This window comes from Nocardia sp. NPDC055050 (assembly GCF_053608345.1).
In genome coordinates, this window is record NZ_JBSGVG010000017.1 from 1 (window position 1) to 115,343 (window position 115,343).

97 protein-coding genes (1 of these 97 running past the window's edge) are annotated in these 115,343 nt (G+C 68.8%); 45 read left to right on the forward strand and 52 right to left on the reverse strand.

Translation table 11 applies throughout. The annotated features are described in order from the left end of the window. Positions 1-33: 33 nt before the first annotated feature. Positions 34-2,832: a preprotein translocase subunit SecA gene (gene secA, locus ACWGCN_RS19055; RefSeq protein ID WP_379312733.1), complete on the reverse strand. Its 2,799-nt coding sequence runs from the start codon at positions 2,830-2,832 to the stop codon at positions 34-36. A 227-nt stretch (positions 2,833-3,059) separates the two neighbouring features. Between secA and ACWGCN_RS19060 the strand changes: the two genes are divergently transcribed. The 6 genes from ACWGCN_RS19060 to bluB all read left to right on the forward strand — a co-directional run bounded on the left by ACWGCN_RS19060 (position 3,060) and on the right by bluB (position 9,987). Further along, positions 3,060-4,472: a WS/DGAT/MGAT family O-acyltransferase gene (locus tag ACWGCN_RS19060; protein WP_378993531.1), complete on the forward strand. Its 1,413-nt coding sequence runs from the start codon at positions 3,060-3,062 to the stop codon at positions 4,470-4,472. 10 nt (positions 4,473-4,482) lie between these two features. After that, entirely contained in the window at positions 4,483-5,028 is a 546-nt protein-coding gene (locus ACWGCN_RS19065; RefSeq protein WP_452459215.1) for a DUF6912 family protein, read from the forward strand. A gap of 100 nt (positions 5,029-5,128) precedes the next feature. Continuing rightward, positions 5,129-6,286 carry a ferredoxin reductase gene (locus ACWGCN_RS19070; protein WP_378993530.1) on the forward strand — a complete coding sequence of 386 codons (1,158 nt, stop codon included), beginning with the start codon at positions 5,129-5,131 and terminating at the stop codon, positions 6,284-6,286. A gap of 299 nt (positions 6,287-6,585) precedes the next feature. Continuing rightward, positions 6,586-7,989: a fatty acid desaturase family protein gene (locus ACWGCN_RS19075; RefSeq protein WP_452459209.1), complete on the forward strand. Its 1,404-nt coding sequence runs from the start codon at positions 6,586-6,588 to the stop codon at positions 7,987-7,989. Positions 7,990-8,083: 94 nt separating this feature from the next. Then, positions 8,084-9,328 (forward strand): fatty acid desaturase family protein, encoded by a 1,245-nt coding sequence (locus ACWGCN_RS19080; protein ID WP_387447554.1) that lies wholly within the window; start codon positions 8,084-8,086, stop codon positions 9,326-9,328. A gap of 14 nt (positions 9,329-9,342) precedes the next feature. Then, positions 9,343-9,987, forward strand: a complete 645-nt coding sequence (gene bluB, locus ACWGCN_RS19085; protein WP_387447553.1) for a 5,6-dimethylbenzimidazole synthase — start codon at positions 9,343-9,345, stop codon at positions 9,985-9,987. Between the two features lie 51 nt (positions 9,988-10,038). Here bluB and hpf read toward each other — a convergent pair whose 3' ends face one another. The 15 genes from hpf to cofD all read right to left on the reverse strand — a co-directional run bounded on the left by hpf (position 10,039) and on the right by cofD (position 25,005). After that, the gene (hpf, locus tag ACWGCN_RS19090) at positions 10,039-10,668 is read right to left on the reverse strand and encodes a ribosome hibernation-promoting factor, HPF/YfiA family (RefSeq protein WP_378993572.1); all 630 of its coding nucleotides are present in this window, start codon (positions 10,666-10,668) and stop codon (positions 10,039-10,041) included. 258 nt (positions 10,669-10,926) lie between these two features. Next, entirely contained in the window at positions 10,927-11,571 is a 645-nt protein-coding gene (locus ACWGCN_RS19095; protein WP_452452757.1) for a ComF family protein, read from the reverse strand. Positions 11,572-11,604: 33 nt separating this feature from the next. After that, positions 11,605-13,422 (reverse strand): MtrAB system accessory lipoprotein LpqB, encoded by a 1,818-nt coding sequence (gene lpqB, locus ACWGCN_RS19100; protein ID WP_378993526.1) that lies wholly within the window; start codon positions 13,420-13,422, stop codon positions 11,605-11,607. Further along, on the reverse strand, positions 13,419-15,299 hold the full coding sequence (mtrB, locus tag ACWGCN_RS19105; protein ID WP_452459216.1) for an MtrAB system histidine kinase MtrB: 1,881 nt from the start codon (positions 15,297-15,299) through the stop codon (positions 13,419-13,421). The genes lpqB and mtrB overlap by 4 nt, the downstream gene beginning before the upstream one ends. Positions 15,300-15,369: 70 nt before the next feature. Next, complete coding sequence (mtrA, locus tag ACWGCN_RS19110) at positions 15,370-16,047, reverse strand: MtrAB system response regulator MtrA (protein ID WP_452529064.1); 678 nt, start codon at positions 16,045-16,047, stop codon at positions 15,370-15,372. A 77-nt stretch (positions 16,048-16,124) separates the two neighbouring features. After that, a complete protein-coding gene (locus tag ACWGCN_RS19115) occupies positions 16,125-16,772 on the reverse strand; it encodes a dTMP kinase (protein ID WP_378993525.1) in 648 nt (215 codons plus the stop codon). Between the two features lie 76 nt (positions 16,773-16,848). Continuing rightward, positions 16,849-18,333 carry an adenosylhomocysteinase gene (ahcY, locus tag ACWGCN_RS19120; protein ID WP_452452754.1) on the reverse strand — a complete coding sequence of 495 codons (1,485 nt, stop codon included), beginning with the start codon at positions 18,331-18,333 and terminating at the stop codon, positions 16,849-16,851. A gap of 58 nt (positions 18,334-18,391) precedes the next feature. Continuing rightward, complete coding sequence (locus ACWGCN_RS19125) at positions 18,392-19,549, reverse strand: alkane 1-monooxygenase (protein ID WP_387447548.1); 1,158 nt, start codon at positions 19,547-19,549, stop codon at positions 18,392-18,394. A gap of 131 nt (positions 19,550-19,680) precedes the next feature. Next, positions 19,681-20,340 carry a TetR family transcriptional regulator gene (locus ACWGCN_RS19130; protein WP_378993523.1) on the reverse strand — a complete coding sequence of 220 codons (660 nt, stop codon included), beginning with the start codon at positions 20,338-20,340 and terminating at the stop codon, positions 19,681-19,683. Further along, positions 20,337-20,519 carry a rubredoxin gene (locus tag ACWGCN_RS19135; protein WP_378632574.1) on the reverse strand — a complete coding sequence of 61 codons (183 nt, stop codon included), beginning with the start codon at positions 20,517-20,519 and terminating at the stop codon, positions 20,337-20,339. The genes ACWGCN_RS19130 and ACWGCN_RS19135 overlap by 4 nt, the downstream gene beginning before the upstream one ends. Next, complete coding sequence (locus ACWGCN_RS19140; RefSeq protein WP_082844102.1) at positions 20,516-20,689, reverse strand: rubredoxin; 174 nt, start codon at positions 20,687-20,689, stop codon at positions 20,516-20,518. Before ACWGCN_RS19140 ends, ACWGCN_RS19135 begins: the two co-directional genes overlap by 4 nt. Continuing rightward, on the reverse strand, positions 20,686-21,924 hold the full coding sequence (locus ACWGCN_RS19145) for an alkane 1-monooxygenase (protein ID WP_449963905.1): 1,239 nt from the start codon (positions 21,922-21,924) through the stop codon (positions 20,686-20,688). Before ACWGCN_RS19145 ends, ACWGCN_RS19140 begins: the two co-directional genes overlap by 4 nt. Before the next feature lie 197 nt (positions 21,925-22,121). Continuing rightward, on the reverse strand, positions 22,122-22,655 hold the full coding sequence (locus ACWGCN_RS19150) for an NUDIX hydrolase (protein WP_378993521.1): 534 nt from the start codon (positions 22,653-22,655) through the stop codon (positions 22,122-22,124). Then, positions 22,652-24,022, reverse strand: coding sequence for a coenzyme F420-0:L-glutamate ligase (locus tag ACWGCN_RS19155; protein WP_452459210.1), 1,371 nt, complete (start codon positions 24,020-24,022; stop codon positions 22,652-22,654). The genes ACWGCN_RS19150 and ACWGCN_RS19155 overlap by 4 nt, the downstream gene beginning before the upstream one ends. Beyond that, entirely contained in the window at positions 24,019-25,005 is a 987-nt protein-coding gene (gene cofD, locus ACWGCN_RS19160; protein ID WP_378993519.1) for a 2-phospho-L-lactate transferase, read from the reverse strand. Before cofD ends, ACWGCN_RS19155 begins: the two co-directional genes overlap by 4 nt. Before the next feature lie 563 nt (positions 25,006-25,568). On the opposite strand from cofD, the gene ACWGCN_RS19165 reads away from it, so the two are divergent. From ACWGCN_RS19165 to ACWGCN_RS19200, 8 genes are all read left to right on the forward strand, one after another. Beyond that, positions 25,569-25,802, forward strand: a complete 234-nt coding sequence (locus ACWGCN_RS19165) for a WhiB family transcriptional regulator (RefSeq protein WP_133733920.1) — start codon at positions 25,569-25,571, stop codon at positions 25,800-25,802. A gap of 124 nt (positions 25,803-25,926) precedes the next feature. Continuing rightward, on the forward strand, positions 25,927-26,409 hold the full coding sequence (locus ACWGCN_RS19170) for a metallopeptidase family protein (protein WP_194826429.1): 483 nt from the start codon (positions 25,927-25,929) through the stop codon (positions 26,407-26,409). A gap of 150 nt (positions 26,410-26,559) precedes the next feature. Further along, positions 26,560-26,937 (forward strand): DUF3499 domain-containing protein, encoded by a 378-nt coding sequence (locus ACWGCN_RS19175; RefSeq protein WP_378652435.1) that lies wholly within the window; start codon positions 26,560-26,562, stop codon positions 26,935-26,937. Between the two features lie 52 nt (positions 26,938-26,989). Further along, entirely contained in the window at positions 26,990-28,369 is a 1,380-nt protein-coding gene (locus ACWGCN_RS19180) for a phosphomannomutase/phosphoglucomutase (protein WP_452459211.1), read from the forward strand. Positions 28,370-28,505: 136 nt separating this feature from the next. Next, on the forward strand, positions 28,506-29,726 hold the full coding sequence (locus tag ACWGCN_RS19185; protein WP_449963896.1) for a tobH protein: 1,221 nt from the start codon (positions 28,506-28,508) through the stop codon (positions 29,724-29,726). Continuing rightward, positions 29,726-30,943 (forward strand): mannose-6-phosphate isomerase, class I, encoded by a 1,218-nt coding sequence (gene manA, locus ACWGCN_RS19190; protein WP_452459212.1) that lies wholly within the window; start codon positions 29,726-29,728, stop codon positions 30,941-30,943. The genes ACWGCN_RS19185 and manA overlap by 1 nt, the downstream gene beginning before the upstream one ends. A 105-nt stretch (positions 30,944-31,048) precedes the next feature. Beyond that, a complete protein-coding gene (locus ACWGCN_RS19195; RefSeq protein ID WP_452452745.1) occupies positions 31,049-31,963 on the forward strand; it encodes a cation diffusion facilitator family transporter in 915 nt (304 codons plus the stop codon). Positions 31,964-32,132: 169 nt separating this feature from the next. Continuing rightward, complete coding sequence (locus ACWGCN_RS19200; protein WP_378993514.1) at positions 32,133-33,086, forward strand: cation diffusion facilitator family transporter; 954 nt, start codon at positions 32,133-32,135, stop codon at positions 33,084-33,086. Here the strand turns inward: ACWGCN_RS19200 and ACWGCN_RS19205 are convergent. Together ACWGCN_RS19205 and ACWGCN_RS19210 are read right to left on the reverse strand one after the other, a co-directional pair. Continuing rightward, complete coding sequence (locus tag ACWGCN_RS19205) at positions 33,077-34,546, reverse strand: phytoene desaturase family protein (protein ID WP_452459213.1); 1,470 nt, start codon at positions 34,544-34,546, stop codon at positions 33,077-33,079. The genes ACWGCN_RS19200 and ACWGCN_RS19205 overlap by 10 nt on opposite strands. Before the next feature lie 123 nt (positions 34,547-34,669). After that, entirely contained in the window at positions 34,670-35,257 is a 588-nt protein-coding gene (locus ACWGCN_RS19210; protein WP_452459214.1) for a TetR/AcrR family transcriptional regulator, read from the reverse strand. 109 nt (positions 35,258-35,366) lie between these two features. On the opposite strand from ACWGCN_RS19210, the gene ACWGCN_RS19215 reads away from it, so the two are divergent. Both ACWGCN_RS19215 and ACWGCN_RS19220 read left to right on the forward strand, forming a co-directional pair. Beyond that, positions 35,367-35,783 carry a DUF4267 domain-containing protein gene (locus tag ACWGCN_RS19215; RefSeq protein WP_378993512.1) on the forward strand — a complete coding sequence of 139 codons (417 nt, stop codon included), beginning with the start codon at positions 35,367-35,369 and terminating at the stop codon, positions 35,781-35,783. Positions 35,784-35,856: 73 nt separating this feature from the next. Continuing rightward, a complete protein-coding gene (locus ACWGCN_RS19220; protein ID WP_378993511.1) occupies positions 35,857-36,075 on the forward strand; it encodes a DUF4287 domain-containing protein in 219 nt (72 codons plus the stop codon). Between the two features lie 72 nt (positions 36,076-36,147). On the opposite strand, the gene ACWGCN_RS19225 is transcribed toward ACWGCN_RS19220, so the two are convergent. After that, positions 36,148-37,512 (reverse strand): cation:dicarboxylate symporter family transporter, encoded by a 1,365-nt coding sequence (locus tag ACWGCN_RS19225; RefSeq protein ID WP_452457713.1) that lies wholly within the window; start codon positions 37,510-37,512, stop codon positions 36,148-36,150. A 98-nt stretch (positions 37,513-37,610) separates the two neighbouring features. Between ACWGCN_RS19225 and ACWGCN_RS19230 the strand changes: the two genes are divergently transcribed. Next, entirely contained in the window at positions 37,611-39,164 is a 1,554-nt protein-coding gene (locus tag ACWGCN_RS19230; RefSeq protein WP_452457712.1) for an ATP-binding protein, read from the forward strand. Then, complete coding sequence (locus tag ACWGCN_RS19235) at positions 39,161-39,859, forward strand: response regulator (protein ID WP_378993508.1); 699 nt, start codon at positions 39,161-39,163, stop codon at positions 39,857-39,859. The genes ACWGCN_RS19230 and ACWGCN_RS19235 overlap by 4 nt, the downstream gene beginning before the upstream one ends. 69 nt (positions 39,860-39,928) lie before the next feature. Here ACWGCN_RS19235 and ACWGCN_RS19240 read toward each other — a convergent pair whose 3' ends face one another. From ACWGCN_RS19240 to ACWGCN_RS19250, 3 genes are all read right to left on the reverse strand, one after another. Then, on the reverse strand, positions 39,929-41,257 hold the full coding sequence (locus ACWGCN_RS19240) for a cytochrome P450 (protein ID WP_452457716.1): 1,329 nt from the start codon (positions 41,255-41,257) through the stop codon (positions 39,929-39,931). A 103-nt stretch (positions 41,258-41,360) separates the two neighbouring features. Beyond that, the gene (locus ACWGCN_RS19245; protein WP_379317333.1) at positions 41,361-42,074 is read right to left on the reverse strand and encodes a TIGR03089 family protein; all 714 of its coding nucleotides are present in this window, start codon (positions 42,072-42,074) and stop codon (positions 41,361-41,363) included. 3 nt (positions 42,075-42,077) lie between these two features. Then, complete coding sequence (locus ACWGCN_RS19250) at positions 42,078-43,499, reverse strand: LCP family protein (protein ID WP_378993568.1); 1,422 nt, start codon at positions 43,497-43,499, stop codon at positions 42,078-42,080. A 226-nt stretch (positions 43,500-43,725) separates the two neighbouring features. On the opposite strand from ACWGCN_RS19250, the gene rfbD reads away from it, so the two are divergent. From rfbD to ACWGCN_RS19265, 3 genes are read left to right on the forward strand one after another with little or no spacing between them, the layout of a single operon-like run. Next, entirely contained in the window at positions 43,726-44,577 is an 852-nt protein-coding gene (rfbD, locus tag ACWGCN_RS19255) for a dTDP-4-dehydrorhamnose reductase (protein WP_452457711.1), read from the forward strand. 11 nt (positions 44,578-44,588) lie between these two features. Then, positions 44,589-45,494 (forward strand): glycosyltransferase family 2 protein, encoded by a 906-nt coding sequence (locus ACWGCN_RS19260; protein WP_379317961.1) that lies wholly within the window; start codon positions 44,589-44,591, stop codon positions 45,492-45,494. Positions 45,495-45,529: 35 nt separating this feature from the next. Continuing rightward, complete coding sequence (locus ACWGCN_RS19265; RefSeq protein WP_378993504.1) at positions 45,530-46,609, forward strand: mannose-1-phosphate guanylyltransferase; 1,080 nt, start codon at positions 45,530-45,532, stop codon at positions 46,607-46,609. A 58-nt stretch (positions 46,610-46,667) separates the two neighbouring features. Here ACWGCN_RS19265 and ACWGCN_RS19270 read toward each other — a convergent pair whose 3' ends face one another. Next, entirely contained in the window at positions 46,668-47,318 is a 651-nt protein-coding gene (locus ACWGCN_RS19270) for a nitroreductase family protein (RefSeq protein ID WP_379317119.1), read from the reverse strand. 67 nt (positions 47,319-47,385) lie between these two features. Here ACWGCN_RS19270 and ACWGCN_RS19275 point away from each other — a divergent pair, with 67 nt between their 5' ends. Continuing rightward, positions 47,386-47,760: a winged helix-turn-helix transcriptional regulator gene (locus ACWGCN_RS19275; RefSeq protein WP_452457710.1), complete on the forward strand. Its 375-nt coding sequence runs from the start codon at positions 47,386-47,388 to the stop codon at positions 47,758-47,760. On the opposite strand, the gene ACWGCN_RS19280 is transcribed toward ACWGCN_RS19275, so the two are convergent. The 7 genes from ACWGCN_RS19280 to ACWGCN_RS19310 all read right to left on the reverse strand — a co-directional run bounded on the left by ACWGCN_RS19280 (position 47,753) and on the right by ACWGCN_RS19310 (position 58,641). Next, positions 47,753-49,330, reverse strand: coding sequence for a carboxylesterase/lipase family protein (locus tag ACWGCN_RS19280; protein ID WP_452457709.1), 1,578 nt, complete (start codon positions 49,328-49,330; stop codon positions 47,753-47,755). The genes ACWGCN_RS19275 and ACWGCN_RS19280 overlap by 8 nt on opposite strands. A gap of 298 nt (positions 49,331-49,628) precedes the next feature. Continuing rightward, positions 49,629-53,381 (reverse strand): ABC transporter ATP-binding protein, encoded by a 3,753-nt coding sequence (locus tag ACWGCN_RS19285; protein ID WP_452457708.1) that lies wholly within the window; start codon positions 53,379-53,381, stop codon positions 49,629-49,631. Beyond that, on the reverse strand, positions 53,378-54,721 hold the full coding sequence (locus ACWGCN_RS19290; protein WP_378993498.1) for an LLM class flavin-dependent oxidoreductase: 1,344 nt from the start codon (positions 54,719-54,721) through the stop codon (positions 53,378-53,380). Before ACWGCN_RS19290 ends, ACWGCN_RS19285 begins: the two co-directional genes overlap by 4 nt. A gap of 12 nt (positions 54,722-54,733) precedes the next feature. Continuing rightward, positions 54,734-55,453 carry an ABC transporter ATP-binding protein gene (locus ACWGCN_RS19295; RefSeq protein WP_452457707.1) on the reverse strand — a complete coding sequence of 240 codons (720 nt, stop codon included), beginning with the start codon at positions 55,451-55,453 and terminating at the stop codon, positions 54,734-54,736. Continuing rightward, positions 55,450-56,301, reverse strand: coding sequence for an ABC transporter permease (locus ACWGCN_RS19300; protein ID WP_379311950.1), 852 nt, complete (start codon positions 56,299-56,301; stop codon positions 55,450-55,452). Before ACWGCN_RS19300 ends, ACWGCN_RS19295 begins: the two co-directional genes overlap by 4 nt. Then, positions 56,298-57,341 (reverse strand): ABC transporter substrate-binding protein, encoded by a 1,044-nt coding sequence (locus ACWGCN_RS19305; protein ID WP_452457706.1) that lies wholly within the window; start codon positions 57,339-57,341, stop codon positions 56,298-56,300. The genes ACWGCN_RS19300 and ACWGCN_RS19305 overlap by 4 nt, the downstream gene beginning before the upstream one ends. Before the next feature lie 172 nt (positions 57,342-57,513). After that, entirely contained in the window at positions 57,514-58,641 is a 1,128-nt protein-coding gene (locus ACWGCN_RS19310) for an ROK family protein (protein ID WP_452457705.1), read from the reverse strand. 105 nt (positions 58,642-58,746) lie between these two features. Here ACWGCN_RS19310 and ACWGCN_RS19315 point away from each other — a divergent pair, with 105 nt between their 5' ends. Then, positions 58,747-58,968 (forward strand): FmdB family zinc ribbon protein, encoded by a 222-nt coding sequence (locus ACWGCN_RS19315; protein ID WP_378916873.1) that lies wholly within the window; start codon positions 58,747-58,749, stop codon positions 58,966-58,968. A gap of 20 nt (positions 58,969-58,988) precedes the next feature. On the opposite strand, the gene ACWGCN_RS19320 is transcribed toward ACWGCN_RS19315, so the two are convergent. The 4 genes from ACWGCN_RS19320 to ACWGCN_RS19335 all read right to left on the reverse strand — a co-directional run bounded on the left by ACWGCN_RS19320 (position 58,989) and on the right by ACWGCN_RS19335 (position 62,762). Then, a complete protein-coding gene (locus ACWGCN_RS19320) occupies positions 58,989-59,264 on the reverse strand; it encodes a SelT/SelW/SelH family protein (RefSeq protein ID WP_378993489.1) in 276 nt (91 codons plus the stop codon). An 18-nt stretch (positions 59,265-59,282) separates the two neighbouring features. Beyond that, complete coding sequence (locus ACWGCN_RS19325) at positions 59,283-59,672, reverse strand: YchJ family protein (protein WP_378993488.1); 390 nt, start codon at positions 59,670-59,672, stop codon at positions 59,283-59,285. Between the two features lie 65 nt (positions 59,673-59,737). Next, positions 59,738-60,163 carry a hypothetical protein gene (locus ACWGCN_RS19330; protein WP_170112314.1) on the reverse strand — a complete coding sequence of 142 codons (426 nt, stop codon included), beginning with the start codon at positions 60,161-60,163 and terminating at the stop codon, positions 59,738-59,740. Positions 60,164-60,248: 85 nt separating this feature from the next. Then, the gene (locus tag ACWGCN_RS19335) at positions 60,249-62,762 is read right to left on the reverse strand and encodes an AAA family ATPase (protein WP_452529066.1); all 2,514 of its coding nucleotides are present in this window, start codon (positions 62,760-62,762) and stop codon (positions 60,249-60,251) included. 402 nt (positions 62,763-63,164) lie between these two features. On the opposite strand from ACWGCN_RS19335, the gene ACWGCN_RS19340 reads away from it, so the two are divergent. From ACWGCN_RS19340 to ACWGCN_RS19360, 5 genes are all read left to right on the forward strand, one after another. Beyond that, positions 63,165-66,206, forward strand: coding sequence for a DUF5691 domain-containing protein (locus ACWGCN_RS19340; protein ID WP_452457703.1), 3,042 nt, complete (start codon positions 63,165-63,167; stop codon positions 66,204-66,206). Beyond that, complete coding sequence (locus tag ACWGCN_RS19345) at positions 66,203-67,303, forward strand: ATP-binding protein (RefSeq protein WP_378632496.1); 1,101 nt, start codon at positions 66,203-66,205, stop codon at positions 67,301-67,303. Before ACWGCN_RS19340 ends, ACWGCN_RS19345 begins: the two co-directional genes overlap by 4 nt. A gap of 49 nt (positions 67,304-67,352) precedes the next feature. Further along, positions 67,353-69,899: a DUF5682 family protein gene (locus tag ACWGCN_RS19350; RefSeq protein ID WP_452457702.1), complete on the forward strand. Its 2,547-nt coding sequence runs from the start codon at positions 67,353-67,355 to the stop codon at positions 69,897-69,899. A gap of 64 nt (positions 69,900-69,963) precedes the next feature. Continuing rightward, the gene (locus ACWGCN_RS19355) at positions 69,964-71,127 is read left to right on the forward strand and encodes a VWA domain-containing protein (RefSeq protein WP_378993482.1); all 1,164 of its coding nucleotides are present in this window, start codon (positions 69,964-69,966) and stop codon (positions 71,125-71,127) included. Positions 71,128-71,220: 93 nt separating this feature from the next. Next, complete coding sequence (locus ACWGCN_RS19360; RefSeq protein WP_452457701.1) at positions 71,221-73,587, forward strand: ADP-ribosylglycohydrolase family protein; 2,367 nt, start codon at positions 71,221-71,223, stop codon at positions 73,585-73,587. Positions 73,588-73,716: 129 nt separating this feature from the next. Here the strand turns inward: ACWGCN_RS19360 and ACWGCN_RS19365 are convergent, their stop codons facing one another. The 7 genes from ACWGCN_RS19365 to ACWGCN_RS19395 all read right to left on the reverse strand — a co-directional run bounded on the left by ACWGCN_RS19365 (position 73,717) and on the right by ACWGCN_RS19395 (position 81,256). After that, positions 73,717-76,248, reverse strand: coding sequence for an ABC transporter permease (locus ACWGCN_RS19365; protein ID WP_452457700.1), 2,532 nt, complete (start codon positions 76,246-76,248; stop codon positions 73,717-73,719). Beyond that, entirely contained in the window at positions 76,245-77,021 is a 777-nt protein-coding gene (locus ACWGCN_RS19370; RefSeq protein WP_378993477.1) for an ABC transporter ATP-binding protein, read from the reverse strand. The genes ACWGCN_RS19365 and ACWGCN_RS19370 overlap by 4 nt, the downstream gene beginning before the upstream one ends. Positions 77,022-77,095: 74 nt before the next feature. Beyond that, complete coding sequence (locus ACWGCN_RS19375) at positions 77,096-78,010, reverse strand: hydroxymethylglutaryl-CoA lyase (protein WP_452457699.1); 915 nt, start codon at positions 78,008-78,010, stop codon at positions 77,096-77,098. Then, on the reverse strand, positions 78,007-78,177 hold the full coding sequence (locus ACWGCN_RS19380; RefSeq protein ID WP_378609018.1) for a hypothetical protein: 171 nt from the start codon (positions 78,175-78,177) through the stop codon (positions 78,007-78,009). The genes ACWGCN_RS19375 and ACWGCN_RS19380 overlap by 4 nt, the downstream gene beginning before the upstream one ends. After that, positions 78,174-79,385, reverse strand: coding sequence for a CaiB/BaiF CoA transferase family protein (locus ACWGCN_RS19385; RefSeq protein ID WP_387447528.1), 1,212 nt, complete (start codon positions 79,383-79,385; stop codon positions 78,174-78,176). The genes ACWGCN_RS19380 and ACWGCN_RS19385 overlap by 4 nt, the downstream gene beginning before the upstream one ends. Before the next feature lie 68 nt (positions 79,386-79,453). Beyond that, a complete protein-coding gene (locus ACWGCN_RS19390) occupies positions 79,454-80,383 on the reverse strand; it encodes a TauD/TfdA dioxygenase family protein (protein ID WP_387447527.1) in 930 nt (309 codons plus the stop codon). 102 nt (positions 80,384-80,485) lie between these two features. Further along, positions 80,486-81,256 carry a deoxyribonuclease IV gene (locus tag ACWGCN_RS19395; RefSeq protein WP_378993471.1) on the reverse strand — a complete coding sequence of 257 codons (771 nt, stop codon included), beginning with the start codon at positions 81,254-81,256 and terminating at the stop codon, positions 80,486-80,488. Between the two features lie 120 nt (positions 81,257-81,376). On the opposite strand from ACWGCN_RS19395, the gene ACWGCN_RS19400 reads away from it, so the two are divergent. The 3 genes from ACWGCN_RS19400 (at position 81,377) to ACWGCN_RS19410 (ending at position 86,450) form a co-directional block, all read left to right on the forward strand. Further along, complete coding sequence (locus tag ACWGCN_RS19400) at positions 81,377-82,546, forward strand: serine/threonine-protein kinase (protein WP_449963816.1); 1,170 nt, start codon at positions 81,377-81,379, stop codon at positions 82,544-82,546. Positions 82,547-82,683: 137 nt separating this feature from the next. Next, positions 82,684-84,510 (forward strand): serine/threonine protein kinase, encoded by a 1,827-nt coding sequence (locus ACWGCN_RS19405; RefSeq protein WP_378993468.1) that lies wholly within the window; start codon positions 82,684-82,686, stop codon positions 84,508-84,510. After that, positions 84,486-86,450 (forward strand): protein kinase domain-containing protein, encoded by a 1,965-nt coding sequence (locus tag ACWGCN_RS19410; RefSeq protein ID WP_452457715.1) that lies wholly within the window; start codon positions 84,486-84,488, stop codon positions 86,448-86,450. The genes ACWGCN_RS19405 and ACWGCN_RS19410 overlap by 25 nt, the downstream gene beginning before the upstream one ends. Before the next feature lie 55 nt (positions 86,451-86,505). Here the strand turns inward: ACWGCN_RS19410 and ACWGCN_RS19415 are convergent, their stop codons facing one another. Both ACWGCN_RS19415 and ACWGCN_RS19420 read right to left on the reverse strand, forming a co-directional pair. After that, the gene (locus ACWGCN_RS19415) at positions 86,506-87,333 is read right to left on the reverse strand and encodes a GNAT family N-acetyltransferase (RefSeq protein WP_452457698.1); all 828 of its coding nucleotides are present in this window, start codon (positions 87,331-87,333) and stop codon (positions 86,506-86,508) included. A gap of 53 nt (positions 87,334-87,386) precedes the next feature. Next, a complete protein-coding gene (locus tag ACWGCN_RS19420) occupies positions 87,387-87,746 on the reverse strand; it encodes a hypothetical protein (protein WP_378993464.1) in 360 nt (119 codons plus the stop codon). Between the two features lie 175 nt (positions 87,747-87,921). Between ACWGCN_RS19420 and ACWGCN_RS19425 the strand changes: the two genes are divergently transcribed. After that, a complete protein-coding gene (locus ACWGCN_RS19425) occupies positions 87,922-88,551 on the forward strand; it encodes a hypothetical protein (protein ID WP_387447522.1) in 630 nt (209 codons plus the stop codon). A 51-nt stretch (positions 88,552-88,602) separates the two neighbouring features. Here the strand turns inward: ACWGCN_RS19425 and ACWGCN_RS19430 are convergent, their stop codons facing one another. Together ACWGCN_RS19430 and ACWGCN_RS19435 are read right to left on the reverse strand one after the other, a co-directional pair. Then, positions 88,603-89,730 carry an acyl-CoA dehydrogenase family protein gene (locus ACWGCN_RS19430; protein WP_452457697.1) on the reverse strand — a complete coding sequence of 376 codons (1,128 nt, stop codon included), beginning with the start codon at positions 89,728-89,730 and terminating at the stop codon, positions 88,603-88,605. Between the two features lie 9 nt (positions 89,731-89,739). Then, positions 89,740-90,912 carry an acyl-CoA dehydrogenase family protein gene (locus ACWGCN_RS19435; protein ID WP_378993458.1) on the reverse strand — a complete coding sequence of 391 codons (1,173 nt, stop codon included), beginning with the start codon at positions 90,910-90,912 and terminating at the stop codon, positions 89,740-89,742. Between the two features lie 197 nt (positions 90,913-91,109). On the opposite strand from ACWGCN_RS19435, the gene ACWGCN_RS19440 reads away from it, so the two are divergent. Further along, positions 91,110-91,913, forward strand: a complete 804-nt coding sequence (locus ACWGCN_RS19440; protein ID WP_378993456.1) for a hypothetical protein — start codon at positions 91,110-91,112, stop codon at positions 91,911-91,913. Positions 91,914-92,002: 89 nt separating this feature from the next. On the opposite strand, the gene ACWGCN_RS19445 is transcribed toward ACWGCN_RS19440, so the two are convergent. Next, entirely contained in the window at positions 92,003-92,866 is an 864-nt protein-coding gene (locus tag ACWGCN_RS19445) for an SMP-30/gluconolactonase/LRE family protein (protein WP_378993455.1), read from the reverse strand. Between the two features lie 212 nt (positions 92,867-93,078). Here ACWGCN_RS19445 and ACWGCN_RS19450 point away from each other — a divergent pair, with 212 nt between their 5' ends. From ACWGCN_RS19450 to ACWGCN_RS19465, 4 genes are read left to right on the forward strand one after another with little or no spacing between them, the layout of a single operon-like run. Then, positions 93,079-93,684: an alpha/beta hydrolase gene (locus tag ACWGCN_RS19450; RefSeq protein ID WP_378993454.1), complete on the forward strand. Its 606-nt coding sequence runs from the start codon at positions 93,079-93,081 to the stop codon at positions 93,682-93,684. An 18-nt stretch (positions 93,685-93,702) separates the two neighbouring features. Then, entirely contained in the window at positions 93,703-94,101 is a 399-nt protein-coding gene (locus ACWGCN_RS19455) for a hypothetical protein (protein ID WP_379313685.1), read from the forward strand. Beyond that, positions 94,094-95,449, forward strand: coding sequence for a hypothetical protein (locus ACWGCN_RS19460; RefSeq protein ID WP_452457696.1), 1,356 nt, complete (start codon positions 94,094-94,096; stop codon positions 95,447-95,449). The genes ACWGCN_RS19455 and ACWGCN_RS19460 overlap by 8 nt, the downstream gene beginning before the upstream one ends. Further along, positions 95,446-96,150, forward strand: a complete 705-nt coding sequence (locus tag ACWGCN_RS19465; RefSeq protein ID WP_379313689.1) for an ESX secretion-associated protein EspG — start codon at positions 95,446-95,448, stop codon at positions 96,148-96,150. Before ACWGCN_RS19460 ends, ACWGCN_RS19465 begins: the two co-directional genes overlap by 4 nt. A 1-nt stretch (position 96,151) precedes the next feature. Here ACWGCN_RS19465 and ACWGCN_RS19470 read toward each other — a convergent pair whose 3' ends face one another. After that, entirely contained in the window at positions 96,152-99,946 is a 3,795-nt protein-coding gene (locus ACWGCN_RS19470) for an AAA domain-containing protein (RefSeq protein WP_452457714.1), read from the reverse strand. 131 nt (positions 99,947-100,077) lie between these two features. Beyond that, the gene (locus ACWGCN_RS19475) at positions 100,078-101,880 is read right to left on the reverse strand and encodes a DEAD/DEAH box helicase (protein ID WP_378993449.1); all 1,803 of its coding nucleotides are present in this window, start codon (positions 101,878-101,880) and stop codon (positions 100,078-100,080) included. A 62-nt stretch (positions 101,881-101,942) separates the two neighbouring features. On the opposite strand from ACWGCN_RS19475, the gene ACWGCN_RS19480 reads away from it, so the two are divergent. Beyond that, positions 101,943-102,800: a carbon-nitrogen hydrolase family protein gene (locus ACWGCN_RS19480; RefSeq protein WP_452457694.1), complete on the forward strand. Its 858-nt coding sequence runs from the start codon at positions 101,943-101,945 to the stop codon at positions 102,798-102,800. A gap of 11 nt (positions 102,801-102,811) precedes the next feature. Beyond that, positions 102,812-103,432, forward strand: coding sequence for a phosphoribosyltransferase (locus tag ACWGCN_RS19485; RefSeq protein WP_449963791.1), 621 nt, complete (start codon positions 102,812-102,814; stop codon positions 103,430-103,432). Positions 103,433-103,446: 14 nt separating this feature from the next. On the opposite strand, the gene ACWGCN_RS19490 is transcribed toward ACWGCN_RS19485, so the two are convergent. Both ACWGCN_RS19490 and ACWGCN_RS19495 read right to left on the reverse strand, forming a co-directional pair. After that, positions 103,447-104,625 carry an amino acid deaminase/aldolase gene (locus ACWGCN_RS19490; RefSeq protein WP_379314357.1) on the reverse strand — a complete coding sequence of 393 codons (1,179 nt, stop codon included), beginning with the start codon at positions 104,623-104,625 and terminating at the stop codon, positions 103,447-103,449. A 45-nt stretch (positions 104,626-104,670) separates the two neighbouring features. Then, positions 104,671-105,240, reverse strand: a complete 570-nt coding sequence (locus ACWGCN_RS19495; protein ID WP_378638373.1) for a TetR family transcriptional regulator — start codon at positions 105,238-105,240, stop codon at positions 104,671-104,673. A gap of 303 nt (positions 105,241-105,543) precedes the next feature. Here ACWGCN_RS19495 and ACWGCN_RS19500 point away from each other — a divergent pair, with 303 nt between their 5' ends. Further along, positions 105,544-106,287 (forward strand): tyrosine-protein phosphatase, encoded by a 744-nt coding sequence (locus ACWGCN_RS19500; RefSeq protein WP_452457693.1) that lies wholly within the window; start codon positions 105,544-105,546, stop codon positions 106,285-106,287. Positions 106,288-106,297: 10 nt separating this feature from the next. Here ACWGCN_RS19500 and ACWGCN_RS19505 read toward each other — a convergent pair whose 3' ends face one another. Continuing rightward, entirely contained in the window at positions 106,298-107,542 is a 1,245-nt protein-coding gene (locus ACWGCN_RS19505) for a class I adenylate-forming enzyme family protein (protein ID WP_452457692.1), read from the reverse strand. Between the two features lie 78 nt (positions 107,543-107,620). Further along, on the reverse strand, positions 107,621-108,415 hold the full coding sequence (locus tag ACWGCN_RS19510; RefSeq protein WP_378993443.1) for an enoyl-CoA hydratase/isomerase family protein: 795 nt from the start codon (positions 108,413-108,415) through the stop codon (positions 107,621-107,623). A gap of 174 nt (positions 108,416-108,589) precedes the next feature. On the opposite strand from ACWGCN_RS19510, the gene ACWGCN_RS19515 reads away from it, so the two are divergent. The 5 genes from ACWGCN_RS19515 to ACWGCN_RS19535 form a co-directional block, all read left to right on the forward strand. After that, positions 108,590-109,309 (forward strand): hypothetical protein, encoded by a 720-nt coding sequence (locus ACWGCN_RS19515; RefSeq protein ID WP_378993442.1) that lies wholly within the window; start codon positions 108,590-108,592, stop codon positions 109,307-109,309. Continuing rightward, complete coding sequence (locus ACWGCN_RS19520; protein WP_378993441.1) at positions 109,306-110,268, forward strand: ATP-binding cassette domain-containing protein; 963 nt, start codon at positions 109,306-109,308, stop codon at positions 110,266-110,268. The genes ACWGCN_RS19515 and ACWGCN_RS19520 overlap by 4 nt, the downstream gene beginning before the upstream one ends. After that, a complete protein-coding gene (locus ACWGCN_RS19525) occupies positions 110,265-111,050 on the forward strand; it encodes an ABC transporter permease (protein WP_378993440.1) in 786 nt (261 codons plus the stop codon). Before ACWGCN_RS19520 ends, ACWGCN_RS19525 begins: the two co-directional genes overlap by 4 nt. Further along, entirely contained in the window at positions 111,050-114,655 is a 3,606-nt protein-coding gene (locus tag ACWGCN_RS19530; protein WP_452457691.1) for an ABC transporter ATP-binding protein, read from the forward strand. Before ACWGCN_RS19525 ends, ACWGCN_RS19530 begins: the two co-directional genes overlap by 1 nt. A 105-nt stretch (positions 114,656-114,760) precedes the next feature. Beyond that, on the forward strand, positions 114,761-115,343 hold the 5' end (the start) of the coding sequence (locus ACWGCN_RS19535) for a multifunctional oxoglutarate decarboxylase/oxoglutarate dehydrogenase thiamine pyrophosphate-binding subunit/dihydrolipoyllysine-residue succinyltransferase subunit (protein ID WP_452457690.1). Its footprint extends 3,212 nt past the window's final position; only the first 583 of its 3,795 coding nucleotides appear in the window; its start codon is at positions 114,761-114,763; the stop codon falls past the right edge of the window.

The window sequence follows — 115,343 nt, forward strand, 5'->3', positions numbered from 1 at the left end:
GGGGCTTCAGTCGTCTCGATCAGCTGGCTCGCCTCAGCGGCGGCGCTTGCCCTTGGAGTCGGTGCGGGCGGCTTCGCGGCGTTCGCGGCGGGTGCCGCCCTGCTGATGACCGCCGTATTCCTGTGCGTCGGAATGGGATTCGGCGTGGCCGTCCTCGGCGGGGCCCGAGTAGTTCATGGCTCGGGGAGCCTGGTCGCTGATTCCCTTGGCACGCAGAGCAGGCGGGGCCTGGGTCTCCGCGGGGGTGTCCTGCGGGCGAGCACCGACCGGGGAGCGCAGACCCTTGTCGATCGAGACGCCTTCGGGCTGGGGCTGCTGGACCTCCACCTGGAGGTTGAAGAGGAAGCCGACGGACTCCTCCTTCAGGCCTTCCAGCATGGCGGCGAACATGTCGAAGCCCTCGCGCTGGTACTCGACCAGCGGATCGCGCTGGGCCATGGCGCGCAGGCCGATGCCCTCCTTGAGGTAATCCATCTCGTAGAGGTGTTCGCGCCACTTGCGGTCGAGGACCGAGAGCAGAACCTGACGTTCCAGGTTGCGCATCGCGCCTTCGCCCGCGAGGCCGTCGATCTCCTGCTCGCGCTTCTCGTAGGCGGTGTGAGCGTCGTCGAGGAGCGTTTCGCGAAGCTCGTCGCGGGTGAGTTCGCCGGCGTCGCCGGTGGCGGTCTCGCCGGTGAGTTCCTTGTGATCCAGGCTCACCGGGTACAGCGTCTTGAGGGCGGTCCAGAGCTTGTCCAGATCCCAGTCCTCGACGTAACCCTCGGCGGTGGCGCCGTCGACATAGGCGGTGGTCACGTCGGTGATCATGTTCTGAACCTGACCCTCCATGTCCTCGCCGCGCAGGATCTGGTTGCGCTCGCCGTAGATGACGGTGCGCTGCTGGTTCATCACCTCGTCGTACTTCAGCACGTTCTTGCGGATCTCGAAGTTCTGCTGCTCGACCTGGGTCTGGGCGCTCTTGATGGCCTTGGAGACCATCTTCGCCTCGATCGGGACATCGTCGGGCAGGTTCAGGCGGGTCATGATCGACTCGAGCGCGGCGCCGTTGAAGCGGCGCATCAGCTCGTCACCCAGCGAGAGGTAGAAGCGGGACTCGCCCGGGTCGCCCTGACGGCCCGAACGTCCACGCAGCTGGTTGTCGATACGACGCGACTCGTGGCGCTCGGTGCCGAGCACGTAGAGACCGCCGGCCTCGCGAACCGTCTCGGCGTCGTCCTCGGTCTGCTTCTTGACCTGGTCGAGGGCGGAGTGCCAGGCGGCCTCGTACTCGTCGGGGGTGTTCACCGGATCGAGGCCCTGCTTGCGCAGCAGGATGTCGGCGATGATGTCGGCGTTGCCGCCGAGCACGATGTCGGTACCACGACCGGCCATGTTGGTGGCCACGGTGACCGCGCCGGGGCGACCGGCCTCGGCGATGATCTGGGCTTCCTGCTCGTGGAACTTCGCGTTCAGCACCGAGTGCGCCACACCACGCTTGGTGAACTGCTTGGACAGGTACTCCGAGCGCTCGACGCTGGTGGTACCGATCAGGACCGGCTGACCCTTCTCGTGCCGCTCGGTCACGTCGTCGACCACCGCGGCGAACTTGGCCTCTTCCGACTTGTAGATCAGGTCGGCCTGGTCCTTGCGGACCATCGGCTTGTTCGTCGGGATCGGGACCACGCCGAGGTTGTAGATCGAGTGCAGCTCGGCGGCCTCGGTCTCGGCGGTACCGGTCATGCCCGACAACCTGCTGTAGAGGCGGAAGTAGTTCTGCAGGGTGATCGTGGCCAGGGTCTGGTTCTCCGGCTGGATCTCGACCTTCTCCTTGGCCTCGATCGCCTGGTGCATGCCCTCGTTGTAGCGGCGGCCGACCAGGATACGGCCGGTGAACTCGTCGACGATGATCACTTCGCCGTCGCGGACGATGTAGTCCTTGTCGCGCTGGTAGAGCTCCTTGGCCTTGATGGCGTTGTTCAGGTAGCTCACCAGCGGCGAGTTCGCGGCCTCGTAGAGGTTGTCGATGCCGAGCTGATCCTCGACGAACTCCACGCCCTGCTCGTGCACGCCGATGGTGCGCTTCTTGATGTCGACCTCGTAGTGGACATCCTTCTTCAGCAGCGGCGCGATGCGCGCGAACTCGGCGTACCACTTCGAGGAAGCGTCGGCCGGGCCCGAGATGATCAGCGGGGTGCGGGCCTCGTCGATGAGGATCGAGTCGACCTCGTCGACCACGGCGAAGTTGTGACCACGCTGGACGAGATCGTCCAGGGAGTGGGTCATGTTGTCGCGCAGGTAATCGAAGCCGAACTCGTTGTTCGTGCCGTAGGTGATGTCGGCGGCGTAGGCCACCCGACGCTCGGCGGGAGTCATACCGCCCAGGATCACGCCGACCTCGAAGCCGAGGAAGCGGTGCACACGGCCCATCCACTCGGAGTCGCGCTTGGCGAGGTAGTCGTTGACCGTGACCACGTGCACGCCGTCGCCGGAGATGGCGTTCAGGTACGCGGGGAGCACACAGGTGAGCGTCTTGCCCTCACCGGTCTTCATCTCCGAGATATTGCCGAGGTGCAGCGAGGCGCCGCCCATGATCTGGACCTTGTAGTGCTTCTGGTTCAGCACTCGCCACGACGCCTCACGTGCCACGGCGAAGGCCTCGAGCAGCAGGTCGTCGAGGGTTTCCCCGTCGGCGTAGCGCTGGCGGAACTCGTCGGTCTTGGCACGCAGCTCGTCGTCGGTCAACGCTTCGATCTCGTCGCCGTACGCGATGACCTCATCGGCGAGGTTCGAGAGCCGCTTGACCATGCGACCTTCACCAATCCGTAGCAACCTCGTCAGTGTCAGCGCAGGCACGGGTCTCGTCAGTCCTCTGGTCGGAGTTGTGTTCAACGGCGATGGTAGTCCGCAGACCACCGTACCCGGCGGCGCGGACCCGTGCCCGGCGTACCGGCGCAGTCATTACCCCAGGTCACGACGCTCGGCGAGCCTCCTTGCCCGGCACCGCGATTCACCTGCCGTGACGTAGGATGTAGCGCGTGCCCGATCAGCGCCATACGGCACCGGAAGGAGCTTCGGAGCGCGTGATCACGAGATTGACGCCGCAGGACGCGTCGTTCTATCGGCTCGAGTCGAGCAGTAACCCGATCCACATCGGCTCTCTCGCGATCCTGAACAACTCCTCCCCCGACAGCACAGGCCAGGTACTGGACTACGAACGCCTCGTCGACCTGGTCGAATCCCGGCTGCCGATGGTGCCGCGCTACCGCCGCAAGGTGCGCGAGATCCCGCTCGCCATGGGCAGGCCGGTCTGGGTCGAGGACAGCCGTTTCGACATCAGCTATCACATCCGGCGTTCCGCGCTGCCGAGTCCCGGCAGCGACGGCCAGCTCTACGATCTCGTCGCCCGGCTCGCGTCGCGACCCCTGGACCAGGGACGACCACTGTGGGAGATGTACCTGATCGAGGGCCTCGCCGACGGGCGCGCCGCGGTGTTCACCAAGTCGCACTCGGCACTCGTCGACGGTGACACCGCCCTGGAGATCGGGCACGTGATCCTCGACAACTCCCCGCTGCCGCGCGAACTGGCCGACGACTCGTGGCGTGCGCCGCGCGAACCCACCGATGTGGAACTGCTCGCCGGAGCGCTCTCGCAACTGGCCGCGCAACCGCGCGAGGCCTACAGCGTGATGCGCGACGCCGGATCGAACGCGTTCGGGGTGGTGCGCGGCACGCGGATGGCGGTGAAGGCCGCGGCCAGCGTGGTGCGCGCGGCGACCTCGAGCGCGGCGCCGGACAGCCCGCTCAACGCCCGCACCTCGCGCAGCCGCCGCTTCGACGTGGTGCGCACCGATCTGGACGACTACCGCACGATCCGCAGGCATTTCGACTGCTCGATCAACGACGCGGTGCTCGCGGTGGTCACCGGGGCGCTGCGCAACTGGCTGCTCTCGCGCAACGAGGCACTGGTCGAGTCGACCAATCTGCGCGCGGTGGTGCCGATGTCGGTCTATGTCGACGGCGACAATCAGCTGACCCCGGCCAGCGAGGTGTCCTCGTTCCTCATCGATCTGCCCGTGGGCGAACCGAATCCGACGATGCGGCTCTCCCACATCTCGCATGCCACCGAAGCGGCGGGCAGGCAGCGCCGCGGGGTGCGGGCGCGCACACTCGTGCACCTGGCCGGGTTCGCGCCCGCGAGCCTGCACGCGATGAGTGTGCGCGCGGCGAGTACCTTCGCCGACAACAGTTTCAATCTGGTGATCACCAACGCGCCGGGACCACAGACCGCGATGTACATCGGCGGCGCGCGCATGCTGGAGATGTATCCGGTATCACCGCTGCTGCGCAATCAGACGTTGAGTTTCGGGCTCACCTCGTACGACGGTCAGGTCTTCTACGGACTCAACGCCGACCGCGACGCCATGGCCGATATCGATGTCCTCGCGGCATCGGTGCACGAATCGATGGAGGAGTTGCTCGGTGCCTGTCTCTGAGAACGACACGATGCGCGTCTACATCCCGGCGACGATTCCGCTGCTGCGCCAACTCGTCGACGAGCAGCAACTGCTCCCGCTCGGGGCGACCGCGTTCGCCGTGACGCCCGCGCTGCGCGAGGCCTACGCCGCGGGCGACGACGAGGAGCTCGCCGAAGTGGCGATGCAGGAAGCCGCCCGGGCCTCCATGCGGTTGATCGGCGCCGAGCGCGACGGACTCGACGATCTCGACGACGACGCCGAGGGCTCGGCCACCACCCCGGGTGGCCCGGTGTATCGGCGCGCGGTGATCGCGGCGGATGTAGCGGGGGCGAAACTGCGGCCCGATCTCGACGATGCTGTGGTGAAGCTGTCGGGGCCGGTCACCTTCGAACAGGTCGCGGCCGTGCATGTGGACCTGGCCGAGGCCGAGCCGCAGGTGGCCAAGGCGGTGGACGTCATCGACGCCGCTGACCTCGGCGATACCGACGCGGAATTCGTGCTCGGTGACGCGGAGGACCACCAGCTTGCCTGGTACGCACCACAAGAACTGCCGTTCCTGCTCGAGCTGTTGTAATTTGCGGCGGGCGGCGGCGGGGTTGCCCAATGTTCACAACTGGCACTGAACCTACGATGCCGTAACCTGGCTGCGAGAGGGCTACCCCACGGTGGACCGGATGCACGACAGGGAGAAATCGCACAGCATGGTCATCGACAAGTTCCGGGAATGGCTCGAAGCACCGGCGGCGCAGGTCGCCGACCGCGGCGGCAAGCTGAATATCTTGCGCGGCGCGGTAGCCCGGGTCACCACTCCCCTGCTGCCCGACGACTATCTGCATCTGGCCAACCCCCTGTGGTCGGCACGCGAACTGCGCGGGCGCATCGTCGAGGTCCAGAAGGAGACCGCCGACTCGGCGACCCTGGTGATCAAGCCGGGCTGGGGCTTCGATTTCAAGTACCGCCCCGGGCAGTACATCGGCATCGGCATCCTGATCGACGGCCGCTGGAACTGGCGTTCCTACTCGCTCACCTGCCCGCCGGACTGGACCGGCGAGGGCGGCAAGCGGCTCATCTCCATCGCGGTGAAGGCGATGCCGGAAGGCAAGTTGTCCAGCCACCTTGTCAACGGGGTGGCCGCGGGCACCATCGTGCGGCTGGCCGCGCCGCAGGGCGGGTTCGTGCTGCCGGAGCCGCCGCCGGCGAAGGTGCTGTTCCTCACCGCGGGCAGCGGGATCACCCCGGTCATGTCGATGTTGCGCACGATGGACCGGCGCGACGGCGTCAACGATGTGGTGCACGTCCACTCCGCACCCACCGACGCCGACGTGATGTTCGGCGCCGAACTGCGCGCCCTGCACGACAAGCACCCCAGCTTCGTCTCCCACCTGCAGCTCACCGATGCCCACGGCCTGTTCTCCCTGGCCAGCCTCGACGAGCTCTACCCCGACTGGCGCGAACGCGAGACCTGGGCCTGCGGGCCTGCCCCGATGCTCGACGCGATCGAAAGCCACTGGAAGAACGCGGGCGTGGGCGACCAGCTGCACATCGAGCGCTTCGAGGTGGAACGCTCCGCGATCGGCGAGGGCGGCACGGTGACCTTCGGCACCACCGGACGCACCCTCACCGTCGACGGCGCCACCAGCCTGCTCGAAGCCGGTGAGTCCGTCGGCGTGCAGTTGCCCTTCGGCTGCCGGATGGGCATCTGCCAGACCTGCGTGGTGACGCTGTCCGCCGGACACGCCCGCGACCTCCGCAACGGCGACGAACGTCAGCCCGGCGACAAGGTGCAAACCTGCATCTCCGCCGCCGCCGGCGACTGCACGCTGGACATCTAACCGGTTGCCGAACCGCCGAGCGGGTACCCTTGACCTATGCGTCGGCCACAACCCGTGACCGGCGGCTATCGCTTAGGCCCCTCACTTCGATCAATGCCTGAGGGCGCGACTTAGGATCACTCACAGGCCGAACAGCATCGAGGCGACAGCCCTAGGCGCGCAGCGCCAGGTTTTTCGGCGTCTCGATTCCGGACTCGCCGAAGAGTGCGACCGAGCAGCGCCCTCGACGAGGCAAGATCGAGGTTCCCAGGCCGAGAACCCGCGGCATCAGCTGCTGATAATCAACAGGAGGACCCCCGGTGGCCATCACCGATATTCAGGCCTTCGCCCATCTGACGGCGGCCGACATCGAGACACTGGGGAAAGAACTCGATTCGATCCGCCGTTCGGTGGAGACCTCCCGTGGCGAGCGCGACGCCCGCTACATCCGCCGCACCATCGCCGCCCAGCGAGCTCTCGAGGTCGCCGGGCGCGCGGTGCTGTTCGGCAGCCGCAACCGCTGGGCGTGGCTGGGCGGCACCGCGATGCTCTCGGTCGCCAAGATCATCGAGAACATGGAGCTGGGCCACAATGTGAGCCACGGCCAATGGGATTGGATGAACGATCCCGAGATCCACTCCACCACCTGGGAGTGGGACATGACCGGCACCTCGGCGCAGTGGCGCCGGGCGCACAACTATTCGCACCACACCTACACCAACGTGCTCGGCAAGGACGAGGACCTCGGCTTCGGCATTCTGCGGATGACCCGCGACGAGGCGTGGCGTCCGGTGCATCTGGTCCAGCCCGCCGCCAATCTGCTGTTGGCCGCGACCTTCGAGTGGGGTATCGCGCTGCACGATCTCGGCATCGAGAAGGAACTGGCCGGCGTCAAGGGCGCCACGATGACCTCGCCCCCCGATATCGAGTTCTACCGCAAGGCGGGCCGCCAGGTCGCCAAGGATTTCGTGATCTACCCGGCGCTGACCGGTCCGGCCTGGAAGTCGACGCTCAAGGCCAACGCCACCGCCAACCTCGTCCGCAATCTCTGGTCGTACGCCGTGATCTTCTGCGGCCACTTCCCCGACGGCGCGCAGAAGTTCACCGCCGAGCAGCTCGACGGGGAGACCCAGGGCGAGTGGTACCTGCGCCAGATGCTGGGCAGCGCCAACTTCAAGGCCGGCCCCGTGATGGCGTTCATGAGCGGCAACCTCTGCTACCAGATCGAGCACCACCTGTTCCCCGACCTGCCGAGCAATCGGTACTCGGAGGTGGCGGTCCGGGTGCGCGAACTGTGCGACAAGTACGACCTGCCCTACACCACCGGATCGCTGGGCAAGCAGTACCTGCTGGCCTTCCGCACCATCCACAAGCTGGCGCTGCCGGATCGCTTCCTCAAGCGCACCGCCGACGATGCGCCCGAGACGTCGTCGGAGCGCAAGTTCGCCGGCATCTCGCTGCCCGACAGCCTGCGGGTCGACCCGGAGACCGGAAAGCGTTTCGGTCTGCGCTCGGCGCTGCACGATGCCAAGGTCTCGCTCGAGATCAAGGCGCGGCACGAGAAGGAAGTGCTGCGCGAGGCGAAGACGGCGCTCAAGGCTCGAGCCCGGCAGGAGAAGCTGGCGCTGCGCGAGGCCAAGCGGGCATTGGGTGAACGCGCCGTGCGCGAACGGGGCGTGTTGCGGGACAAGGCAGCTCGTCGCATGGCTCGCCATGCTCGATAACATTTCCATCTCGATCGCGCAATAGGACTTATCACACATTTCGTCCCGAAAATCGCCAACCTACGCTCTCGTAACTTACGGTACTGTAGCCGCCATGGCGATCTCGGATGTCAAGGAATATGCGCACCTCACCGCAGCGGATGTCGAAGCTCTAGGCGCGGAGTTCGATGCGATCCGCCGGGAGATCGAATCCTCTCGCGGCGCGGCCGACGCGCGCTATATCCGCAATGTCATCCGGCTACAGCGTGCGCTCGAGATCAGCGGCCGCACGGTTCTGTTCGCCAGCTTCCTGCCCCCGGCCTGGCTGGCCGGCGTCGCCCTGCTCGGCTCCGCCAAGATCATCGAGAACATGGAGATCGGGCACAACGTCATGCACGGGCAGTGGGACTGGATGAACGATCCGGAAGTCCACTCCACCTCCTGGGAATGGGACAACGCCGGCCCGTCGGCGCACTGGAAGATCACCCACAACTTCCTGCACCACAAGTACACCAACGTGCTCGGCATGGACGACGACATCGGCTACGGCCTGCTTCGCGTCACCCGTGACCAGCGCTGGATGCCGTTCTACCTGGGCAACCCCATCTACAACTTCCTGCTCCAGGCGCTGTTCGAGTACGGCGTCGCGATCCAGCACCTCGAGCTGGGCAAGGTCGCCAAGAAGAAGTGGGCCAAGGACTCGCCCGAGTGGAAGCAGTTCGAAGCCGACCGCACCCTGGTCCTGAAGAAGATCGGCAAGCAGGCCGCCAAGGACTACGTGGTCTTCCCGCTGCTCACCGGCCCGTCGTTCGTCACCACGCTCACCGCCAACATCGCCGCCAACGTGATGCGCAATGTGTGGACCAACGCGATCATCTTCTGCGGACACTTCCCCGACGGCGCCGAGAAGTTCACCAAGGCCGACATCGAGAACGAGACCAAGGGCGAGTGGTACCTGCGCCAGATGCTGGGCAGCGCCAACATCAGCGGCGGACCGCTGCTGCACTTCATGAGCGGCAACCTCAGCCACCAGATCGAGCACCACCTGTTCCCCGACCTGCCGAGCAACCGCTACGCCGCCATCGCGGTGCGGGTGCGCGAGCTGGCCGAGAAGTACGACCTGCCCTACACCACCGGTTCGCTGCCGGTGCAGTACTTCAAGTCGTGGCGCACCATCCTCAAGCTGTCGCTGCCGAACAAGTACCTGCGCCACACCACCGACGATGCGCCGGAGACCAAGTCCGAACGCCTGTTCGCCGGCAACACCACCCCCTCGATCGACCCGGTGACCGGGCGTCGCCAGGGACTGCGCACCGCACTGGCCGCCGGCCGCAAGCTGGCCCGCCGGACCATGGCCTGACCGGCTGCGGTTGTATGGTCGGCGTGAGTGCCGATCAGCTGAGCGTCTACGACGCGATCCGTTTGCGTCGTGACGTGCGCGCCGAATACACCGGCGAGCTCGTCGACGACGACACCCTCCTGCGGATCCTCGACGCCGCGCATCGCGCGCCCAGCGTCGGGAACTCACAACCGTGGGACTTCGTGGTGGTTCGCCAGGCCGAGACCCTGCGCCGTTTCGCCGACCATGTGGCGGACAAGCGGGTCGAGTTCGGTGCGGCGCTGCCCGCCGAGCGCGCGATGACCTTCGCGCCGATCAAGATCGACGGAATCGTCGAGAGCGGTACGGGTGTGGTTGTCACGCACGATGATTCGCGTGGCGGCCCACAGGTGCTCGGGCGGGCGAGTGTGCCGGAGACCGGCGTGTACTCCACCGTGCTGGCGATCCAGAATCTGTGGCTCGCGGCGACCGCCGAGCAGGTGGGGGTGGGCTGGGTGTCGTTCTACGATCCGGAATTCCTGCGCGAACTCGTCGGCCTGCCCACCGGGATCAAGCCGGTGGCCTGGCTGTGCGTGGGCCCGGTCGACGCGTTCCAGCAGGTGCCGGACCTGGAACGTTTCGGCTGGCGGTCCGGCCGATCGTTGACCGAGGCCGTACATCACGAGACCTTCGGCGGCTGAACTAACAAGATCCGGACACCCGCACAGCGGATGCCCGGATCGGTCAGGGTTCTAGGCCAGCTTGATCAGGCCGTAGTCGAAGGCGTGTCTGCGGTAGACCACCGACGGGCGGTCGGTCTCTTTGTCATGGAAGAGGAAGAAGTCGTGGCCGACCAATTCCATCTGATAGAGGGCGTCGTCCACCGACATCGGCGTCGCGGTGTGCACCTTGGTGCGCACGATGTGGCCGGGGCCCGTCTCGTCGATTGCCTCGTCGTGGTCGTGGGCAGCGGAACCGTCCGGCGGGGTGAACAGCGACTCGTCGACCAGTGTGGCAGTGGCCTGCGCGACCGAGACCGGCGTCTTGTCGCCGTAGTGCACGACGCGCCGCTTGTCCTTGGCCCGGCGCAGTCTGCTCTCGATCTTCTGGGTGGCCGATTCGAGCGCGGCGTAGAAACTGTCGGCGCACGCCTCGGCGCGCACGATCGGTCCACGGCCGCGCGCGGTGATCTCCACACGCTGACAGGCCTTGCGTTGACGACGGTTGCGTTCGTGGAACAGTTCCACATCGAAGAGGAAGATCGACGGGTCGAAGCGCTCTAACCGAGACAGCTTCTCCGCGACGTAGATTCGATAGTGGTCAGGGATTTCGACGTTGCGACCGGAGACCACCACTTCGGCGTTCGGGGTCTCGAAGTCGATCGTCTCGGTGGCACCGTTCTGGAGTGCCGTGGTGGGTTCAGCATCTTGCACTGATGCCCGTGAAGAAGTCGTCACGCGTACCTCCCGGATATGGCCGCACAACTACCAACGTAGGGCGGCGGGATTGAGCTGTGCCGATCGGGAATCGCCCGGCACCTGTATCCGCGGCACCACCTCCCAAACTTGTGGTTCGGTGTGTGCTCGCGACGCTAGTCCGCCATCGGCAAGTCCGCCACTGTTCACGCGAACTTTCATCAGTCAAGCCGCGCAGGTCACCAAAACCGCGCGCGGAACTATGCCGATCCGGCTGAGAACACGTGTCGATTCGCAGGCGGTGGCACCGGTGGTGAGCACGTCGTCTACCAGCACTACCTGGGCTTTCGCGCTGACGGCGACCCATTCGTCCGGTTCGGCGACAGTCATGATCTTGCCGCGCACATTGTGGGAACGCTCATGCGTCGTCAAGCCCACCGAATCCCGGACACCGCGTCCCATCCGCAGCAGCGGCACGCTCCGGCAATCGATCAGCCACCGTGCCGCGACCTCGGCCGAGCGGGCCACCGGGTCACCACCGCGCCGGCGCGCCGCCGCGGTTCTGGTCGGCGCGGGCACGAGCAACAGCGGGCGATCGGGGGCACGCAAGCGGGCAAGCGCGTGGGCGAGCGCCAGCCCGAGTGGGGCGGCGAGGTCGCGCCTGTTCTGTTCCTTGGCTGCCAGCACCGCCCGCTTGCCCACACCGGCGTAAGGACCGAGCGCCCAGCACGGAACACCGGGATCAGCGCGCGGCCGCACCCGGACGGGATCGCGGGCGAGTTCGGCCGCGCACTCGGCGCACCAACTCTCGCCGACCGCACCGCAGCCACCGCACCGATCGGGCAGGATCAGGTCCAGCAGGGTTCTCATAGCGCACGAGCATGACAGCGGGCACCGACATGATCAGCTCGGCAAGACCGGCACAACCCGTTCTCCGGTCAATCCGGGTACCTCACGCCAGAAACGGTCGTTGCGGGTCGGATCGGCGGTCTGTAGCTGCAGGACGGCCCGGGAATCGGCCACGTACTGCGTGGCCGGGGCCGCCGTCACCACCCGCACCGGCGGAGTGAGATTCTGCGAGGTCACCGCACTGAACTGCGAACCGTCGATGGAGACGGTGAAGACCGGGTCGACATTGCCCTCGCGGGCCACCATGATCGTGTCGCCGGTGACCCAGCTCAACGACACCGCGCGCGAGCTCAGGCCGAGCGCGAGCGGCAGCGGTGAGGTGAGCGCGTACTTGCCGTCGGGGCGACGTTGGACCACCGCCACATACACCTTGCCGTCGGCGATCAGCGCCGCGCGCACGCCGGTGCGCGAGACCACCACCTCGCTGATCGGCGGACGTGGAGCGCCCGCGCCTTCGAACAGAGCCGTGATGTCGACGTCCTCGGTGGAGACATTGCCGGTGGCCCGATCGGTGACCGCCCGGATGACCCGGTCCCCGTCGATCACGGTCCAGGCGGCGCCGCCGTCGCTGGTCCAGGACGGACGGGCGATGCTGGCACCCTCGGCGACCGCGAACGCCTTGGCCCCGTAATTGCCGATGAGCAGGGTGCGGGCGGCTTCTGGCAGCGGTTTGCCGGAGTCGGCGACCGCGGCGACGAACTGTCCGTCGGCCGAGATGCCGACGGACTGCAGGTTGGTCGCCTCGCCGAAGGAACCACTCGGGGTGACGATCCCGTCCGGGGTGACCTGCACCAGGGCGCCGTTGCGCAGGGCGTGCAGGCCGATCCGGTTCTGGCCGGGCGCCGAGGCGCTGTACTGGTCGACATCGGCGACCGACCAGCCGTTGGCCGCGTACCGGTCGTCGAGCGGTTTACCGTCGGCGAGCAGCACGTACGGTCCGAGGATGTCGGCGCCGGCCAGGGTGAGCACCACCTGCGCGGCGAGCAGTTCGCGATCGCGCTGGCCGAGTCCGCCGATCCCGGCGAAGTCGATGCGCACTCCCCCGATACCGACACCGACGTCACCCGGTTCGTTGTTGGCCTTGGTGATCGGACCGCGCAGCGAGACCGGCTGCGCCAACTGGTTGCGCACCACCGGGGCGATCGTGGACTGCGGGCCTTCGGCGAGCATGCCGATCAATCGCTCGGTGAGCTGGGCGCGCGGCACCGAGATCCAGCGCGGATCCGGGACCAGGAGCGAGTTGCCCGGGTCGATGTAGTGCAGGACGTAGCGGTGGTAGGACTTGACGAACGCGTCGTTGCCCATCACGACGCCCGGCGGCAGCTCGGTGATCCGCCACTCGCCGTCGATCTTGCTCATCTCGATCTTGTTCTCGAGCGTGCCCTCGGTGGCGCGGTAACCGCCGTCGCGGGCGAGCTCGCCGACCTTGCGGGCGCGCAGCACATAGCTGGCCTTGTCGCCCGACCGCGACTCGCGCAGGGTGTCGGGGCGATCGTCGACGATGGTGGTGCTCGCCTCGTCGTTCCAGCTGCCCGCTGTCTCGGGCGCCATGTACTGGCGGGCCGCGGCGTGCTGGTTGGTGGGGTCGGCGCTGGCGGTGAGGAAGTCGCCCAGCAGCAGGTCGGGGTCGCGGCCGGAGGTCGGCGGGGTCGGGCCCTCGGAGGTGGGCGCGCGGTTGATCGTGCCGAGTGCCTGCGGTGCGGAGGACTCCGGCAGGCTGGCGCACCCGGTGAGCACCATCAGCCCGGCCAGAACCGCCGCGACCAGTGCGGCGCCGTGCCGATCCCGACGATCACCACGCGCACTAGTCATGACTTCCTGTCTCTGGTCTCGGTAGGCGTCGACTCGTCGCGGTCGGCGTCGGGGGCCGCGTCGCGGCCGTTGGTCGCCGGGTGCGCGCCTGCCGCAGGCGGTTCGATACCGGAATCGTCGGCCGAGGGGTCGTCTCGCGGTTCGTCTCCCGGCTCGACGACCGTCAGTTCGACAACAGTCGAGTCGGGTGCGGCCGAGTCGGCTCCGGTCGGCTCCACGTCGGCCGTCTCCGATCCCGTCGCCTCGTCCGCGGTCGGTCCGGCCGGTTCGGCTTCGACGGTCGTCGGCTCGGGTTCGGCTTCCGGCAGCGCGGGGACCTTGCGCAGCATCGGTTCCAGGGCGAGCGGGCTCTGCCCGAGTTTGCGGCCGCGCACCATCGGGAGCAGCAGCCGGAAGCTCGCGCCGACGCCGGGATCGCCCCAGGCCTCGAGCCTGCCCTCGTGCAGATTCGCGTCCTCGACGCTGATCGACAAGCCGAGCCCGGTGCCACCCGAGCGACGCACCCGCGAGGGGTCGGAGCGCCAGAACCGGTTGAACACCAGCTTTTCCTCGCCCGGCCGCAGCCCGACGCCCTGATCGCGCACCACAGTCGCGACAGCGTTGGACTCGGCGTCGCCGCGCATGCGGATCAGCACCGGCTTGCCCTCGGAGTGGTCGATCGCGTTGGCCAGCAGGTTGCGCAGCACGCGCTCGACGCGGCGCGGGTCGACCTCGGCGACCACCGGCTCCTCCGGCAGGTCGATCACCACCTCGACCTGGGCGTCGCGAGCCAGATGGCGGACCGTGGAGATCGCGGCACGCGCGCACATCCGCACATCCAGCGATTCGATCTGCAGTTCGGCCACACCCGCGTCGTGGCGGGAGATCTCGAGCAGGTCGTTGAGCAGGCCCTCGAACCGGTCCAGTTCGTTGACGAGCAGTTCGGAGCTGCGCGCGAGGGCGGGATCGAGATCGTCGCTGGAGCCGTGGATGAGGTCGGCCGCCATGCGCACCGTGGTGAGTGGGGTGCGCAGTTCGTGGCTGACATCGGAGGTGAAGCGGCGCTGCAGATTGCCGAATTCCTCGAGCTGGGTGATCTGGTTCGACAGGCTCTCGGCCATCTCGTTGAACGCTTGCGCGAGCCGGGCCATGTCGTCCTCGCCGCGCACCAGCATGCGTTCTTTGAGTCGGCCGTCGGCGAATCGGCCCGCGATCCGCGCCGCCGATCGGATCGGCAGCACCACCTGCCTGGTCACCAGCGCGGTGATCGCGGCGAGCAACACCAGCAGCACCACGCCACCGATGAGCATCGTGCCGCGCATCAGCGACAGGCTCGATTCCTCGCTGGCCAGCGGGAAGATCAGGTAGATCTCCAAGGTCGCGACCTCGGCGCTCGGGCTGCCGATGACCAGCGCGCGCCCGCGGTAGCCGTCGGGGTCGGCGACGGTGGTGAACTGGTAGGAGACCTGATTGCGCTGGACGAATCGGCGCAGCTCCTGCGGCACCTCGGCGAGCGGTCCGGCCGCGATCTCGTGTGGCGGAGTGCCGCCGACCATCGCCAGCGCCGAGTCGAAACTGCCCGCGGCGCCGCTGGACTGTCCGGTGCCACCACGGCTGGACAGCGCGGCTCGCGCGTCGGCGAGTTGCTGATCCTGGCTGTTACCGGACGGAACGCCGGACATCTTGTTCTCGATCGTGCTGCGGGCACGATCCATCTCCTCGACAGCCGCGTTGATCTTGGCTTCGAGGAGCCGGTCGGTGATCTGACCGGTGAGCACGACCCCGAGGATCGTGATCACGATGAGCGACAGGGTCAACGTCGAGACGATGACCCGCAGCTGCAGCGATCGGCGCCACAGGTGGCCGAGTGCGGTCCCGACGGCCTGGAACCAGGCCATGATCGGGCTCGCCCATCGCCGCAGCTGCGCCACTGGACCAGTGGTCACAGCGGCGCCCCGCAGTGACCGATCACGGCGGTCCGGCCTTGTAACCGACGCCGCGCACGGTGAGCACGATCTCCGGGTTCTCCGGATCCTTCTCGACCTTGGCGCGCAGTCGCTGCACGTACACGTTCACCAGACGGGTGTCGGCGGCGTGCCGGTAGCCCCACACCTGTTCGAGCAGTACCTCGCGGGTGAACACCTGACGCGGCTTGCGCGCGAGCGCGACCAGCAGGTCGAACTCCAGTGGGGTGAGCGAGATCTGCCCAGGGCCGCGGGTCACCTTGTGCGCGGGCACGTCGATGACGATGTCGGCGATCGAGAGCAGCTCGGCGGGCTCGTCCTCGGTGCGGCGCAGACGCGCCCGCACGCGGGCGACGAGCTCCTTGGGCTTGAAGGGTTTGACGATGTAGTCGTCGGCACCGGACTCCAGGCCGAGGACCACATCGACCGTATCGGTCTTGGCGGTGAGCATGACGATCGGAACGCCGGAATCGGCCCGCAGCACCCGACATACGTCGATGCCGTTCATGCCGGGCAGCATCAGGTCGAGCAGTACCAGGTCGGGGCGGATCTCCCGCACCGCTGACAGGGCCTGTGTGCCGTCGCCCACCACATGCGGGTCGAACCCTTCCCCGCGCAAGACGATGGTCAGCATCTCAGCGAGTGCCATATCGTCGTCGACGACCAGAATCTTGGGCTTCATAGTCCTATGTTGTCATCTCCATGGCCAGGATCGGGCCGCCACGCCATTAATGGTGTGAACCCGTCGCGTATCCAACCTTATCCGGAAAAGATTTCCGAGCAGAGGGTGAGTAACGCAGGCCTATCGTCATCGGATCGGTATGTCCACCACCGGCCGAACCAGTCGCGGTCGGCGAGTTCACGATAGACCTCGCCGGTGCGCCGCTGCAGACCGCCGTCCCGTTCGTAGGCATCGAGGGCGCGGGTGTCGTCGAGTTCGCCTCGGAGCCGGGCGCGTTCGGCCGCCACCTCGGTGGGCACGTCGAGCAGAACGGTGAGATCCGGCGTCGGCAGTTCGAGTCTGCCGAACTCCAGATCGCCCACCCACGACACGATTTGGCCGTCGGCGTCCTGGTGCGCCCGCGCGGCCGAGTAGGCCGCGTTGGACGCCACCCATCGGTCCAGGATCACGATGTCGTTGCCGCCCAACAGGTCCGACAGCTCCGCGCGCGCCGCCGCCCGGTCGAGCGCGAACATGATCGCCATGCCGTTGATCGAGCCGGCCAGGTCGCCGTTGCCCCCGCGCAGCGCCTCCGCCGCCAGATCGGCGTGGATCGAATGCCCGTATTGCGGAAAGGCCAGACTGTCCGCCCGCAAGCCCTTCGCGGACAATTCGGCGATCAGCCCGTCGATCAAAGTCCGCTTACCGGCACCATCGAGCCCCTCGACCGCAATCAGTACGCCCATGCGCAGCAGATTACCCGCCGGATGACGACGGTGGCCCGCCGACCGAAGGTCGACGGGCCACCGTGGCGTACAGAACTCAGTAGCGGTAGTGCTCCGGCTTGTACGGGCCTTCCACGTCCACGTTGATGTACTCGGCCTGATCCTTGGTGAGCTTGGTCAGGGTGCCGCCGAGGGCCTCGACGTGGATCTTGGCGACCTTCTCGTCGAGGTGCTTGGGCAGGCGGTAGACCTCGTTGTCGTACTCTTCCGGCTTCGTCCACAGCTCGATCTGGGCGATGACCTGGTTGGAGAAGCTGTTGGACATGACGAACGAGGGGTGGCCGGTGGCGTTGCCCAGGTTCAGCAGGCGACCTTCGGACAGCAGGATGATCGCCTTGCCGGTCTCCTGGAAGGTCCACTCGTCGACCTGCGGCTTGATGTTGATCCGGGTCGCGCCCGAACGCTCCAGCGCCGCGATGTCGATCTCGTTGTCGAAGTGGCCGATGTTGCCCAGGATCGAGTGATCCTTCATCGCCTTCATGTGGTCGAGGGTGATGATGTCCTTGTTGCCGGTCGAGGTGATGACGATGTCGGCGTCGCCGATCGCCTGCTCGACGGTGACCACGTCGTAGCCGTCCATCAGCGCCTGCAGCGCGTTGATCGGGTCGATCTCGGTGACCTGCACGCGCGCGCCCTGGCCGGCCAGCGACTCGGCGCAGCCCTTGCCGACATCGCCGTAACCGCAGATCAGCACCTTCTTGCCGCCGATGAGCACATCGGTGCCGCGGTTGATGCCGTCGATCAGCGAGTGGCGGGTGCCGTACTTGTTGTCGAACTTGGACTTGGTGACCGAGTCGTTGACGTTGATCGCCGGGAACACCAGCTCACCCGCAGCGGCGAACTGGTACAGCCGCAGCACGCCGGTGGTGGTCTCCTCGGTGACGCCCTTGACCGAGTCGGCGATGACGCTCCACTTGGTCTTGTCGGCCTCGAGGCTCTCGCGCAACAGGTCGAGGAACACCGTGTACTCGGCCGAGTGATCGGCGTCGGCGGGCGGAACCAGACCGGCCTTCTCGAACTGCGCGCCGCGCAGCACGAGCATGGTCGCGTCGCCACCGTCGTCGAGGATCATGTTGGCCGGGGCGTTCGGCCAGGTGAGCATCTGCTCGGCGGCCCACCAGTACTCCTCCAGCGTCTCGCCCTTCCAGGCGAAGACGGGGATGCCCTTGGGCTCGTCGACGGTGCCGTTCGGGCCGACCACGATGGCGGCGGCGGCGTGATCCTGGGTGGAGAAGATGTTGCAGGAGGCCCAGCGCACGTCGGCGCCGAGAGCAACGAGGGTTTCGATCAGGACGGCGGTCTGGACCGTCATGTGCAGCGATCCGGAGATTCGCGCGCCCTTCAGCGGCTGGACGTCGTGGTATTCACGGCGCAGCGCCATCAGGCCCGGCATCTCGTGCTCGGCGAGGCGGATCTCCTTGCGGCCGAATTCGGCCAGCGAGAGGTCTGCCACCTTGTAGTCGATGCCGTTGCGGACGTCGGGGGTGAGCTCGGTGCGCGCGGGGAGTTCTGAGGTCGTCACGTTGGCTAGGTTACCGTCTGGGGCCGCGCGAGTTCCCCTCCTCCGCCGAGGTGGAGTCTCAGGCCGCCGCGCGGTATCGGGCCAGCAACCGTCGCGGCTTCGCGGGCGAGACATTGGCCAGGCTCAGGTCGCCGCCGTAGTGCGCCGCGACCTTGGGGTCCATCACCGCACGCCACAGCGGCGGAACGGCCGCGAGCACGATCATGGTGGCGTACCCGGCGGGCAGCTGCGGAGCTTCTTCGCTGCTGCGCAGGGTCTGGTAGCGGCGGCCCGGGTTGGCGTGGTGGTCGCTGTGGCGCTGCAGATGGAACAGGAAGATGTTGGTGACCAGGCGATCGGAGTTCCAGCTGTCGCGCGGGGAGCACCGTTCGTAGCGGCCGTTGGGCTTGCGCGCGCGCAGCAGCCCGTAGTGCTCGACGTAGTTGACGGTCTCGAGCAGCGCGATGCCGATCGCGGCCTGGACGGCCAGCCACGGGAGGATGGACGGGCCGAACACGAGCGTCAGCGAACCGAACAGCACCGCCGTCATCGCCCAGGCCTGCAGAATGTTGTTGTCGGCGCTCCACCAGCCGCGACCCTGCCGGAGCAGGCGGGCGCGCTCGAGGTGCACGGCCGACCGGAACCCGCCGATCACGCTGCGCGGCAGGAACTCCCACAGCGATTCGCCCAGCCGGGCGCTGGCCGGATCCTCAGGGGTTGCCACGCGGGCGTGGTGTCCGCGATTGTGCTCGACGAAGAAGTGCCCGTAGCCCGACTGGGCCAGCGCGATCTTCGACAGCAATTTTTCGGCACTCTCCACCCGGTGGCCCAATTCGTGGGCGGCGTTGATGCCGATGCCGCTGACGAAGCCGACCGTGGCGGCCAATCCGAGCTTGTCGACCAGGGCCAGCTCGGGGCTCGTCCACATGAAGCAGGCCACACCGAGGCTGATCAATTGGATCGGCAGGAACAGGTAGGTGCACCACCGGTAGTACCGGTCGGCGGAGAGCGCCGCGTAGTCCTCGTCGCGGGGATTGTTGCCGTCTTCGCCGACGATCCAGTCCAGCACGGGAATGGCGATCAGGACGATGACAGGTCCGATCCACCAGAACACTTCAGCCTTGGTATGGAACACCAGCTGGGAGGGCAACAGCGCGCTCGCCGGGGCGATCAGCCCTAAAGCCCAGAGATACCGTTTGGGATCACGAAGACCCCCCGGTTTGCCAACCGTTTGCACACCCGCTCCGCTACAAAAAGACCAATCGCCGACCGATGTGAATACTGACAGACCGTAGGCGCGTTACACAGCGGCAGATCCTCAAACGTGGTGATGGTTACACAGGGGCGAATCAGAGCTTGTGACTTCTCTCAGTGATCCACTTCACCGGATGGGACACGGATGCCCCGTACCTGCACAATTGCCTCGACGTACGGGCTGAGCAGTGCGCTCATCTCGGCCGGGGCGTCGCGTTCGGGCACGGGTGGATTCGGAATGTAGCTCAGCGCGATCCGCACCAGCGCGTGCGCGAGCACATCGGCCTCGGCATCGGTCGCGTTCACCCAGCTGTGCACGAAAACCTGAGTCAGACGCGTGGTGGCGTGCTCGAGCAGCGGGGCCGCGTCCAGCGTGATCAACCGCAACAGGTCCGGCTTCATCTCCCCGCTCAGCAGCGAACGGACCAGTGGGTCGCCCGCGGCGGAGAGGAAGAAGCCGGTCATCCCGACCCGGATCGAGGCGCGGGCATCGCCCACATTGGCATCGAGCGCCTCGCGCACATGGTCGACGAGGTCGTCGGCCAGGCGCAGCGCGTAGGCCTGTGAGAGCCCCGCGCGCGAACCGAACTCGTTGTAGAGCGTCTGCCTGCTCACCCCGGCCCTGGCCGCGACGTCACCGAGCGTGACCTTGGACCAGTCACGCTCGGTGAGCAGTTCGCGCATCCCGTCCAGGACCGAGTTGCGCAGCAGTTCGCGCGCGGCCTCCTGGTACGGGATGCGCGAACCGGTGCGCGGGGTACCCGCGACGCTCACGAACGTTCGATCTCGACCATGAAGAAGTCGGACTTGCGGGCACCGCAATCCGGGCAGGTCCAGTCGTCGGCGATGTCTTCCCAGAGGGTGCCGGGGGCGATGCCGTCGTCGGGCCAGCCCTGGGCCTCGTCGTACTCGAAACCGCACTGTGCGCACTGGTACAGCTTGTAGTCGGTCACTGCGAAACTCCTACCGCCTCGAAGTCGATCTTTTCCCGCACCCCACAGTCCGGACAGCACCAGTCGTCGGGAACGGCCGTCCACAGTGTGCCAGGCGGAAATCCTTCGCGTGGCGCGCCTTTGGCTTCATCGAAGACGAAATCACACACCGGACATTTGTAGGCGCTCACGACCCGACCTCGGTTCCGTACTTTTCCAGCACCTGCTCCCGGCGCTTGGGTTCGATGTTGGCGAGGGTGACGTCCCCGCCGTAGTGCGCGAGCACGCGCTTGTCCATCACCTTGCGCCAGATCGGCGGGAAGTAGCCGAGCAGGATCATGCTGGCGTAGCCACTGGGCAGGTTCGGCGCACCGTCCCAGCTGCGCAGCGTCTGGTAGCGCCGGGTCGGATACGCGTGATGGTCGCTGTGGCGCTGCAGGTGGTAGAGGAAGATGTTGGTGACGATGTGGTCGCTGTTCCAGCTGTGCGCGGGCGCGGGTCGTTCGTAGCGTCCGCCGGCCGTCTTCTGCCGGACCAGGCCGTAGTGCTCGAGGTAGTTCACCGACTCGAGCAGGCTGAACCCGATCACGGCCTGCAGGATCAGATACGGCAGCACCTCGATGCCGAACACGGCAATCAATCCGAGCCACAACACCACCGACATCGCCCAGGCGTTGAGCACGTCGTTGCGCAGCGTCCAGGGACTCTTGTCGAGCCGACCAAGACGTTGCTTCTCGAGATGCCAGGCCGAGCGCAGGCTGCCCCAGACCGTGCGCGGCCAGAATGCCCAGAAGGACTCACCGATGCGCGAACTCGCGGGGTCCTCCGGAGTGGCGACCCGCACGTGGTGACCACGGTTGTGCTCGATGTAGAAGTGCCCGTAGAACGATTGGGCCAGCGCGATGCGCGCGAGCCAGCGTTCCAGTTCGACCTTCTTGTGACCGAGTTCGTGCGCGGTGTTGATGCCGATGCCGCCGATCATGCCCACGCTGATCGCGATACCGATCTTGTCGACCACATTGGCGCCGCCGGGGAAGCCCAGCCAGTGCAGGTTCGGCGCGGTGATGATGTAGCAGGCGAAGATGAGCGAGGCGTACTGGAACGGCAGGTACAGGTAGGTGAGGTAGCGGTAGTACTTGTCGTTCTCCAGGTACTCCATCACCTCGTCGGGCGGGTTGTTGCCGTCGGGACCGAAGAACAGGTCCGCCAGCGGGATCACGAGGTAGACCAGCACCGGCCCGAGCCAGAACGGGATCTCGGCGATGCGATGCCAGCCGAGCTGGTTGAGGCCCCAGATCAGGGGGATCGCGATCGTGAACAGGCCGGTCGGGGCGAACAGCCCCCACAGCCACAAATATCGCTTGGAATCTCGCCACTGCGGCGGTGCGACCCGCTGCTCGGACGCGTTGGCATCAGTCGACATCATCGTCTCCAGTCCCGAGGCACATCTCACACGTGTGATGTGCGTAACTCTCTGTCACAGACGATATGTCCGGATGCGTCCGCTGTCTAGACAAATTGGCCAATTTGTAAAGCAGTGACGACTCGATAACGCGGACGGCGACCGTGCCCGAACTGGACACGGTCGCCGTCGTTACAGGTCAGTGACCTTTTCAGGGGCCTTTACATTCGGCCTCTGACCGGAAGTAGCACGTCCGCGCCCGGTGGTAGCCCGTCGACCGGCCACCACCGCAGATCGGTCGATTCGGCACTGCGGACCGGCACCGCACCGGGGGGCGCCACGATCTCGAAGAGCAGGTCCAGATGCCGCGTCGGCACGCCGAGCGAGCAGGTGATCGGGTGCGCCTGCGCGCCGTAGAGACCCGGCGTGAGAATCAGGTCGGGGATGCCGGATTCCTCCACCGCCTCCCGCAGCGCCGCGTCCTGCACGGTCTTGTCATCGGGTTCACAATGACCACCCAACTGGATCCAGCGACCGACGCGCGGGTGCAGGGTGAGCAGGATGTCGCGACGGTCGTGCGACAACACGATCGCCGACGCGGTGATGTGGCCGGGCGCGTGTTCGCGCAGACACCCGCGGGGAGCCGAGCCGAGGAAGGCCAGAATCGCTTCGCGCAGTGAGTGATCCGCGCGGGCCTCGGGTTCCCAGTGCGTGAGCAACTCGGTCGCCGACGCGTGCAGCGACTCCGCGCTCACAGTTCCACCAGGCCCGCGCCTGGCGAGCCGACGGTGCGCGCCACCGGCTCCTCCAGGGGATGACCGATCGCGATGGCGCCCAGCGGCATCCAGTCCTCGTCGAGCCCGAGGACCTCGCGAACGATCTCGGGCGCGAAGATGGTCGAGCCGATCCAGCAGCTGCCGAGGCCGTCGGCGGCCAGCGCCACCAGCAGCCCCTGCACCGCCGCGCCGACGGCCACCGTGAACATCGTCTGCTCGGCCGCCTGACGACGAGCGTCGGGATAGTCGTGGGCGCCATCGGGCACGCAGAACGGGATGATCACTTCCGGCGCGTCGAAAAGGATTCGGCCACGCGCGATCCGACGCCGCACGCGTTCGGGGTCGAGCCCGTCGGCGGTGAGGTCCTCGCTCCACTTCTCGGTCATGGCATCGAGCAGCTGGGTCCGCAGCGTCGCCTTGCGCAGCCAGACGAAGCGCACCGGGCGGGTGTGGTGCGGCGCGGGCGCGGTGAGGCCGACCGCCACGGCGGCGCGGATCCGTTCCGGGTCCACCGCCTCGGTGGTGAACGCGCGCACCGAACGACGCAGCGGCACAGCCTCTTTGCGGCCCTGCTCGAGCGCTTCGGCGGTGCCGAGCCAGAACAGGTCGTCGATGCCACCGCGCAGCAGTGCCGCCGCGGTCGACCCGTCGTCGTCGGTCCGCAGCCCGCGCACCACCGCCACCGGGACTCCACCGAGCTTGCCCTTGACCAGATCGGCGGCGGCGGCGAGCTCATCGGCGACGGCCACCTGCGTGACGTACAGCTCGTTGCCCTGCCCGTCCACCGAGCCGGCGTAATCATGGAGCACCCGCAGCCCGGCCGACCCGATGGCCGCGTCGATCTGCCCGTTGCGCCAGGCCCGGCCCATGGTGTCGGTGATGACCACGGCCACGTCGACGCCGAGCCGCTGGGCGAGCGCGGTGCGCAGTGACTTCGCGCTGCCGTCGGGATCGACAGGCAGCAGCACCAATTCGCCCTCGGCCACGTTGGAGCCGTCCACCCCGGAGGCCGCCTGCACAATGCCGAGCCGGTTCTCGGTGATGAGGGTGCGGCCCTTGCGCGCGAGCACTCGCACGGCTTCGTCCTCGACCAGCTTGCGACGAGCGGTGTCGCGCTCCTCGGGGTCGACCGGCGCGACGACGATGCGCCCCTCGACCTTCGACACGATCTTGCTGGTGACCACGATGATGTCGCCGTCGGCGAGCCAGGGTGCCTGTGCCACAAGGTGTTCGGCGATGTCGTCGCCGGGCCGGAACTCCGGCAACCCGGTCACCGGGAGGATCCGCAACTCGTCGGCGGCGTGGTCGGGCAACGCGCCGCCGGTGTCGTTCGTCTGCGAACTCATACCTTCACTCCCGCCAATTCCAATGCGGCGCGCGCCATTTCAGCGGTGGCCTCGGGGTCGGTCATCAACAGCGGAACGCTGCGCACCTCCACGCCGGGAACATCGGCGGAGTCGGTGGAGTGCACCAGCCACCCGTCGAGGATGCCGGTGGCCGAGCGGGCGCCGTAGTGGCGGCCGATCGCCTCCGCGGTGGACTCCACGCCGATCGCGGTCAGACACTCATCGGCCATGCCTCGCAACGGCTTTCCGTCGATCACCGGCGAGAGCCCGATCACCTTGGCTTCGCTGGTGCGTAGCGCGCCTCTGATTCCGGGCACGGCGAGGATCGCGCCGATGCTCACGACGGGGTTGGACGGGGCCAGCAACACGGCGTCAGCGGAGCCTATGATTTCGGTCACATTCGGCGCCGGCGAGGCTTGCTCGGCGCCGATCGAGGCAAATCCGTGAGTCGGGAGCGCCGCGCGGTACCGCACCCACCATTCCTGAAAGTGGATCGCGCGACGTTCGCCAGCATTGTCGGGATCGCTGACCACCACGTGGGTTTCGCAGCGATCGTCGGTAGCCGGAATCAGCTTCACCCCCGGCTGCCAGCGATTGCACAGCGCTTCGGTGACCGCGGACAGCGGATATCCGGCGCGCAGCATTTCGGTGCGAATGAGGTGGGTGGCGATATCGCGATCGCCCAGGCCGAACCAATCGGGCTGGGCGTTGTATTTCGCCAGCTCCTCTTTCGCGTGCCAGGTTTCGTCGGCGTGGCCCCAGCCACGCTCGGTGTCGATGCCACCGCCGAGGGTGTACATGCAGGTGTCGAGGTCGGGACAGATGCGAAGGCCATGCATCCAGACGTCGTCGCCGACGTTGACGATGGCCGAGATGTCGGCTTCGGGCAGCAGCTGCCGGACGCCTTGGAGGAACCGGGCACCGCCGACACCGCCGACGAGAACGGCGATCTTGGGCTCGCGCACCGCGTGTTGTGCAGTCACAGGGTCACAGCCTAGTGAGTGACGGTTGCCCGTCGCTTCCGCGCCGAATTACGGCGAAGTTGCTGGTCATTTGCCACGGCACATAACAAGATCAACACGAAAGGCGGGTGCGGAGTGTAACGGAAGGGTGACGGCGGGTTGACCACCGGCAAGTGCGGCGTGTCTAATCACAGACATGTCATTCCGGTCACCGCGAGAGGGCATAGCGCGGGGGCGTTTGCGAGAGGGTTCCACGTCGCCGGAAACGGCCACGGCGCGAGGACACAGCGCAGGGGACGTTTGCGAGAAGGTTCCCACTCGCCGGAAGGCAGGCTCGGGGAAGCCCGCGAGACTACGTCGCGGTGTTGGGCCGTCGGAGATCTCATTCGGACCGACGGAAAGAATCATTCTGCGCTAACACATAGTGAGGAGGCGGAACGATGACCGAAGATCTGGTCTCGCCGACCGATTCCACAGCAGGCGCAGCTCACGCTGTCTGCGCTGACATGAGCTGGCAGGAACCGGACGTGGTAAGCGAAGTCGCGGCTCCCCGGCTGAGTCTGGTCGTTACGGGCTTCGACGAAATGTTCGAGTCGATCGAAGAGCAGTGGCAGGAACGTGCCCTCTGCGCTCAGACCGACCCCGAGGCGTTCTTCCCCGAGAAGGGCGGCTCGACGCGTGAGGCCAAGCGAATCTGCTTGGGCTGTGAAGTACGTGACCAGTGCCTGGAATACGCACTGGCACATGATGAACGCTTCGGCATCTGGGGCGGTCTCTCGGAACGAGAGCGTCGCAGGCTGAAGCGCGGAATCGGTTAAGTGACTGTTCGAAAGTAGACTCTCTCCAGGCCTGGCCCGGAGCCACGCAGGCGCAGTACGTCGGTGTCTCCGGGCGAACGCCCTTGTTGATCTTCACGGTGCAGGCGAGAGAGGTGAAAGACCCATGGCACGTTCCCGGCGTCATTCTCCGGCACCCACCGCTCGTTCGGTGACCCGCCGCGGCCGCGGAGTCCGAGGCCCCATGCTTCCGCCGACAGTGCCCGCGTGGCGCACCAGGGGCCAGAAATTCGATCGGCTCGTGCTCGAGGCGTTCGCCCCACTGGACACCCGCTGGCACGATCGCCTCACCAAGCTCGATATCGCCGTCGACGATGTGCCGAAAATCCGTCCACTGCATCCTGATTCGGTCACCTGGCCGGACGAGGTGGTCGCCGACGGACCGGTGCCGCTGTCGCGGCTGATCCCCGCGGGCGTCGACCGGCACGGTGCTGCCACTCGCGCCAGAGTGGTGTTGTTCCGCAAGCCGCTGGAATTGCGGGCCGCCGATCCCGACGATCTGGTCGAGTTGCTGCGCGAGGTCCTCGTCCAGCAGATCGCGACCTACCTCGGTGTAGACCCCGATCTGATCGATCCCGAGCCCGAATAGGCGTACCTCCGCCTTCGCTCCGGCCGTGCGCTCGAGACCGACGAACGCTGCGCGGCCGTGCCGATCATGCGTACCTCCGCCTTCGCCCATTAGGGCGTGTCCGTATCCACTTTCGGGCCGCGGAGGGCTAATCTCGACGTCGTGATCCCTATGCGTCGTTGCTGCCGACCCGGCTGCAAGAACCCGGCTGTAGCGACGCTGACTTATGTGTACTCCGACTCGACCGCTGTCGTCGGACCCTTGGCCACCGTCGCCGAACCGCATTCCTGGGATCTCTGCGAAACGCACGCCTGCCGCATCACCGCGCCCAAGGGCTGGGAACTGGTCCGCCACGAAGGCGGCTTCTCCTCGAGCACCCCGGACGACGACGACCTCACCGCGCTGGCCGAAGCCGTCCGCGAAGCGGGCCTGCGTCGCCGCCCCGCCGCCGAAGCCGACCAGCCGGGCTACCGCGACAACGCCGCCGCGGCCCCCCGCACCGCGCGCACGGGCCGCCGCGGCCACCTACGGGTTCTGCCGGATCCGTAGCTAGTCCGGCCAGGATCCCGAAGAGTCGGCGCAGCCCGCTAGGGTTAGCCCCATGACGACCCTCGCGCGCTCTGGCGAACTCGTGAATGCCGTGATCAAGGCTTATGACGTCCGCGGGGTGGTGGGCGAACAGATCGACGAGGCGTTCGTCGGCGATGTCGGCGCTTCCTTCGCGCGTCTGATGCGCGAAGGAGGCGCCACCCGCGTCGTGATCGGCCACGACATGCGCGAGTCCTCCCCCGCGCTGTCCGAGGCGTTCGCACAGGGCGTGCGGGCCCAGGGCCTCGATGTGGTGCACATCGGTCTGGCCTCCACCGACCAGCTCTACTTCGCCTCGGGCAAGCTCGGTTGTCCCGGCGCCATGTTCACCGCCAGTCACAACCCGGCCGAGTACAACGGCATCAAGCTGTGCCGCGCGAACGCGCTGCCCGTCGGGCAGGACACCGGGCTGGCGACCATCGCGGCCGAGGTGATCGAGGGCGTGCCCGCCTACGACGGCGCGCCCGGCACCGCCACCAGCACCGATCTGCTCGCCGACTACGCGGACTACCTGCGCGAACTGGTGAACCTCGACGAGATCCGCCCGCTCACCATCGCGGTCGACGCCGGTAACGGTATGGGCGGCCACACCGTGCCCGCCGTCCTCGGCACCCTGGGCCCGATCACGATCGTGCCGCTGTACTTCGAACTCGACGGCTCGTTCCCCAACCACGAGGCCAACCCTCTCGACCCGAAGAACCTCGTCGACCTGCAGGCACTGGTGCGCTCCAGCGGCGCCGACATCGGCCTGGCCTTCGACGGCGACGCCGATCGTTGCTTCGTCGTCGACGAGCGCGGCGAGCCCGTGTCGCCGTCGGCGATCACGGCGATCGTGGCGCAGCGTGAGCTGGCCAAGGAGCCGGGCGCGACCGTGATCCACAACCTGATCACCTCGCGCGCGGTGCCCGAACTGGTCGAGGAGCTGGGCGGCAAGCCGGTGCGCACGCGGGTGGGCCACTCGTTCATCAAGCAGGAGATGGCCTCGACCGGCGCGGTGTTCGGTGGCGAGCACTCCGCGCACTACTACTTCCGCGAATTCTGGGGCGCCGACTCGGGCATGCTGGCCGCGCTCCACGTGCTGGCCGCGCTCGGTGAGGGCGAGCGGACGGTCTCGGACCTGATGGCCGCCTACGACGTGTACGCCGCCTCGGGCGAGATCAACTCGACCGTCGCCGACGCCGCCGACCGCACCGCCGCCGTGCTCGCCGCGTTCGCCGACCGCACCGAGTCGGTGGACCGGATGGACGGCGTCACGGTCGACCTGGGCAACCACGCCTGGTTCAACCTGCGCGCATCGAATACCGAACCGCTGCTTCGACTCAATGTCGAGGCCGGATCGCGCGACGATGTAAACGCACTCGTGACCGAGATCCTGAGCATCGTCCGCGCCTGACTGGGAAGATGAAACCAGTACCCGTGGAATCACATGCCCGGTATTCGGCGACGGCAGATCACGAGCATTGCCGGTGCCCGGCTGGAATAGTGGAGTCACAGACGACACAGCGCGATGAGGGGAGGTGGATTCGGCGATGATCGCTGGAACACCGGTATTCGACCTCGACGATGCCGAGTCACTGGCGGCGGCCGACACCGGCGGCGCCCTGCGCTCGGCGGCCTCCGGCGGCGCCCAGGTGCGGGCCACCGCGGCGGCGGTCGCCGAAACCTCGCTCATCGAACGGCTCTCCGACCTGCGCCCACGCAGCCTGGTGCTGGTCTCGGGATCGGGTCGCGCCGCGCGCGCGGCCGGACTGCTCGTCGCCACGCTCGGCGATCGGGCCGGGCTGCCGATCGTGCCCGTCACCGCGCTGCCGCCGTGGGTCGGTCCGCTGGACGTGGTCCTGGTGGCCGGCGACGACGCGGGTGACCCGCGGCTGATCGATGCCGTCGACCGTGCGCTGCGCCGCAGTGCCGAGGTGGTGATCGCCGCGCCCAACGAGGGTCCGTTGCGCGCGGTCGCCGCCGGTCGCGCGATCGTGCTCGAACCACGGGTGCCCGTTCTCGACCAGAATCGGCTGCTGCGTTTCCTCGCCGTCGGCATCGCCGTCCTGCGTGGGGTCGACGCCCAGCGCAGCGGCCCGGCCACGCCCGATCTCACCGCGCTGGCCGACATGCTCGACGCCGAAGCGCTGCGCGACGGCCCGACCAACGAGGTCTTCCACAACCCGGCCAAGACCCTCGCCGCGCGGATGCACGGGGTGGGTGTCGTCCTCGCGGGCGACTCGCCCGCCGCGGTGGAGCTGGCCGGTCACGGCGCCGAAGTGCTGCTGCAATCCGCGGGCCGGTTGGCTTCGGCCGCCGATCTCGCCGACGCCGTCGCCGCGGTCGGGCGCCTGGCCGCTGCCACCGGCGGCACCGCGCCCGGCTTCGATCCGCTGTTCCATGACGAGGAACTCGACGGTCCCGCACCGGTCGACCGGGTCCGGGTGCTGGCCTTGAGCGTGCATCCCGATCAGGCCGCCGCCCGGCGCAAGCTCGCGGTCTTCGAAGGCGCGGGCGCGGGCCTGGTCGACGCCGATCTGGTCCATGCCGATGTCGATGTGCTGCAATCCCAGCTCGCCGACCCCGGCGCCGCACCCGCGATCGAACGCACCGCTGCCGATTCCGCCGCAGGGGGCGGACACGGCAGTGAACTCGAACAACTCGCTGTGCTCGCGCTGCGGCTCGACATGGCCGCGGCCTATCTTCGACTCACCGGTGCGCGCGGTGCCGCCGCGCCCGAACCGGATCGATACGACGGGGGACGCTACTAGTGCAGGAACTCGTTGGTGCGCTGCGTTCTTACGCATGGGGGTCGCGCACCGCGCTCGCTCAGCTGTGCGGACGGCCGGTGCCATCGGCCCATCCCGAAGCCGAACTGTGGTTCGGCGCGCACCCCGCCGATCCCGCGCACGTGCAGACCGGCTCGGGCACACGTTCACTGCTCGAGGTCCTCATGGCCGACCCGGCGGGTGAATTGGGACCGGCGGCCGACACTTTCGGCGCCCGGCTGCCGTTTCTGCTGAAGATCCTCGCCGCCGAGGAACCGCTCTCGCTCCAGGCGCACCCGAGTTCGGCGCAGGCGCGTACCGGTTTCGAACGCGAGAACCGCACCGGCGTGGCACTGGATTCGCCGCTGCGCAACTACCGCGACGACAGCCACAAGCCCGAACTCGTTGTCGCACTCGAACGTTTCGAAGCGCTGGCCGGGTTCCGCGATCCGCACCGCACCGTCGACCTGTTGCGCGCGCTGGATGTTCCCGGCCTCAACATCTACGCCGAACTGCTTGCCGCCCAGCCCGATTCGGCCGGTCTGCGCACCCTGTTCACCACCTGGATCACACTGCCGCCCGCCGTGCTGTCGAAGCTGCTGCCCACGGTGCTCGAGGGCTGTGTGAACTACCTGTCGGCCAAGGGCGCGCGCGAGTTCACCGCCGAGGTGCGCACCGCGCTCGAACTGGCCGAGGTCTACCCCGGCGACGCGGGTGTCCTCGCCGCGCTGCTGCTCAACCGGCTGACCCTGGAACCCGGCCAGGCGCTGTTCCTCGCGGCCGGCAATCTGCACGCGTACCTGCGCGGGGTCGGCGTGGAGATCATGGCCAATTCCGACAACGTGTTGCGTGGTGGGCTCACCCCCAAGCACGTCGACGTGCCAGAACTGCTGCGGGTGCTGGACTTCGAGCCGATCGACCTGCCGGTGATCGAACCCGAACCCAGTAGCGACGGCGGTATCCGATACCGCACGCCCGCACCGGAATTCGCCCTGTGCCGTTTCGACCTCAGCGCCGACGACGAGCCGGTCGTGCTCGCCGACGCGGGCCCCGGCATCGTGCTGTGCACGGCGGGCACGCTCGAACTCTCCGAGAACGGGCACACGCTCATCGTCGAACGTGGCAGCGCGGCCTGGATCTCCGCTACCGACACCGACATCAAGGCGCGCGCGCTGCGCGGCCCCGCCCAGCTGTTCAGCGCCTGCGTCGGCGACAACTGAACCGCCTTCGCCGCGGCCGTGCCGCACGGGACTGATGACCGGTTCGCCGCTGTGTCCGATTAGGCTGTGGCGAGTCGTGTTCAGTGAACAGAAGGGCGGGCCGGCATGTCGGCTGGTGGTGGCAAGAAGGCGATCGTCGCGGCGTTGACGGCCAACGCGGGGATCGCGGTGGCGAAGTTCGTCGGCGCGTTCATCACAGGTTCGGCCTCGATGATGGCGGAGGGCGTGCACTCGGTCGCCGACACCGCGAATCAGGGCCTGCTGCTGTTCGGCCAGCGTGCCGCCGCCAAGGATGCCGACGAGCTGCACCAGTTCGGGTACGGCCGCAATCGCTACTTCTACTCGTTCGTCGTGGCGCTGGTGCTGTTCACCCTCGGCTCGGTGTACGCGATCTACGAAGGGATCCACAAGATCCAGCACCCCGAGGAGCTGAGTCAGCCGATCGTCGCGATCGTCATCCTGGTGATCGCGATCGGCCTCGAGACCTTCAGCTTCCTCACCGCGGTGCGCGAATCCAAGCCGCTCAAGGGCAACGCGAGCTGGTGGCGGTTCATCCGCAACTCGCGCAGCCCCGAGCTGCCGGTGGTGCTGCTCGAGGACACCGGCGCGTTGATCGGTCTGGTGCTCGCCCTCGGTGGCGTCGGGCTCACCATGGTCACCGACGACCCGATCTTCGACGGCATCGGCACCCTGTCGATCGGTGTCCTGCTCGGCATCATCGCGATCGTGCTGATCGTGGAGATGAAGAGCCTGCTCATCGGTGAGGGCGCCACCCCCGAACAGGGTCGGGCGATCCGCGAGAACCTGGTCGACGGCACCAGGATCACCTCGCTGATCCACCTCAAGACCGAGTACCTCGGCCCGGACGAGATGCTGGTCGCCGCGAAGGTCGCCCTCGCCCCGAACCTGGACATCGCCGATGTCGCCGAAGCGATCGACGCCGCCGAGACGCGCGTGCGCGCAGCAGTCCCCACCGCCCGCCTCATCTACCTGGAACCCGACCTGTACAGGGTTAAATAGCGGCTGGCGCCGCGGTTCTCGGCGCTTGACTCCGCCTCTTCCCTCCCTCCGGGCACTCCTTCGTCGCACCCTCCGCTCAGTCCAGAGGCGGAGGCGCGCCGAGAACGCCGGGCCGACGACACGGTGCCGGGGTCGGTGCGTGGCTCGGTGTCGGCGGTAGCGTTCCGATATGGCCGAGCAAGGTGGAGACAGCAAGATCGCGATCCTCGCCGCACTCGGGGCGAACGCGGGGATCATGGTCGCGAAGTTCATCGGCGCGTTCATCACCGGCTCGTCGGCGATGCTGGCCGAGGCGGTGCACTCGGTGGCCGATACCGGGAACGAGGCGCTGCTGCTGGTCGGCCGCAATCGGGCCGACCAGCCCGCGGATACGCTGCACCCCTTCGGGTATTCGCGCAATCGGTATTTCTATTCGTTCGTCGTCGCGCTCGTCCTGTTCGTGATGGGGTCGCTGTTCGCGATCAACGAGGCGATCCACAAGATCCGGTTCCCGGAGCAGATCGTGTCGGCCTGGGTGGCGATCGGGATCCTCGGGGTGTCGCTGGTGCTGGAGAGCGCCAGTTTCCGTACCGCGCGCAAGCAGTCGGCGCCGCTGAAGGGCAAGAATTCGTGGTGGTATTTCATCCGCCACACCCGCAATCCCGAACTGCCCGTGGTGCTGCTCGAGGACGCGGGCGCGATCATCGGCCTGCTGTTCGCCCTGACCGGGGTGAGTCTGTCGGTGCTCACCGGCAACCCGGTGTGGGACGGTGTCGGCACGCTGTTCATCGGCATCCTGCTCGGCGTGAACGCGGTGATCCTGATCGTGGAGACCAAGAGTCTGCTGATCGGTGAGGGCGCGACGGCCAAGGACGACACCGCGATTCGGTCGGCGCTGCTGGCCGATCCGCGGATCGAGCGCGTGATCCGGATGCAGACGCAGTACCTCGGGCCCCAGGATCTGCTGATCAACGCCAAGATCGCGCTGCACGCGGGCCTCGACATCACCCAGGTCGCCGAGGTGATCGATGCCGCGGACGACCGCATTCACGCCGCAGTGCCGAATACGTGCACGATCTACCTCGAGCCCGATGTGTTCGAGCCCGACAAGATCCACGACGCACCGATGAAGCCCTACCGGTAGGCGGGCGCCTCGCCGCGCAACAGGTCGAGCGGGTCGGTGACGATGCCGAATCGGTTGCGCAGCATGTGATGCGCCGCGTGCAGGCCCGGCATCCCATGGACACCGGGACCCGGTGGAGTCGATGACGAGCACAGGTAGGTGCCCGGAATCGGGGTGGAGTAAGGATTCCAGCGAGCGAGCGGCCGGAACAGGGTCTGACGCGTGGTCATCGCACCGGCCGAGATGTCGCCGCCGATGTAGTTGGCGTTGTGCGCGGGCATGAAGGCCGCCGGTGTCACGTGTTTCGCCAGGATCAGGTCGCGGAAACCGGGCGCGAAACGTTCGACCTGGTCGATCACCTGATCGCTGATATCGCGATCGGTGCCGTTGGGGACATGGGCGTAGGTATAGAGGGTGTGCTGCCCCTCCGGCGCCCGGGTGGAGTCGACCACGCCGGGCTGAATGGCCAGCACGAAGGGCTGATCGGCGAAAGTGCCGGTGGCGACCTGGTGTTCGGCGTGCATCGCCTGCGCCCTGGTGCCGACCAGGTGCAGGGTGCCCGCCAGGTCGGCGCCGGGGGCGGCCCACGGCACCGGTCCCGACAGGGCGAAGTCGACCTTGCACGCGGCATTGCCGTACTGGAAACGCCCGAGGCTGTTGCGGTATCGCGAGGGCAGACGGTCACCGGCGATGCGAAGGAGTTCGGCGGGCGAGGTATCGAACAGCACCGTGCGCGCGGCGGCGAGTTCGGCGAAATCGTCGACCCGGTGCCCGGTGCGTACCTCGCCACCGAGACGTTCGATCTCGGCGATCATCGCGTTCGGGATGGCTTGGCTGCCACCGCGCGGGATCACCCAGCCACCCGCGTGCGCGAGAGTGCCGAGCAGCAGTGCCGCGCCCACGGCGGGGAAGGCGCGCGGTGAGGTGATGGCGTGGGCGGCCACCCCGCTGAACATCGCGGGCGCGACGTCACCGCTGAAACGGCTGTCCGACAGCGGGGACGCCTGTTCGAGCAGACGGGTCGCGAACTTGATGCCGGTGCCGACGCGCAGGGGCGGGTGCCGCAGATCCGACATGGCCAGGTCGACGACATCGGGCCAGTGCTCGACCAGCGGCGCGAACAGGTCGCGCCATGGGCGACCGTCACGGCCGAGGTCGGCGACGGTGGATTCGATGTTGCGCCACGCCAATCCGGCGATCCCGCCGTCGAGGGGGTGCGCGTAGGAGACGGTCGGGGTGAGCAGGTCGACACCGTGCGCCTCGAGGTCGAAAGCCCGAAAGAACGGTGATGCCAATGCCATCGGATGCGCGCCCGCACAGATGTCGTGATGGAATCCGGGCAGGGTCAGCTCGGCCGTGCGCGAACCGCCGCCCGCCTGCTCCTGCGCTTCGAGGACTCGCACCGACAACCCGGCGCGAGCGGCGATCACGGCCGCGGCAAGACCGTTCGGCCCCGACCCCACTACTACGACTTCCGCCATCCGCCGTCCCTTCGCCCTCGCCCCGCTCTGCCGACCTGCGTCGTTGCCTCCAACCTACGCGGAGCGACGAGCCCGTCCAGGTGCGCTGGGTCACCCAGCCGGTTCGACGCGCCGTCGCCTCGCTCAGGCCGGATCGCCTGTCGCCTCGCTGGTCCCGTCGACCAGCAGGGTGAGGCGTCGTTCCCGCAGTTCGGGGCGTAGCCGTCCACCTCGGTCGAGGGTGGCCAGGCCGTGCAGTGAGGCCCAGGCCACTTCGGTGCGGGCACCGAGATCGTCGCCCTCCGCATACGGGGAGAACATCGCTTCCAGGCCCGCGAAGGCGTCGCGCAGGGGCTGCGGGGCGTCGAGGCCGAAGTTGAGGTCGGTCTTCTGCTGGAAGATGGCGTCGTAGCGGGCCGGGTTGGCGGTGGCGAAGTCGAGGTAGGCGCGCGCGACGTTGGCGATCACCTCGGAATGGGTGGTCGCCGCCTCGCGGGCCTGCTTCAGTTGCTCGGCGAGCTCGACGCAGCCCTGCAGGGCGACGGCGCCGACGATGGCCGCCTTGTTCGCGAAATGGCTGTAGAGCACGGGCTGGCTGTATTCGATGCGGTCGGCCAGTTTGCGGATGGTGACCGCGTCCCAGCCTTCCGCTTCGGCCATCTCGCGCGCGGTGTCGATGATTCGCTGATGCCGTTCGGCGCGTTCGCGTTCCTTGCGCTGCTGAGTGCTCATGCTCGATATTCTAGCAACGCTAGACAAGATAGCGAGGATCAGGTTATTGTTCTCTCAACACCTAGCGCCGCTAGATTTCAGAGCAAGCAACAAGATTCAGGAGCACCTCATGACCACCTCGCGCATCGCCACCGCCCTCTCCCTGCTCGGCGGCCTGTTCATCATCTATGTCGGCATCAACTACCTCATCGCCCCGGAGATGACGGCCGCAGGCTTCGGCCTCCCCGCCGTACCCAAGGGCGACGCGGTGGCCTTCCTGAACCTCAAGGGCGTCCGCGACGTGGTGAGCGGCCTGGTGATCCTCGGCTTGCTGGCCACCAAACAGCGCTTCGCGCTCGGCGTCGCCATGCTGGCCACCTCGCTCACCCCGTTCGGGGACATGGCCACCGTCCTGAGCTGGCACGGCTCCACCGCCACCGCGTTCGGCGTCCACGGCTTCACCGCCGTACTCGTCGCGCTCGCCGGCGTGCTGCTGATCCGCGAACGCCGCTCGACCACCACCGATCACGCACTCGTCGCGGCATGACCCCGGCAGCGATGAATTCCGCACCGCCGCACCGTCTCCACCGATAACGATCACCTGCCGAGGAGGAACCACCATGGCGAACGCGCCGCACGGCCCCGCGTCCTACTTTCCCACCATCGAGACCAAGTACGGGCGCACCGTCGACGAGTGGTTCGCCCTGCTCGACGCGGCCGAGCCGACCGGGCACACCGCCCTGGTCACCTGGCTGAAGTCCGAGCACGGCCTCGGCCACGGTCATGCCACCGCCCTGGTGCAGTTCCACCTCAACCCCGGCAAGTGGTCCCGAATCTAGCCGGTGCAGGAACTGAACGATCCGACACCGCCGAAAGGCCCCGCGATCTCGTCGCGGGGCCTTTCGGCTGTCTCACTGCGCGTCGACCACCTGGGCCGGAACAGGTTTCGTGATGTCGACGCGATGGTCGTCGACGTGGTCGTCGACCATCGTCTCCTCGTCGAAGGGCAGCTCACGATCGAGCACACGCCGGGTCCGGTCGGCGTCGACGGTCTTGGTCCAGGTGCCGATGAGCAGGGTGGCCACCGCATTGCCCGAGAAGTTGGTCAGCGCACGGGCTTCCGACATGAAACGATCGATGCCGACAATCAGGCCGACGCCGTCGAGCAGGTCGGGACGATGGCTCTGCAGGCCACCGGCGAGGGTGGCCAGGCCGGCGCCGGTGACGCCCGCGGCGCCCTTGGACGCGATGATCATGAACAGCAGCAGGCCGAACTGCTCACCGAGCTCGAGCGGCTTGCCCATGGCATCGGCGATGAAGATCGAGGCCATCGTCAGGTAGATGGCGGTGCCGTCGAGGTTGAACGAATACCCGGTCGGGACGACAACACCCACGGTGGTGCGCTCCACCCCCGCGTGTTCCATCTTCGCGATCAGGCGCGGCAGCGCCGACTCCGACGACGAGGTCGCCACGATCAGCAGGTACTCACGCGACAGGTAGCGGCACAGCTTCAGGATCGAGACGCCCGAGACCATCCGCAGGATCACGCCGAGCACACCGAACACGAACACCAGGCACGTCAGATAGAACGCGATCATCAGCGTCGCCAGCTGCACCACCGCCGACCAGCCGGTGCGGCCGACCACGTTCGCGATCGCGCCGAACGCGCCGATCGGCGCCAGCCACAGGATCATCGACAGGATCCGGAACACCAGCTTCTGGCCCAGCGAGACCGCGCGCAGGATCGGCGCGCCCGCCTCGCCCATCGCCTGCACGGCGAACCCGACCAGCAGCGCGACGAACAGCGCCTGCAGCACGCTGCCCGCGGTGAGCGAGGACACGAGCGTGGTCGGCACGATGTTCTGGATGAAGTCCCAGGTACCGCCCGCGCTGTGCGCCTGATCGGCGTATTTCGCGCCCGCTCCGGTGGCGCCGACGTTCAGGCCCTCGCCCGGGTCGATGAGGTTGCCGACCACGAGCCCGATGCCGAGCGCGACCGTCGACATCGCGAGGAAATAGCCGATGGCCAGCCCACCCACCTTGCCGACGGTGGCAGCCGCGCGCACCGAACCGATGCCCAGGACGATCGTGCAGAAGATGACAGGTGCGATCATCATCTTGATCAGGTTCACGAACACGGTGCCCAGCGGCGCGAGTGACTGACCGAATTCCGGGGCCACCCGGCCGACAACGACGCCGGCCACGACGGCGATGATCACCGCGATGTACAGCCAGTGGGTATGGTCGCGTTTCCGCGCTGCGGTGGTATCACTCATGCCGACGAGCATGAGCAACTATTGTGACGGCCGTCACTTTGGTCCATAAGTTTCATATCTGCGCATAACGTTCGAGAAATCCAGGTCGGAGGCAAGAGGTGCGACGAGGACGACTGTCGCTCGCGGGACAGGCCTTCGTATGGCAGCTGGTGGTGCTGGCGCTGCTGATCGCCATCGGCACGATCCTGGCCGTGCTCGATGCCCGGCGCGACCATGACCTGGCCGCGGAGATGCAGGTCAGAGATGTCTCGGTCACGGTGGCGCGGTCGCCGTCGACCTTGGCCGCGGTGAACTCGCCCTACCCGAGCGGACTGCTGCAACCGACCACCGAGCGGATCAGAGCGGCCACCGGCATGGACTTCATCGTCGTGATGGCCCCGGACCGCACCCGCTACACCCACACCAACCCCGACCTGATCGGCAAGCCGTTCGTCGGCAGCATCGACGGCGCCCTGGCAGGCCAGACCCTCACCGAGACCTTCACCGGCACCCTCGGCCCCTCGATCCGCGCGGTCACCCCGGTCTACGACAACGGCCGGGTGGTCGCGCTGGTCTCGGCCGGTGTCACCCGAGCCAAGATCAGCACCCAGGTCGCCTCCCAGCTGCCACTGATCCTCGGCGTCGCCGCGATGGGTCTCGCGCTGGCCGCGCTGTCGTCGTTTCTGATCAGCCGCAGGCTGCGCCGCCAGACCCACGGTCTGGCCCCCGACGAACTACGCGCGCTCTACGAGCACCACGACGCGGTACTGCACTCCGTCCACGAGGGCCTGGTGGTGTTCGGTGACCAATCCGAGGCCGCGGAGGTGGTCAACGATCAGGCGCGCACGCTGCTCGACCTGCCCAACGGTCCGGTCCTGCGCAGCGACCTGCCGGTCTCGCTGCAGCAGATGAGCGGGGGCGTGGTGCGCGACGAGACGCACGTGACCACCGACCGCATCCTGCTGGTGAACCAGGACCTGGTGAGCTGGGAGGGCCGCGATATCGGCACCGTGCTCACCATCCGCGATCAGACCGAGCTGCGCACGGTGCTCGGCGAACTCGACTCGGTGCGCGGCTTCGCCGAATCGCTGCGCGCGCAGGCGCACGAGGCGGCCAACCGGCTGCACACCGTGGTGACGATGGTCGAGCTGGGCCGCCCCGAGGAAGCGGTGGCCTTCGCGACCGCGGAACTCCAGCTCTCGCAGGTGCTGATCGACCGGCTGCTGGCCGCCGTCGGCGACGCGGCGCTGGCCGCGCTGCTGCTCGGCAAGGTCGACCAGGCCGCCGAACGTGGCGTGAGCCTGGCGATCAGCGAGGACACCGCACTGGACTCCACCGATCCGCTGTCCGCGCACGAGACCGTCACCCTGGCGGGCAACCTGATCGACAACGCGATCGACGCGGCGGCGGGCACCGTCGACAAGCGCGTCGAGGTGTCGGTGTGCCATCGTGACGGCGCGCTGTGGGTCCAGGTGTCCGACAGCGGACCCGGCATGTCGGCCCAGATGTTCTCGCGGGCCGCCGAACGCGGCTACACCACGAAATCCGACCACGCGGGCCTCGGCCTCGCGCTGGTGCACCGCCTCGTCGATCGACATCGCGGCACCATCACCACCACGGCCGCACCACACAGCGCGGTCATCGTTCGCATTCCGCTGAGGGAGACACCATGATCCGCGTCCTGATCGTCGAGGACGAGCCGTTGATCGCCCAGGCACATCGGGCCTATCTCGAACGGCTCGACGGTTTCGTCACCGGTGGGGTCGTCCACACCGGACGCGACGCGCTGCGGGTGGCGGCCGAGGCGATCGCCGACGGCAATCCGTTCCATCTGGTGCTGATGGACATCGGCCTACCCGACATCAGCGGCCTCGATGTGGCCGCCGCGCTCAACGGACTCCAGCCGCGCCCCGATGTCATCGCGATCACCTCGGCGCGCGAGCTGAACATGGTGCGCAGCGCGGTGGCGCACGGCGTGGTGCTGTACCTGCTCAAGCCGTTCACCTTCGCCGCGTTCCGGGAAAAGCTGGAACGCTACCGCGGTTTCGACACCGCGCTGCCCGCGGGTGAGGCGGCCCTGTCGCAGTACGACATCGACCGCGCGCTCGGTGCGCTGCGCACCGCCGACCAGAAGGCCGGTGCGCCGAAAGGCGTTGTCCAGCACACCCTCGAAGAGGTGTCGCGCGCGGTGCGCGCGGCCGAATCCGGCATCACGGCCACCGATGCCGCAGCGGCCGTTGGCGTTTCGCGGATCACGGCATGGCGGTATCTCGAGAAGCTCGCCGACGACGGATTGGCCGAGCGTCGCGCCGACTACGGCAGGGCCGGCCGGCCGAAGACCCGCTACCGCTGGCGTACGAGCTCATAGCCGCGCGCCCGGGCTCCGCCCGGTGCGGGCAGGCGCGAAAGTCCGGCCGACGGCCGGTGAGCACCGGACTCAAGCCGGACGGGACGCATCCGCCAGGTCATCGGGGGCCGAGATGCGCGCGACCGGACCCAGGTCGACCGGCATGTGCTCGAAACCGTGCAGCGTGAACAGGTTTCGACGGACCGGCTCGCCGCGCAAACGCAGATTCGGGTAGCGGGTGTAGAGCGCGCGCAGGGCGTGGACCGCTTCCATCCTGGCCAGGCTCGCACCCAGGCAGGAGTGCACACCGCTGCTGAATGCCAAGTGCTCCTTGGCATTACGGCGGTCGATGTCGAAGCGGTGCGGGTCGGGGAAGACCGCCGGGTCGCGGTTGGCCCCGGCCAGCGACAGGATCACCGTACTGTTCGCCCGCACTCGCACACCATCGATATCGACATCCTCGAGCGTCTGGCGCGCGGTGGTCTGGACGGGAGGATCGAACCGCAGCGTTTCCTCCACCACGTCGGGCCAGCGTTCGGGATCGTCCTGGGCGAGGGCGAGCTGATCGGGATGGGCCGACAGCGCGGCGACCGCGTTGCCGATCAGGTTGACCGTCGTCTCGAAACCGGCGCCCATCAGCAGGCTCGCGCCCGCCTGCAGTTCCCGCAGACTCAGATCACCCGAGCGGACCAGGGTGGACAGGATGTCCTCGCCCGGTGCGCGACGCAACGTGGCGATGTGGTCGGCCAGGTAGTCGTCCATGGTCTCGATCGCGGCCATCGCGGCCCGATAGGTTCGCCATGAGGTGCCGAGATCGAGCAACGGGGTCACTTTGTCGCCCCAGCGCAGAAACATCTCGCGGTCCGCGGGCGGGAAGCCGAGCATGTCGGCGATGATCGCGATCGGCACCCTGGCCGCGAAATCGGTGATCAGGTCGACCGAGCCGTTCGCGGGCATCGCCTCGAGCAGTTCGGCGGTGACCACCTCCACGCGCTCGCGCAGCCGAGCGATAGCGCGCGGGGTGAACGCCGACGCCACCGGCTTGCGCATCCGGGTGTGCTCCGGCGGGTCGAGGACCAGCATCGACGGCGGCTCGACCGGGTTGGGCGGCACCGTGACCACCCCGGCGAGCTTGCGCCACGCGGCGGGCAGATCCGCGTTGAGGGCAGGGCGCACACCGAATTCAGGGGCACGCAGAATCGCTCGGACCTGCGCGTGATCGAACGTGGCATAGGACACCGACGTCTTGATCAATCCGCCGCGACCACGCAGTTCATCGATCAGTGGATACGGATCGTGCAGGCCCCGCTGACCGCTGAGCAACGTCGAGAACGGATCGCCGCGACGCGCCTGCCAGCGAAGAATCGCGCGCGGCGCCCCGTGTTCGGCCGACCATCGAACCCAGTATTTCGCAATCATCGCCACCCCTGCCACTCTGCCGAAGTCTTGCTTCCACAGTACGGACGGGGTGTGACACGCGACACGTCCCCCAGGTGGACCCGAACCTATACCTGGGTAGGAGTCAGCGCCGGACGGTCACCTTCTCGGTGACGACCCGATGTTCGACACCGGCGGGATCGGGATTGACGACCTGCACCAGCGAGGCCCCGGCGAACAACACCGCGACGAAGCCGTCGATCAGCTCTTCCACCGTCTCCCACGGCGTACTCGACAGCACTCGGTCGCCAGCGGAAAAATCTTGCAGCGCAGCAGATTTCCGGGCCATCGTCAGCACTTCCGGCACCGAGAGGCCGTCGAGCGCGGCCCGAAATCCACCGGGCAGGAACTGATCGCCGTGCACGCGCACCGCGGTCGCGAAGTCGGTGACTCCGACCGGCAGGTCGCGCACCGGCGTCCCCATGGCGTCCAGCGACAGCACCGCCACCTCGTCGACACCGTCGGCGTCGTCGAGCCGGTCGGGCGTGACCAGCGCGAGGTCGGCGTCGGGATCGGGCGTGAGCACCACCTCGGTGCCGGCCCACCAGCAACCGAGCAGCACAGCGGCGGTCTGCCAGTGCGCGGGCAACAGCACCGCGACCCTGGCGCCCGGGGTGAGCGCGAATTCGTCGCGGATCAGGTTCGCGGTCTTGGCGGCCCAGTTGGCCAGGGTCAGCCCGGACAGTTCGATCCGCGCACCGGTGGCGTCGTCGTACCAGGTGACGCGCGGTCCGGCGGGATCACGTTCGAGAATGGGGTCGAGGAGGGCGTCGGTCAGGGTCGAATTCGGCTCACGCATGGGTCAATTCACACATTTCGGTCCGTTCTGGCCTGCGTCGATCGGCGGGGCGGGCGGTATCGGTGTCGCGGTCGCGGAGGATGTCGCGTCGAGATCGAACATGCCTGCCGCGGCCGAGCCGGGACCAGAATAGTCGCTCGCCAACACCACGCTCACTGTATCCGCCGACACCGTCTTGTCGGCGACCACCGTCAAGCCACCCAGCGCCTGCGCGACCGCCGCCGCCTTCGGGTCGTCGGCGTCGGCGGCCAGCACGCGGCTCGAGCTCACGCTGCCGCCGGTGTAGTTGCCGACCGTGCCTTCCCGGAAGCCCTTGCCCGTCAGGGCCGTGGACACCTTGCCCGCGAGTCCGGTGGCGCCGCCCGCGTTGAGCACGTTCACCGTCACGGTCGAGGTATCGATCTTCGGAGCGGTGTCTTCCTCTTCCTTCTTCTCCTCCCCCACCAGACCCGCGACGAACCTCTGCACCGTCTTCGGGTCGACCTTCACCACCGACTCTCCGGCCGAGGTCATGCTGTTGAGGTCGGAGACGGGAATGGTCTCGAATTCCACCTTGCCGCCGGACAGGTCCTTGAGCTGCTGCAGGAAGGCCAGCACGTCCCAGTCGTCGTCGAGCACGACGGTGCGCCCGACCGCCTCGCTGATCTCGCTGAGCTTGCCCGGATTGGCCAGGGTCTTGGCGTTGAGCAGCTGGCCGACCAATTGCGCCATGAACACCTGCTGACGCACGATCCGGTCGATGTCACCGCGTTCGAGATCGTGGCGCTGGCGCACGAAACTCAATGCCTCCTGACCGTCCAGCCGCTGACGCCCGGCCGGGAAGTCCGCGCCCGACATCGGTTCGTCCACCGCCTGGTTCAGGCACACCTCGACACCGCCCACCGAGTCGGTGAGCAGCACGAAGCCGAGCAGGCTCACCTCGGCGTAGTGATCGACGGTGATGCCGGTCAAGGTCGCGACCGATTTGATCAGCGCCTGCCTGCCCGCCTTGGTCGATTCACGTTCGGCCTCGGCCTCAGACTTGCCGTCGGCGAGCAGTTCGGCGCGTTCGGTCTCCTTGGTCGAGCCGTACGCGGAGTTGATCTTGGCCTTGCCCTGGCCGCCGACATCGACGTAGGAGTCGCGCGGGATGGAGATCGCGGTAGCCGAGCGGCCGTCGTTGGGCACGCGGATCAGCACGATGGTGTCGGTGTTGGTGCCCACCTCGTCGCCCGCGTGCAGCATCGCGCGTTCGGCGTTGGTAAGCGGGTTGCCGTGTGCGTCGGTGCGGCTGTCGACGCCGACGAGCAGGATGTCGACAGCGCCGTCGCGCTCACCGCCGAGGCCGAGGCCGCCGATCCGGTCGATGTTGGCGATCAGGTTATCGACACTGCGCCAGGCGAATCCGGTGAGTGCCAGCACCAGCACCGCCGAAATCGCCACCATCAGTTTGGCCGGACCGAAGGTGCCCGCAGGCGCGCTGACCGGTCTTGTCGACTCTCGCACTCGTGCATCCTCTCGACGAACTCCGCGCCCGGCCCGCTCTTCCCCCGGCAAACTCCGCCTTTGTCGTTAACCCGGGCTCGTCCGAGGACACCGGCCATCACAGGCTAACCAACAGTTACCACACTCGGGCCCAACCGCACGTGCCCCGGCGTGCCAGACTGGCCGCGTGAACGTCGATTTCCCCGCCCCCGCTCACCTGATCGTAACCGGCGCACATGGTCTGCTGGGACGACAGATCCTGCGCCTGGCACCCGAGGCGCGCGGCTTCGGGCGGGCCGAACTCGACATCACCGACCGCGCCGCCGTCGACGCCGTCCTCACCCCGGGGGCCGTACTGATCAACTGCGCGGCCTACACCGCCGTCGACGCCGCCGAAACCGACGTCGACGCCGCCTTCGCCGCCAACACGACCGGACCGGGCGTCCTGGCCGCCGCCTGCGCCGCGGCGGGCGCGCGGCTGATCCACGTGTCCACCGACTATGTCTTCCCCGGGACCGCGCGCACTCCGTACGAACCCGACGACCCCACCGGACCGGACACCGTCTACGGCCGATCCAAGCTCGCCGGTGAGCAGGCGGTGCTCGCGCTGGGCGCCCAGGTCGTGCGCACCGCCTGGGTCTATTCCGGTGTCGAGGGGGATTTCGTCGCGACGATGCGCAGGCTGGAGGCCGAACGCGACACCGTCACCGTGGTGAACGACCAGCTCGGCTCTCCCACCAGCGCCGCCGATCTCGCCGCGGGCCTGCTCGAATTGAGCACCCGCCCCGACGCCCCCCGTGTGCTGCACGCCACCAATTCCGGCACCGCCACCTGGTTCGACCTCGCCGCGGCGGTCTTCACCGACCTGGGCGCCGACCCGAACCGGGTACTGCCGTGCGCGTCCAGCGAATTCCCCAGACCCGCACCGCGCCCGGCGTATTCGGTGCTGTCCCCCGCCGCCTGGAACGCGGCGGGCCTCACCCCGCTGCGCCCCTGGCGTATCGCAGTCACCGACACACTGCGCCGGTTGTCCGACTAGGCTCCGCAGTCGTGAACGCAGCAGACGCAGCCGATTCTCCAGCCACCGCCGGCCTTGCCGTGGTCACGGTGACCTATTCACCGGGTGAGCACCTCGAGCACTTCATCACCACTCTCGCCGACGCGACCAGCGAGAAGCCGCAGGTGATCCTGGCCGACAACGGCTCGACCGACGGCGTCCCCGAACTCGTCGCCGAGGCCAACTCGCACGTGACGCTGCTGCACACCGGCGGCAATATCGGCTACGGCGGCGCCATCAACCGGGCCGTCGCCGAGATCGATCCGTCCATCGAATTCGTCATCCTGGCCAACCCGGACATCCGCTGGGGCGTCGACTCCATCGACAAGATGCTCGAAGCCGCCGCACGCTGGCCGCGGGCGGGCGCGATCGGGCCGATGGTTCGTGAGCCCGACGGCAGCATCTACCCGTCCGCACGCCGGGTCCCCGGCCTCGCCGATGGCGCCGGGCACGCGATCCTGGGCTCGGTCTGGCCGAAGAACCCCTGGTCGGTGCGCTACCGCCAGGAGAACGAGCAGATCTCCGAGCGGGTGGTCGGCTGGCTGTCCGGCTCCTGCCTGCTGGTGCGCCGCGCCGCCTTCGACACCATCGACGGTTTCGACTCGCGCTACTTCATGTACATGGAGGACGTGGACTTCGGTGACCGCATGGGCAAGGCGGGCTGGCACAATGTATTCGTCCCGGACGCCGAGGTGACCCACGCCAAGGGTCATGCCGCGGGCAAGCATCCCGAATTGATGCTGCCCGCCCACCACGCCAGCGCCTACCGCTTCCAGGCGGACCGGCATCCGCACTGGTGGCAGGCACCGTTGCGGGGCGCGTTGCGGGCCGGACTTGCGGTTCGCTCCAAGATTGCGGTTCGATCGGCGCTGCGTGAGCAAGCGCGAACCGGAGCCTGAGTAGGTACCGGTCCACTGTGAACAGGGGAAACTCGATGGCAGGCAATGCAGGCACCGACGCGGTCATCCTCGTCGGCGGACAGGGCACGCGGCTGCGTCCGCTCACCCTCTCGGCGCCCAAGCCCATGCTGCCGACGGCCGGGCTGCCGTTCTTGACCCACCTGCTGGCCAGGATCGCCGAAGCCGGGATCACCCACGTGGTGCTCGGTACGTCCTTCAAGGCCGAGGTCTTCGAAGAGCACTTCGGTGACGGCTCGGAGCTGGGCCTGGACCTGGAGTACGTGACCGAGACCGAACCGCTCGGCACCGGCGGCGGTATCCGCAATGTGCTGCCCAAGCTGCGCGCGGACAACGTGATGGTGTTCAACGGCGACGTTCTCGGCGGCACCGATCTCGGTGCGATCCTCGACACCCACGAGTCGACCAACGCCGACGTCACCCTGCACCTGGTCCGCGTCAGCGACCCGCGCGCCTTCGGTTGCGTGCCGACCGACGACGACGGCCGGGTCACCGCGTTCCTGGAGAAGACCCAGGATCCGCCGACCGACCAGATCAACGCGGGTTGCTACGTGTTCCGCCGCGAGTACATCGAGAAGATCCCGACGGGTCGCCCGGTCTCGGTGGAACGCGAGGTCTTCCCCGCGCTCCTGGCCGAGGGCGCCCGTGTCCAGGGCCACGTCGACGCCTCCTACTGGCGCGATATGGGCACCCCGGAGGACTTCGTGCGCGGCTCCGCGGACCTGGTCCGCGGCATCGCTCCCTCCCCCGCTCTGCCCGGCCAGCGTGGCGAGTCTCTTGTCCACCCCGGCGCGGGTGTGGCACCGGGCGCGCTGCTGATCGGCGGGACCGTGGTCGGGCGCGGCGCGGAAATCGGCGCGGGTGCGCGACTGGACGGCGCGGTGATCTTCGACGGCGCGGTGGTCGAGGCGGGCGCTACCGTCGAACGCTCGATCATCGGCTTCGGTGCCCGCATCGGCCCCCGCGCACTGGTTCGCGACGGTGTGATCGGTGACGGCGCCCATGTCGGCGCCCGCTGCGAGCTCCTGCGTGGCGCCCGGGTGTGGCCCGGCGTGGTCATCCCCGACGGCGGCATCCGCTTCTCCACCGACGTCTGATCCTCGCGACGCCGGGTCACCGCCGATTCCCTCGGCCGGCGACCCGGCGTCGTGCTGTTCACGCGAGCCCATACGCCTCACGGAAGACATTGCGCTCCCTGGCCCGGCGGCCCGGATGCTCGCGTCGCTCGGCCGGATGACCGACCGCCAGCAGCAGCGCGATCGCGAGATCGTCACGGTCGCCGATCCCGATCGTCTTCTTCACCTTCGCTTCGTCCCAGCCGTTCATCGGTGCGGTGGCCAGCCCCAGCTCGGTGGCCGCCAGCATCACGTAGGTCGCCGCGATCATGGCGTCCTTGACCGCGTATTCACGCAGTAGCCCGCGCCGCGCGAGATCGGTCTGGAACTCGTGTGACGCCGAGGCGAACATCTCGATGAACTCCTCGGTCCACGCGCCGTTGCCGCGAGCCTGGTCGTAGACGTCGCGATGGTCCGCGCGCCAGGACTCCGGTTCGGCGACGAACACCAGCATCAGTGGCGCCTCCCGCGATTGGGGCTGGTCACCGGTCGCCCAGGCCAGACCGGCCCGACCTGCCTCGCTCGTGATGGCGACGATGGCGCGATCCTGCAAGTTCCAGCTGGTGGGCGCCTCGATGGCGAGATCGAGCAGCACCTCGAGATCGGTCGTCGAAACCGGATCCGGGCGGTAGTGGCGGACGGTGCGTCGGGTGCGGATCGCTTCGGCGACCGACAGAGTTTTCGATGTCATGCACCCACTATCAGAGAGTCACTCTCCATTGGGAAGTAGGCACTAAATAGTGCGTTACTATCCCCCGATGACAACCTTCGTGGAGTCCTCGGGCCTGCCCGCCGACGCCTACTCGGCGAAGTGCCCGACCCGGCAGGTGCTCGATCACATCGCGGGCAAATGGACGATCCTGGTGATCGACGCGCTCCTCGACGGCACGCAGCGCTACACCGACCTCAGCCGGCGCATCGAGGGCGTCTCCCAGAAGATGCTCACCCAGACGTTGCGCAGTCTCGAGGCCGACGGATTCGTCACCCGCACGGTGTATCCCACGATTCCGCCCAAAGTCGACTACGCGCTCACCGCGCTGGGTCGCAGCCTCGCCGAGCCGATCACCGCCCTGCGGCAGTGGACCGAGACCCACATCAACGAGATCGAACGCGCTCGCGCCGGGTCTAGCTGAAGCCGACGGCGTGGTCGCCCCAGGCGGTGTGGAGGTCGGCGTCGGGGTTGTCCACGATGCGGTCGATGGTGTCGATCAGCAGGGTGGTGCGGGCGGTGGGGCGGTAGCGGGGCCAGTGTTTGGAGCCGTCGATGGCGGCGGGGACACTGTGTTCGGCGAAGGCCAGCCAGCGACGCTGCATGCGGCCCGAGACCGCGACCGAGGCCTTGCGTCCACCGAGCCAGAAGGTGGGGTCGTGGTTCAAGGTGCCGAAATTGCCGAAGACATACGGTAATTCGGTGGCGTGACCGGCTCCCACCCTGGCCGCCTTCAACATCGGGGTGGCGTAGTCGAAGCGGTACATCCAGGTCGGCGAATGCTGGGCATGCCCCTCGGCGACCCAGGCCGCGGGCATCCGGAAGGCCGCGTCGGTCGACATCGCCAGTGCGCCACGGGTTTTGGTGAGGTCAGGGTAGGCGGAGGTGATCTCGGCGATCCGCTCGGGCGACATCTCCGGATGCGAGGCGGCGACGTCGCGCAGCATCGCGTTCACCGCGTCGGGCGTCACCGGCATGATCGGTGAGCGCAGCACCCGAAACAGCGACGCCTCATCGCGATTGGTGCCGATCAGCAACGGCACCCGATGCGAATGCCCCTGCTGGAATCGGTCGATCGGATAGCCGGGCAACAGGTCCGCGTCGACGACCGGTGCCGCGGCGAGCCTGCCCGGTTCCTTGATGGGCACCTCGTCCAGCAGCACGGACCCGATCTCGACGAGCTGTTCGATCGGCAATTCCAGCAACCGATTCGCCTCGCCGGGCCCGAGTTCGAGCAGCTCGAGATAGCGCTGTCCGACGACCGCCGCCCGTTCCTGCCCGAAAACCGTGGTAGCGGGCGGACTCTGGGCGATCGCCTTGTGGAACAGCCCGGCCGCGGCGGGCGAGGTGAGCAGCGCGGTGACGCATCCCGCGCCCGAGGACTCACCGAAGAGGGTCACGTTGCCCGGATCACCACCGAAGGCGGCGATATTGTCTCGCACCCACGCGAGGGCGGCGAGCTGATCGTGCAGGCCGAGGTTCGCGGTGAACTGCTCACCGAACGAGGACAGGTCGAGGAAGCCGAACACCCCGATGCGGTAGTTCACCGAGACGACCACCACGTCGCCCGCCTCGGCCAGCTTGCGTCCGTCGTAGATGGTCTGGGCGGCGGTGCCGAGGCAGTAGGCGCCGCCGTGCACCCAGACCATGACCGGACGCGGTGCGTCGTCGCTGGGCTCAGGCCGCGGTGACCAGACGTTGACCCACAGACAGTCCTCGCCCATCTGCAGGTCGGAATCCACCGGCACCATCGCACCCATGGCCTGCGGTGCGATATCGCCGAACACCACGCAGTCGCGCACGCCGTCCCAGGGTTTCGGGGGTTCGGGTTTCGCGAAACGAGCGGGCCCAGCGGGAGCGGCGGCGTAGGGAATGCTGCGCCATACGGCGACCGGTCCATCCCAGGTTCCACCGACCGTGCCGTACTCGGTCTCTGCCAGTGGGTCGGCATCACGGGTCCGCGTGTCCGGGTCGAAATCGGGCTGAATGCTCATCGCACACCTCCTAGCCGGCACGACCGCACGGGTGCCTGTGTATTTGCTCCCGCTGGTCGCAGCACCTGGTGACTTCCTACGAGCGTACGTGGATACCGCCCGAACGCGTGCCCTACGCGCCATTTCCGCAGGTAACAGTTACTCCGCGGTACACGCGAAAGTCCCGTTCCGCGCCGGCACCCGGCGGTCGTGACGCGGGTTCGGCGGCGGATGCCGCCCCTGCCCACCACTCCCGGGTGGACCGAGGTCGGCCGCCAGCCGGATCTCCCCCACCGGACAGCGGCCGACCTCTCGCCGATTAGCTGGAAATGTGCTGGGCTTCGTCACCGACATAGGCGGCCCACAGGCGCCGATACGGTCCATCGACGGCCACCAGCTCGGCATGAGCGCCGATCTGCACGAGCTTGCCCCCGCCGACCACCGCGATCAGATCGGCATCAGCGGCGGTGGCGAGCCGATGCGCGACGACGATCGTGGTGCGGCCCGCGGTCAGCACGTCGACCGCGGCACGCACCCGTGCCTCGGTGGCCAGATCCAGCGAGGCGGTGGCCTCGTCCAGGATGAGGATGTCCGGGTCGATGAGCTGCGCCCTGGCCAATGCCAGCAGCTGCCGCTGCCCGGCCGACAGACTGCGCCCGTGCGCGCCGATCGGCTGGTAGTACCCGTGTTCGAGCGCCGCGATCATCTCGTGCGCCCCGACCGCGCGGGCGGCCCACTCGATCTCGGCGGGCTCGGCATCGGGGTTGCCGTAGGCGATGGCCTCGCGCACGGTGTCGCCGAACAGGAACGGCTCCTGCGGGACGACACCGAGACGTTTGCGGAAGTCGCGCAGCCGGAACCGGCGGATGTCGACACCGTCGACGAGAACCGCTCCCTCGGTCGGGTCGTAGTACCTGGCGAGCAGCTTGACCAGCGTCGATTTGCCCGCCCCGGTCTCTCCCACCAGGGCCACCTTCTGGCCCGGCTCGATCCGCAGGTCCAGTCCGTCGAGCACCGTGCGAGCCCGCGACGAGTACCCGAAACTCACCGCGCGCAGTTCGATCGCGCCGTCCAGGCCGGTCACCGGGAGCGGATCGGCGGCCTCGGGGGTGTCGACGGGGGTGCGCAGCAGGTCACCGATGCGGTCGACGCCGACCACCGCCTGCTGATAGCTGTCGAACACCTGCGAGAGCTGCTGGATCGGGGCGAACAGCAACTCGATGTAGAGCAGGAACGCGATGAGCGTGCCCGCGGTGAGCACGTCGTCGCGCACCTGGTGTACGCCCACCGCGAGCACCGCGGCCGTGGCGATCACCGACATCAGCTCGATGCACGGGAAGAACACCGCCATCAGCACCTGCGAACGCAGCCGCGCGTCGCGATAGGCCCACGACCGGCGCTCGAACTCGTTCTGGTTCACCGACTCCCGGCGGAACGCCTGGGTGACGGTGATGTTGTCGACGTTCTCCTGCAGATACGCGTTGACGGCGCTGACCCGCTCCCTGGCCAGGTTGTACGCGGGAATCGACGCGCGCCGGAAGGCCACGGTCGCCACACCGAGCACCGGCAGCAACACGAGGACCACCACGGCCAGCTCGGCGTCGATCACCAGGAGTGCGGCGACCACGCCCGCGATGGTGACCGTGCTGGTGAGCGCGGTGGCCAGGCCGGTCTGCAGAAACGCCGACAGCCCGTCCACGTCGGTGGTCATCCTGGTCATGATCCGGCCACCGAGCTCGCGCTCGTAATACTGCAGGCCGAGCCGTTGCAGGTGGGCGAAGGTCTTGAGCCTCAGACCGTAGAGCAGCCGCTCCCCGACCCGCCCGGTGACGCGCACCTGGGCGACGCTGATCGCCCAGTCCACCACCACGACCACGATCGCCAGCGCGGCCGCGCCGATCACCACGTCGCGCGCACCGGCCAGGACGCCGTGATCGATGCCGTAGCGCACCAGGAACGGGATCAGCACCTGGGCGATGGCGTCGAGTCCGACCAGACCGAGTCCGGCGAGCAGCGGCCAGGTGAACGGGCGAAGCAGTCGCGGCAGGGAGAACGCGGTGTCCGGGGTGTGGGAGAACGACGGGTCGACCTCGGGTTCGCCGGACACCGGCGGCAGCCGGTCGAGCAGGGCGACGATATCGCCGCTGGGTGGCGCGCTCGCCATCATGCCCCCGCCCGCGCCACCGCCGGGACCCGCGGGCGCGCCGGCCGAGCGCCGCGCGAACGCCTTGGCCAGGTGTTCCATCGTGCGGTCGTCGTCGGAGTCGACTTCCGGTGCCACCCAGAGCTCTTCGGTGGCGACCCGCGTGCTGTCGCGATGCGGATCGACGCCGATGCCGACGACTTCCGGCGGCGTGAACAGTGCCCGGAACAGCTCACCGGACTGCTGCAGTTCGCGCAGTGTACCCAGTTCGGCGACGCGACCGCCGTCGAGAACCGCGACCCGATCGGCGAGCGCCAGGGTCGAGACCCGGTGCGCGACGACGATGGTCGTACGCTTGCGCAGCTCGGCGCCGATTCGCCGGTAGATCTGTTCCTCCACCTGGGCGTCGATGGCGGAGGTGGCGTCGTCGAGCACCAGGACCGGCGCCTCGGTGAGCAGGGCCCGGGCGAGCGCGATGCGCTGGCGCTGACCACCCGAGAGCCGTTGTCCGCGTTCACCGATGGTGGTGTCGATGCCCTGCGGCAGGGCGGTGACGAATTCGTCGGCCGCGGCCAGATACAGCGCGTGCCAGACCTGTTCGTCGCTCGCGTCGGGTCTGCCGTAGGCGACGTTGGCCCGGATCGAATCGGCCATCAGGTGCGTGTCCTCGAAGACCATCGCCACCTGCGCGCGTGGGTCGGGCAGCATTCGCAGGTCGATCCCGTCGAAACGCACCGCGCCGGAATCGGGCTCGAGCAGGGCGGGCAGCAACGACACCAGGATCGACTTGCCACTGCCCGCACCACCCGCGACGGCGACGGTCTCGCCCGAGCCGATCCGCAGGTCGACGCCGTCCAGGATCATCGTGTCGTCGAAACCGAAAGTGACCGCGTCGAATTCGATCAACGGCGGCTCGGTGGCGCCGAGTCCGCTCGAGACGGCGACCGGCGTCCCCGTCGCGCCGGGCGCCGCGCCCGCGTCGTCCGGCGCTTCGATCACCTCGCGCACCCGGTCGAGGGACGCCTTGCCCTGCTGGCTCACGGTCAGCAGCATCGAGAACTGCCGCACCGGCCCCACGAAAGCGCCCAGATAGGTCATGAACGCGAGAAACGTGCCGAGCGTGATGGATTGGCGCAGCGCGAGCAACCCGCCGACGATCAGGATCAGCGCCTGCCCCGCCGCGGGCACCGCCTGCACGACGGGGGTGAACCGGCTGGTGATCCGGGCGACCCGCAACCGCGACCGGTACAGCACCCGCGCACGCGCGCCCAGCTGATCCAGCTCGTATTGCTCCTGCCCGAAACCCTTCACCACCCGCACACCGGCCACGGCGGCCTCGACCTGCATCGCCACTTCGGCGGCTCGCGCCTGCGCGTCCCAGTTCGCGGGGAACAGTTGACGCTGGCTGCGCCGGGTGACGATCCACAGCCCCGGCAGCACGACCAGCGCGATCACGGTGAGCGCAGGCGACATCACGGCCATCAGCACCAGCACCGCCAGCAGCAGCGCCACATTGCCCGCGATCATCGGGATGAGCTGCAGGAACATCTGGATCAACGTGACATCGGTGATCGCCCTGCTCACCACCTGCCCGGTGCGCAACTGTGCCTGCTCGCGCCCGTTGAGCCGCAGCAACGCGGCGAACAGGTCGCGGCGCAGGTCGTGTTGCACCCCCAGCGACAGCTCGGAGGAGGCCACCCGGCGCGCGTACGACGACGCGAACCTGGCCACCCCGATCACCAGCAACAGCACCACCCACGGCGTCACCGACGCCGCGGTGGCACTGAGCGTGTCGACCACATGCCGCACCACCAGCGGCAGCGCCGCGGTGAGCAGCGCCGCCGCCAGCGCACCGGTGTAGCTGACGATCACCAGCCGCCGGTGCTCGAGACAGCGACGGGTCAGGTACCGGATCCAGTCCGATCTCATCGGGCGGCCACGAGCGCGTCCGCGTCGTCGAACTGGTTCGCCGGTCGCGCGAGACCGTAGTGGCCGCGCAACGTGGTCTCGGTGTACTCGGTGCGGAACAGGCCGCGCTCCTGCAGGATCGGGACCACCTCGTCGACGAAGCGCTCGAGCCCCGAGGGCAGTACCGCGGGCATGATGTTGAAGCCGTCGGCGGCGCCCTGGCGGAACCAGTCCTCGATGGCGTCGGCCACCTGGACCGCGGTGCCCGCGAAGGTGCGGTGCCCGCGTCCGCCACCGAGCCGGGCGATCAGCTCGCGCACCGTGAGCCGTTCGCGCCGAGCCAGATTCACGATCAGGGTGAAGCGGCTCTTGGCGCCCTCGATGTCGTCCTCGGTGGGCAGCTCCTCGGGGAGCTCACTGTCGAGGTCGAGCTCGTCGACGGGCAGCTTGAACCGCTCGGCGAGTTGCTTGCGCGCGTATTCGGGCGAGATCAGCCGCGCCAGTTCCTCGTCGAGTGCGCGGGCCTGCTCCTCGGTGTCGCCGATGATCGGGACGATGCCGGGCAGGATCTTGATGCTCTCCGGGTCGCGGCCCGCGGCGACGGTGCGGGCCTTGAGGTCGGTGTAGAAGGCCTTGGCATCGTCGAGCGTCTGCTGCGCGGTGAACACGGCTTCGGCGTAGCGGGCGGCGAACTCCTTGCCGTCCTCCGATGATCCCGCCTGCACCAGCAGCGGATATCCCTGCGGGGAACGCGGCAGGTTCAGCGGGCCGTCCACTCGGAAGTGCTCGCCGTGGTGCAGGATCTTGCGCACCTTCGAGGCATCGGTGTGGATGCCGAGTTCCTTGTCGGCCAGGATGGCGTCGTCGTCCCAGCTGTCCCACAGTTTCGTTGCCACGTCGACGAATTCGGCGGCCTTCTCGTAGCGCAGCCGATGGTCGGGGGTGTCGTCGAGACCGAAGTTGCGGGCCGCGTCGGCACCGGCGGTGGTGACGATGTTCCAGCCTGCCCTGCCGTTGCTCGCCCAGTCCACGGAGGCGAACCGGCGGGCGAGGTTGTAGGGGTCGTTGTAGCTGGTGGAGGCCGTGGCGATGAGGCCGATCCGGCTGGTCTGCACGGCGACCGCGGTCAGGATGACGGTCGGCTCCAGCTTGCCGCTCGGCCGACGACCGGGGTCGCCCATCAGTACCGGGCTGTCGGCGAAGAAGATCGAGTCGAGCTTGCCGCGCTCGGCGGTCTGGGCGAGCCGGACGTAGTAGTTGATGTCGGTGTGCGCGTGGGGATCGCTCTCCGGCAGCCGCCAGGCCGCCTCGTGGTGACCGACCGACATCAGGAAAGCGTTGAGGTGCAGTTTCTTCGACATGATGGGTGCCTTTCAGGCCGCGGTCTCGGCAAGCCCGAGTGCGGTGAGCAGAGTGCGGCGGATGCGCTGGAACGCGGGCTGGCTCGGATCACGCTCGCCGGGCAGGTCGACCGGAATGTCCACCGCGAGCTTTCCGTCGTCGAGCACGATCACCCGGTCGGCCAGCGCGACAGCCTCGTCGACATCGTGGGTGACCAGCAGCACGGTCGGACGATGCCGGCTGATCAGGTCGCGCAGCAGAGCGTGCATCTTGATCCGGGTGAGCGCGTCGAGCGCGCCGAAGGGTTCGTCGGCCAGCAGCAGATCCGGTTCGCCGACCAAGGAGCGGGCCAGCGACACTCGTTGCTGCTCACCACCGGAGAGCTCTCTGGGCCAGGCGCGTTCCCGACCGGCCAGGCCGACCTCGGCCAGGACCTGCTCGCCGGCGGCGCGGCGCGTGCGCGGCTGCCCGTAGAGCACGTTCGGCAGCACCCGCTGCCAGGGCAGCAGCCGTGAATCCTGGAACACCACCGAGGTCTTCGCCGGGATGCGCAGTGTGCCGCCGCCGTCGACGTCGTAGTCCAGCCCGGCGAGCGCCCGCAGCAACGTGCTCTTGCCGGAGCCGCTGCGTCCGAGCAAGGCGACGAACTGACCGGGCGCGATGGTCAGGTCGATCGAGTCGAGCACCGTGCGATCGCCGAATCTTCGCGTCAGCGAGCGCACTTCGACACCCGCGACCTTCGGCTCGCTCACCCCGCGATAGTGCGTCGCCACGACAGCACCCTCCGTTCCACCAGGCGGATCGCCGAATCCGAGGCCAGGCCGAAGACGGCGTAGACGACCAAGCCGACCAGGATCACATCGGCCTGCCCGTAGTTCTGCGCGTTCGACATCATCTTGCCGAGACCGTCGATGGCGTTGACCGTCTCGACCACGATCAGCACCAGCCAAGCACTGGTGACCGACATCCGCAGACCGAGGAAGAAGCCGGGCAGCGATCCGGGCAGCACCACGCTGCGAATGAACTCCGCGCGTGAAACGCCCTGCACCTCCGACAGTTCCACCAGCTTCTGGTCGATCGTGGTGAGTGAGGCGTGGGTCTGGATGTACATGTGCACGACCACGCCCAGGGTGATGAGCACGAGCTTGAATTCCTCGCCGATACCGAGCCACAGGATCATCAGCGGAATCAGGCCGAGGGTGGGAATCGCCCGCTTGATCTGGACCGGGCCGTCGATGAGCGATTCACCCCACCGGGAAAGTCCCGCGATCACGGCGAGCGTGGTGCCGATGAGCACGCCGAGGACCATGCCGATCAGCACCCGTTGCAGCGACACCCCCAGGTTGGCCAGCAGTGGCCCGTCGACCAGCAACTCCCAGCCGGTCGCCAGGACAGTCCACGGCGCTGACAGTTTGCGCGGGTCGATCAGTTCGAGCAGTGAACCCGCGGCCCAGGCCGCGACCACCAGGACCACACCGAGCAGGCGGGCGGCGGGGAAGGCCTTGCGCAGTCCGAGCCGGCGCAGCGTGCGCCGCTCGACGAATCCGTCACCGGACGGTGCGGAAACCGGAATCGCGGTGCGAGACAGGGCGATGGTCATTGCTGCCCCTTGGTGCGATACGGCGCCGGCACCGCGTCGAACGCGATCTTCTCGAATCGGCGGTCGAACAGTTCGCCGGCGGGGAAGGAATTACCGAAGAAACCGGCTTTGGTCACCAGATCGATCGTCTCCTGTTCCCAGGTGATCGCCTCGTTCCAATTCTCCGGGAAATACGGCTTTTCCGTCGTGGCGACAATGCGTTTGCCGTCCTCGGCCGAAACCGACTGATCTTTGACGTAGTACGCGTCGATCCATTCCGTGGGATGCTCCCAGGCCCAGACTTCGCCGCGTGCCCAGAATTTCACGAATTCGGCGACGGCAGCGGCTTTGCTGTCGTCACGCAGCACCGAGGTCGGCGCCCACAGCACGGTCAGCGCGTCGACGGCGGGAGTGTCGATCGCGGTGGCGCCGTCGACGCGGTACTTGTCGAGGTATTTGGTCAGAGTCGGTTCGCCGAACGGGGCGACATCGATTTCCTTGGCCTGCAGGGCAGTGAGGAACTTCGTGCTCGGCAGCTCCACGAGCTGCACCTCGTCGGTGCGGATGCCCGCCGCCTTCAGCGTGCGCAACACCACCAACCCCTGCGCCTGGCCCGGCGAGAAGCCGATCTTCTTCCCGCGCAGCCCATCGAGGTTGGTAAAGGTCGATCCGGGGGCGGTGGCCAGCTTGTACAGCGGGGTCGTGCGCACCTTGACACCGACGATCTTCGCGTCGAGCCCGCTGGCGTGCGCGTGGATCGGCGGAATGCCCGCGTTGGTGGCCAGGTCGACCGAGCCACCGCGGAAAGCCTGGATGACATCGGGGCCGGCCTGCACGGCGGGCCACGACGACACCGTGAACCCGAGCTTGTTCAGTTCTCCCGACGCGGTCAGCGCCACTTTGGCGGTATTGGCCGCGACCGCGAGCGAGACCCCGGCGGGGACCTGGGTGGGCAGTGGATTCGTCAGCGCGACGCCGCCCTCGTCGCCGGTGGCGCAGGAGACCGCGAGCAGCGAAGCCGCCGCGGCGAGAAGTGCTATTCGTCGAATATTTTTACGCAAGGTGATTTCCCGAATTTGATGGAAGAATTGTCGGCGACGGAATTCGAACCGCGACAACACAGCACATCCGACGTAACCCGGGCGACGCCGGACTGCATTTTGTTCATAGTGTCAACTGTCGCGGGTGACGCCGCTTCCGGTCAATATTCGACTGTCTTAAAATAACCACGAATCAAACTGCCTGCGCGACAACCGTGCTCAGGGGATCACTGAACAACTCCTGCAACACCACTCCGGCCGCCGCCATCACCAGCACCTGACCGGGGAACGTCGACGCGAAGATCACCTCGGACGGGTCGGCGCCGATGGTCGAGTGGGCGCGCACCGCGTCGTCGTAGGCTTCGCGGACGCCGGGAACCGTGATCAGGCCACGGTCGATCAGCACCAGCGCTTCCGGGTCGATCAGATCGATCAGTGCCGCGGCGACCTCGCCCATCACCGTGGCGCGCTCGACGAAGTACTCGCGTTCCGGGCCACCCGCCGCGGCCGCCGCCACCAGTTCGGGGAAGCCGTCGTACCGGCCGGCCGCTTCGGCACGCGCCAGCAACGCGTGGTCACCCAGAGCCTCGAGCGCGAATCTGTCGGTCGTGCCGAGCAATCGGGCGATCGAGCCCGCCCCGAAATGTGGCCCGCAGTGGACGCGGCCGTGCACGGCGATGGCGGCGTCGATGACATTGCCGACGAACAGCACGATCGAGCTCGCCGAGCCACGCAGGCGTCCGTAGAGCTGCTCGGCGTGCACCGTCGCGCGGGTATGGCTGTCCACACTGACCGGTAAACCCGTTCGGGCACTCAGGTATTCGCGCACCGGCACATCACGCCAGCGCAGATAGGAGTGTTCGACGACCGAACCGGTGGCGGTGTCGACACGGCCGCCGATCGCCACCCCGAGCCCGCGGATCCGCACCTGGTCGGCAAGGGCGGCCCCGACCGCGCGCACTCGCTCCAGCACGGCGTCGAGGATGTCGTACGGGGCATGGGTGCGATGGGGCACCTGCTCGCTGTGCAGCACCGCACCGGCGATGTCGACCACCGCGACGGTGATCTGCACCGCCGCGATGTGCACCGCGATCACCACATTGCCGCCCGCGTCCAGCGCGATCGGACTGTGTGGCCTGCCCACGCCACCCGGCCCGGGTGACTCCGGCAGTTCGACGAGCAGTCCCGCCTCGACCAGCGCCCGGCTCTGCCAGGTGACCGTGGCCGGGGAAACCCCGGCGTGTCTGGCCACCACGCTGCGCGGTGCCGACCCGAGGTCGAGCACCGCCCGCAATACCGCCCCCGCGCTACTGTTCGCCATGCGCCACCTCGCCATCACCGCTGTTCGCTCACGGTACGGAGCGCAGCGGCCACGACGAAGCGTTCAGCGCAGCGTGATCGCAAGCATCGGCCTTACACTGGGCCGATGCCGAACTACAGCTTCCGGTGTCGCTCCTGTGGCGACACGTTCGACGTCAACCGGCCGATGGCGCAGTCCTCGGATCCGGCCACGTGCCCGGTCGGCCACGACGACACCGTCAAACTGCTCACCACCTTCGCGGCGGTGGGACGCGGCTCGGCGCCCGCCCCCGCGCCCGCGCCACGTCCGGCGGGTGGGGGCTGCTGCGGTGGCGGCGGCTGCTGCTGACCCCGCCGGTTGGCCGGCCGTCAGTCGCGGCGGTCGACGTGGCCGAGGTCGCGATCGGGTGCGATCCGGTCGCGCACGCGCTGCTTGAGGACGGCGATATCGGGAAAACCGCCGTCCGCCTTGCGTTCCCAGAGTTGTTCGCCGTCGAGGGTGATGCGGAAGATGCCGCCCTGACCGGGCACGAGCGCCACCTCACCGAGTTCGGTGGCGAACGTGGTGAGCAGTTCCTGCGCCATCCAGCTCGCGCGCAGCAGCCAGCGGCATTGGGTGCAGTATTCGATCGCGATACGGGACACCCGAGCAGTATCCCCTGATCAGGCCTGGAATGTCCCGTCGAGGTAGACCCAGGCCCTGTCGACCCGCACGAAGGTACTCAGCTCGTGCATCGTGTCCCGCGCGCCGTCGAGTGTGTAGTGGGCGATGAACTCCACGGTGCCGTTGTCGTCGAACGGCCCGCCACGCTGCGTGCCCACGATTTCGAGGAACAGCCATCGCTGGTCCGGATCGAGGTCGAGCTCGGCCGGGCGGGTACTGGGGTGCCACGAGCGCAGCAGGTAGTCCACATCGCCGACGACGTAGGCGGTGTAGCGCGAACGCATCAGCGTCTCCGCGGTCGGCGCGGCCTTCTCCCCGGCCAGAATCGGTCCACAGCAGGCATCGAACGACTCACCTCGACGACACGGACACGCTCTCACTTCACCCATACCGTCATCCTGCCGGACCCAACCCCCACGCCACGCACAGGTCCGCTCGGTCCGCTGGGCGCTGGTCACCCGAACGGCTGGTGCGCGAGGGGCGCGAGCTCCAACGCCCGCGCCAGCTCCGCGGTCTGATCCCGCCAACGCCGCAGATCGGTGACACTGGGCGCCATCTCGTAGTCGAGATGATGCGCCGCCCGCGACAGCGCCGCCCACAACGCACCGACCTGACCGGCGGTCTCCGGCCCCGCGTACACCCGCAACGCGAGCAGCTGCGCCCGCATCGGACACCGCATCAGCTCCGGCGCCACCTGCGCCCACAGCTGGTCCACCGCCTGCTCGAGCGCCAACCGCAGGATCCAGGCCACCGCCCGCGACCACACCCCGCCGGCGTCCGATACCGACCCGTCCAACAGGTTCTCGGCGGCTTCCAGCCGCTGCGCCACCGAGGGCCGTGGGCTGAACTTCGCGCGAGCCGGCCTGCCGCGACGATTCACGACCCCACCGTACCGGCACGGGAGCGCGCGGCCATCACCTCTCGTCGGCCGCGAAGACGCCTACCGGAGTCTCCGGCGAGCCCACTCATGGGCGCACCGCCGCCGGCTCGTGCGCCCGCAGCCAGGTGATGAATCGTTCCGTGTCACTGATCAACTCGCGCATCGGACGATCGATCGGCACGTGCGCTCCCGCGGTCGCATCGCGAAGGACGCCGACGAGCCAGCGTCCGCCGACCGCGCTCAGGTGCTTGTTCAGGTCGTCCACGCGGGCGCCGACACCCATGATGGCGAGGGTGATCATGGCACGGGTGGTGTGCGCGTTGCGCACGCGCCGCTCCACTTCCCCGTGCTCGAGGCCCACCGCCAGGAGTTCCTGGCGGGCTTTCGCCAGCCCGGCCGCTTCGATCGCCGAACGGCAGCAGGTAGCGACGAGCTCATCGGCGATCGCCGGGGGGAGTTGCGGTGTGCGCAGCAGGGATCGGGCATCGTCGAGATAGCGGCGGACCGGGTCGCCGGTCACCCTGACCTCGACGATCGACCGCTCGCGACGCTGCACCTCGAGCACTGTCGCGTCGAGCTGCATGCGGCGCACCGCCTCGGCGAGGCGCTCGTCATGGGTGAACACCACCACCTGCCGCGAGGCCGCCACCTCGGCGAGCACCCTGGCCAGCCCGTCCACCTTCGCGGGATCCATCGCCTGCACCGGGTCGTCGATCATCACGAACCGGAAAGGGCTGTGCGCCACCGTGGCTCGCGGCAGGAACAGCGACAGTCCGAGCGCGTGCAGCTCCCCCTGGCTCATCACGCCGAGCGCCGCGCCGTCCACCTCGTCGACGGTCACATCGAGCAGCACCCGCCGCGCTGTGCCCGCGCTGCCCTGCAACCGAATCGCCCCGAGCTCGACATTGCTCTGCTGCCGCAGGGTGCTCCACACCCACCGTGCCGTGGTCTCCAGCGGCCGCATCCGCTCCTCGCGGATCGTCGCCGTCGCCGCCTTGAGCCACTCGGCCGCCTTCTTCACCACCCGCAGCTCGCTCGCGTGGTCGGCGACGGCGCGGGCGGGGTCGAGCCACGCGAGAACGCGCGGGACCAACGGCGACCACACCGCGTCCAGCCGGTCCAGTTCGGTGCGCGTATACCGTTGCAGTGCAGCGAGTTCCGCGGTGAGGTCGGCGTGAATCGTGCGCAGCCGGTCCGGGAGCCGGCCTTCGTAGTCGGCCGTCGCGAGCGCGGCCCACTCCGACCAGAGCTGTCCGACGATGTCGCGCTGTTTACGCAACGAGTCCGACGTGGCGTACGGCGCCGGCGCATCCGCCCGGCGACCCGCCGGATCGAACGCCGGCCCCGAGAGACTCACTGCGCCGACACCGACCGCGATTGCCGAACCGAACTCGATCGGCAGGTCTGCGGGGAGGTTGCGGGCCGCTGTCAGAGCCGTGTCGAATTCCGCCGTGGCCGCCTGTAGGGCCGCGAGTTCCCGAGTGCGGTAGGCGATTTCGGTATCGGCGGCGGCGAGCCAGTCGGCGTCGAGTTCGTCGCGTCCACAGACCGGGCAGGGGCACGAACCTGCCGTCGAGACGTGTGCGCGCGCCCGCGTGAGCAATTCGAGCACTCGCAGATCGGCTTCGGTATCGACGGTCTCGTGGCGCGCCACATTCCGGGCCGCTTCGGCGAGTCGATCGGTCGTGGCGGCAACCCGCGCGACATCGGGCAACGACAGACGCAGGATCGCGCGCAAACCCTCCGGCCCGTCGATGCCGAGGACCGAACCGGCCACCGCGCCCGCCACCGCGTCGAGATCGGGGTCCGGCGTGCGCAGCAGGTCGGCCACGGCACGGGCCCGTTCGTCATCGGCCTCGGCCAGCTCGACCAGCAGGTCGGCGCGGGACTGGCGCGAATCCTTCACGGCGCGTTCGAGTTCCAGCTTGCGCAATCGGATCTGTTCGGCCGCGGCGGCCAGCTCGTCCAGGCCGAGCAGGCGATGCAGCGCGTCGAACAGGTCGCTCGGCTTCCCGTCGACGAGCGCGCCGAGCTCGCTGTAGGACAGGAACGGCCGGTACAGATCGAGTCGCCTGCGCCGTCCGTGCGGGTCGACCGAGGCCGCCGGTTCGGATCCACGCCGCTCGGTCCACCGCGCGTCGGCCAGGTCCGCACTCGGGTCCCAGCTGGTCGCGACCGAGAGTGCGGGGTCGTCGCCCGCCGTGAGCAGCTCGACGTCGATCCGGGCGGTCTCGGGTTCGTGCAGGTTGCGCCATCCCTCGCGCCAGGTGGTCGAGCGACCGTCCCAGCGGCGATTCCCGCCGGTCAACGCGAATTCCGCGGCCTCGGCGAAACTCGATTTCCCGCTGCCGTTGCGACCGACCACCAGGGTCAGGCCGGGCCCCGGATTCAACCGCAGCGTCGCCGCGGGACCGATTCCCCGGAAACCCTGCACGGTGATCGACCGCAGAAAGACCCCGGTATCACCGGAATCCGTTGCGGCCGAGTCACCGTCGACAGCTGTGAGCGCGGCGAGCACGCAATCGGCGACCCGTTCCTCCACTGCCGGGTCGGCGGCGAGCTCGCGCGCGACCACCTCGGCGATCCGATCCGAGCACACTTGCGACATCCCCCTTCGCGTCGGCGCGCAACGCGGCGATCCTGGTTGAAACGCTACCCGATCGCCGGATGTTCGCCCAGGGGATGCGCAGGGCCCTCAGCGAATCTGCCCGCGGGAGTGGAATGGCCATCGCGGCGCCACGGCGGGCCCTCGATGTCCACCCCTCGCCCACCCCGGCGGGCAGCTCGATGAGGTGTTCACACCCGCGTTACGCTGCGTCGAGCAGCGCGGGCGGTCCGGGCGGTGCCGAACAGGTCAGAATGCCAGAGATCGCCACCCAGGGCAAGAGCTGGAGCACGAATTTGCCGCGGCACCAGTGTTTTCCGAGCGTTACGCCGCCGGGTCCGCCAGTTGTCGGTGGGTTGCGGTAGATATTCGGCGAACACGAGAACGGGGGAACCGATGACCGAGCAACGCACACCGTGGACCGAGGACCAGGTCCGCGCGCTCGCGCCCGATGCGAGCTCACTGGCTGCCGCACGCAAGCTGGCCGGTCGCTGGCGCGAGACCGGCACCGCGGGCAATGCGGTGTGGGGGCTGTGTCAGGGCAGCGGCGCCAAGCCGTATCAGGCGATCGTCGACCTGGACGGGCCCGCGTACAAGTGCTCGTGCCCCAGCCGCAAGTTCCCGTGTAAGCACACGCTGTCGCTGTTGCTCACGTGGTCGAGTGGCCAGACCCCCGTCCAGCAGGCACCCGCCGACTTCGCGGCCGAGTGGCTGGCCGGGCGGGCCGCGAAGGCCGCCGCGCCGGCGAAGGCCAAGGCCGCGAGCACGCCGTCGCAGGCCACCGTCGAGCAGCGACGGGCGCGGGTATCCGCCGGGCTCACCGAACTGGAGGTCTGGCTCACCGACCAGATCCGAACCGGGCTGGCCCAGACCGACCGTTCGTACGCCGCGTACGAGGCGATCGCGGCCCGGATGGTCGATGCCCAGGCGCCCCGCATCGCCGAGGCCCTGCGCAGGCTGCCCACCGCGGTCGTCACCACCGAACACTGGCCCGAACTGCTGTTGCGCGAGTACGCCCGCCTGCACCTGCTGGTGCTGGCCCATCGCAGGCTCGACGCCCTCCCCGAACCGCTGCGGGCGGGGATCCGCACCCATATCGGCTACCCGACGTCGGCCGAGTCGGTGCTGAACGAGCCCGCGGTGCGGGATCGCTGGCTGGTGCTCGGCATGCGGGCGAGCGAGGAGGAGCGACTGCACACGCGCCGCACCTGGCTGCGCGGTCGCGGTAGCGGACGGTGGGCCCTACTCATCGAACATTCCTTCGCCACCCCGAATTTCACCGGCGAGGTGCCCGCACCCGGCAACGAGGTGGACGCCGAACTGCACTATTACCCCGGCGCGGTGTCCCTGCGCGCGCAGTGGGGCACCCGCCACGGCGCACCCGAACCCTTCACCACCGTCCCCTCGGTCGGCGGCGCCACGATCGACGACGCGCTCGACGCCTACGCGGGTGCGTTGAGTGCGGATCCGTGGCTGCGTTCCTGGCCCGCGCTGCTCACCGATGTCGTGCCGGTGCTCGACGAGACCGGATGGCAGCTCGTCGCATCCGACGGCACCGCGCTACCGCTGGCCGCGGGCGCGCGCCCGTGGCGGCTGGTCGCGGTCGCGGGCGGTCACCCGGTGACGGTGTGCGGCGAGTGGCGAGCCGACGGCTTCGACCCGATCTCGGTGTTGTGTGCAGGCGAGGTGAGCGACCTGGAAAACGAATTCCCCACCGAAACCACCCCGACCCCCGCGCTGGCCGAACTCGTCTCGGTGGCGCTGCTCGGTACCGCCCGGCGCAGCGCCGACGGTGTCCACCTCGACTCCGCAGTCGCCGCCGCCGTTCCGCAGCACGCGGGCGAACCGGCCACCCGGCTGCTCCACACCGCCGCGCTACAAGATCTGTATCTGCGCGGCGGACAACTCCCCCGTACCGCGGCGAAACCCGAACCCGCCGTCGATGATCCGCGCCCGCTTCTGCCGCGCCCCGCCGCCGACCGCCTCAGCCGCCTCCTCGCGGACAAGTCCCCGTTCTTGACCGAATGGTTCACTGCGGCAACACCATTCGACTTCCGCCTGCCCGATGTGCTGTGTGTCCAGGCGCTCTCGGCGGCCTCCGACACCACGCTGCGTCCGCCACTGCTGCGACTGGCAGGCCGCCGCGGACGCTGGCTCGCCGCGCGCAACCCGGCATGGGCGAAACTGGTCGACGAGTTCCCTGCCGACGTTGCCACATCGTCGGCGGAGGGGAAAACCCGCAACAGCCGGCCGGAGCTGACGGCGAGCGTCGCCGACATCCAGGTCGACACGGACGCGAGCACGACCCGGAGCGCCGGGCCGACAACGTCCCCAGATCACGATGCCGATTCCGGCACCACTGCCGACTCGGGCTCCGGTACGGAGCCGGGCGCGCCCGCTGTCCACGATGTCTGGTTGTTCGGCACATCCGGCGAGCGAAAGGACTGGTTCGCGCGTACCCGCCGGGCCGATCCGGCCGCGGCGCTGACCGTGTTGACCGCTGCGTGGCCGAAGGAGTCGGGGCCGGTGAAGGCGGAGCTGCTGGGGCTGCTCGCCGAGGGGCTGAGTCCGGCCGACGAAGCCCTGCTCGAGCGGGCCCTCGACGACCGGCGCGGTGATGTCCGGCGCACCGCCACGACGCTGTTGAACAAGCTGCCGGATGCCGCTTTCGGGCGGCGGATGGCGGCGCTGGTGGCGTCGTGGATCCGGGTGGCGGACGACGGGACGGTAGACGTACGGGTACCCGCGGAGCTCGACACGCAGGCCCGGCGCGACGGCATCACCGATGCGACCGATCAAGCGAAATTGCGCTGGGACACCCCTGATTCGACGATCACGACGCTGCACCAGGCGATCGCCGCCACTCCGCTCACCGCATGGTCCTCGATCGTGCGGGCCCCCGGCGGGCAGACCCCGACCACCGCGTTGACCCTGTCGCTGCCGCCCCGCTACGCCAAGGCGATCGTGGACGGCTGGGTCGATGCCACGCTCGCCCAGCACGACACCGCGTGGGCCCGTGCGCTGTTCGCCCACGCGACCCCGACCGAGCAGGCGGTGCTGCGGCGTCGCGAACTGTTCACGCTGCTCGATGCCGCCGACCGGGTCGAGCACGTGCTCGACCTGGACGCGCACCAGCTCAACGAACTACACGCGATCCTCCCCGGCCTCGATCATCCGTGGCCGCAACCCGTCGCCGACCATGTGCTGCGGTTGCTCGGCGAGCGCGCCCGCACCACCGCGCGGCAGCCGCACGCCAGTGCGGGCGTGTACACCGACCGGGCGCTGCTCACGGCCGCGAGCGTCCACCTGCCTGTCGAACTCGCGACGCGCGTCAGCGCGCTCGCCGACACCACCGACGATCCCGCCTGGCACCAGGCATTCCACCGACTCGCCCACGATCTCACCGATCGTGCCACCATGCTCGAGGAGCTGCGTTGACCACCATCGAACCCTCCACCACCCTGCTGCGTCCCCACGCCGAACAGGCCTTCGCCGACGAATTGGCCGCCCTGGACCGCGTCGACGATCGCGTGCGCCCGCCGTCCTGGAAACTGTCGCCGTGGGCCGTGGTCACCTACATTCTCGGCGGCACCCTCGACGACGGCACCGTGATCACACCCAAATATGTCGGCCCGCGCCGGCTGATGGAGGTCGCGGTCGCCACCCTCGCCACCGACCGCGCCCTGCTGCTCCTCGGGGTGCCCGGCACCGCGAAAACGTGGGTTTCCGAACATCTTTCGGCCGCCATCAGCGGCGAGTCGACCCTGCTCGTGCAGGGCACCTCCGGTACGGCGGAAGAAGCGATCCGCTACGGCTGGAACTACGCCCGCCTGCTCGCCGAGGGGCCGAGCGACGCCGCTCTGGTCGCGTCACCGGTGATGACCGCTATGCGCACCGGCGCCATCGCACGCATCGAGGAGCTCACCCGCATCCCCTCCGATGTGCAGGACGCGCTGATCACCATCCTGTCCGAGAAGACCCTGCCGGTGCCCGAACTCGGTGGGGAAGTACAGGCGGCCAAGGGTTTCAACGTCATCGCCACCGCCAACGATCGCGACCGCGGCGTCAACGATCTCTCCTCGGCCCTGCGGCGCCGCTTCAACACCGTGGTGCTGCCGCTGCCCGCCGACGAGGATTCCGAGGTCGCCATCGTCAGCCGTCGCGTCGAACAGCTCGGCGCCGCACTGGAATTGCCGACCGTTCCCGCCGCCGCCGAGGAAGTCCGCCGCGTGGTGCGGGTCTTCCGCGAACTGCGCTCCGGCATCACCGCCGACGGCCGCACCAAGCTCAAATCCCCCTCGGGCACCCTGTCCACCGCCGAGGCGATCTCGGTGATCACCAACGGCCTCGCCCTGTCCGCCCACTTCGGCGACGGCGTGCTGCGCGCCTCCGACATCGCGGGCGCCGTGCTCGGCTCGGTGATCAAGGACCCGGTGGCCGACACCGTGATCTGGACCGAATACCTCGAGGCCGTGGTCCGGGAACGCCCCGACTGGGCCGACTTCTACCGGGCCTGCCGCGAAATCGCCGGCTGAGAACCGCCCGAAGGGGAGGACGGAACACACACCACACATGGGGTTTTCGATGAGTCAACGCAACAAGGCGACCCACCCGGCCACCGGTGACACCACACCGGGCGAGCCGGCGAGCCGTGCCGAAATCCGCGAGAGCTCCGACTCGGATACGGGCGAGACGCGCGCGGTCACCACCGAGGCCGAAGCCGGTGCGGGTTCGGTGACCGACACGAATTCGAGTGCGGGCGCGGCGGCGGTGACGCGGGTGTTCGGCATCCGTCACCACGGGCCCGGATCAGCACGCTCGCTGCGCCACGCGCTCGAGGAGTTCCGGCCCGACGCCATTCTCATCGAAGGCCCCGCCGACGCTGATCCGCTCGTCGGGTTCGTCGCCGCCGACACGATGGCCCCACCGGTCGCGTTGCTCGCCTACGTCCCGGATTCGCCTGCCCGCGCCGCATTCTGGCCGTTCGCCGTGTTCTCCCCCGAGTGGCAGGCGATGCGCTACGGCGTCGAGCACGCCGTCCCGGTCCGCTTCTGCGACCTCCCCGCCACGAACGTCCTCGCCGCCGACGACGATGCCCGTGGCGGCGGCTCCGACCCGCTGGCCGCCCTGGCCTCGGCCGCGGGCTACGACGACGCCGAACGCTGGTGGGACGCGGTCGTCGAATCCGTGCCCGACAGCGCGGCTTTCGACGCCATCACCGAGGCGATGACCGCCCTGCGTGAGGATGCCCGACACGCCGCGATCACGCCACCCACAGCGGACGCGCCACCGCAGCTCGGCGCGACGGCGCCGACCGGCACCGAAGTCCCCGACCCGGTGGCACTTTCGCCACTCGACGCTCCTGAGCTGCTGGAGAAGCCTTCGGCAGCGAACGGATTCGAGTTCCCGGCCGCCGCGAATCGACCGGACCCCGCGATGGCGCCGCTGATCGTCGACCAGCACACTCTGGTCCGCGAGGCGCATATGCGGCAGGTGCTCAAGGGTGGTGCGAAGCGGTTGGCGGTGGTGTGTGGTGCCTGGCACGCGCCCGCGTTGGTCGAACCGCTCGGTCCCGCCGCACCGGATATGCGACTGCTCAAGGGTTTGCCGAAGACGAAGGCCGCGTTGACCTGGGTGCCGTGGACGCATTCGCGGTTGGCGGCCGGGTCCGGCTACGGGGCGGGCGTCACCTCGCCCGGCTGGTATCACCACCTGTTCACCGAGACCGAGCGGCCGGTGGCGCGCTGGCTGACCAAGGTCGCCGGAGTGTTGCGCTCGCACGATCTGCCGGTGTCGAGTGCGCACATCATCGAGGCGGTGCGGCTGGCGGACACCCTCGCCGCGTTGCGCGGCAGGCCGCTGCCGGGATTGTCCGAGGTCACCGAGGCTGTGCGGTCGGTGATGTGCGGTGGCGACGAGACCATGCTGCGACTGGTGGTCGACGAACTGGTCGTCGGCGAGACGCTCGGCGGTGTTCCCGAGGACACTCCGACGGTCCCCTTGGCGGCCAACCTGCGGGCGCGCTGTAAAACCCTGCGGCTCAAGCAGGAGGCGCTCGCTCGAAATGTCGACCTCGACCTGCGCAAAGAGCGCGACGTCGAGCGGTCGCATCTGCTGCACCGCCTGCGCCTGCTCGGTGTCGGCTGGGGCACTCCGACCACCGGCGAGGTCCGCAGCACCGGCACCTTCCGTGAGACGTGGACCCTGCGCTGGGAACCCGAATTCGAGGTCCGCATCGTCGAGGCCGCGGTCTGGGGCACGACCCTGCGCACCGCCGCGGAGACCAAGATCCTCGACACCGCGAGCCGCGACGACGTCACCGTCACCGCGCTCGCCGACGCACTGGAAATGGCCCTGCTCGCCGACCTGGGCGGCGCCACCGAAGGGTTGATCACCAGGCTCGAAGCCGCCGCCGCCCTCGACCACGATGTCACCCATCTGCTCGGCGCCCTCCCCGGCCTGACCCGCACCCTGCGCTACGGCGATGTTCGCGGCACCGACACCAAGGCCCTGGCCCACGTCGCCGACGGCCTGCTGGTGCGGATCTGCGCGGGCCTGCCCGGCGCCGTCACCGGCCTCGACACCGATGCCGCCCAGGCCCTGCGCACCCAGATCGACGCCGCGCACACCGCGATCAGCACCCGCGACGACGAGCACGCCACCACCGAATGGCTGGCCACCCTGCACCGCATCGCCGATCGCGACGACGTACACGGCGCGATCGGCGGCCGCGCGGTGCGCCTTCTGTGCGACGCCGAACGCATCGACGACGCCGAATCCGCCCGCCGGCTGGCCGCCGCACTGTCCGTCGGCAACACCCCCGCCGCCAAGGCCGCCTGGATCGACGGCTTCCTCGGCGGCCGCGGTCTGCTCCTGGTCCACGACCGAGAGCTGTTGCGCCGCATCGACGAATGGCTCCGCGACCTCAACGAAGACCAGTTCGTCGCCACCCTGCCGCTGCTGCGCCGCACCTTCGGCTCCTTCGAATCCGGCGAACGCCGGGCCATCAGCCAGGCCCTGCGAGACACCGGCTCAGCACCGACCACCGCCTACGGCCCCACCGCGGTCGATCCGATCCGCGGGCAACTGGCGCTGCGCGCGGCGACCGCGATCCTGGGGGCCGCTGGGTGACCCACCTCCGCAGACGCCCGACACCCACTCGCCACCGCATCCCGCTCGACCACCAGGAGCACCGATGACCGAACCCGACGAAACCCATTCGCGCCGTTGGCGTCTCGTGCTGGGAACCGCCGCCGAAGAACAGCTCGGCGGGTTGAGCTCCGGTGCCGATCAGGCGATGGACCAGGCACTGTCCGCCCTCTACAACACCGGTGAAGCCGGCGGTTCGACGAAAAGGTCTGGTGGACTGGGTGGTTCAGCGCCCCGAGTCGCGCGCTGGCTCGGCGATATCCGCACCTACTTTCCCGCGACCGTGGTCGAGGTGATGCAGCGCGATGCCGTGGACCGGCTCAACCTCACCCAACTGTTGCTGGAGCCCGAGCTGCTGGAATCGGTCGAGCCCGATGTACATCTGGTGGGCACACTGCTCGGCCTCAACCGGGTGATGCCCGAAACCACCAAGGCCACCGCGCGCATGGTGGTCGAGAAGGTGGTGCGCGAGATCGAGCAGCGCATCGCCGCCAAGACCGTGGCCGCGGTCTCGGGCGCCATCAACCGTGCCGCCCGCACTCATCGCCCGAAACTGCGCGATATCGATTTCAACCGGACCATCCGCAAGAATCTCGCCAACTACCTGCCCGAACACCGCACCATCGTGCCCGAGCGGCTCGTCGGCTACGGCCGCAAGTCGCAGTCGATCCAGCGCGATGTGGTGCTGGCCATCGACCAATCCGGCTCGATGGCGGCCAGCGTCGTCTACGCCTCGGTGTTCGGCGCCGTCCTCGCGTCCATGCGGTCGCTGAAGACCTCGCTGGTCGTGTTCGACACCGAGATCGTCGATCTCACCGATCAGCTCAGCGACCCGGTCGACGTCCTGTTCGGCACCCAGCTCGGCGGTGGCACCGACATCAATCGCGCCATCGCCTACTCGCAGACGCTGATCACCCGGCCCACCGACAGCCTCTTCGTGCTCATCTCCGACCTCTACGAAGGCGGCGTACGCAACGAGATGCTGCGCCGCTGCCATGCGATGAAAGAGGCGGGTGTCCAGGTGGTGGTGCTGCTCGCGCTCTCCGACGAGGGCGCGCCCGCCTACGACCACGACAACGCCGCGGCACTGGCAGCGCTCGGCATCCCCGCCTTCGCCTGCACTCCCGACAAGTTCCCGGACCTGCTCGCCACCGCGCTGGACCGCGGCGACATCACGCGCTGGGCCGACACCAACGCCCCGGCGGTGTGATCGCGCCCCGGGGAACGTGGCGGGACTCGGCAGCGTTGCGAGCCCGCGCCAACTAGGCTGCGAACGATCGGGTTCGTTGGACGGGGTGAGGCGATGTTGCGGCGCGGGGCGGTGTTCGCCGGTTTCGTCATCGAGCGTGAGCTGGGGCGTGGCGGCATGGGCGCGGTGTACGCGGCAAGAGACCGCAGGCTGCCGCGGCTGACCGCGTTGAAGCTGATGCACCGTGACCTGTTCGCCGACTTCGAGATCCGCGCCAGATTCGAACGCGAAGCCGACCTGGTGGCCCAGCTCGACCACCCGAACATCATCACCGTCTACGACCGCGGCGTCGACGAGGAACGTCTCTGGATAGCCATGCAGTTCGTGGACGGTGTCGACGCCTCGGCGGTGCCGGTGCAGCAGTTCGGGAGCGAGCGGATCGCCCAGATCGTCACCCAGACCGCGAGTGCGCTCGACTACGCCCACCGCCAGGGCGTTCTGCACCGCGACGTGAAGCCCGCCAACATCCTGTTGTCGCACACCGCGGGTGTCGGCGCGGGCTTCGACGAACGAGTCGTGCTGACCGACTTCGGCATCGCGAAACTCCTCGACGACACCGGCGGCCTCACCCGCACCGGCCAGTTCACCGCAACCATCGCCTACGCCTCGCCCGAACAACTCAGCAGCGCACCACTCGACGGCCGCGGCGATCAATACTCCCTGGCCTGTACGGTTTTCCGCCTCCTCACCGGCACCGGCCCCTTCGACGCCCCCAACCCGGCCACCGTCATGCTCGGCCACCTCAACGCCCCGCCTCCCGCGGCCAGCACCCGCCGCACCACCCTGTCCACCACGGTCGATACCGTCCTGTCGAAGGCCATGGCCAAAGACCCCAGCCACCGCTTCCCCACCTGCACCGCGTTCGCCACCGCGCTCACCGAGGCACTGCGCCATCGCCCACCCACACCGCCGGCGTCCGGCCGCATCCCGACCGCCGGGCCGCGGCGAACCGCCTCTGCTCCCGAGGTGCGCCCGACCGGAACACCGCTGCCGCCGAGCGCCGGTTCCAGGCCTGAGTCGCGCACATCCTCGAGTCACCCGAATGCCGGTCGGCGACATGACCCGACCGTTGTCCGCAACACCATGTCCGAGCCGGAAAGCAGCGTCTCGGTCGACGTTCGTGGCTTCGACACCGCAATGTCCGCCCGGCCGGGAACGCCACCCGACCTCACCTCGAACCCGGCCGCGAATCCCCGTTCTCCCCGCGGCCGGATCGATACACGCGCTTCCTCGACCTACGGCAGGGACGCGCGAGACACCAGCACCGCACCGGTATGGCTCGACGCCGTACACGGCTGTCTGCTCGGTGGAGCGATCGGCGACGCCCTCGGCGCTCCGGTGGAAACCCGTTCGCTGCAACAGATCCGGAACGAGTACGGCCACGCCGGGCTGACCGACGTCGACCCGCTTCGCATCTCCGAGGAGACCCAGCTGACGGCCTTCACCGTAGAAGCGCTGATCCGCGGGTCGGTGCGGGCCAGGGCCAAGGGCATCGGCGGAGCGACGATGGGCCTGCTGCAGCAGGGCATGCTCGTGTGGTTGCGCGGGCAGGTCACCGAAATGCCGGAGCAACCCTTCGCGCTGTACAGCGCCCTCAGCGACTACCCCGAGCTGATCGAGCAACGTGGCGTGGCGAATTCGGTCTACACCGCGCTGCGTCACGCGGCCGCCCGGAAAGCACCGATGAATCCGCTCGGCACCCGCGACCAGCCCATCAACCATTCCAAGGGCAGCGGCGCGGTGATGCGCGCGGCTCCCTGCGGATTCGGTTACGCCGCAGACCGTTCCGGAGCCGCGACCGATACCATCTTCGAATTGGGTTGCGATGCGGCCGCGCTCACCCATGGTCATCCCAGCGGTTGGCTGCCCGCGGGCACCCTGTCCGCCCTGATCTATCAGCTCTCGCGCGGCGCCGACACCGCCACCGCCCTCTCGCGCGCCCGCACCGAGCTGACGGGCTACTCCGACCACGAGGAGACCTCGGCCGCCTTGAACGCGGCCAACCGGCTGGCCGCCCGGATCGAACGCGAAAGGCGCTATCCCACACCGGAAGATGTCGAGACGCTCGGACAGGGATGGATCGGTCCTGAGGCCCTGTCGATCGCCGTCTTCGCCACCCTCGCCGCCGAAGGACTCGGCGGCTCGCCCCACGACATCGTCCGCACCGGACTCCTGTTGTCGGTCAACCACTCCGGCGACAGCGACGCCACCGGTTCGATCGCGGGAAGTCTTCTCGGCGCCCGGTACGGCCGTTCCGCACTCCCGCGAGGTTGGGCGAATGCGGTCGATGCGCGCCCGATTCTCGATCTCCTGGCCACTGGCTACTGCACCGAATTCGGCCTCACACCACCGAGTGACTCCCACGGGATACCACCCGAACACTGGTGGAACCGCTACCCGGGCTGGCCCCCGTCCGGCTAGTTCCGCACTGACCCCAGTGGCCGTCAGATATTGCCCAGTCGATCGACCACGAGCGGCGTACCGCGCCCCATGACACCGTTCGACCCCCCACCGAGAACTCCGGTGGGGGGTCGAACGTGCCTGTGCCGCCTACAGATCCGCGATAGCCGCCAACGGCGGCGTCCGCGCGGCCCGCACACCCGGCCACACCGCGGCGAGCACACCCACCACACCGGACGCGATCAGCACGATCACCAGCTGCGACCACGGAATGGTGATCTGGTCGATGCCCATATCGCGCAGGGTGCGCAGGAATCCGACCCCGAGCGCGATGCCGAGCACCAGGCCGACGATCGCGCCGAAGATGGCGATCAGCATGGACTCCAGGTAGATCGTGCGACGCACCTGCGCACGCTGGGTGCCGACCGCGCGCAGCATGCCGATCTCGCGCCTGCGCTCCACCACCGACAGGGCCAGGGTGTTGATGATGCCTAGCACCGCGATCACCACCGCCAGCGCGAGCAGCCCGTAGAGGATGGCGAGCAGGGTGTTGATCTGCTGACCCTGCGCGCCCTTGAACTGTTCGTGGTCCTGGACCTGCACCACCACGAACGGTTCGGTGGCCTTCTCCAGGTTCGCCCGCATCGCGGTGAGATCGGCCCCCGGCGCGGCCTTGACCAGCACGAAGACATTGGTGCGCAGACTCTGCGGCATCAACTGCTCGTAGATACCGGGATCGACCACCATGGGCCCGAGCAGCGGCGAGTCGGCGAAGATGCCGCCGATCGTGAGCTCGATCTGCTTCTTGTCGAGACTGGTGATGGTGACCTTGTCGCCGAGCTTCCACCCGCGCTCGGTCGCCTCGGTCTCGTCGATGAGCGCGCCACCGGCGGGGATCGTGGTGGTGCCGCTGATCATGTCGATGTCCATCACCGGGTCGATCGGACCATCCGGTGAGGTGGCGCCGATCTGCTCGTCGCCGACCTTGAAGGCGACGATCCGGATCCCGGTGACATCGCTGACGCCGGGAACATCGGTGCGCACCGCGTCGACCGCACCGATCGGCGCACCGATCATCTGCGGACCGGCGAGCACGTACTCGGCCTTCACACCCTTGTCGATGAGCACACCGACACTCGTCTTCGCCGAAGCACCGAGAATGCCGATCGCCGAGACCAGCATCAGGCCGAGGGTGAGCGCGAACGCGGTGGCGGCGGTACGCCGCGGGTTACGCGTGGCGTTGTTGCGCGCCATCTGCCCGATCGCGCCGAACGGCCTGGTGAGTACCCCGAGCACGAGCACCATCGGCCGCGACAACGCCGGCGCCGCCAGCAGCACCGCCAGAATCAGCCCGAGCGCGCCGACACCGACGGTCACCGCGGAGCCCTTGCCGGTGCCCTGCGCACCCACGTACACGAGCACGCCACCGGCGACGGCCATCACCGCGCCGATGATCGTGCGCAGCCGCAACGAATCACCCGCGCTGGCGAACTCGGACCGCATGGCCTCCACCGGCGGCACCTTCGCGGCCCGGCGAGCGGGCGCATAGGCGCTGGCCACGGTGACGATCAGGCCGACGAGCAGCGCGACGATCGCGGTACGCGGCAACACGGTCAGCGACCCCGTCGGCAGTCCGAGATCGAACGCGTTGAGCAACGCCGACAACCCGTACGCCAGCCCGATGCCCGCGGCCAGCCCGAGCGCGCTACCGATCAGCCCGATCACGATCGCCTCGGCGACGACCGACCGCCCGACCTGCTGACGACTCGCTCCGATCGCGCGCAGCAGCGCGAGTTCGCGCAGCCGCTGGGCCACGATCATCGAGAAGGTGTTGTAGATGATGAACGTGCCGACGATCAGCGCGATCGCGCCGAAGGCGAGCAGGAAGTAGTTGATGAAGGTGAGCGCCTCGGAGATCTCCTTCTTCATGTCCTCGCGGACCTCGTCGGAGTTCTGCACCTTGTAGTTGGGCAGGCCGGCGGCGAGCTGATCGCGCAGGTCATCGGCCGAAACACCGGGCGCCGCGGCGATGTCGGCGTAGGCCACGTGCGACCCGTCGGTGAACAGCTTGCGGCCCTGGGGCTCGGTGAACATCACCGCGACCACACCGCCGCCCTCGGCGCCCGGCATCTCGTAGATGCCCGACAGCGTCACCTCGAACGGGTCACCCTTGGACGGAATCAGCAACTTGGTCTTGTCGCCGACCTTCAGCCCGGCCTTCTCGGCGCCACCGGCATTGAGCGCGATCTCGTTCGGCTGGGTGGGCGCGGCGCCCGACAGGAACTTCTCGGGTTCCTCGACGGACTTGTCGGGCGGCAGGTAGGACAGGCCGAAACTCGGTGCGCCACCGGTCTGCACGGCCTTCTTGCCGTCGGGCTCGAGCAGCACGACCGGGCCGTTCACGGCGGGCGCGACCCTGGCCACACCGGGAGTCTTGGCCAGCGCGTCGACGATGTTCGTCGGTACGCCCAGTGATTGGCGGTCCGCGGGGCCCACGCGCACGTCCACGCCCTGAGCCTGGCCTTCGAAAATCCCGTCGAAGGTGCGCTGCAAAGTGTCGGTGAAGACGAACGATCCGGAGATGAAGGCGGTACCGAGCACCACCGACAGCAGAGTCAATGCCAAACGCACCTTGTGCGCGGCGAGGTTACGCAAGGCGACCTTGCGCATGGGATTGCTCATCGGGTTTCCAGCGCCTTCATCCGGTCGAGGATCGAATCCTGGGTCGGGTCGCGCAGCTCGTCGACGATGCGACCGTCGGCGAGGAACACGACGCGGTCGGCATAGGCGGCCGCGCGCGGGTCGTGGGTGACGATCACGACGGTCTGGCCGAACTCGTCGACCGAGGCGCGCAGGATCGAGAGCACCTCGCCCGAGGAATGCGAGTCCAGGTTGCCGGTCGGCTCGTCACCGAAGATGATCTCCGGCTTGCCCACCAGCGCACGCGCACACGCCACCCGCTGCTGCTGGCCGCCGGACAGTTCGGACGGCCGGTGCTCGAGGCGGTCGCCGAGACCGAGGCGCTTGACCACGGTGTCGAGCCACTCCTGGTCGGCCTTGCGACCCGCGATATCGAGCGGGAGGGTGATGTTCTCCAGCGCGGTGAGCGTCGGGACCAGGTTGAACGCCTGGAAGACGAAACCGATCCGGTCGCGCCGCAGTGCCGTCATCTGTTTGTCTGACAGGCCGGTGAGCGCGGTGTCGCCGATGCGGACCTGACCTGCGCTGGCGCTGTCGAGCCCGGCCAAGCAGTGCATCAGCGTCGACTTGCCCGAACCCGATGGGCCCATGATCGCGGTGAATTCGCCCTTCGCGAAGTCAGCCGACACCCCGTCCAGGGCCTTGACCTGTGTATCTCCCGATCCGTACAGCTTGACCAGATCGAGCGCGGCGGCCGCGATATCGGTAGCGGCCGCCGCATCGGCGGCCTCGGTGCCCAAGGCGTGCGAAGTCATGCTGTCCAGTCTGGCTGCCCACCGAGAACCGCGCCATCCGGGATCCCCCCGATACCGCAGGTCTTACCGACCTCTCAGCGAACGACCCATTCGAAGGCGTCGGCCTCCGAGCGCGCGCCTTCCAGCGCGCGGGAGCGGTTGGGCTCGCCGAGCTCGGCGAGGAGTTCTTCGGTGAGCCCGACGAGGTCGGCCAGCGAGGCCGGGGTGAACCAGTCGGGCCTGGTCGCGAAGAGGATGTCCTCGGACGCGGTATTGCCGCTGGCACCCGGAGCGAAGGGGCAGCCGCCGAGGCCGCCCAGCGCACCGTCGACCATGGTCGCGCCCGCGGCGACGGCCGCGAGCGTGTTGGCCACGCCCATGCCCCAGGTGTCGTGACCGTGGAAGACGATGCGGCGCGGCGGGGTGGTGTCGCGGACGGCGGCGACCAGGGCGCCCACCTGACCAGGGTGGGCCTGGCCGAGGGTATCGGCGAGGACGATGTCGGCGGCGCCGCCGGTGCGCGGATCGTTCGCGATGGCGAGCACCCGGCCGGGATCGACGGGACCGTCGAACGGGCAGGTGAACGTGGTGGCCAGGCACAGCTGGATCGCACCGCCCGCCTCGTGGGCGAGGCGGATCGCCGCGGGCATCGCCGCCACCGAGGTCTCGGTATCGCGGCCGATATTGGCCCTGTTGTGCGCGTCGGACACCGAGAAGCAGTACTGGAAATTGCGCGCGCCCGCTGCGGCGGCCTTCTCGACATGGCGCGGGGTCGCCACCCACACCCAGCATTTCGCCAGTTCGTCCGGGGTGAGCGCCGCGATCAGCTCGAGCGAGTTGGCCATCGGCGCGACCAGATCCGGCCGCGCCATCGAACCGATCTCCAGCGCGGGCACGCCCGCGGCGAGCAGTCTGCGCACCACATCGATCTTCTGCTCCACCGGCAGCACCTTGCCGGTGAGCTGCAAACCGTCGCGCAGCGTCACATCACGCAGCAGCGGTGCGGTCACCGCCGCTGCTCCGGTTCCCGCGCGGGCACGCACATCACGCCACCGCACGGTTTGTCGCCCACGCTGGCCGGGGTGGGGTGGACCGTCGGACGCACATGACCCGGGCCGCGCGGCTCCCACTTGTTGCGCACCGGCGGGCGGCGCCTGCCGTGTACTCGCCTCGTCACAGTGCCTCCAGCGCGTCGATCTGATCTTCACTCATCCCGAGCAGCCCGCCGAGCACCTCTCTGGTGTGCTCGCCGAGGTCGGGGCCGACATTGCGGATCGGCAGGGATGCGTCCCCGATCACCGGGACGATGCCACCGAAACCCACCTGTTTGGGTTCGGCCTCGCCCACGTCGACGGGGAACATCTGGATCATATTGCGTGCGCGGTACTGCTCGTCGGCCACGATGTCGGCGGCGGTGTAGATCGGGCCGCACGGGATGGCCGCGTCATCGAGCAGTTTCAGCGCCTGCGCGCGCGTGTGTTTGCTCGACCATTCCGCGATCGAGGCGTCGAGGCGCTCGCGGTTGCGCCAGCGGCCGTTGTTGTCGGCGAGCTCGGGGTCGACGGCCAGGTCGGGCCGGCCGATCACCTGCATGTACCGCTGGAAGATGGCATCGCCGTTGCCACCGATGATGATGGAGTAACCATCGCTGGTCGGGTAGGCGTTCGACGGCGCGATGCCTTCCATCCGGCCGCCGACCCGCTCCCGGTTGATGCCGTAGGCGAGATGGTCGGGGATCAACGATTCCATCACCGACAGGATCGACTCGTTGAGCGCGACATCGATGATCCGCTCCGCCTGCGGCACCGCACCCGTGACCCGTTCGCGCTGGAACAGTGCCATCACGGTCCCGAACGCCGCGTAGATGCCCGCGATCGAATCACCGATCGACACCCCGGTGCGCACCGGCGGCCGGTCGGGATCCCCCACCAGCTCACGCAGGCCACCGACCGCCTCCGCGACCGCGGCGAATCCCGGTCGCGCGGCCATCGGCCCGGTCTGGCCGTATGCCGAGATCCGCGTGATCACCAGCTTCGGGTTCGCTTCCTCGAGCGCCTCGGGCCCCAGCCCCCACTTCTCGAGCATTCCGGGCCGGAAGTTCTCCAGCAGCACATCGCACTGCTTCACCAGATCGAGCACGATCGCGCGCCCCGCCTCGGTCCGCAGATCCAGCACGATCGATTTCTTGTTGCGGTTGACGGTGCGATACAGCATCGAGGTGTCGCCACCGTACAACCGCCAGTTGCGTAATTCGTCGCCCGTGCCGGGGCGTTCCACCTTGATCACCTCGGCGCCGAAATCGCCGAGGATACGTCCGGCAGTGGGAGCGGCAACATAGTTACCGAGTTCCAGGACGCGAACACCGTCCAACGGCCGAATACTCATACAGGCAGTATCGCAGTGCGGCCCCCGGTGACGCCGGGCACGTGCGGGCCCGGCGGCGAACCGATAGTTCAGCTGGCGAGGAGCTCCACTTCCTCGATGATCGAGTAGTCCTCGGCATTGCCCTTCAACACGGTGCTGGCCTGTCCGTCGACGCCGACCGGGATGTCACCGGCGAGGGTGATCCGGGTGAGGCGACGCGGCTGGTCGTTGTAGTCGTCGATGGCGTAGTGCTGAGTGGCACGGTTGTCCCAGATCGCGACGTCGCCGTCGGACCAGTTCCAGCGGGTGGTGTTCTCCAAGCGGATGACCCGATCCTGGAGCAGACGGAACAGCTGGTCGGACTCGCGGGACGGAATCCCGACGAACTGCTTCACGAAATGGCCGAGCAGCAGCGCACGCTCGCCGGTCTCGGGATGCACCCGCACGACGGGGTGTTCGGTCTCGTACACATCGGACTGGAATTCCGTCGAGTACTCGACCTGCGACGGGCGCACCTTGTCGACCGCTCCGGCGTAGTCGTAGAGATTGGTGTGCACCGCGCGCAGGTTCTCGGCCAGCGCCTTGAGCGGAGCGGGCAGCGAGTTGTAGGCCGCGACCGTGGACGCCCAGGTGGTCGAGCCGCCGTAGGTGGGTAGGTGCTCGGCGCGCAGGATCGACGCCTTCGGCACGCGGTCCACGAACGTCACATCGGTGTGCCAGGAGTTGGCGCGGCTGCGCTCGGAGTCGATGGCCAGGCTCTTCACACCGGCCGACTTCACCGTGGGATGCGGGGTGGTCGGGCTGCCGAGCAGCTCCGCGAATTCGTACTGGCCGTCCTCGGTGAGGTGGTTCTGACCGCGGAAGAAGATGACCTTGTGCTCGTTGAGCGCGCGCCGGATCTTGGCTACGGTCGCCGCGTCCAGGTCACCGCCGAGCCGGACACCATCGATCTGCGCGCCGATGTGGGCGCCGAGCTTGGTCACCGTCAGGGTGGCGGGGAGGGCGTGGTCGACCGTCATGGGGATCACCTTCACTGTCGTTCTCGATCGGTTGGTATGCATCAAGCACACCGTGAATCCCGTTCGACAGACAGGGTTTGCCTCGGAGTGATCCCAACGGCGTCAGCCGATGTGCTCCCGCAGGTAGGCCAGGTCCTCGGCGACCCCGTCGGCCGGGGTTTCCAGGATGACCGGCGCACCGGCCGTGCGGCAGACCTCGGCCAGCAGTTGCGGGTCGATGGTGCCGTCGGCGAAATTGGCGTGCCGGTCGGCGCCGGAGTCGAATTCGTCGCGCGAGGAGTTCAGGTGCACGAGATCGATGCGCCCGGTGATGGCCTTGATCCGCTCGACCACCCCGACCAGTTCCTCACCACCCGCCCACGCGTGACACGTGTCGAGGCAGAAGCCCGCGCCGTAGTCGCCGACCGCGTCCCACAATCGCGCGATCGAATCGAAATGCCGGGCCATCGCGTGATTGCCGCCCGCGGTGTTCTCGATCAGGATCGGCACGGCGAACCCGCCCTTGTCCTGCTGACGCTCGAACAGCTTGCGCCAGTTGTCGATTCCGGTATCGAGCTCGGCGTCGGAGCGTACGTGTCCCCCGTGCACCACGAGGCCGAACGCACCGAGGTCGGCCGCGGCCTTCGCCTGCTGGGCCACCGCGTTGCGCGAGGGCATCCGCAACCGGTTGTTCAGACTCGCCACATTGATCTGATAGGACGAGTGCACAACGACATCGATCGGACTGGCCAGAATCTCGGCGGCCCTGGGATGCGGCTGGGGTTTGTCCCAGCTCTGCGGATCGACCACGAACATCTGCACGACCTCGGCACCGAGCTTCTCGCCGAAGCCGATCGGATCGCTCTCGTCGCGAACATGTGCTCCAATGCGCATAGCTGCCACCCTAATATCAGGCACCGACAACTTCGCTCGCGATGTTGCGCGGCGGTGGGTTCGGGAGATACATCGGTAGAATTTCAAACGGGTGCTCTGCCCTGGAGGGGGTGACTTCGCGTGTTGCGCAAAGGCGACGTGTTCGCCGGATACACGATCCGGCGCGTGCTGGGCCAGGGTGGAATGGGCGTGGTCTACCTGGCCAGGCACCCCCGGCTGCCCCGGCTCACCGCGCTGAAACTGCTCAGCCGTGAACTGTCCGCCGACGAGGAGATCCGCCGCCGCTTCGAGCGCGAAGCCGATCTGGTCGCCCAGCTCGAGCACCCCAATATCGTCAATGTCTACGACCGCGGCACCGACGACGACCAGCTGTGGATCTCCATGCAGTTCGTGGCGGGCACCGATGTCGCGACCGCCGACGTGAACGTGCTGACACCCGGCCGGGCCGTGCAGATCGTCGCCGAGACCGCCACCGCGCTGGACTTCGCGCACGCGGGCGGCGTGCTGCACCGCGATGTGAAACCGGCGAACATCCTGCTCGCCAAGCCACCGATCGGGCGCCCGGAACGCGTGGTGCTCACCGACTTCGGCATCGCCGCGGTGCGCGACAGCGAGACCACGCTGTCCTCGGCGGGCACGATCACCGCCACCCTGGCCTATGCCGCGCCCGAGCATCTGGCGGGCGCACCCCTGGATCATCGCGCCGATCAGTACTCGCTGGCCTGCACGCTGTTCTGGATGCTCACGGGCTCGGTGCCGTTCCCCGGACCCAGCCCGGGCGCGGTGATCCAGGCGCACCTGAGCAAGCCCCTTCCCCCGCTGCGCAGTCTGCGCCCCGACCTGCCCGCGACCCTGGACGCGGTGCTGGCCAGAGCCACCGCCAAGCGCGTCGAGTCCCGTTTCGCCAGCTGCGCCGAGTTCGCGCAGGCGGCCAAAGCGGCGCTGTTCGCGGTGCCGGGGCCGTGGCATCAACAGCAGCAGCAGTACACCGCGGCCGGTGTGGTGCTGCGCGCCCGCGAGTCCTACCCGCAGGCGCCGGGATATTCCCGGCCGCCCACCCCGGCGCAGCCCTACCGCAACGCGCCCCCGCCGACCACCCCCGCGCAACCGCACCCGCACGTGCAGCCGACCACTCCCGCACAGCCGCATCCTCACGCGCCGCGGCCGTCGACGGGCGGTCCGGCCATCCCGCCGCGACGCGGAAGCGCACGCCCGGGCACCATCGATTTCCCTGGTGGCCGTAACCATCCCGGCTATATCGTGCCGCCGCAGCAGCGGCGTCCGCCGTGATCGTGGCAACCGTCGGCGTCGTCGCCGACTGATAAGGTTTCGTTGATTTTCCCGTGGCGGGCAACGTCGGCCGCGGCTTTTATGCTGTACGCACGTGCGCTGGTGGGTCCCGGCGCGCGGCGGGAAGTGGAGCAGACATGCTGGCCAACGGAGATGTTTTTGCCGGCTACGTCATCGAACGGCAGCTCGGCCGCGGTGGCATGGGTTCGGTCTATCTGGCCAAGCACCCCCGCCTACCGCGGATGACGGCGCTGAAGCTGCTCAATCGCGAGATGTTCTTCGACGCCGAGGTGCGGGCACGGTTCGAGCGGGAGGCCGATCTCGTTTCGCGCCTCGATCATCCGAACATCGTCACCGTCTACGACCGCGGGCACGACGACGAACAGCTGTGGATCTCCATGCAGTTCATCGACGGCGTCGACGCGGCATCGGTGGATCCGCAGACGCTGCCGCCCGCCCGCGCGCTGCAGATCGTGAAGGAAACCGCCGACGCGCTGGACTACGCGCACGGTATGGGCGTGCTGCACCGCGACGTGAAGCCGGCCAACATCCTGCTCGCCCGCTCGGGCGCGGGCCGGGGCGAACGCGTCTACCTCACCGACTTCGGCATCGCCCGATTGCGCGACGACACCGGCCATCTCACCCAGACCGGTACCTTCACCGCGACGCTGGCCTATGCCTCCCCCGAACAGCTCACCGGCGCCTCGCTGGACCACCGGTCCGACCAGTATTCGCTGGCCTGCGCACTGTTCTGGCTGTTCACCGGTTCGGGACCGTTCGCGGCGACCAACCCGGCCGCGGTGATCCAGGGTCATCTCCAGCAGCCGCCGCCCACGCTGAGCAGCGTCCGGCCCGGCCTGTCCTATGCACTCGACGGCGTGCTCGCCAAGGCGATGGCCAAGCGGCCCGATGACCGGTTCGACTCCTGTTCGGACTTCGCCGAAGCCGCGATCGAGGCGTTGAACAGTCCGAGCGCACCCGCGTTGCCGATCGTCGGTCCACGACCGGGCACCGGTGGGTCGCTGCCGATCGCCGGGCGGCCCACGACAGGTGGCGCGATTCCGCAGACCGGTCTGCCGTATCCCGTTGCCACACAGGGCCCGATGACCGGCGGTCCGATGGGCACCGCCCAGGGCCCGATGACCGGCGGCCCGATGGGCACCGCGCAAGGCCCGATGACCGGCGGCCCGATGGGCACCGCGCAAGGCCCGATGACCGGCGGCCCGATGGGCACCCAGCGTCCGATGAACCAGTCGCCCACCGGCGCTTCGCAGCCCTACACCCAGCAGTCGCGGCCGCAGTACCAGTCGGCGCCGCGGCCACAGGCGAGTGGTTTCGCCCAGTATCCGCACGGGCAGCGGCCGCCGTCGAAGTCCAACACCGGGCTGATCATCGGCATCGTCGTCGCGGTGATCCTGGTGATCGTGCTGCTGATCGGCATCGGTATCGCGGCCAGCGGCGATGACGCGGGCGGCGGCGACCGCACGACCACCACGTCGGCGGGCGCCTACATCACCCCGAGCGCCGACGCCATCAGCGCGGAGTTCGGCCGGATCGTGCCCGCCACGGTCGACGACTCCACCGGATACAACGGCGCCACCTGCTGGGAGACCGACAACAGCGATCCGCCGTCGCCCGCGGAAGGCGAACCCGACTTCGGCGCCTGGGTGCACCTGTGGAGCTGCTTCGGCGGCGGCGACAGCGACGATCCGTTCTACCGGATCTATGCCTTCAACTCGGCCGCCGACGCCAAGTCGGTGCTCGACGGACTGCCGGCCAACACCAAGTCCACCGACAGCAACGGCGGCAAGCAGTACACCAACTACAAGTACACCGACAACGGGAACAAGATCATCACCCAGTTCACCGGCGATCCCGGCCGCGCCCAGTTCCTGATGTACACCGACGGCTACGGCACGGCCGACGAGGTGCTGCGTTGGTGGCGCTCGGCCCCGCTGAACTGACCGCGATGTATGACGAGGGCGGCGTTTTCGCCGGATACACCATCGAACGACTGCTGGGCCGCGGCGGCATGGGCTCGGTGTATCTGGCACGCCATCCACGGCTGCCACGGCGCACCGCGATGAAGCTGCTGAACCGGGAGTTGTTCTTCGACACCGAGATCAAGGCCAGGTTCGAACGCGAGGCCGATCTCGTGGCGCAGCTCGAGCACCCGAATATCGTCACCGTGTACGACCGGGGCGTCGAGAACGACCAGCTGTGGATCTCCATGCGCTACATCGACGGCGCCGACGCGTCGTCGCTGCCCTCGCCGGTCGACCCGGCGCGGGCGGTCCGCATCGTCGCCGAAACCGCCGCGGCACTGGACTTCGCGCACAGCCGCGGCGTGCTGCACCGCGACGTGAAACCCGCCAACATCCTGATCGAATCGGTCGACGGCACCGAACGCGTCTACCTCACCGACTTCGGCATCGCCCGCCTACACGACGACAACGCCGCCAAGCTGACCCAGACCGGAACCTTCACCGCCACCCTGGCTTTCGCGTCTCCTGAGCAACTCTCCGGCATCGCCCTCGACGGCCGCGCCGACCAGTATTCCCTGGCCTGCACGCTTTTCCGGCTCCTCACCGGAACCACCCCCTTCGACGCCACGAACCCCGTCGCGGTGATCCAGGGCCACCTCCAGCAACCCCCGCCCCGCGCGAGCACCCTCCGATCGGGCATCACCCCCGCACTCGACGCGGTCATCGCCCGTGGCATGGCCAAGCGCCCCGAAGAGCGCTTCGCCACCTGCGCCGAGTTCGCCGCCGCCGCGCTGCGGGCCCTCGCCGGTCACGCTCCCCCGCAGCAACTCCACGGCTCGGCGGCCACCAGAACCTACCCGCCGAACTCGCCGTACACCCCCGGTGCCGGATACCCGATCGCAGGTCGTACCGACCCGAATTCGTCTGGCGGACAGCCGCCATGGCCGGGCACGACCGGTCCCGATCAGCCGTGGGCCGTGAGCGGCCGACCCGCCGGTTCACAGTGGGCCGGCAACGCCGCCCCCGGCCTCGGTCAGCAGTGGCCGGCGGTGGGCGGTTCCTCCTGGGCCGCGCAGCCGAACCCGTCGTGGCCCAACGAATCCGCGAACCACGCGAGTGCGCCGAACGCGGGCGCGCAACGTCGTCGCGACGCCGGGAATTCCAGGGCGACGGGTAGGGGCGCGCGCCCTTCGGTCGCCGAGGAGTATCTCGGCAAGAAGCGGAAATCCCGCTGGGAGGGATCGCCGATCGGCTGGCTGGCGATGATCGCCGTCGTGATCTTCCTCGGCTGGATTCTGGTGACCACCTTCGGCGATGACGGCAACGCCGGTGCGTCGGGCGGGCAGGGTTCCGAAACCTCCGCGGTCGCTACACCGTCCGTCGACGCGACGACCTCCGCTCCCCAGCGGCTGACGTCGACCACCCCGCCGACGAGCGACCGACGGGTCATCGGCGCCAACGCGGCGAAGCTCAGCGACGAGTTCCCCCGCATGCTGCCCGCCACCTCGGCGAGCAACCTGGTCCATGCCGGTTCGGGGCTGGGCAACGCGGGCTGCTTCGCCTACGACCGCGCGACCGCAAGCCGCGATTCCGACGACGCCGATATGGGCGACTGGTCGGTGATGTGGCATTGCTTCGGCGGCGGCAACAAGGCCACCTACGAGTTCTTCCTCTACCCCTCCGCGGGACTGGCCGCGCAAGCGATCGCGGGCCTGCCCGCCAACGACGCGCGCCCCATGACCCACACCGACCGCAACTACACGAACTTCGTCCTGCACGGCAGTCAGGCGAAGTCACCGCGCATGGTCACCCGCTTCGACGGCGACCCTGCCCGCGGCGCCATGCTCATGTACAGCCGCGGCTTCATCGCCGACGAGGCCCAGGTGCTGGATTGGTGGCGCTCCGCCCCGTTGGTCTAGGCGCGCGTTCGCGCCGGCTGCGCACGGTTCGAGGACCGCTGCGCGTCCGCGCCCATCAGGCGGTCAGTGTGTAGTGCACGAAGTCGCGCACCGGCTCGAAGCCGATTCGCTGATAGATCTTGTTCGAGGTCGGATTGGCCAGGTCGGTGAACAGGCAGACACCGGCGCCTTCCGCGCGAATCCGACCGGCGACCGTCGCCGTCAGCGCGCTCGCGAACCCGTTGCCCCGCAACGGCGGCGGCGTGTAGACCGGGCCGATCCTGGCCCAACCGAGAACCTCCGCCTGCCGGGCGACCAGCGTCACCGGCGCGCCGTCGTGCTCCCACAACCACGACGCTCCGGCCTCGATCCGTTTGCGCACCGCCGTCTCGTCGAGCCGACGTGGTGCGTCGGCTTCCACCCTGAAACCCTCCAGCATCGCGAGGCAAGGTGCCAGATCGTCGACGGTGGCCTGGCGAGGTGCGCCGGGCGCCGCCGGAATGTGCAAGGCACCGAGGCGGAACAGTCGGGTCGTGTATTTCTCGCGGTAGGTCCCGCGGCTGGTCTTCGACCAGTGTTGCGCGAAGACAGCGGCGTCGGCCCGCTCGCCCTCGACGCTGCGCGCCGCGATGTCGAACGCCGCGAAGGCATCGGCGACGGCCGAGATGCTGTGCGGGGGCAACTCGCCGAGGTAGATGGCGCCGTTCGTGCTCTGCGCGAGACCGACGACCACACCCGTTCGGTCGCGGACGCTCAGAAACTGCGTCATCATCGAGCCGGATCTGCCCGCGATCAGGTTGGTGAGGGTACTCGCGATCACCGTGTGTCGCAGCGGGTCACACCGCAGGAACGGTTCCGCCTCGGCCAGGAACCGGGCAGCGTCAGTGGTGATGTCGATGCGCACCACACCGACGGTAAGCCGTCACACCCGCGACCGCATTCGAATTATGAGGTGTCTCAGGTTGTTTCGGGGATGTCCCGATCGGTGCGCAGCTTCAATAAGATGAGTCCAGCCGTACAGGCCAGGATCAGCCCGGCGACGGTGATCTCCACGTGCAGGCCCGCGATCCCGAGGCCGGCGCCGACGAGTCCGCCGACGAAGAACAACCAGCCCATGATCCGCGCGACCACCGCGAGGGTGCGGTTGCCGGGCGGTGTCGACGAAAGATGCCCGACGGTGGCCGAATCGGTGTTCGCCGCCGCGGTTTCCAGCCGGGGTGTCGAGAGTGCTCCCATGAGATTCTCCTCGATGACGCCGATCAGATACTTGCGCCGCGCGACCTCGCGCGTCAGGGGTAACGTTGCCGGACGTCTCATGCGTAACTTTGCTCACACACGCTACGACTCGGCGACGTCGAACGCGCGCGACACGTCCCCACGACACGCTGAATTGATCAATCCGATATCTGGACCACTAACGTTTAAAATGCGCTCTTTTGCCCGACCTGCACTACTGTGAGGCGATCTCGAAGCCGACGAGGAGTAACAGGCGATGGATAACAGCAGGGCCAAGTTCGTGGGTCCGGCAGTCGCTGTTGGCGCGGTGTCGCTCGGACTGATCATCATCGGTGCGTGCGGTGTCGGGCAGCAGGATGTCTACGTGCCAGCGCCGCCGTTGAGCGCGGACCTGGCCGCCGCCCCCGCGCGGTCGGCGGACGAGCCCACCTCGACCACGGTGCACATCCCGATCCCGCCGTCGCCCAGCTGGCGGATCGCGCCGTACATGTCGCCGCGGAAGCCGTTCAGCCTCAGTTCCACCGAGACCTCGCCGTCGGAGACGCCACCGCCCGAGGGCGAACCGGCGCCCGAATCCCGCCCGGCCGAGGCGACGACCGAATCCCGGCCCGCCGAGACGACGACGCGCCCGCCGGAGACCACCGAAGACGAGCCGACGACCACCCGGCCACAGATCCCCACCCGGCAGAACCCCACCCGCACCGTCACCCCGCCCCGCGTGGGCGATGACGAAGCGTCCGAGGACTATCCGCCGACCCACGCCTTCGACCGCGCGACCCCGACCACTGTCGTCCCGGCCGACACCGGCGCCACCCCGACCACGGTGACGACCACCGAGGCGGCGACGACCACCGCAACCCCGGCCCCCACCACCGCCGAGGGCTGACACAACGATGGTGCGCACCCGAACCCCGGGCACGCACCATCATCGACGAAGCTACAGCTCGACCAGGTCGTACTCGCCGATCCGGTCGGCCAGTTCCCGCCGATGTTCCAGCGCCCCACCGAGTGTCTGCCCGATCGCGGTCAACCGGGCGACATAGTGGCTCACCGGGTACTCCGCGGTGACGCCGATGCCACCGTGCATCTGGATCGCCTCCTGGCCGATGTGCTCGGCCGACTTCCCCACCTGCAACCGCGCCCGTGACGCGACGACCGGATCGTTGCCGCCGTCGGCCAGCGCCGCCGTCGCGTACAGGCTCATGCTGCGGGCCAGTTCCAGCGAGACGTAGCAGTCCGCCGCGCGCTGGGTGAGCACCTGGAACTTCGACAGCGTGACCCCGAACTGCTTGCGGGTCTTGAGGTATTCGGTGGTGAGCGTGAGCGCGACCTCCATCGCCCCGACCGACTCCGCGCACAGTGCCGCCTGCGCGTAGCCCTGGGTCAGGGCGATCTGCTCGGCGGCGTCGACGGCGTCACCGAGCAGCTGGCCCGCCGCGTTGTCGAAGTCGAACTGGGCGGCGCGACGACCGTCGAAGGTGCGGTACGACCGTCGTTGCACGCCATCCTGATTCGGGTCGACCAGGAACAGCCCGGTCCCGCCGCCGGGCAGCAGTGCGCTGACGATCACCTCGTCGGCCACATCACCGCGCAACACCGGATTCTTCACACCGGTCAGCGCGTAGTTGTCGCCCTGGGCCACCGCGGTGGTGGTGAGCTCCGTGGACGGCCACCGCAGGCCGGGCTCGGCGTGCGCGAAGGCGAGCAGGATGGTTCCCTCCGCCAGCGCGGGCAAGAGCCGTTGACGCTGCTCGGCACTGCCTACCAGCCGCAGCAGTTCGGCCGGGATCACCACCGAGTCGAGCACCGGTTCCGGGGCCAGCGCGCGACCGAGCTCCTCCTGCACCAGCATCGCCTCGACCGGGCCCGCGCCGACACCACCGTCCTCCTCGGGAATGGTCAGCCCGAGCACCCCGAGGTCGGCGAGTTGCTTCCAGACCGTGCGATTCCAGCCGGGGTCGGTGTCGCCGCTCTTGGTGAGGGCTTCGCCGTCGTAGAACCGGTGCAGCAGTTCGCGCACGGTGTCGCGCAGCATCGTCTGTTCTTCGGTCAGTGCGAGTTCCATGTCAGCGCCTCACAATCCGAGGATCGTGGAGGAAATGATCGAGCGCTGGACCTCGCTCGAGCCTCCGTAGATGGTCACCTTGCGGTAGTTCAGGTAGCCGGGGCCGGTGTGCTGGGCCCACGCGGGCGAGGCGATGTTGTCGGCGTCGACCGGCAGCGCGTCGGCGCCCGCGACGTCGAGCAGCAGTTCGGTGGCGGCCTGCTGCAAATCGGTGCCCTTGAGTTTCAGCACCGACGACGCCGGATTCGGCTTGCCTTCAACAGAATTGGAGACCACCCGCAGCTGGGTCAGTTCCAGGGCGAGCAGTTCGTTCTCCAGCTCGGCCAGCCGCGCCGCGAACACCGGGTCGTCGAGCAGCGTGCCGCGCCCGGTCCTGGTCGCGCGGGCGTAATCCTTCGCGAGGCCGAGCTTGACCTTGGTCTTGCCGACGCCGGTGATGGAGGTGCGTTCGTTGCCGAGCAGATACTTGGCGTAGGTCCACCCCTGGTTCTCCTCGCCGACGAGCTGATCGGCGGGCACCCGGACGTTCTCGAAGAACACCTCGTTGACTTCGTAGCTGCCGTCGATCAGCTTGATCGGGCGCATGGTGACACCGGGCGACTTCACGTCGAAGAGCAGGAAGGAGATGCCCGCCTGCTTCTTCGGCGCGTTCGGGTCGGTGCGTACGAGGCAGAAGATCCAGTCGGCGTACTGGCCGAGCGTGGTCCAGATCTTCTGGCCGTTCACGATGTAGGAGTCGCCGTCGCGCACCGCCGTGGTGCGCAGCGACGCGAGGTCCGAACCCGCGTCGGGTTCGGAAAAGCCCTGGCACCACCAGATGTCGAGCGCGGCGGTGGGCGGCAGGAAGCGCTGCTTGAGTTCCTCGGAACCGAACTGGGCGATCACCGGGCCGACCATCGAGGCGTTGAACGTGAGCGGCTCCGGTACCGAGGCCAGCTGCATCTCGTCGAGCCAGAGGTGGCGCTGCATCGGCGTCCAGTCCTTGCCGCCCCAGGCCACCGGCCAGTTCGGCACGCACAGGCCGTTGTCGTTGAGGATCTTGTTCGCGGTGACGATGTCCTCGCGGGACAGATCCTGGCCGTGCTTCACCCGATCGCGGATGTCGGCGGGGATCTCGGTCGCGTAGAAATGCCGGAGCTCGTCGCGGAAAGCGACCTCTTCCGGGGACAGGGCTAACTTCATACGGGTCTCCCAGTCACTCGTAGCCGTCGAAGAGAAACCTACCCTTCGGTAATCCTCGGTGTCGACTACATCACACACGATGGCTGTCCCAGCGGCCCCCGCCGCGCTGTCGGCGGCTCGGCGACCCGCGCGACGACCTGGTACGTTGCCAGACGAACCGGACTATCCGGCGACGAGCATCCATCGAGGAGTCACGGGTGAACGGCAGATCCATCGCAGGTAGAGCAGCGGTCGTCACCGCCGCGAGCATCGGCGCGCTGGCCCTGCTGGCCCCGAGCGCGATCGCGTCGCCCACCGACGACGCGATCGGCCACCTCACCCACCTCGCCGGCGAGGACACCACGGCGAAGGCCGGTGTCGGCGCGATCGCGAGCTTCACCGGCATCGTCGGCGTCGACGCCCTGCGTGACATCTCGACGCAGTTCACCCCCTTCACCTACGCGGCCCCCACCTTCGGCTGCGGCAGCAACGGCCCGATCACCACGATCATCGCCGCGGCGTCGTTCGAAGGGCCGGGCCCGCGCACCGCGACGAGCCTGACGCCGGGCGATATCCGTTTCAGCGCGAGCCCGCGCCACTCCGGCGTTCCGCTGGCCTCCGGCCTCAGCGTCGCGTGGGTCAACGTCAACAACGGTCAGAGCGGCATCGTCGGCCTCGACGACCAGACCGAGTTCAATCTGCCGTCACTGTCGAAGACGGTGCACAGCGGTGCGGGCACCGTGGTCGCCTCCATGTGGGGAACCATCGACTACGCGGGCGCCCGCTGCGTGATGACCCCGACCGTCGGCACGTTCGTCGTGCCCGATCTGCCGGTGGTGGTCCCCGAAGCCCCCGCGGCACCGCCAGCTCCCGAACCGCAGGCCGTGAGCCCGGGTTCGGGTGAATCCTCTTCGAGCGCACCGACATCGAAGGCTCCGGCGCCTGCTCCGGTCGAAACGCCCCAGCCCGCCCCGGTGCCCGCTCCCCCGGCCCCGCCCGCGGCGACCAACGTCGGCGGCTGAGCCGGGTTCAGTAGGTCCCCTGGCCGGCGGACGAATTCGCCGACCGGACAACGGCCCGGTTCGGCGCGCCGGTCACCTCGACGGTCGCGTCAGCCGATCGGGCGGATGCGCAGAACCGTGCCCTCCTCGGAGCCCGCGAGCAGCGCCGACGGGTCGGACGGGTCGGCGACGACGGCGGTGAGCGGCTGGGTGGCGACGACGGTGCACGCGGTGCCGGTGTTCGGGTTGACGCGGACCAGGTGCCCGGCCAGCGTCGTGACGTACAGGGCACCGTCGCGCACGACCAGGTCATCGACGAAATCGGGCAGTGTGCCGAACGAGGTCAGGTCGGCGACAGTGGTCGCCGCGCCCGGGTGGGTACGGGACAGTCGCAGTACGCGACCGACGGGTCCACCCGCACCGACGAAGTTCGCGGTGACGTAGACCGAGTCACCCGACACCACAACACCGTTGGGTCCCTCGATGCTGACGGCCGACCACCAGTCCATGTCCTCGCTGCCGTCGCGGCGCAGGCGGTGGAGTCCGTTGCCGGTGGTCACGTACAGATTGCCGTCGGCGTCGAAGGCGGCACCGTTGGGCTGCGGGAAGCCGGTGGCGAAGGCGACGGGGTTCGGGCGCGCGGCCGCCGGGTCGAAGCGGACGATGCCGCCCGAGCCGGCCAGCGGCGAGTTACCGGTGACCACGTACAGCAGTCCGTCGGGACCGAGCCGGACGGCACCGGGCGAGGGCACGGCCACCGTGGCGGTCAGGCGCCCGTCGCGGTCGTAGCGCTGGACCTCGCCGCGCATGACCCGCGAAACCCACAGGTCACCCTGGGCGTCGATGCCGAAGTTCTCCGACCAGTCCAGCAGCGGCACACTCGACCTGATCGCGACGTCCTGGCGCGCCTGTCCGCACAGGGACAGCGGGGCGGCGCCCGCGACGGCCCCGGAACCGAGCGAGGCGCTGGTCACGACAGCCGCACCGACCACAACACGGACGACGCAACGACGGAACGACAACATCTGTAACCCTCGACTCTGTTGACCCGGTTCGACGCGCGAAGTCTAACGGCTGCGGGCCCACCGTGTGCAGCCCACGTCACCTGCGGTTCCCATCACGGGGTACCACGTACTAGTGCTGTCTCCCAGAACAATTCGATCGGCCGAACAGCGATAATCGACAGGTGCCCTATTTCGACAGCGAGCGTGGACGATTGCACTGCCGGTGCTGGTCCGTCGACCGACCGGCGGCGCGGCTGGCGCTGCTGCCGGGTACCGGTCAGCACAGCGGGCACTATCACCGCTTCGCCGCGGCGTTGCGTCCCGCCGGGATCGAGCTGTGGGCCCTCGACACCTCGGGGCAGGGACTGAGCGAGGGCGATCCCGACGCGCCGGGCACCATCGACGAGCTGACCGCCGACGCGCGGGGATTTCTCGAACTCGTCCGCGCCGATCACCCGGACCCGCCGGTGTTGATGGGGCACTCCCTCGGCGCCGTGACCGCCGTGCACCTCGCCCACGAAAACTCCGCTGACCTGGCCGGACTCATCCTGTGTGGTACTCCGCGCCGCGTCGCCGACATCGCGCCGGAGCCCGGTCTCGCGCTGCTCGCGGTGCACGGCGTGGACGACCGGCGCGCACCCGTCGATGTAATCCGGCTATGGACAGCACGGCACCGATCGGTAGATTTGCGCGAGTACGCCGACGCCGGACACGACCTGTTGCACGAACCGGTGCAGCACCGCGTGGCGGCCGATATCGCGGAGTGGGTACTCACCGCGGTGCGATGAACGACGAAGGGGGAACCGGTGCAACCGAATCGAACGGGGCTGCCGAATACGGCGGCTCTCGGCCAAGCCGTCGACGAGGGCGGGTTGTGGATCGACGGGGTGCTCGTCGCCGACGGCGCGCCCGAGCGCTGCGCGCTGCGCTACGAACGGCTGGCCGATGAGGTCGAGGCCCAGGTGCGGGTGCTCAGCGCGACCGCTGTCATCCCCGGTTTCGGCGGTCTCCCCTCGGGCGGCGCCCTGCGCACCGGTTTCGAGTCCAAGGCCACCGAGGCACTCGACGAACTGCGCGCCTACGCGAGCACCGCGCGCGACCTGGCCGCCGTGTTCCGCGCCGCCGGGGCGAACTTCCGCGAGGCCGATCAGGCACTGGCGGGCGCGGTCGCCGCGATCGAGGTTCCCGGTGATGGCGATGCGTAGCATTTCCGGCCGTACCGATGTGGACTACGTTTCCGTCGTCGAAGTCTTCGACAACCTGTCCCATGCCGACATTCACAGTGCGGTAAGGCAACTCGATCCAGCCGCACTGGCAGGCGCGGGCGAGACGTTCCTCACCACCGCCTCGGGCCTCGGCGACGGCGTCGAGATCGCACACGGTGAGATCCGTGCCGCCATCGCCGACGGCTGGCGCGGCGCGGCGGCCCAGCAGGCCGCCGACGCGGTACGCGACTTCGAGCAGGCCGGTCGGCGCATCGCCGATGTCTTGACCGCGGTCGGCGTCCGGCTCAGCCAGGCCGGTGACGCCGCCGAGTCCCTGCGCTCCGCGGTGGCGGAACCCGAGGGGGCACAGCCCGATCCGGCGGCCGCGCTCCTGGACTCCGAGCAGGCCGCGAACAACGCCACCATCACCCGCGAGGCCGAGAACGCCCGCCTCGACGCGGTGCAGGCGATGGAGACGATCTACGCCGGAGCCTTCCTGCCGACCGGGTCCGGGGTACCCGCCTTCACCGGAATCGCCACGGAGACAGGAACTGTCACCGCCGCTGCGACGGCGTCGGGTGCCGCTCTCCCGGCCGGAATTCCGCAGGCGAGCGCCGTCGTCTCGTCGGCGACGACACCGGCGACCGTCACCGCCGCCACGATGCCCGCCGCATCCGCGCCGGTCGCCGGAACGGCGGGCACCCTCTCCACCGGCAACGGCGCGCTCCCGACCAACGGGACCGCCGCGACCCCGGGCGTGGTCGCGAACGGGACGACTCCGGCGACTACCTCCCCTGCCGCGACAACAGCCCCGAACCAGCCGCCTGCCAACGCCAGCAGGGCGAGCACCACCACCCCGGCCTCGACCACGGCCTTCCCCGGCACGATGTCCGTCAGTGCCCGAACCCGTCGCGCGGGAACCTCGACTACGTCCGCACCCGCCGGCGCGACACCGCCCACCGGCGAATCGAACGACGCGACCCACTCGGCGAACACCGCGGCCGCCGGCAACGCGACGGCAAGCGATACGGCCACGGAGGCAGCGAGCGAGGGCAGGCAGGAGCGCGATCCCTCGGTGTCCGGTGGCGAAGCCGCCACCGGGATGGGCGCGGGCGCGATCGGCGGAATGATGGGTGGGGCGATCGCCGCCGCGGATCAGACGCGGCCCTCCGGTGGTCCGCGTCCCGCCCAGGTGGCCGAGGAGCTCGAGGACGAGGAAGACGAGTTCCTGCGGTTCCTCGAGGAGGAGCCGACCTACCTCGAGCCCGCCGACGAAGTGAACGCGCTGATCGGGAAGATGGAGCCGACCAGTCCCGCGGTGCTCGGTGAGTGGACCGAACGGGAGTGAACTGGCACTTCACCCCGGACCAGTTCGCGCTGGGCTGGGCGCGCACCGACGGCGACCGGATCCCCTATCCGCTCGCCGTCCGTGCGTCCGCACGCGACACCGTCGAGCGGGCAGCCCAGCAACCCGCGCTCGACGCCTGGTGTGCTCGCACCCTCGACGCCGACCTCGCGGCCGCCCTGCGGGTGCTGGCGAAACCGGAGATCCGGGTCGAGGTCTGTGGTCACGCGCCCGCGCCGGTGCGGATGCTCGGCGCGGTCACCGCGGATGTCGCGGTTCTCGCGGTGCAGGATCCCGGTAGCGCTGCCGACCGTGGCGGTTCGGTGCACGTGCAGGTCGGTAGTACGAAACGTCTTGCCGCCCAGGTGTTCTCCCGGCTCCCCGCCCAACGCCCCGGACTCACCCCGCGCATCACGGCACCGGCGACCCGGGTCGAGGAGGACAGCCGCGACCTGGTGACCGCCCCCGTCGCCGGCCCGTCCGACGCGGCGCGCATACGCCGACTCCTCCAGCGCCCCCGCACTGGCATCGGCCAGATCCTCGTCGCGGCAGGCACCGACCCCAAGCCCTCGGGCGTGCTGTCGTGGATCGACCTCACCGGCGACGGCCGCTACCTGGTCCACGCCAGCCGCCACATCGACATCACCCCCGCCACCCCCGACACCGCCGTCGAATGGCTACGCCGCCTTCTCCGCAGCGTCTGAATCAGCCGAGCTGGAGAAAACCGGCGAGGTCCGCGAGTTCTTCGGCGGTATCCGGGAGGTACTCGGTGAGCAGGGGTGAGCGGATGACGATCGCCTTCCACATAGCCCGGCACAGCGTGGCATGGATGACGGTGCGCGACAACAGCGGCCGCATCCCGAAGGGCGCGTCGGCGGGGGTCGACGTGGTCATCGACAACAGGACCACCGCGGCTTCCCGGCCACGGAAGCGATCCGGAGTACCCACCAGCACGTCTTCGATCTTGGCGCGGGCCAGCAGCGTCCGGATCCGCGCCACCTGGGCGGCGTACGGCGCGACCACGAAGATGTCGTGTGGGTGGAGTTTGCGGGTTCCGCCGTCGGAGGTCCACGTCTCGCCGAGCAGGATCCGGACCTGGCGCACCACTTCGCGTGCCTCGGCATCGGATTCGGTGGCACTGCCGCGGTGCTCGACGAGCACCGTGCTCACCCCGGGCGCGATCCCCGCCAGATCCCTGGTCAGCGTGATGGCCTCGTCCGCGCGCAGCCGGCCGTCGTAGCAGCAGGCCGACACGGGCTCGCAGATCGCGGGGTGCATGCGCCAGGTCCGGTCGAGGAAGTAGCCGCGTTCGACGGGCAGGGTCCCCGCGCCTGCACACAGCCATTCCAGGGCCGAGACCTGCACGGGCTCCGGATGTTTCGCCTGCGCCCTGGCCGGGACCGGATCGCCGATCAGCAGCAGGTTGCGCGCGCTCACCGCGACCGCGACGGTGTCGGCCAGTGAGCATTCGCCCGCGTCGGCGATCACCAGCAGGTCGAGCGCGCCGGGCGCGATCAGTCGTTCGTCGACGAAATCCGCCGTGGTACCACCGATCACGCACCCGTTGACAGCGTTGTCCAGAAAGCGCGGGTACCGGGCGGCATCGATCGCCGACCAATCCGGACCGACCGAGGCGACGTCCTTCTTCGCCACGAGTTCGGGCAGCAGGCCCGCTTCCACGACCGCGTCGAAGATCCGCTCGATCACCGCGTGCGACTGCGCCACCACCCCGATCCGCCATTTGTGGCGGGTGACGAGCCGCTCGAGCGCACGCCCGGTGATGCCGGTCTTGCCGGTACCGGGCGGCCCGTGCACGGCCAGGTACGAGGCGTCCAGTGCGCCGACCGCGTGGGCGAGGACGGCGCCGAGATCGTCGTGGGGCTGCGGCAGCGCCATCCCGTCGCGCAGCCGGGGCGCGCGACGCAGCAGCACATCGTAGACCGCGTTCTCCGGCACCCACGGCAGGCTCATCAGCAGATCCTGAGCGGTGTGCTCCAGTGCGGCCTCGATCTCGGCCTCCCCGTCGGGCGGGCCGGGAGCGATGGCGGCGGGCAGGTCGTCGTAGGGCGGGCAGCCTGCCGGGAGCAGCTCTTCCAGCCGGACGGTGTCGTCGAAATTCGGGTCGACGGCGCACCCGAGCACGGTGGCGGTGGCGGTGGCGCGGCGGCCGAGCGTCTGGGTCATGCCCGCCGCGGCGGCACCGTCGTAGATGGTGACCATCTGGGTGCCCGGGGTGAGCGTCGCGCCCGTGCCCAACCTGCCGGTGAGCGTCAGGTAGCGGCGCATCGTCGGAAGCTGTGGCGTGCGATGCCATTTGGTGTCGACGGTGCCCCATTCGACGACGAGCACACCCGGTGCGTCGGCCCAGTCGCCGACCGGATGGCCGAGCCGATCGATGTGGGCCCACCAGCGCGGCTGCCGTTCACGCCGGTGATAGCCCAGGACCGCGGCCGTCAGGGCGGCGGCGCGCGCCGAATCCCCCTGCGCGTCCGCGGCGAACTCGCTCAGCGCCGCTTCCAGCGAGCCGGGGTGCAGCGAGGGCGGCACGTCGGATTCCGCCACGGCGAACCGGGTGCCCGGCACCGCGATTCCCGCGTCGGCCGCGCGGTCGAGCAGCCAGTCGCGGATGCCCAGAACCGTCGCCGCCCGACCCGGCGTATCCGGCAGCAGCGCGGCGAGTCCCGTTGCGTCATAGGACTGTTCGCCGATCAGCAGCGCCGTGCGCACGATCGGCGCCAGGTCGACCAGCGCGCCCTCGGCCAACAGCTCGTCCAGCAGATCGGCACCGGTGCCGAGCCTGCCCGCCCCATCGAGCAGTGCCGTGCGAATATCCGAACCGTAGTGGTACACGCGCACATCCGGATCCGCCGCCCGATGCTCGGCGATGATCTCCAGCAGCTCCTCGAGCACTCCCCCGTCCTGCGTCGACGGGCCCGCGTGTTCGAGGCCGAGAGAGCTGCGCGGCACCGCGTCGACACCGGTCTGGCGCGGATCGGCGGCAAGCGGATCCGCCGGGTCGTCGCCGATGGCCGAGTCGTCACCGATGACTATGCGCCCGAACGAGATGGTGTCCGCTTCGGCCGGATCGGCGCTGGGGTAGCCCGCCGCGTTCGCGGGTTCGACGCCGCCGGGCCCGAAGACCACGGCGTTGGTGTCCATCGGACCGACGGGCATACGCGGCCGGTAACCGACGCTGTTCGGCTGCTCCACACCGGCAACGACCGGCCGGAAGACGATGGTGGTGGCGTCGGCGAGTTCGAGGCCGGTCATGGCGCCGTGCCGGTCCAGGTCGATGACCAGGGCGAGGTCGCCGGGGCGCGGTGCGGGCAGGGCCCCGAGCGCGGTGGCGTCGCGCAGGGTGAAGGCCGGGCGGCCGGTGCGTTCGCGGACGAGCTGGATATCGGCTTGTTTACGCAGGGCCGCCAGCGTGCGCGGAGCCAGTCCTGGGACAGGAGTGGCGGTGGTGGCGAGACGATCGATCGTGAGCACGCCGGCCTCACGCAGCCTGGCCCGCTGGGTGGGTCGGATCCCCGCGACCAGCAGCAGGTCTCGCGCATTCGCTGCCGCGGCACGGCAGCTCGGGCACCGCCCGCAGGCCAGATAGCGCGGGTCACCCCACTGGACCGGCAGCAATTCAGCCAGCTTGTCCTCGATGATGTGCTCCACGCGAGCCCGCCGCGCCGAATACACCGGCGCCAGTTCCGCGCTCACTTCGCGCCGCACACCCTCGGCGGTCCACAGATACGCGCAGGGATCGACTCCGATCCCCGCGTCGGCGAGTGCCTGCGCGCACGCCGCGAATTCCAGGCGCGCACTCAGCAATTCACGAGCCGGATCGACCTTGATCGCCTGCACCGACGCCGCGACGCGCTCGAAAGGCGTCCGGCCCGCGGCCAATTCGCGTCGCAGCACCCTGCTGTCGGCAGGAGATACCGCGCCGGCGAAACTACTGAATTCCTCGTCCGCCGATGCCGAATCGCGTGCCGGCAGAGGCGTTCCCGTCGGACCTGGCGACACCGCAGCGTCCTCGACGTGCGACCACGCCGACGGCGCGTTCCCGCGACCGTCGCCACGATGCGGCGCGCCGGGAACGCCGACCGAATACTCACCGAGCGCGCTGTGCACGGTGTAACCCGCGCGACCACGGACCAGAAGGTCGGCACCACAGGCGAATCGACCGTCGAAGAACACCGCGCCGTAGATCGCCTCGGCGCCGGAACTCAGCGCTCGCGCGGTGTGCTCCGCGGCGGCGGTCAGCGCCGCGATCCGGGCCGTCGCGTCGCCACCGAGCACCTCGGGCGACGGGATCCGGACCAGCCTGTCACCGAAGTGGGCGACCAGTTCGGCGGACGGTTCGGCCGTGCGCACCAGCGGGGCTGTCGTGTCGGGAACCCCGGGCAGATTGCCGAGAGCTGCGTCGATTCCGCGCAACACCGCGAACTCACAGTTCGCCGCGCGCGCGAGATCGCCGACGGCACCGACCACCCGATCACCGGACACGAACAAGCGCGGCCCTCCTGTGTTCACGCACACCCGACGCCCATCACCTTAACCAGCGCTGCGAGCGACCAGGGCACTACCCACGGACAGGACGAACGCGCCTGACCTCGGCCCTGGTGCGCACGAGTGGACTAGGTGCGCGGCTTACGCCGTTCGGTGCGCGGACGTGCCTCGCGGTCGCGGCGCGGGCCGCGAGCGTTCAAACGCTGCGCCGGTGCGCCCTGGTCGGGCGTCAGCTGGATCAGCACACCGCTGATCCTGGTGCGCCGCAAGGCTTCCAGCGTTTCGTTGGGCAGGTTGGCAGGCAGCTCGACGAGGCTGTAGTCGGGCCGGATGCTGATGTGACCGAAGTCGCTGCGACGCAGGCCGCCCTCGTTGGCGATGGCGCCGACGATCGCGCCGGGCACCACGCGGTGCCGCTTGCCCACGCTGATCCGGTAGGTGGCGAGTTCTTCGCCGTTCTCCCGGTTGAACGACGGCGGACGCGGGGCGCGGTCCTCGTCGTCGTAGCGGCGCGGTGCGCGCTCACGGTCGCGGTCGTAGTCACGCTCGCGGCGCGGGGCGGGCTCCGGCTCGGGCGACATGAAGAAGTTGTCGCCGTCGTAGCCGCCCACGGCCAGTGCCGCGGCGATGTCGGCGAGCGGGGTGTTGTGCTCGGCCTCGTAGTCCTCGATCAGCTTGCGGAACAGCGCGATGTTGTCCGAGGCCAGGTTCTCGGTGATCGAGTCACCGAACTTGGAGGCACGCGTGGCGTTCACGTCGTCGACGCTCGGCAACTGCATCTCGGTGAGCGCGCTCTTGGTGGCCCGCTCGATCGACTTGAGCAGGTGACGCTCGCGCGGGGCCACGAACAGCAGCGCCTCGCCCGAACGGCCGGCCCGGCCGGTGCGGCCGATGCGGTGCACGTAGGACTCGGTGTCGTGCGGGATGTCGTAGTTGACGACATGGGAGATGCGGTCCACGTCGAGACCACGCGCGGCGACATCGGTGGCGACCAGGATATCGATGCCACCCGCCTTCAGCTGGCCGATGGTGCGTTCGCGCTGGTTCTGCGCGATGTCACCGTTGATCGCGGCGGCGGAGAAACCACGCGAGCGCAGCTTCTCGGCCAGCTCTTCGGTGGCCTGCTTGGTGCGCACGAAGATGATCATCGCCTCGAAGGTTTCGACCTCGAGCACGCGAGTGAGGGCATCGAGCTTGCGCTGATGCGACACCTGCACATAACGCTGGGTGATGTTGGAGCTGGTCTGCGTCGTGGACTTGACCGTGATCTCGACCGGATCGTTGAGGTACTGCTTGGAGATCTTGCGGATCACACCCGGCATGGTGGCCGAGAACAGCGCGACCTGCTTGTCCTTGGGGGTGTCACGCAGGATGCGCTCGACGTCTTCCTGGAAGCCCATCTTGAGCATCTCGTCGGCCTCGTCGAGCACCAGGTAGCGCAGCTGCGACAGGTCCAGCGTGCCCTTTTCCAGGTGATCGATCACGCGGCCGGGCGTACCGACCACGACGTGCGCGCCACGGCGCAGACCCGACAGCTGCACGCCGTAGCTCTGCCCGCCGTAGATCGGCAGCACGTGCAGACCCGGGATGTGCGAGGAGTATTTGCCGAACGCCTCGGCGACCTGGATCGCGAGCTCACGAGTCGGCGCGAGCACCAGGGCGCTCGGCTTGCGCTGCGCGGTGTCCAGGTTCATCAGGATCGGGATCGCGAATGCCGCGGTTTTGCCGGTGCCCGTCTGCGCGAGGCCCACCACGTCGGCGCCGGAGAGCAGCGGGGGAATCGTCGCCGCCTGAATCGGGGACGGCGACTCGTAGCCCACATCGGCGATGGCCCGCAGCACGCGGTCATCGATCCCGAGATCGGCGAAAGTCGGGCCGGTGTCGTTCCTGTCGTTGTCGGCAGGAACGCTGTCGACCTCATTTGTACTCATTGACCACGAGTTTACTGCCTGGCGGTAGCTGCCCCAACCACCAGGTGAATACGGTGAGACCTATGCAACTGCGCGACGGGTCAGCACATCAGGAACTTCAGCCGGTGACAGTAGGGATCGCGGTGGTCCAATTCGCCCCCGGAACCGATCCCGAAACCAATCTGTCGACCCTGCGAGAACACGTGCGGACGGCGGCCGCAGCGGGTGCGCGCGTGGTGCTCGCGCCCGAATACTCGATGTTCGCTGTGACTCGGCTCGATGAGCGGGTGGTGGCGATCGCGCAACCGCTCGACGGTCCGTTCACCAGTGGACTCGCGGCGCTCGCCGCCGAATTCGGCGTATTCCTGGTTGCCGGTGTGGTGGAGTTGCCGTCACCGGGGGCGACCCGGATCAGTAATACCCTCGTCGCGCACGGGCCCGACGGCGCGCGCGTCGCGGTGTATCGCAAGGTGCATCTCTATGACGCGTTCGGTCATCTGGAATCGGATGTGGTGGCAGCGGGGCCGCTCGTCGCGCCTGCGACTTTCGCTGTCGACGGTGTGGTATTCGGCATGCAGACCTGTTTCGATCTGCGATTTCCGGAAGGGTGTCGGCGTGTCGCGGCGGCGGGCGCACACGTGTTGCTGCTGCCCGCGCAGTGGATTCCGGGACCGGCCAAGGTCGACCAGTGGACGACGCTGCTGCGGGCACGCGCCATCGAGAACACGGTGTACGTGGCCGCGGCCGATCAGTGCGCGCCACGCGGCGCGGGTTCGTCGATGATCATCGACCCGGCGGGCACGGTGCTGGCCGAACTGGGCGATGAACCGGGCGTGGCCTCGGCAACGGTCGACACGGCGCATCTGGCCAGGGTGCGCACTGCCAATCCCAGCCTGTCGCTGCGACGGTTCACCGTTTCCGAGGCGTCCGGAGCGGAGTAGCGTTCGAGGCGATGGTGTACCCGGATCGGGCAGCGGCGGGCCGCGCTCTCGGCACGGCCCTCGAACACCTGCGGACCACCCGTCCACTGGTGCTCGGGTTGCCACGCGGGGGTGTGCCGGTGGCGGCGGCGGTGAGCGCGGCGATCGGCGGGGAACTCGATGTCCTGCTGGTCCGCAAGCTGGGGCTGCCATCGCAGCCGGAGCTGGCGATGGGGGCGCTCGGAGAGAGCGGACTGCTGGTCCTCAATCGTGACGTCGTCGACCACAGCCGGGTGAGCGCAGAGGCGTTCGACGAGGTGGAACTGGCCGAGCGGGCCGAACTACGCCGTCGGCAGGCGATCCTGCGGGTCGGCGACTCGATCCCCCTGGCGCGGCGCACGGTGGTGATCGTCGATGACGGGATCGCGACCGGGGCCACGATGGTGGCCGCGTGCCGGGTGGCGCGGGCGCAACGGCCGGATCTGCTGGTGGTGGCCGTGCCGGTGTCCGCACCCGAGGCGGCACGGCGGGTCGAGCGCGAATGTGATGAGCTCGTCTGTCTGTGGACGCCCACCGACCTGGGTGGAGTCGGCATGGCGTACAGCGACTTTCACCAGCTCGACGATGACGAGGTGATCGCGCTCCTGCGCTGAGACGCCTGTCGACCTCAGCCGAAGCACTGACCTTCGCCGCGGTAGGTGGGAACCGTCGTGCGGGTGCCCGCCTCGTCGACCAGATGGAGCTCGGCGAAGCGTTCGCACAATTCGCCCGCCTTGGCATGGCGGAACCAGACACGATCACCGATCTCGAGTTCGGCGCCACCGGCCAGCGGCGTCTGGACCTCGCCCGCGCCTTCGGAGCCGAGCAGCTTCAGCCCGGCGGGCCACACGGGGACCGGGACGCGGCTCGGACCCGCGGGGCCCGACGCGATGTAGCCGCCCGCGAAGACGGTCGCGATGGTCGGTGCGGGTTTGCGCAGGACCGGGGTGGCGAAGAACAGCGCGGGGCGGGGCGTGAACGAGCGGTAGTGGTCGAACAGGGTCGGCACGTAGAGGCCGGAACCGGCGGTCACCTCGGTGACATCGGGATCGGTGATCGAGACTTCGATCGAACCGGTGCCACCGCTGTTGACGATCTCCAGCGGGCCCGTCACCGCCCGGACAGCATCGACCACCCGGGTACGGCGGCGCCCGATTTCGAGTGCGGACAGACGTTTCACCACGCGCACCGCGGGGTTGCTGTCGGGCAGTCCGGCGATCTGCGACTCGTAGGTCATCACACCGACCACATCGAACCCGCGCCGCAGCGCTTCGGCGGCCAGCGCGGCGGCGTCCTCGGGGCTGCGCACGGGCGAGCGCCGGGCACCCAGGTGCAGCGGGCCGATCCGCAGAGCCGCGTCGACGTCGAGGCAGACGCGGGGGTGGACCAGGTCGGTGCCGAGCGCGGCCCGGGTGAGTTCGAGCTGGGCGACATCGTCGATCATCAGCGTGATCGCCTCGAGCAGGGCCGGGGCGGCGGCCAGTTCGGCCAGCGCGGCACGGTCGAGAACCGGGTACCCGAGCAGCACGTCGCGGGCGCCGAGGCGGACCAGCCAGATGGCCTCACGCAGCGAGTACGCCATGATCCCGGCGAAGCCGTCGCGGGCGGTCAGTCCGTCGCCGAGTACGCGCTCGAGCACCGCCCGGCAGCGCACGGATTTACTCGCCACCCGCACCGCGATGCCGTTCGCGCGCCGGACCAGGTCGGCAGCGTTGCGGTCGAGCGCGGTCAGGTCGACGGCGGCCAGCGGCGGGTCGAGCTCCGCGGTCGCCGCGTGCAGATGATGCAGCGATGTCGTCGGTGTCACACGACTACTGAACCACCTATTTGGTCAGTCGTCCAGCATTGCGCGTCAGCTTTCGACCGCCTTCAGTGTCAGGCAGCCGACCAGGTCGTCGATCACCACGAGGATCGTCTCGTCGTTGCCGTCGGCCAGCCAGCGCAGCACCGCGCCGTGGAACACCGAGACGAGGTAGCCCGCCACCGAGTCGACCGGCTCCAGCCACTGCGTGCCGGACAGGCGCGCGCACATCCCGAGGAAGTCGGCGGCCTCGTCGTCCATCTCGCGGAACATCGCGACGGCGGTCGGGTCGCCGATGGTGTCACCGGTGGGCGCCCACCGCAGACGCAAGGTCTGCAACGCGGCTTCATAGGCGGCGATTCGCCGGGCAGGCGCGGCCTTCACCAACGGCCAGTAGGTGCTGAGCCCGGCATGTAAGAACACCCGCAGCGCCCGAACGCCGGTAGCGTCCGAACTGGCGGCGGCTTGTTCGACGGCATCACATACGGCGGGCCGTAGCGAAATTTCAGTTAGTTCACGGCTGGCGCTCAACGACGACTCCTCGGCAACAAATATCGCTGCCCGCGGCGATGCGAGCTTGGTGGTCACCGAGCTCGATCTTAGAAGGTTTTCAGGATTCACGAACTGGTTCAGCCATCCTTTTCAGACTGAAAGATTGTTTTGTTATCCGAATGCGACCTTTTGTAAAACCGACCATACGGCCTCAATTTGTCGCATTCCTGGATATCCGACACCCCCGCGCCGGAATCCGCGCACCTGGTCGATTGTACAAGTAGGCCCTGGTCAGCTCCGTGGGTGTGAGCGACGACGCTCCGGAGGTGTGTGCGACGGCACAGTGGCACCCACCGGAACGGACGCAACACATCCGGTGACCGATCCGCGAACTCGGCGCGGCGGCGACGGAGTCGCCGATAACCTGGTCAGGTGACCCTTTCGCCTCCTGCCGACCAGTTCGCTCTCAGCGGCACCTTCAATTTCCGCGATGTGGGCGGCCTTCGTACCGCCGACGGCACCACCGTTCGCCCCGGCGTCCTGCTGCGGTCGGCCCAGCTGAGCGGTCTCGACGACAAGGGGCACGACACCCTGCGTGAATTGCGGGTCACCGATGTGCACGATCTGCGCGGCATCGTGGAGATCGACCACATCGGCCACGACACCCTGCCCGGCGACGTACGGCTGCACGTGACGCCGTTCGATTCGCGGATGGAAGAGGCGCCGCCGCACGAGGCGAAGACCATCTCGGCGTTCGCGCACATGATCGAGGTCTACCGCGCCTTCCCGACGCTGCCCGAGGCGCACACCGCGATCGCCGAGCTGGCCGGCTCGGTCGTGCGTGGCGACGGCGCGGTGCTGGTGCACTGCGCGGCGGGCAAAGACCGCACCGGCTGGGCCGTGGCCACGCTGCTACGCGCGGTCGGCGTCACCGAGGAGGACGTGTACACCGACTTCCTGGCCAGCAACGCGGCGGTCGAACCGCTGCGCAGGCTGCTGGAGCCGAAGATCGGCAACGGCGACGCGCTCTCCGACGACCTGCTCGGCGTCCGCGAGGAATACCTGCGCACCGCCGACGCCAGCGTCCGCGAGACCCACGGCGACATCGAGACCTACCTCACCACGGTCGGCCTCACCGGCGACCTCCGCGATGCCCTGCGGACGCGCCTGCTCTGACCCGCCCGGATCAGAGCCCGCTGACGCGACGGCTCGGGTCCACCCGAACCAGTCCGTCGGCATCGATGCTCACGAAATCGCCCGTGTGGAACCAGCTTCCGCTGAATCGGGCGGCCGAGGCGTCGGGGTTGTTCCAGTAGCGGCGGCTGACATTCGGTCCGCGACACAGCAATTCGCCGTGGCCGGCGCCTGCCTGCGGGCCGGCCAGGGCCAATTCGGTGCCACCGAAGGCGAATCCGAGGGCCGATCCGGCGTCGACACGCTCGGTGTCGTCGACCACGAGGCCGATTCCGCTGGTCTCGGTGGCCCCCCAGACCGACCACTGCTTGGCCGCGGGGAACAGCCCGCGCAACGCGGCGGTGAGGGTGGCGGGGGCCGCCGCGGCGGCGCGTTCGGAGCGGTGACAGGCCTTGCTGATCCGGCGTACACCGGCGCCGGCACGGCGGGCGACGAGTTCGGGTACCAGCCCGGCGAGGATCCGCGGCGTCCCCGAGACGGTGTCGATCCGCTCCCGCACCAGCACGTCGGCGAGACTGCGCGCACCCGGCGCCAGCACGACCGTGCCACCCACCGCGAAGGTGGGCAGCAGCTGATCCACGCACCCGCTGGCATGGGCGAGCGGCAGCAACACCAGATTGCGCAACCCGTCGGCGGGCAGCCCGAGCGCGCCGACCACCGACGACACCGCCGACAGCAGGTTCTCGTTGGACAGCTCCACACCCGCGGGCATGGACCGACGGGTGCCGGTGTAGCAGAGCAGCGCTGGATCATCCAGGGCCGCACCGTCATCGATGTAGGCGGTGCTGTCGGGCAGCGGGCCGTTGGGGCCGAGGACGAAATCGGCTCTGCTGTCGGCGATCACGCGGTCGGCGATCGCGGCGGGCAGGGCGTCGGGCACCAGCACCGGCACCGCACCCGAGAGCAACGCGCCGAGAAACGCCTGCACCCAGCGCGCGCTGGTCGGCATGTGCACCGCGACCCGATCGCCGTAGCCGATGCCGTGACCCTGCAGGCCGCCCGCGATCCGCGAGGCGCTGTGCCAGAGTTCGCGGTAGGTCAGCCGCGGCCCGCCGACCTCGACGACCGCCTCCCGATTCGTGAACGAGTGCACGCGCAGGTCCAGCAGTTCGGTGAGGGCCGGGCTGAGGTCGCCGTAGCGCAGCACGCCGTCGGAGCCCCGCCGCAGCTGCGTTGCCGCACTGGTGGCGGGGAACGCGAAGACGGCCGCGCCCGGTTCGTGCTCGCCATGACCCATCCGGACCTCCGTACGTCGATACAGCCGCACCTGTGACTATATGACGTGGATCACATCGCTGTCAGGCAGTCGGCGCGCTCATTCGCCGCGATAGGTCGCCTTACCCGGTCCGATATCGAGAAAGCTGCGGACCGCGCCGCGCAGGTCCGCGGTGGCGAACAGCTCGCCCGAGACCTCCGGCGTCACCGAATCAGCGTGTGCCACACCGCCGGAACGCCACGCCTCGATGATCTGCTTGGTCGCCGCGTGCGCGCGTGTCGGGCCGTCGGCGAGACGGGTGACCAGCGCGCGAGCCTCGGTCTCCAGGTCCTCGTGGACCGCGTTGACCACGCCCCACTCGGCCATCGTCGCGGCAGGGTAGAGGTCGCCGGTCATCACGAACTCGCGGGCGCGGCCCGAACCCGCCCGCTCGGCGAGCCGCTGCGGCCCGCCCATCGACGGCGTGAGCCCCACCACGGTCTCCACCAGCCCGAACTTCGCCTTCGGCGCGGCCAGGATGATGTCGCAGGCCAGCGAGATCTCGAAGGCGGCGGTCAGGGTCAGCCCGTGCGCGGCGAACACCACCGGACACGGCAGCGCTTCCAGGGGGTGGATGATCTGCTCGAACAGCTCACGCCACAGCTGCGCGCCCTCCTCGACGGTTCGGCCGTCGAAGATGTTCACGTCGACTCCGCCCGAGACGACCTTTCCCTCGGCCCTGATCAGCAATGCCCGCGGCGGCAGCCGGCGCACCGCGGCGATATCGGCGATCAGCGACGCGATGAGTGTGCGATCGAACAGGTTCAGCGGCGGGTGGTCGAGGGTGATCGTCGCGAACTCGGCACCGGCTTCGGTGAAATCGCGGATGAGTCGGGTTGGCTGGTTTTCACTCATCGGGTCAGCGTAGAACCCGGGCCCGCGGCCGACAGCGTTAGTCGGACCGGCCGACCGGAATCGGTCGCGCACGTCACGGAACCGCGGGATGTCGGTGGTCGTTGGCATGATGAGCTCTGGGGCGCGCAAGTGCCCTACAGTTCGACTCGTTGGGGCGAAGAGGAGGACGACGCCGTGTTCAAGAACGCGATCGAAAAAGCCGTGGTCGATGTGCTCGACACCGGATCGAAGCTGCAGGCGCCGGCCGTACGCCGCTATGTCGAGTTCCTGCGTGAGCGTCATCCCGGGGAGAGTCCGGCCCAGATCGTGACACGGCTCGAAAAGCAGTATCTGCTCGCCGTCACCGGCAGTGGCGCCGCGGTCGGCGCCACCGCGGCGGTGCCCGGGGTCGGCACGATCGCCGCGCTCGGGGCCGTGAGCGCCGAGACCGTGTTCTTCATGGAGGCGTCGGCGCTGTTCACCCTGGCCCAGGCCGCGGTGCACGGCATCGAGCCCGAGAACAAGGAAGCCCGGCGCGCGCTGGTGCTCGCGGTCGTGCTCGGTGACGCCGGAATGGCGATCGTGCAGAAGGGGCTGAGCACCCAGTCGAAGAACTGGGCGGGCGCGTTGGCAGGCAAGGTTCCCGGCCTCGGCGGGATCAACAGCAAACTGCTGCAACAGTTCATGAAGCGCTTCATCACCAAGCGCGCCGCGCTGATGGCGGGCAAAGTGCTGCCCGCCGGCATCGGCGCCGCCATCGGTGGCGCGGGCAACCGGGCGCTGGGCAAGGTCACCATCGAGAACGCGCACAAGGCTTTCGGCCCCGCGCCGGCGATGTGGCCCACTCCGCTGCACAACGTGATCGACGCCGATCCGCTGCCCGCGATCGGCACCGGCAAGGTGAACAAGAAGTGAGCAGGAGCCGCGGCGGTGACGCTGTGCTGGTGCGTGGCGTCGGCAAACAATTCGGTCCGGTGAGCGCGGTCCACGAGATCGACTTCACCGTCCCGGCGGGGTCGGTCACCGCGCTCGTCGGTCCCGCGGGAGCAGGCAAGTCGACGGTGCTGCGGATGGTGCTGGGACTCCAGCAGCCGACCACCGGCGATATCGAGGGCCCCGGCCACGGTCCCGCCGCGGTCGGGGCGGTACTGAGCCCCCGTGGGCTGCATCCGGCACGCACCGTGCGCGAGCAGCTGCGGTGCTACGCGCCGGTCGCGGGCGCGTCCCGTCGCCGGGTCGCGGCGGTGCTCGACGAGACCGGGCTCACCGCCGTCGCCGAAACCGTGGTGGCGCAGCTGCATCCGGGTCAGCAGACGCGTCTGGCCCTGGCCATGGCGTTGCTGGCCGATCCCCCGCTGCTGGTGCTCGACGATCTGTTCGCGGGTGCGAACGGCATCGAACGCGGCTGGCTGCACGAGCTGCTGCGCCGCCAGGTGAACCGCGGCGGCACCGTGCTGGTGAGTTCGGACGCACTGGCCGATGTGGTGGCGAGCGCCGATCAACTCGTGGTGCTCAGCGAGGGCACTGTCGTCTGGCAGGGCGCACCGGCCAAGCTGCGCCGCGGCCATCCCGACCGGCTCGTCGTCGCCGCGTCCCCGTCCATCGCACTGGCGACCGCGCTGGCGGGACGGGGCTTCACCGACGCGGTGATGCGCCCCGACGGCCGGCTGGCCGTCGCCGAGGCGGACGAGGCCACCATCCGTGCCGTCGCGGAGCTCGCGCAGGTCCGGATCGGCAGCATCGTGGCCGACCCCATCCACCCCGACCGGGTGCTCGCCTCGCTCACCAAGCCACGCCGTCACCGGCACACCGTGCCCACACCGAATCCCGCCGCGTACGCCCCGGCGCCGACCTCGTATGGGATGCCCCGATGACCACCTCCGTGCTGCCCGCCGATCTCGTTCCCGGTATCGATACCGAGGCGCGCAAGATCGTCGCGCTGCGGCAGACCCGGCTACTGCTGGCCGCGCCGATCGCGCTGGCACTGGTCGGGACGCTGATCACCGCGATCATGTCCGGGCCTGCCGATCCGAAGGGTCAGCCTGCGACCGGCGCCGCCACGGTCGGGCTCTACCTCGGGATGATCGCGGTCTTCGTGGTCGCCGCACTGCTCGGCATCGCCGCCACCGGAGGTGAGTACCGGCACAAGACCATGGCGCTGAGCGTGCTGTTCGCGCCCGATCGCGACCGGTTGGCCATCGTGAAATACCTCGCCACCGCCGCGTTCGCCTTCGCTGTCGCGCTGGCTGCCGAGCTGGTGAGCTTCCTGGTGCTGCTCGTCGCGGCGCGCGGAAAATTCGCACTCGGCTGGCAGCTGATCGAGGTGCTCGCCGCCGGTCTGCTGGTCGCCATGTGCTGGGCGGTGCTCGGCGCCGGAATCGGGCTGCTGCTGCGCACCTTCAGCGGCGCGGTGTGGCTGGTGCTCGGCTGGGCGTTCGCGCTCGAACCGCTGATCTGGGTGGTGGCCAAGGGTTTCGGCGCGGGCGGATTCGCCGCGCTGCTGCCCGTCTCGGCCACCGTGGCCGGAGTGAGCGCGGGCTCGTTCGACGAGGCCGAGGTCTTCGCACCGACACCGGCGGCCCTGGTGGTCCTGCTGCTGTGGACCGCAGCGGTCGGCGCCGCGGGGTGGTGGGACCTGCGCAACCGAGACCTGTAGTGCCCGCGACCGCGGGTTCGTCGGGCTGGATCCGCAGGCTCTGGCGGCTGTGCCTGGAACATCCGCGGCTGCTGGCGGGCATCGTGGTCTCGGTGCTGGCGGGTGCGGCCGTCGCGATCGCCGCACCGCTGGCCACCAAACGCGCGGTCGACGCCGCGCAGGTGGGCGACACCGCGGTGATCGGCAGCGCCGCCGCTGTGCTCGCCGGGCTGGCCGTGACCCGGTTCGTCGTCACGTTCGCGCGCAGGCTCTGGGCGGGCAAACTGTCGCTGGAAGCGCAACACAGCCTGCGGATTTCGCTGCTCGCCGCCCTCCAGCGGCTCGACGGCGCGGGTCAGGACGCGATCCGCACCGGACAGGTGGTGTCGCGCTCCATCACCGATCTGCAACTGGTGCAGGGACTGCTGGCGATGGTGCCGTGGTCGGGACTGGCCGTGTTGCAGTTCGTGCTGTCGGCGGTGGTGATGGTGTGGCTGAGTCCGCCGCTGGCGCTGGCCGCGCTGCTGGTCGCGCCCGCGATGGCATTGATCGTGTTGCGGATGCGGCCCCGGCTCTACGCGGCGACCTGGTCGGCCCAGCAGCGCGCGGCCGACCTCGCCGAACACGTCGAACAGACGGTGACCGGAGTCCGGGTGGTGAAGGGATTCGGGCAGGAATCCCGGATGGTCGACATCCTCGAAGACCACGGCCGGCTGCTGTTCGCCGAGCGGATGCGCGCCGCGCGGATCAATGCCAGGTTCGCGCCGGTGGTGTCGGCGCTGCCCCAGGCCGGGCTGGTCGCGGTGATCATCGTGGGTGGGGTGCTCGCCGCGCACGGCGCGATCGGCATCGGCACCTTCCTCGCGTTCACCGCCTACCTCGCCACCATGACGTCCTCGGCCCGCACGATCACCTCGGTGGTGATCATGGCTCAGCTCACCAAGGCCGCCGTCGATCGGGTCTTCGGGGTGATCGACGCGGCGCCGATACTCGTCGATCCAGCGGACCCCACCGAGCTGCCGCCGGGACCACTCGGGATCGAATTCGATGCTGTCGGTTTCGGTTTCGAACCGGATCAACCGGTGTTGCAGGAACTCGATCTCACCGTGCGCCCGAGCGAGACGGTGGCGGTGATCGGCCCGGCGGGCTCGGGCAAGTCCACGCTCTCTCTGCTGCTCCCCCGCTTCTACGCACCCGATACGGGCCGGATCAACCTCGTCGGCGCCGACGGTACCCGCGTCGACCTGGCCGACCTGCGCGCCGACGAGCTGCGCGGCGCGGTCGGTGTCGTCTTCGACGATCCGTTCCTGTTCTCCGACACCATCGCCGCCAACATCGCGCTCGGCAGGCCCGACGCCACCGACGCGGAGATCGCGGCGGCCGCGAGGGCCGCCGCCGCGGACGAGTTCATCGCCGCACTGCCGGAGGGCTACGACACCGTCATCGGCGAACGCGGGCTGACGCTCTCGGGCGGTCAACGCCAGCGCATCGCCCTGGCCAGGGTGCTGCTCACCCGTCCCCGCGTGCTGGTGCTCGACGACGCCACCTCCGCGGTGGACGCCGTCACCGAAGCCGAGATCTTCCGTCGCCTGCCCGATCCGGGCGGGCGGACCACGTTGATCCTGGCGCACCGCGAATCGACGCTGGCCCAGGCCGACCGTGTCATCCGGTTGCCCGCACCCACCGGTTCGGTGGTGCCGACGGCCGCCGACCCGACCACCCCGCGCGACGACGCGGGCAGACCCCGATCCATGGCGTCGGCGTCGACCGACCTCAGCGAAACGCCGGAGCTGCGCGCCGCGGTCGACGCACTGCCACCGGCCACCGAAGACCCCGCCCTGCCCGGCGACCTGCGCGCACCCCAACCCGACTTCGGCCTGCGCGCACTGCTGCGCCCGGTCCGCGGCCTGGTGTGTGTGGTCGTCCTGTTGCTCGTCGTCGACGCGCGGGTCGGGATCGCCTTCCCGCCGCTGGTCCGCTATGCCATCGACACCGGTGTCACCGCCGGCGACGACACCGCGCTGCTCGTCTCGGCGGTGATCGGGATCGGTCTGGTACTGGTCGGTCTGGTGGTCGGCGCCGTGGTCACCGTCCTCACCGCGCGCACGGGCGAGCGCGTGCTGTTCGGTCTGCGGGTGCGTAGTTACGCCCAGTTGCAGCGGCTCGGCCTGGACTTCTACGAGCGTGAACTGTCCGGCCGCATCATGACCAGGATGACCACCGACGTCGACGCGCTGTCGACGTTCCTGCAGACCGGGGTCGCCACCGGGCTGGTCGCGCTGATCACTCTGATCGGCGTCGCCCTCGGGCTGTTCCTCATCGATGCGGGGCTGGCCGTGGTGGTGCTGATCGCCGTCGCGCCGATGCTGCTGGCCACCCTCGCCTTCCGGCGGGTGTCCTCGGTCGCCTACACCGTCTCGCGCGAACGGGTCTCGGTGGTCAACGCCGGATTCCAGGAGAACATCGCGGGCCTGCGCGCCGTGCAGGCCGCCCGCTACGAGCCTGCCGCCGCGCGGCGTTTCGCCGAATACTCCCACCGCTATCGCGATGCCAGGATCCGCGCCCAGCGCGCGATCGCGGCCTACTTCTCCTTCGGTCTTGCCTGGGCCGACGTGGCCTTGGCCGTGGTGGTCTACCTGGGCGCCAACGCCGTCGCCGACGGACGCACGTCCACCGGAACGCTGGTCGCGTTCGTGCTCTACCTCGGTCTGCTGTTCAGTCCCATCCAGGATCTGTCCCAGGTCTTCGACGGCTACCAGCAGGCCAGGGTCGGACTCCGGCGCATCGGCGACCTGCTGCGCACCACATCGTCGATCGCCGCCGACCCACCCGACGCGATATCTGTCGATCGCCTGCGCGGTGAGATCAGCTTCGACGACGTTCACTTCCGCTACCCGAATGCGAGCGCCCCCGCCCTCGACGGCGTCACCTTCACCGTTGCGCCCGGCGCGACGCTGGCACTGGTGGGCCCGACCGGCGCGGGCAAGTCGACGATCGTGAAGCTGCTGGCCCGTCTCTACGACCTCCCGCCCGACCCGGCGGCGGGCGCGATCCGGGTCGACGGTGTGGATCTGCGTAAATATGTCCTCACCGAGTACCGGACGCGGCTGGGAATTGTGCCCCAGGAAGTTCACTTGTTCACCGGCGACGTGGCGAGCAACATTGCATTCGGGCAAACATTTGCCACATCGGTGGACATCGCGATCGCGGCCGACACCGTCGGTGCGTCGGAAATGATCAATGGTTTACCTCGAAAAATGCATCATCCGGTCGGTGAACGCGGCCGCGGGCTGTCCGCCGGACAGCGCCAGCTGATCGCCTTGGCCAGGGCCGAACTGGTCGATCCCGACCTGCTGCTCCTCGATGAGGCCACCTCCACCCTCGATCCGGAAACCGAGGCATCGGTGCTGGTAGCGAGCCGATCGCTGACACGGGGGCGGACCACCGTGGTGGTCGCGCATCGACTCGCGACCGCGGCGCGCGCCGATCTGGTCGCGGTGGTCGAACACGGCCGTATCGTGGAATTCGGCGCACCGTCAGACCTACTCGCCAGTAACGGCCGGTACTCCCGACTCTGGGCGGCGGGGCTGGAGGCAGAGGGCATAGTGTCGACCCAAGACCGGTAGCGACGCCTGTCAACCGCTGGGCATATGCTCGGTGAGGGCGCATCGGCAGCCATCCGCTGATTCCCCTGCCGGGCACGTCACAAACGTCGCAGCGCGAAGAACGAAATGAGGCGAACACCAGCTGTGAGCAGCTCAACTTCCCAGTTCGGACAGAACCAGTGGCTAGTCGACGAGATGTATCAGAAGTTCAAACAGGACCCGTCCTCGGTCGACGCGAGTTGGCACGAGTTTCTCGCGGATTACACGCCGGAAGCCACCGAATCCGCTAACAGCCAGGCACCGGTCGCCTCCTCCGCTCCCTCAGCAGCCGCAGCCCCCAAGGCGGCTGCTGCGCAGACCCCGGCTCCCAAAGCCGTGGTAGCGACGGCAGCGCCCAAGCCCGCCGCGGCTCCAGCCGCCGCTCCGGCTCCGGCACCGGCCGCCGCTCCGGCTCCGGCCGCCAAGACGGTGCGCGCACCGCAGACCACACCTGCACCGGTGTCGAACGCACCGGCCACCACCGCGCCCAAGGCTGCCGCCGCCGGTCCGGAGAACAAGGTGCTGCGCGGCCCCGCCGCCGCGATCGCCAAGAACATGTCGGCCTCGCTGACGATCCCCACCGCGACGTCGGTGCGCGCGATCCCGGCCAAGCTGATGATCGACAACCGCCTGGTGATCAACAACCACCTCGCCCGCACCCGCGGCGGCA

Bases quoted from the DNA above. Each gene is read 5' to 3' on its own strand.
- ACWGCN_RS19425 (WP_387447522.1), top strand. From the start codon at position 87,922: ATGGATAACAGCAGGGCCAAGTTCGTGGGTCCGGCAGTCGCTGTTGGC.
- ACWGCN_RS19115 (WP_378993525.1), bottom strand. From the start codon at position 16,772: ATGGGCGTACTGATTGCGGTCGAGGGGCTCGATGGTGCCGGTAAGCGG.
- ACWGCN_RS19300 (WP_379311950.1), bottom strand. From the start codon at position 56,301: ATGACCATCGCCCTGTCTCGCACCGCGATTCCGGTTTCCGCACCGTCC.
- ACWGCN_RS19235 (WP_378993508.1), top strand. From the start codon at position 39,161: ATGATCCGCGTCCTGATCGTCGAGGACGAGCCGTTGATCGCCCAGGCA.
- ACWGCN_RS19095 (WP_452452757.1), bottom strand. From the start codon at position 11,571: ATGAGAACCCTGCTGGACCTGATCCTGCCCGATCGGTGCGGTGGCTGC.
- mtrA (WP_452529064.1), bottom strand. From the start codon at position 16,047: ATGAAGCCCAAGATTCTGGTCGTCGACGACGATATGGCACTCGCTGAG.
- ACWGCN_RS19310 (WP_452457705.1), bottom strand. From the start codon at position 58,641: ATGGCGAACAGTAGCGCGGGGGCGGTATTGCGGGCGGTGCTCGACCTC.
- bluB (WP_387447553.1), top strand. From the start codon at position 9,343: ATGGTCGGCGTGAGTGCCGATCAGCTGAGCGTCTACGACGCGATCCGT.
- ACWGCN_RS19370 (WP_378993477.1), bottom strand. From the start codon at position 77,021: ATGACTTCGCACGCCTTGGGCACCGAGGCCGCCGATGCGGCGGCCGCT.
- ACWGCN_RS19245 (WP_379317333.1), bottom strand. From the start codon at position 42,074: ATGCGTGAGCCGAATTCGACCCTGACCGACGCCCTCCTCGACCCCATT.
- ACWGCN_RS19420 (WP_378993464.1), bottom strand. From the start codon at position 87,746: ATGAGACGTCCGGCAACGTTACCCCTGACGCGCGAGGTCGCGCGGCGC.
- ACWGCN_RS19480 (WP_452457694.1), top strand. From the start codon at position 101,943: ATGCAACTGCGCGACGGGTCAGCACATCAGGAACTTCAGCCGGTGACA.
- ACWGCN_RS19485 (WP_449963791.1), top strand. From the start codon at position 102,812: ATGGTGTACCCGGATCGGGCAGCGGCGGGCCGCGCTCTCGGCACGGCC.
- ACWGCN_RS19430 (WP_452457697.1), bottom strand. From the start codon at position 89,730: ATGGAACTCGCACTGACCGAAGAACAGACGATGCTGCGCGACACCGTG.
- ACWGCN_RS19210 (WP_452459214.1), bottom strand. From the start codon at position 35,257: ATGAGCACTCAGCAGCGCAAGGAACGCGAACGCGCCGAACGGCATCAG.
- ACWGCN_RS19195 (WP_452452745.1), top strand. From the start codon at position 31,049: ATGTCGGCTGGTGGTGGCAAGAAGGCGATCGTCGCGGCGTTGACGGCC.
- ACWGCN_RS19435 (WP_378993458.1), bottom strand. From the start codon at position 90,912: ATGAAGTTAGCCCTGTCCCCGGAAGAGGTCGCTTTCCGCGACGAGCTC.
- ACWGCN_RS19185 (WP_449963896.1), top strand. From the start codon at position 28,506: ATGATCGCTGGAACACCGGTATTCGACCTCGACGATGCCGAGTCACTG.
- ACWGCN_RS19080 (WP_387447554.1), top strand. From the start codon at position 8,084: ATGGCGATCTCGGATGTCAAGGAATATGCGCACCTCACCGCAGCGGAT.
- ACWGCN_RS19220 (WP_378993511.1), top strand. From the start codon at position 35,857: ATGGCGAACGCGCCGCACGGCCCCGCGTCCTACTTTCCCACCATCGAG.
- ACWGCN_RS19205 (WP_452459213.1), bottom strand. From the start codon at position 34,546: ATGGCGGAAGTCGTAGTAGTGGGGTCGGGGCCGAACGGTCTTGCCGCG.
- ACWGCN_RS19395 (WP_378993471.1), bottom strand. From the start codon at position 81,256: ATGCGCATTGGAGCACATGTTCGCGACGAGAGCGATCCGATCGGCTTC.
- ACWGCN_RS19180 (WP_452459211.1), top strand. From the start codon at position 26,990: ATGACGACCCTCGCGCGCTCTGGCGAACTCGTGAATGCCGTGATCAAG.
- ACWGCN_RS19170 (WP_194826429.1), top strand. From the start codon at position 25,927: ATGGCACGTTCCCGGCGTCATTCTCCGGCACCCACCGCTCGTTCGGTG.
- ACWGCN_RS19280 (WP_452457709.1), bottom strand. From the start codon at position 49,330: ATGAGCATTCAGCCCGATTTCGACCCGGACACGCGGACCCGTGATGCC.
- ACWGCN_RS19340 (WP_452457703.1), top strand. From the start codon at position 63,165: ATGACCGAGCAACGCACACCGTGGACCGAGGACCAGGTCCGCGCGCTC.
- ACWGCN_RS19505 (WP_452457692.1), bottom strand. From the start codon at position 107,542: ATGGGTCATGGCGAGCACGAACCGGGCGCGGCCGTCTTCGCGTTCCCC.
- ACWGCN_RS19200 (WP_378993514.1), top strand. From the start codon at position 32,133: ATGGCCGAGCAAGGTGGAGACAGCAAGATCGCGATCCTCGCCGCACTC.
- ACWGCN_RS19240 (WP_452457716.1), bottom strand. From the start codon at position 41,257: ATGATTGCGAAATACTGGGTTCGATGGTCGGCCGAACACGGGGCGCCG.
- ACWGCN_RS19475 (WP_378993449.1), bottom strand. From the start codon at position 101,880: ATGAGTACAAATGAGGTCGACAGCGTTCCTGCCGACAACGACAGGAAC.
- ACWGCN_RS19460 (WP_452457696.1), top strand. From the start codon at position 94,094: ATGCGTAGCATTTCCGGCCGTACCGATGTGGACTACGTTTCCGTCGTC.
- ACWGCN_RS19315 (WP_378916873.1), top strand. From the start codon at position 58,747: ATGCCGAACTACAGCTTCCGGTGTCGCTCCTGTGGCGACACGTTCGAC.
- ACWGCN_RS19065 (WP_452459215.1), top strand. From the start codon at position 4,483: ATGCGCGTCTACATCCCGGCGACGATTCCGCTGCTGCGCCAACTCGTC.
- ACWGCN_RS19270 (WP_379317119.1), bottom strand. From the start codon at position 47,318: ATGACATCGAAAACTCTGTCGGTCGCCGAAGCGATCCGCACCCGACGC.
- ACWGCN_RS19365 (WP_452457700.1), bottom strand. From the start codon at position 76,248: ATGAGCAATCCCATGCGCAAGGTCGCCTTGCGTAACCTCGCCGCGCAC.
- mtrB (WP_452459216.1), bottom strand. From the start codon at position 15,299: ATGGCCTGGTTCCAGGCCGTCGGGACCGCACTCGGCCACCTGTGGCGC.
- ACWGCN_RS19390 (WP_387447527.1), bottom strand. From the start codon at position 80,383: ATGACGGTCGACCACGCCCTCCCCGCCACCCTGACGGTGACCAAGCTC.
- ACWGCN_RS19525 (WP_378993440.1), top strand. From the start codon at position 110,265: ATGACCACCTCCGTGCTGCCCGCCGATCTCGTTCCCGGTATCGATACC.
- ACWGCN_RS19165 (WP_133733920.1), top strand. From the start codon at position 25,569: ATGTTCGAGTCGATCGAAGAGCAGTGGCAGGAACGTGCCCTCTGCGCT.
- ACWGCN_RS19285 (WP_452457708.1), bottom strand. From the start codon at position 53,381: ATGAGATCGGACTGGATCCGGTACCTGACCCGTCGCTGTCTCGAGCAC.
- ACWGCN_RS19405 (WP_378993468.1), top strand. From the start codon at position 82,684: ATGCTGGCCAACGGAGATGTTTTTGCCGGCTACGTCATCGAACGGCAG.
- ACWGCN_RS19175 (WP_378652435.1), top strand. From the start codon at position 26,560: ATGCGTCGTTGCTGCCGACCCGGCTGCAAGAACCCGGCTGTAGCGACG.
- ACWGCN_RS19290 (WP_378993498.1), bottom strand. From the start codon at position 54,721: ATGTCGAAGAAACTGCACCTCAACGCTTTCCTGATGTCGGTCGGTCAC.
- ACWGCN_RS19265 (WP_378993504.1), top strand. From the start codon at position 45,530: ATGGCAGGCAATGCAGGCACCGACGCGGTCATCCTCGTCGGCGGACAG.
- ACWGCN_RS19070 (WP_378993530.1), top strand. From the start codon at position 5,129: ATGCACGACAGGGAGAAATCGCACAGCATGGTCATCGACAAGTTCCGG.
- ACWGCN_RS19215 (WP_378993512.1), top strand. From the start codon at position 35,367: ATGACCACCTCGCGCATCGCCACCGCCCTCTCCCTGCTCGGCGGCCTG.
- ACWGCN_RS19355 (WP_378993482.1), top strand. From the start codon at position 69,964: ATGACCGAACCCGACGAAACCCATTCGCGCCGTTGGCGTCTCGTGCTG.
- ACWGCN_RS19145 (WP_449963905.1), bottom strand. From the start codon at position 21,924: ATGATGTCGACTGATGCCAACGCGTCCGAGCAGCGGGTCGCACCGCCG.
- lpqB (WP_378993526.1), bottom strand. From the start codon at position 13,422: ATGACTAGTGCGCGTGGTGATCGTCGGGATCGGCACGGCGCCGCACTG.
- ACWGCN_RS19155 (WP_452459210.1), bottom strand. From the start codon at position 24,022: ATGAGTTCGCAGACGAACGACACCGGCGGCGCGTTGCCCGACCACGCC.
- ACWGCN_RS19385 (WP_387447528.1), bottom strand. From the start codon at position 79,385: ATGAGTATTCGGCCGTTGGACGGTGTTCGCGTCCTGGAACTCGGTAAC.
- ACWGCN_RS19225 (WP_452457713.1), bottom strand. From the start codon at position 37,512: ATGAGTGATACCACCGCAGCGCGGAAACGCGACCATACCCACTGGCTG.
- ACWGCN_RS19250 (WP_378993568.1), bottom strand. From the start codon at position 43,499: ATGGTGGCGATTTCGGCGGTGCTGGTGCTGGCACTCACCGGATTCGCC.
- ACWGCN_RS19275 (WP_452457710.1), top strand. From the start codon at position 47,386: ATGACAACCTTCGTGGAGTCCTCGGGCCTGCCCGCCGACGCCTACTCG.
- ACWGCN_RS19350 (WP_452457702.1), top strand. From the start codon at position 67,353: ATGAGTCAACGCAACAAGGCGACCCACCCGGCCACCGGTGACACCACA.
- ACWGCN_RS19325 (WP_378993488.1), bottom strand. From the start codon at position 59,672: ATGGGTGAAGTGAGAGCGTGTCCGTGTCGTCGAGGTGAGTCGTTCGAT.
- ACWGCN_RS19360 (WP_452457701.1), top strand. From the start codon at position 71,221: ATGTTGCGGCGCGGGGCGGTGTTCGCCGGTTTCGTCATCGAGCGTGAG.
- ACWGCN_RS19510 (WP_378993443.1), bottom strand. From the start codon at position 108,415: ATGAGTGAAAACCAGCCAACCCGACTCATCCGCGATTTCACCGAAGCC.